At 58.6% G+C, this 115,343-nt stretch carries 100 protein-coding genes, 2 tRNA genes, 2 other RNA genes and 1 riboswitch (1 of these 105 running past the window's edge); of the genes, 91 read left to right on the top strand and 13 right to left on the bottom strand.

Features of this window, described 5'->3' with window-relative positions; genetic code table 11:
* The 4 genes from whiA to FE782_RS26180 form a co-directional block, all read left to right on the top strand.
* Positions 1-224, top strand: the 3' end of a protein-coding gene (gene whiA / locus FE782_RS26195) for a DNA-binding protein WhiA (protein ID WP_138197320.1). Its footprint begins 709 nt before the window's first position; the window shows 224 of its 933 coding nt (coding positions 710-933); its start codon lies beyond the left edge, outside the window; its stop codon occupies positions 222-224.
* 114 nt (positions 225-338) lie between these two features.
* Positions 339-608: an HPr family phosphocarrier protein gene (locus FE782_RS26190; protein ID WP_138197319.1), complete on the top strand. Its 270-nt coding sequence runs from the start codon at positions 339-341 to the stop codon at positions 606-608.
* A gap of 145 nt (positions 609-753) precedes the next feature.
* Positions 754-1,539, top strand: a complete 786-nt coding sequence (gene map / locus FE782_RS26185; RefSeq protein WP_138197318.1) for a type I methionyl aminopeptidase — start codon at positions 754-756, stop codon at positions 1,537-1,539.
* Between the two features lie 116 nt (positions 1,540-1,655).
* Positions 1,656-2,438, top strand: a complete 783-nt coding sequence (locus FE782_RS26180; protein WP_138197317.1) for an SIMPL domain-containing protein — start codon at positions 1,656-1,658, stop codon at positions 2,436-2,438.
* A gap of 138 nt (positions 2,439-2,576) precedes the next feature.
* Here the strand turns inward: FE782_RS26180 and clpP are convergent, their stop codons facing one another.
* A complete protein-coding gene (gene clpP / locus FE782_RS26175) occupies positions 2,577-3,161 on the bottom strand; it encodes an ATP-dependent Clp endopeptidase proteolytic subunit ClpP (protein ID WP_202914615.1) in 585 nt (194 codons plus the stop codon).
* A gap of 288 nt (positions 3,162-3,449) precedes the next feature.
* Between clpP and FE782_RS26170 the strand changes: the two genes are divergently transcribed.
* Positions 3,450-5,843, top strand: a complete 2,394-nt coding sequence (locus FE782_RS26170; RefSeq protein WP_138197315.1) for an immune inhibitor A domain-containing protein — start codon at positions 3,450-3,452, stop codon at positions 5,841-5,843.
* A gap of 345 nt (positions 5,844-6,188) precedes the next feature.
* Here FE782_RS26170 and FE782_RS26165 read toward each other — a convergent pair.
* Positions 6,189-6,263: transfer RNA gene (locus FE782_RS26165), tRNA-Arg, on the bottom strand.
* Positions 6,264-6,550: 287 nt separating this feature from the next.
* Here FE782_RS26165 and FE782_RS26160 point away from each other — a divergent pair.
* From FE782_RS26160 to FE782_RS26085, 16 genes are all read left to right on the top strand, one after another.
* Complete coding sequence (locus FE782_RS26160; protein ID WP_138197314.1) at positions 6,551-7,612, top strand: sugar-binding transcriptional regulator; 1,062 nt, start codon at positions 6,551-6,553, stop codon at positions 7,610-7,612.
* A gap of 70 nt (positions 7,613-7,682) precedes the next feature.
* Complete coding sequence (gap, locus tag FE782_RS26155) at positions 7,683-8,687, top strand: type I glyceraldehyde-3-phosphate dehydrogenase (RefSeq protein WP_138197313.1); 1,005 nt, start codon at positions 7,683-7,685, stop codon at positions 8,685-8,687.
* 100 nt (positions 8,688-8,787) lie between these two features.
* A complete protein-coding gene (locus tag FE782_RS26150) occupies positions 8,788-9,975 on the top strand; it encodes a phosphoglycerate kinase (RefSeq protein ID WP_138197312.1) in 1,188 nt (395 codons plus the stop codon).
* A gap of 15 nt (positions 9,976-9,990) precedes the next feature.
* Complete coding sequence (gene tpiA, locus FE782_RS26145; RefSeq protein WP_138197311.1) at positions 9,991-10,752, top strand: triose-phosphate isomerase; 762 nt, start codon at positions 9,991-9,993, stop codon at positions 10,750-10,752.
* Positions 10,749-12,284 carry a 2,3-bisphosphoglycerate-independent phosphoglycerate mutase gene (gene gpmI, locus FE782_RS26140; RefSeq protein ID WP_138197310.1) on the top strand — a complete coding sequence of 512 codons (1,536 nt, stop codon included), beginning with the start codon at positions 10,749-10,751 and terminating at the stop codon, positions 12,282-12,284. Before tpiA ends, gpmI begins: the two co-directional genes overlap by 4 nt.
* 247 nt (positions 12,285-12,531) lie before the next feature.
* Positions 12,532-13,824: a phosphopyruvate hydratase gene (eno, locus tag FE782_RS26135; RefSeq protein WP_138197309.1), complete on the top strand. Its 1,293-nt coding sequence runs from the start codon at positions 12,532-12,534 to the stop codon at positions 13,822-13,824.
* Between the two features lie 65 nt (positions 13,825-13,889).
* The gene (locus FE782_RS26130; RefSeq protein WP_138197308.1) at positions 13,890-14,597 is read left to right on the top strand and encodes a M50 family metallopeptidase; all 708 of its coding nucleotides are present in this window, start codon (positions 13,890-13,892) and stop codon (positions 14,595-14,597) included.
* A gap of 15 nt (positions 14,598-14,612) precedes the next feature.
* Complete coding sequence (locus FE782_RS26125; protein ID WP_138197307.1) at positions 14,613-15,467, top strand: MBL fold metallo-hydrolase; 855 nt, start codon at positions 14,613-14,615, stop codon at positions 15,465-15,467.
* A 172-nt stretch (positions 15,468-15,639) separates the two neighbouring features.
* Positions 15,640-15,873 (top strand): preprotein translocase subunit SecG, encoded by a 234-nt coding sequence (gene secG / locus FE782_RS26120; protein WP_138197306.1) that lies wholly within the window; start codon positions 15,640-15,642, stop codon positions 15,871-15,873.
* A 115-nt stretch (positions 15,874-15,988) separates the two neighbouring features.
* On the top strand, positions 15,989-18,655 hold the full coding sequence (gene rnr, locus FE782_RS26115; protein WP_202914610.1) for a ribonuclease R: 2,667 nt from the start codon (positions 15,989-15,991) through the stop codon (positions 18,653-18,655).
* 109 nt (positions 18,656-18,764) lie between these two features.
* On the top strand, positions 18,765-19,193 hold the full coding sequence (locus tag FE782_RS26110) for a DUF3889 domain-containing protein (RefSeq protein WP_138197304.1): 429 nt from the start codon (positions 18,765-18,767) through the stop codon (positions 19,191-19,193).
* 120 nt (positions 19,194-19,313) lie between these two features.
* Positions 19,314-19,679, top strand: a transfer-messenger RNA (tmRNA) gene (gene ssrA / locus FE782_RS26105).
* 87 nt (positions 19,680-19,766) lie between these two features.
* The gene (locus FE782_RS26100; RefSeq protein WP_138197303.1) at positions 19,767-20,168 is read left to right on the top strand and encodes an HNH endonuclease; all 402 of its coding nucleotides are present in this window, start codon (positions 19,767-19,769) and stop codon (positions 20,166-20,168) included.
* A gap of 154 nt (positions 20,169-20,322) precedes the next feature.
* Complete coding sequence (locus FE782_RS26095) at positions 20,323-22,398, top strand: sensor histidine kinase (protein ID WP_138197302.1); 2,076 nt, start codon at positions 20,323-20,325, stop codon at positions 22,396-22,398.
* Positions 22,373-23,050, top strand: coding sequence for a response regulator transcription factor (locus FE782_RS26090; protein ID WP_238392667.1), 678 nt, complete (start codon positions 22,373-22,375; stop codon positions 23,048-23,050). The genes FE782_RS26095 and FE782_RS26090 overlap by 26 nt, the downstream gene beginning before the upstream one ends.
* A gap of 44 nt (positions 23,051-23,094) precedes the next feature.
* Positions 23,095-23,760: a hypothetical protein gene (locus FE782_RS26085; RefSeq protein WP_158299558.1), complete on the top strand. Its 666-nt coding sequence runs from the start codon at positions 23,095-23,097 to the stop codon at positions 23,758-23,760.
* A 97-nt stretch (positions 23,761-23,857) separates the two neighbouring features.
* Here FE782_RS26085 and FE782_RS26080 read toward each other — a convergent pair whose 3' ends face one another.
* Positions 23,858-24,472 carry a TetR/AcrR family transcriptional regulator gene (locus FE782_RS26080; protein WP_138197300.1) on the bottom strand — a complete coding sequence of 205 codons (615 nt, stop codon included), beginning with the start codon at positions 24,470-24,472 and terminating at the stop codon, positions 23,858-23,860.
* Positions 24,473-24,627: 155 nt separating this feature from the next.
* On the opposite strand from FE782_RS26080, the gene FE782_RS26075 reads away from it, so the two are divergent.
* Together FE782_RS26075 and FE782_RS26070 are read left to right on the top strand one after the other, a co-directional pair.
* A complete protein-coding gene (locus tag FE782_RS26075) occupies positions 24,628-25,359 on the top strand; it encodes a YhgE/Pip domain-containing protein (protein WP_158299557.1) in 732 nt (243 codons plus the stop codon).
* Between the two features lie 18 nt (positions 25,360-25,377).
* A complete protein-coding gene (locus tag FE782_RS26070) occupies positions 25,378-25,845 on the top strand; it encodes a hypothetical protein (RefSeq protein WP_238392666.1) in 468 nt (155 codons plus the stop codon).
* Positions 25,846-25,889: 44 nt separating this feature from the next.
* Here the strand turns inward: FE782_RS26070 and FE782_RS26065 are convergent, their stop codons facing one another.
* From FE782_RS26065 to FE782_RS26055, 3 genes are read right to left on the bottom strand one after another with little or no spacing between them, the layout of a single operon-like run.
* On the bottom strand, positions 25,890-26,096 hold the full coding sequence (locus FE782_RS26065; RefSeq protein WP_138197298.1) for a hypothetical protein: 207 nt from the start codon (positions 26,094-26,096) through the stop codon (positions 25,890-25,892).
* Entirely contained in the window at positions 26,075-26,746 is a 672-nt protein-coding gene (locus tag FE782_RS26060) for a DUF998 domain-containing protein (RefSeq protein WP_158299556.1), read from the bottom strand. The genes FE782_RS26065 and FE782_RS26060 overlap by 22 nt, the downstream gene beginning before the upstream one ends.
* Entirely contained in the window at positions 26,743-27,612 is an 870-nt protein-coding gene (locus tag FE782_RS26055; protein WP_138197296.1) for an alpha/beta fold hydrolase, read from the bottom strand. The genes FE782_RS26060 and FE782_RS26055 overlap by 4 nt, the downstream gene beginning before the upstream one ends.
* Before the next feature lie 120 nt (positions 27,613-27,732).
* Between FE782_RS26055 and FE782_RS26050 the strand changes: the two genes are divergently transcribed.
* The 5 genes from FE782_RS26050 (at position 27,733) to FE782_RS26030 (ending at position 31,116) form a co-directional block, all read left to right on the top strand.
* Positions 27,733-28,311, top strand: a complete 579-nt coding sequence (locus tag FE782_RS26050) for a TetR/AcrR family transcriptional regulator C-terminal domain-containing protein (RefSeq protein WP_138197295.1) — start codon at positions 27,733-27,735, stop codon at positions 28,309-28,311.
* A gap of 25 nt (positions 28,312-28,336) precedes the next feature.
* Positions 28,337-28,436: riboswitch (purine riboswitch) on the top strand.
* Between the two features lie 59 nt (positions 28,437-28,495).
* A complete protein-coding gene (locus FE782_RS26045) occupies positions 28,496-29,794 on the top strand; it encodes an NCS2 family permease (RefSeq protein ID WP_138197294.1) in 1,299 nt (432 codons plus the stop codon).
* 113 nt (positions 29,795-29,907) lie between these two features.
* Entirely contained in the window at positions 29,908-30,279 is a 372-nt protein-coding gene (locus FE782_RS26040) for a VOC family protein (RefSeq protein WP_138197293.1), read from the top strand.
* A gap of 149 nt (positions 30,280-30,428) precedes the next feature.
* Positions 30,429-30,722, top strand: a complete 294-nt coding sequence (locus FE782_RS26035; RefSeq protein ID WP_138197292.1) for an AbrB/MazE/SpoVT family DNA-binding domain-containing protein — start codon at positions 30,429-30,431, stop codon at positions 30,720-30,722.
* Position 30,723: 1 nt separating this feature from the next.
* A complete protein-coding gene (locus FE782_RS26030) occupies positions 30,724-31,116 on the top strand; it encodes a type II toxin-antitoxin system death-on-curing family toxin (RefSeq protein ID WP_138197291.1) in 393 nt (130 codons plus the stop codon).
* Positions 31,117-31,617: 501 nt separating this feature from the next.
* On the opposite strand, the gene FE782_RS26025 is transcribed toward FE782_RS26030, so the two are convergent.
* Entirely contained in the window at positions 31,618-32,190 is a 573-nt protein-coding gene (locus FE782_RS26025; protein WP_138197290.1) for a hypothetical protein, read from the bottom strand.
* A 232-nt stretch (positions 32,191-32,422) separates the two neighbouring features.
* Between FE782_RS26025 and FE782_RS26020 the strand changes: the two genes are divergently transcribed.
* The 26 genes from FE782_RS26020 (at position 32,423) to FE782_RS25895 (ending at position 62,103) form a co-directional block, all read left to right on the top strand.
* Positions 32,423-34,567, top strand: coding sequence for a GAF domain-containing sensor histidine kinase (locus FE782_RS26020; protein ID WP_138197289.1), 2,145 nt, complete (start codon positions 32,423-32,425; stop codon positions 34,565-34,567).
* Positions 34,568-34,592: 25 nt separating this feature from the next.
* Positions 34,593-35,234 carry a response regulator transcription factor gene (locus FE782_RS26015; protein ID WP_138197288.1) on the top strand — a complete coding sequence of 214 codons (642 nt, stop codon included), beginning with the start codon at positions 34,593-34,595 and terminating at the stop codon, positions 35,232-35,234.
* Positions 35,235-35,362: 128 nt separating this feature from the next.
* Positions 35,363-35,737, top strand: a complete 375-nt coding sequence (locus FE782_RS26010) for a PH domain-containing protein (RefSeq protein WP_138197287.1) — start codon at positions 35,363-35,365, stop codon at positions 35,735-35,737.
* Between the two features lie 112 nt (positions 35,738-35,849).
* Complete coding sequence (locus FE782_RS26005; protein WP_138197286.1) at positions 35,850-36,458, top strand: hypothetical protein; 609 nt, start codon at positions 35,850-35,852, stop codon at positions 36,456-36,458.
* Positions 36,451-38,130 (top strand): GMC family oxidoreductase N-terminal domain-containing protein, encoded by a 1,680-nt coding sequence (locus FE782_RS26000; RefSeq protein ID WP_138197285.1) that lies wholly within the window; start codon positions 36,451-36,453, stop codon positions 38,128-38,130. Before FE782_RS26005 ends, FE782_RS26000 begins: the two co-directional genes overlap by 8 nt.
* Positions 38,131-38,209: 79 nt before the next feature.
* The gene (gene smpB / locus FE782_RS25995; RefSeq protein WP_138197284.1) at positions 38,210-38,689 is read left to right on the top strand and encodes an SsrA-binding protein SmpB; all 480 of its coding nucleotides are present in this window, start codon (positions 38,210-38,212) and stop codon (positions 38,687-38,689) included.
* Between the two features lie 75 nt (positions 38,690-38,764).
* Positions 38,765-39,130, top strand: a transfer-messenger RNA (tmRNA) gene (gene ssrA / locus FE782_RS25990).
* A gap of 291 nt (positions 39,131-39,421) precedes the next feature.
* Entirely contained in the window at positions 39,422-40,099 is a 678-nt protein-coding gene (locus FE782_RS25985) for a hypothetical protein (protein ID WP_138197283.1), read from the top strand.
* 194 nt (positions 40,100-40,293) lie between these two features.
* A complete protein-coding gene (locus FE782_RS25980) occupies positions 40,294-40,551 on the top strand; it encodes a hypothetical protein (RefSeq protein ID WP_138197282.1) in 258 nt (85 codons plus the stop codon).
* Positions 40,548-40,931, top strand: coding sequence for a retropepsin-like aspartic protease (locus FE782_RS25975; protein WP_138197281.1), 384 nt, complete (start codon positions 40,548-40,550; stop codon positions 40,929-40,931). Before FE782_RS25980 ends, FE782_RS25975 begins: the two co-directional genes overlap by 4 nt.
* Positions 40,932-41,317: 386 nt before the next feature.
* Positions 41,318-41,962 (top strand): DUF3892 domain-containing protein, encoded by a 645-nt coding sequence (locus FE782_RS33010; RefSeq protein WP_238392665.1) that lies wholly within the window; start codon positions 41,318-41,320, stop codon positions 41,960-41,962.
* A 334-nt stretch (positions 41,963-42,296) separates the two neighbouring features.
* Positions 42,297-44,693, top strand: a complete 2,397-nt coding sequence (locus tag FE782_RS25960; protein WP_138197280.1) for a polyprenyl synthetase family protein — start codon at positions 42,297-42,299, stop codon at positions 44,691-44,693.
* A gap of 159 nt (positions 44,694-44,852) precedes the next feature.
* Entirely contained in the window at positions 44,853-46,592 is a 1,740-nt protein-coding gene (locus tag FE782_RS25955; protein WP_138197279.1) for a sensor histidine kinase, read from the top strand.
* Positions 46,593-46,594: 2 nt separating this feature from the next.
* Positions 46,595-48,268 (top strand): response regulator transcription factor, encoded by a 1,674-nt coding sequence (locus FE782_RS25950; protein ID WP_138197278.1) that lies wholly within the window; start codon positions 46,595-46,597, stop codon positions 48,266-48,268.
* Positions 48,269-48,378: 110 nt separating this feature from the next.
* Entirely contained in the window at positions 48,379-50,076 is a 1,698-nt protein-coding gene (locus tag FE782_RS25945) for an extracellular solute-binding protein (RefSeq protein ID WP_138197277.1), read from the top strand.
* A gap of 108 nt (positions 50,077-50,184) precedes the next feature.
* Positions 50,185-51,084: an ABC transporter permease gene (locus tag FE782_RS25940; protein ID WP_138197276.1), complete on the top strand. Its 900-nt coding sequence runs from the start codon at positions 50,185-50,187 to the stop codon at positions 51,082-51,084.
* Positions 51,085-51,096: 12 nt separating this feature from the next.
* The gene (locus tag FE782_RS25935) at positions 51,097-51,978 is read left to right on the top strand and encodes a carbohydrate ABC transporter permease (RefSeq protein ID WP_138197275.1); all 882 of its coding nucleotides are present in this window, start codon (positions 51,097-51,099) and stop codon (positions 51,976-51,978) included.
* Between the two features lie 40 nt (positions 51,979-52,018).
* Positions 52,019-53,029, top strand: coding sequence for an endo-1,4-beta-xylanase (locus FE782_RS25930; RefSeq protein WP_138197274.1), 1,011 nt, complete (start codon positions 52,019-52,021; stop codon positions 53,027-53,029).
* A gap of 195 nt (positions 53,030-53,224) precedes the next feature.
* Positions 53,225-58,165, top strand: coding sequence for an OmpL47-type beta-barrel domain-containing protein (locus tag FE782_RS25925; protein WP_158299555.1), 4,941 nt, complete (start codon positions 53,225-53,227; stop codon positions 58,163-58,165).
* Between the two features lie 20 nt (positions 58,166-58,185).
* Positions 58,186-58,341, top strand: a complete 156-nt coding sequence (locus FE782_RS32435) for a hypothetical protein (protein ID WP_158299554.1) — start codon at positions 58,186-58,188, stop codon at positions 58,339-58,341.
* A 171-nt stretch (positions 58,342-58,512) separates the two neighbouring features.
* Positions 58,513-59,646, top strand: a complete 1,134-nt coding sequence (locus FE782_RS25920; protein WP_158299553.1) for a stalk domain-containing protein — start codon at positions 58,513-58,515, stop codon at positions 59,644-59,646.
* A gap of 161 nt (positions 59,647-59,807) precedes the next feature.
* Positions 59,808-60,035 (top strand): helix-turn-helix domain-containing protein, encoded by a 228-nt coding sequence (locus FE782_RS25915; RefSeq protein ID WP_138197271.1) that lies wholly within the window; start codon positions 59,808-59,810, stop codon positions 60,033-60,035.
* Positions 60,036-60,365: 330 nt separating this feature from the next.
* The gene (locus tag FE782_RS25910; protein WP_138197270.1) at positions 60,366-60,653 is read left to right on the top strand and encodes a hypothetical protein; all 288 of its coding nucleotides are present in this window, start codon (positions 60,366-60,368) and stop codon (positions 60,651-60,653) included.
* A gap of 77 nt (positions 60,654-60,730) precedes the next feature.
* On the top strand, positions 60,731-60,994 hold the full coding sequence (locus FE782_RS25905; protein ID WP_138197269.1) for a hypothetical protein: 264 nt from the start codon (positions 60,731-60,733) through the stop codon (positions 60,992-60,994).
* A 76-nt stretch (positions 60,995-61,070) separates the two neighbouring features.
* Positions 61,071-61,142, top strand: a tRNA-Lys gene (locus FE782_RS25900).
* 199 nt (positions 61,143-61,341) lie between these two features.
* Positions 61,342-62,103 (top strand): ParA family protein, encoded by a 762-nt coding sequence (locus FE782_RS25895; RefSeq protein WP_138197268.1) that lies wholly within the window; start codon positions 61,342-61,344, stop codon positions 62,101-62,103.
* Between the two features lie 412 nt (positions 62,104-62,515).
* On the opposite strand, the gene FE782_RS25890 is transcribed toward FE782_RS25895, so the two are convergent.
* Positions 62,516-64,099 carry an amidase gene (locus tag FE782_RS25890; RefSeq protein ID WP_138197267.1) on the bottom strand — a complete coding sequence of 528 codons (1,584 nt, stop codon included), beginning with the start codon at positions 64,097-64,099 and terminating at the stop codon, positions 62,516-62,518.
* A 566-nt stretch (positions 64,100-64,665) separates the two neighbouring features.
* Between FE782_RS25890 and biuH the strand changes: the two genes are divergently transcribed.
* The 9 genes from biuH to FE782_RS25845 all read left to right on the top strand — a co-directional run bounded on the left by biuH (position 64,666) and on the right by FE782_RS25845 (position 74,230).
* On the top strand, positions 64,666-65,352 hold the full coding sequence (gene biuH / locus FE782_RS25885) for a biuret amidohydrolase (RefSeq protein WP_138197266.1): 687 nt from the start codon (positions 64,666-64,668) through the stop codon (positions 65,350-65,352).
* 28 nt (positions 65,353-65,380) lie between these two features.
* The gene (locus tag FE782_RS25880; RefSeq protein WP_138197265.1) at positions 65,381-66,421 is read left to right on the top strand and encodes an ABC transporter substrate-binding protein; all 1,041 of its coding nucleotides are present in this window, start codon (positions 65,381-65,383) and stop codon (positions 66,419-66,421) included.
* Between the two features lie 12 nt (positions 66,422-66,433).
* Complete coding sequence (locus tag FE782_RS25875; RefSeq protein ID WP_138197264.1) at positions 66,434-67,255, top strand: ABC transporter ATP-binding protein; 822 nt, start codon at positions 66,434-66,436, stop codon at positions 67,253-67,255.
* A complete protein-coding gene (locus FE782_RS25870; protein ID WP_138197263.1) occupies positions 67,252-68,004 on the top strand; it encodes an ABC transporter permease in 753 nt (250 codons plus the stop codon). Before FE782_RS25875 ends, FE782_RS25870 begins: the two co-directional genes overlap by 4 nt.
* Positions 68,001-69,068, top strand: coding sequence for a cyanuric acid amidohydrolase (gene atzD / locus FE782_RS25865; RefSeq protein ID WP_138197262.1), 1,068 nt, complete (start codon positions 68,001-68,003; stop codon positions 69,066-69,068). The genes FE782_RS25870 and atzD overlap by 4 nt, the downstream gene beginning before the upstream one ends.
* Positions 69,069-69,086: 18 nt before the next feature.
* On the top strand, positions 69,087-69,521 hold the full coding sequence (locus tag FE782_RS25860) for a cupin domain-containing protein (RefSeq protein WP_138197261.1): 435 nt from the start codon (positions 69,087-69,089) through the stop codon (positions 69,519-69,521).
* Positions 69,522-69,541: 20 nt separating this feature from the next.
* Positions 69,542-71,191 carry a PucR family transcriptional regulator gene (locus FE782_RS25855; protein WP_138197260.1) on the top strand — a complete coding sequence of 550 codons (1,650 nt, stop codon included), beginning with the start codon at positions 69,542-69,544 and terminating at the stop codon, positions 71,189-71,191.
* 24 nt (positions 71,192-71,215) lie between these two features.
* The gene (locus tag FE782_RS25850) at positions 71,216-72,961 is read left to right on the top strand and encodes an allophanate hydrolase (RefSeq protein WP_138197259.1); all 1,746 of its coding nucleotides are present in this window, start codon (positions 71,216-71,218) and stop codon (positions 72,959-72,961) included.
* A gap of 258 nt (positions 72,962-73,219) precedes the next feature.
* Complete coding sequence (locus FE782_RS25845) at positions 73,220-74,230, top strand: hypothetical protein (RefSeq protein WP_138197258.1); 1,011 nt, start codon at positions 73,220-73,222, stop codon at positions 74,228-74,230.
* Between the two features lie 81 nt (positions 74,231-74,311).
* Here FE782_RS25845 and FE782_RS25840 read toward each other — a convergent pair whose 3' ends face one another.
* Positions 74,312-74,713 (bottom strand): CHRD domain-containing protein, encoded by a 402-nt coding sequence (locus tag FE782_RS25840; RefSeq protein ID WP_138197257.1) that lies wholly within the window; start codon positions 74,711-74,713, stop codon positions 74,312-74,314.
* 115 nt (positions 74,714-74,828) lie between these two features.
* The gene (locus tag FE782_RS25835) at positions 74,829-75,683 is read right to left on the bottom strand and encodes an AraC family transcriptional regulator (RefSeq protein WP_138197256.1); all 855 of its coding nucleotides are present in this window, start codon (positions 75,681-75,683) and stop codon (positions 74,829-74,831) included.
* A gap of 130 nt (positions 75,684-75,813) precedes the next feature.
* On the opposite strand from FE782_RS25835, the gene FE782_RS25830 reads away from it, so the two are divergent.
* From FE782_RS25830 to FE782_RS25805, 6 genes are all read left to right on the top strand, one after another.
* Positions 75,814-78,195, top strand: coding sequence for a glycoside hydrolase family 95 protein (locus tag FE782_RS25830; protein ID WP_138197255.1), 2,382 nt, complete (start codon positions 75,814-75,816; stop codon positions 78,193-78,195).
* A 120-nt stretch (positions 78,196-78,315) separates the two neighbouring features.
* Positions 78,316-78,786 (top strand): hypothetical protein, encoded by a 471-nt coding sequence (locus tag FE782_RS25825; RefSeq protein ID WP_138197254.1) that lies wholly within the window; start codon positions 78,316-78,318, stop codon positions 78,784-78,786.
* On the top strand, positions 78,783-79,328 hold the full coding sequence (locus FE782_RS25820; protein WP_202914609.1) for a hypothetical protein: 546 nt from the start codon (positions 78,783-78,785) through the stop codon (positions 79,326-79,328). The genes FE782_RS25825 and FE782_RS25820 overlap by 4 nt, the downstream gene beginning before the upstream one ends.
* Before the next feature lie 159 nt (positions 79,329-79,487).
* The gene (gene nirB, locus FE782_RS25815; RefSeq protein ID WP_138197253.1) at positions 79,488-81,920 is read left to right on the top strand and encodes a nitrite reductase large subunit NirB; all 2,433 of its coding nucleotides are present in this window, start codon (positions 79,488-79,490) and stop codon (positions 81,918-81,920) included.
* 20 nt (positions 81,921-81,940) lie between these two features.
* Complete coding sequence (locus tag FE782_RS25810) at positions 81,941-82,285, top strand: nitrite reductase (NAD(P)H) small subunit (RefSeq protein WP_138197252.1); 345 nt, start codon at positions 81,941-81,943, stop codon at positions 82,283-82,285.
* A gap of 536 nt (positions 82,286-82,821) precedes the next feature.
* Positions 82,822-86,745: an endo-1,4-beta-xylanase gene (locus FE782_RS25805; RefSeq protein ID WP_158299552.1), complete on the top strand. Its 3,924-nt coding sequence runs from the start codon at positions 82,822-82,824 to the stop codon at positions 86,743-86,745.
* Between the two features lie 30 nt (positions 86,746-86,775).
* Here the strand turns inward: FE782_RS25805 and udk are convergent, their stop codons facing one another.
* Positions 86,776-87,405, bottom strand: coding sequence for a uridine kinase (gene udk, locus FE782_RS25800; RefSeq protein ID WP_138197250.1), 630 nt, complete (start codon positions 87,403-87,405; stop codon positions 86,776-86,778).
* A 213-nt stretch (positions 87,406-87,618) separates the two neighbouring features.
* On the opposite strand from udk, the gene FE782_RS25795 reads away from it, so the two are divergent.
* The 7 genes from FE782_RS25795 (at position 87,619) to FE782_RS25765 (ending at position 95,357) form a co-directional block, all read left to right on the top strand.
* Positions 87,619-89,505, top strand: a complete 1,887-nt coding sequence (locus tag FE782_RS25795; protein WP_202914608.1) for an AAA family ATPase — start codon at positions 87,619-87,621, stop codon at positions 89,503-89,505.
* The gene (locus FE782_RS33155) at positions 89,486-89,614 is read left to right on the top strand and encodes a hypothetical protein (RefSeq protein WP_274388767.1); all 129 of its coding nucleotides are present in this window, start codon (positions 89,486-89,488) and stop codon (positions 89,612-89,614) included. The genes FE782_RS25795 and FE782_RS33155 overlap by 20 nt, the downstream gene beginning before the upstream one ends.
* A 139-nt stretch (positions 89,615-89,753) precedes the next feature.
* Positions 89,754-91,289, top strand: coding sequence for a spore germination protein (locus FE782_RS25785; RefSeq protein WP_138197248.1), 1,536 nt, complete (start codon positions 89,754-89,756; stop codon positions 91,287-91,289).
* Positions 91,279-92,373, top strand: a complete 1,095-nt coding sequence (locus tag FE782_RS25780; protein ID WP_138197247.1) for a Ger(x)C family spore germination protein — start codon at positions 91,279-91,281, stop codon at positions 92,371-92,373. Before FE782_RS25785 ends, FE782_RS25780 begins: the two co-directional genes overlap by 11 nt.
* Before the next feature lie 25 nt (positions 92,374-92,398).
* Complete coding sequence (locus FE782_RS25775) at positions 92,399-93,511, top strand: GerAB/ArcD/ProY family transporter (RefSeq protein WP_138197246.1); 1,113 nt, start codon at positions 92,399-92,401, stop codon at positions 93,509-93,511.
* A 221-nt stretch (positions 93,512-93,732) separates the two neighbouring features.
* The gene (locus FE782_RS25770; protein WP_138197245.1) at positions 93,733-94,167 is read left to right on the top strand and encodes a DUF1641 domain-containing protein; all 435 of its coding nucleotides are present in this window, start codon (positions 93,733-93,735) and stop codon (positions 94,165-94,167) included.
* Positions 94,168-94,181: 14 nt separating this feature from the next.
* Complete coding sequence (locus FE782_RS25765) at positions 94,182-95,357, top strand: NAD(P)/FAD-dependent oxidoreductase (RefSeq protein ID WP_138197244.1); 1,176 nt, start codon at positions 94,182-94,184, stop codon at positions 95,355-95,357.
* Between the two features lie 52 nt (positions 95,358-95,409).
* On the opposite strand, the gene FE782_RS25760 is transcribed toward FE782_RS25765, so the two are convergent.
* Complete coding sequence (locus FE782_RS25760) at positions 95,410-95,595, bottom strand: DUF2524 domain-containing protein (protein WP_138197243.1); 186 nt, start codon at positions 95,593-95,595, stop codon at positions 95,410-95,412.
* A 155-nt stretch (positions 95,596-95,750) separates the two neighbouring features.
* Between FE782_RS25760 and FE782_RS25755 the strand changes: the two genes are divergently transcribed.
* The 10 genes from FE782_RS25755 to FE782_RS25710 all read left to right on the top strand — a co-directional run bounded on the left by FE782_RS25755 (position 95,751) and on the right by FE782_RS25710 (position 108,087).
* On the top strand, positions 95,751-96,854 hold the full coding sequence (locus FE782_RS25755; protein WP_138197242.1) for a sugar ABC transporter substrate-binding protein: 1,104 nt from the start codon (positions 95,751-95,753) through the stop codon (positions 96,852-96,854).
* Positions 96,855-96,976: 122 nt separating this feature from the next.
* Positions 96,977-98,467: a sugar ABC transporter ATP-binding protein gene (locus FE782_RS25750; protein ID WP_138197341.1), complete on the top strand. Its 1,491-nt coding sequence runs from the start codon at positions 96,977-96,979 to the stop codon at positions 98,465-98,467.
* Positions 98,464-99,435 (top strand): ABC transporter permease, encoded by a 972-nt coding sequence (locus FE782_RS25745; protein WP_138197241.1) that lies wholly within the window; start codon positions 98,464-98,466, stop codon positions 99,433-99,435. The genes FE782_RS25750 and FE782_RS25745 overlap by 4 nt, the downstream gene beginning before the upstream one ends.
* Positions 99,436-99,561: 126 nt before the next feature.
* Complete coding sequence (locus FE782_RS25740; RefSeq protein WP_138197240.1) at positions 99,562-100,110, top strand: DUF1697 domain-containing protein; 549 nt, start codon at positions 99,562-99,564, stop codon at positions 100,108-100,110.
* A 347-nt stretch (positions 100,111-100,457) separates the two neighbouring features.
* Positions 100,458-101,402: an ABC transporter permease gene (locus tag FE782_RS25735; RefSeq protein ID WP_138197239.1), complete on the top strand. Its 945-nt coding sequence runs from the start codon at positions 100,458-100,460 to the stop codon at positions 101,400-101,402.
* A 15-nt stretch (positions 101,403-101,417) separates the two neighbouring features.
* Positions 101,418-102,347 (top strand): carbohydrate ABC transporter permease, encoded by a 930-nt coding sequence (locus FE782_RS25730; protein WP_138197238.1) that lies wholly within the window; start codon positions 101,418-101,420, stop codon positions 102,345-102,347.
* A gap of 86 nt (positions 102,348-102,433) precedes the next feature.
* Positions 102,434-103,936 carry an ABC transporter substrate-binding protein gene (locus FE782_RS25725; RefSeq protein WP_138197237.1) on the top strand — a complete coding sequence of 501 codons (1,503 nt, stop codon included), beginning with the start codon at positions 102,434-102,436 and terminating at the stop codon, positions 103,934-103,936.
* 146 nt (positions 103,937-104,082) lie between these two features.
* Positions 104,083-105,813, top strand: a complete 1,731-nt coding sequence (locus FE782_RS25720; RefSeq protein ID WP_238392664.1) for a sensor histidine kinase — start codon at positions 104,083-104,085, stop codon at positions 105,811-105,813.
* Between the two features lie 3 nt (positions 105,814-105,816).
* Positions 105,817-106,578 (top strand): response regulator transcription factor, encoded by a 762-nt coding sequence (locus FE782_RS25715; RefSeq protein WP_138197236.1) that lies wholly within the window; start codon positions 105,817-105,819, stop codon positions 106,576-106,578.
* A 6-nt stretch (positions 106,579-106,584) separates the two neighbouring features.
* On the top strand, positions 106,585-108,087 hold the full coding sequence (locus tag FE782_RS25710) for an ABC transporter substrate-binding protein (RefSeq protein ID WP_138197235.1): 1,503 nt from the start codon (positions 106,585-106,587) through the stop codon (positions 108,085-108,087).
* Between the two features lie 68 nt (positions 108,088-108,155).
* On the opposite strand, the gene FE782_RS25705 is transcribed toward FE782_RS25710, so the two are convergent.
* A complete protein-coding gene (locus tag FE782_RS25705; protein ID WP_138197234.1) occupies positions 108,156-109,538 on the bottom strand; it encodes an extracellular solute-binding protein in 1,383 nt (460 codons plus the stop codon).
* A gap of 211 nt (positions 109,539-109,749) precedes the next feature.
* On the opposite strand from FE782_RS25705, the gene FE782_RS25700 reads away from it, so the two are divergent.
* From FE782_RS25700 to FE782_RS25680, 5 genes are all read left to right on the top strand, one after another.
* The gene (locus FE782_RS25700) at positions 109,750-112,950 is read left to right on the top strand and encodes an OmpL47-type beta-barrel domain-containing protein (RefSeq protein ID WP_138197233.1); all 3,201 of its coding nucleotides are present in this window, start codon (positions 109,750-109,752) and stop codon (positions 112,948-112,950) included.
* 154 nt (positions 112,951-113,104) lie between these two features.
* Positions 113,105-113,743: a YhbD family protein gene (locus FE782_RS25695; RefSeq protein WP_138197232.1), complete on the top strand. Its 639-nt coding sequence runs from the start codon at positions 113,105-113,107 to the stop codon at positions 113,741-113,743.
* Positions 113,740-114,414, top strand: a complete 675-nt coding sequence (locus tag FE782_RS25690; protein ID WP_158299551.1) for a polymer-forming cytoskeletal protein — start codon at positions 113,740-113,742, stop codon at positions 114,412-114,414. Before FE782_RS25695 ends, FE782_RS25690 begins: the two co-directional genes overlap by 4 nt.
* 23 nt (positions 114,415-114,437) lie before the next feature.
* On the top strand, positions 114,438-115,112 hold the full coding sequence (locus FE782_RS25685) for a hypothetical protein (protein WP_138197230.1): 675 nt from the start codon (positions 114,438-114,440) through the stop codon (positions 115,110-115,112).
* 16 nt (positions 115,113-115,128) lie between these two features.
* Positions 115,129-115,343, top strand: a 215-nt coding sequence (locus FE782_RS25680; RefSeq protein WP_138197229.1) for an MFS transporter, incomplete at its 3' end; no start/stop codon positions are given.

Below are 115,343 nucleotides of genomic sequence, written 5' to 3'. Positions count from 1 at the left end.
TCGGCGCCGCCGTGCGGCAGATCGAGAACATAAAGCTCCTGGAGCAAGAAGTCGGCTTGGACAGCCTGCCGGAGAAGCTGCGCGAGGTCGCGGTCATTCGGCTGCAATATCCCGACCTGAACCTGAAGGAAGTCGGCGCGATGCTGAAAGGCAGCGTCAGCAAATCCGGGGTCAATCACAGACTGCGAAAAATCGATGAAATGGCAGAAAAATTGAGAAATTAAGCCGTTTCCCGGTTTGATTCTAGTGCAAGGGTCGGAAAAGTGCTATAATAATGAAAACTTCGTGGTAAACCGTTGCGTAATGGTATATTTACGGTTAGGGGGATATCGAATCCAATGACGAGACAGCCAGTGGTCGTGAAACTAAAAACCGGTCTCCACGCTAGACCCGCGGCTCTATTCGTGCAAGAAGCGAATAAATTTTCATCCGAGGTGTTTGTCGAGAAGGATGAGAAGAAAGTTAACGCGAAGAGCATCATGGGTATCATGAGTTTGGCGATCAGCTCCGGCACGGAAATCCACATAAGCGCAGAGGGCTCCGACGCAGAGCAGGCTGTAAACGCTTTAGTAGCATTGGTCAGCAAGGAAGAACTGGAAAATCAATAGGTCAAGAGGCTTCCGGGATCCGGGAGCTTTTTTTCGGGTGTAACGACTTCGGGATAGTTTACTTATAGAGACGAACGTCGGCTTCGATTCCGGTGAATATACTGGAAGACGGAGCTTTTTTCAACGAACAGGAGGGCTTGGACGAATGATCGTTACTTCGGAACAGGAATGGGCCGGACTTCGCCGCGCGGGACGGGCCGTCGCCGCGGCGCGCGAGGCGATGCTGGCGGCGGTGGAGCCGGGGATCACGACATTAGAATTGGATCGCATCGGGGAGAACGTGCTGAAGGCGCACGGCGCCGTCTCGGGGCCTCAGACGATGTACGACTTCCCGGGCGCGACGTGCATCAGCGTGAACAAGTGCGTGGCGCACGGCATTCCGGGGGAGAACCGTTTGAAGGCTGGCGACTTGGTCAACGTCGACGTGTCGGCGGTGTTGGACGGCTTCTACTCGGATACGGGCTCTACGATGGTATGCGGGACGAAGCCGGATGCGTATAAAAGCTTCTCGCCGGAGCATCCTTACGCGGAGAAGCTGCGCATTCTCGCCGCGTGCGAGCGGGCGCTGTTCGCCGGCATCGGCAAGGCGAAAGCGGGCGGCAAGCTGAGCGAGATCGGGCGCGCCGTGCTGCGGGAAGCGCAGAACAACGGCTACACCGTCATCCGGAATTTGACGGGACACGGTCTCGGACGGCAGCTGCACGAGGAGCCGAGCCACGTATTTAATTACCCGGATCCGCGGGAGCGGCGGCTGCTCAAGAAGGGCGTCGTCATCGCGATCGAGCCGTTCCTCTCGACGGGCGCGACGAACGTGAACGAAGGCGACGACGGCTGGGCGCTGCTCGTGCCGGACAACAGCCTCGTCGTACAGTTCGAGCATACGGTCGTCGTCACCGAGGGAGACGCCGTCATCATGACGTTGGCGGAATAGGCCCCTGCGACGCCGAAAATCTTTTTCGGCTTGGCAACCTTCATCCGGGACTTTCCGTCTAGAAGGATAAGATCTGAACATTCAGACCATTTTCGAACGAGGAAGGGGTTTTTCGGATGAACGGGGCAGCGTGGAAGCGGTGGGCGATCGCGGGAATCGCGGGCGCGATGTTGGCGGCGGCGCCGGTGTACGGGCCGGCGATCGTCGATTCGGCGAAGGGAGGCACGGCGATGGCGGCGGAGACGACGGCGGCGTCGACGGCTCAGCGGACGATTTCCGTATCGGGGCAGGGCACGATCGCGATCCAGCCGGATATCGCGTACGTCAGCTTCGGCGTGTCGACGAAGGGAAAGACGGCGAACGAGGCGCAGACGGCGAACGCGACGGCGTTCGCGGCGGTCGAGAAGGCGCTGAAGGAGCAGTTCGGCATCGCGCCGAAGGACATCAAGACGAGCGGTTTCTACGTCCAGCCGGAGTATAACTGGTCGGATAAGGGACAGTCGACGCTGGTGGGGTATACGGCCGACCACACGGTCACGGTGTCGTACCGCGACCTGGACGGCATCGGCAAGCTGCTCGACGCGGTGTCGAAGGCGGGCGCGAACCGCGTGAACGGCATCCAATTCGGCACGGAGAAGTCGGACGCTTACGAAATTCAGGCGATCGAGAAGGCGATGGCGAACGCGAAGCTGAAGGCGGACGCGATCGCGAAGGCGGCAGGCCGCTCGGTGAAGGGCGTTATTCACGTCCAGCAGGGCAGCGTCGGCAGCGCCCCGCCGCCGTATTATCCGTTGGCGAAAGCGGAGTTCGCGGCAGATGCGGGCGGCGCCTCGACGTCGGTGCAGCCGGGCGAGATGGAAGTGACGACGACGGTCAGCGTCACGTACGAGATGCAATAGCGGTCGGATCCGAGCCGCTTCGTCCTCTTCTGGAGGGCGGAGCGGCTTTTTCGTATACGCCGGCGGAGTGTTCCGCGGCAATGAGCCGCTAATAAAAACCCCTGTGCCGCTCGAAGGAGCGACGCAGGGGTTTTCCGATTATTGGATTTTCTCGATGACCTTGTCGATCAAGCCGTATTCCTTCGCTTCCGCGGCCGACATGAAGTAGTCGCGGTCGGTGTCCTTCTCGATCCGTTCCAACGGTTGACCCGTACGCTCGGACAAGATGCCGTTCAGCTTGTCGCGCATCTTGAGAATGCGCTTCGCGCGGATCTCGATGTCGGACGCTTGCCCTTCGGCGCCGCCGAGGGGCTGATGGATCATTACTTCGCCGTTCGGGAGCGAGTAACGCTTGCCCTTGGCGCCGGCCGCGAGCAAGAACGCGCCCATGGACGCCGCCATGCCGACGCAAATCGTCGAGACGTCCGGTTTAATGAATTGCATCGTATCGAAAATCGCCATGCCCGACGTGATCGAACCGCCCGGGCTGTTGATGTAGAGGCTGATGTCCTTCTCCGGGTCGTCCGCAGCCAGGAACAGCAGTTGGGCGATAATGCTGTTCGCCACGACGTCGTTCACCGGCGTTCCCAGGAAAATAATGCGGTCTTTCAGCAACCGGGAGTAAATATCATAAGCACGTTCGCCGCGGTTCGTCTGCTCCACGACCATAGGGACCAAATTCATGTTCATAAGCGTCTCATCCTCCGATCATCCATTCCAGACTAGTGTTGCCAAAAACATATTACCCCAATCCGGCGTAAAAGTCAAAATTGGTCAAAGAGAATTTGTTCGCCCGGTTCGTTAGGGCCTGCACCCCCTGAGACTATGGGAGGAGCTGGATAAGGGGGGATGAGAGGTTGTTGCAGGACTTTGGGATTATTTTGAATATTCGACAAATTTCGATGGAGGAGTTGGTGCCGAAAAACCGAATTTCTGAATCCTGGCTACTAGCTAATCTTCGGGAGGGAACTTATGAAACGTAAGAAGCTGCTTTCTGCTGCACTCGCCCTGTCACTCGGAATCGGTTCGGCCGGCGCCGGCGCGCTGCCGGGCGCATTCGCCGCCGGTTCCTCCGCTTCGCCGACGCTGTCGGGTTCCGGTTCCGCCGGGGCCGGGGCGTTCGATCTCGCGATCGCGAACGAAGACCGGCTCGTCGCGATGCTGAAGGCGGACGGCCGCATCGCGGCGAACGCCACGCCGGCCGAAGCGCAGGCGGCCGTGAGCTCTTTCCTTCGCGCGAAGGCGCAGGCCGCCGCGGACGCCGCGCAAGACGGCGAACTGCAGTCGCGGCAGACGAAGCGGGATCGCGCGATGGAGGAGAAGCTGCTCGCGAACGGGTTGACTCGCGGGAGCGGGAACAAGCTCGGGCAAGCCAAGAAGAACGTCGTCCCTTCCGCGCAGGCGGAGGCTTGGAACGGGGGACGCGTGACCGACCGCGTGCTCGTGCTCTTGATCGAATACCCGGACTTCCCGGCGAACGCCATCGCGCCGGAGGAGACGGATATGTATTATGACGAATACTTAAAATCGCACTACGAGGATATGGTGTTCGGCGCGGACGGCTATGCAGGCCCGAACGGCGAGCGCTTGACCTCCATGAAGCAATATTATGAAGCGCAATCCGGCGGCAGCTATACGGTGGAGGGCGAAGTAGCCGGCTGGTATATGGCGAGCCAGCCGTCCTCGTATTACGGGGCGAACTATCCGGGACCGGACGATAACGACATTCGTCCTCGCGCGTTGGTGCAGGAAGCGCTCCTGGCCGCGGCGGCGGATCCGTCGATCGATCTCGCTTCGTACGATCAAGAGGATCGGTACGATCTGGACGGCGACGGAGACCTGCGCGAGCCGGACGGACTCGTCGACCATCTGATGGTCGTCCATTCCTCGGTCGGCGAGGAAGCCGGGGGCGGCGCCCTCGGCGGAGACGCCGTCTGGTCGCATCGCTCGAACCTGGGCGGCGTGGCGACGCTGCCGGGCACGACGGCGAGCGTGCCGTATTGGGGCGGCTTGATGGGCGCGTACGACTACACGATTCAGCCGGCGGACGGCGCGGCGGGCGTCTTCGCGCACGAGTACGGCCACGATCTCGGGCTTCCGGACGAATACGACACGATCTATTCGGGACAAGGCGAAGCGGTCGGATACTGGTCGATCATGTCCAGCGGCTCTTGGGCCGGCGCGGTGCCGGGCACCGAACCGACGGGCTTCAGCGCCTGGTCGAAGGAATTCCTGCAAGCGAATCTGGGCGGCAACTGGCTGTCGGGTTCGGCGATCCATATCGACGACATCCCTGCGGGCGGCGTCGTCGCGACGCTCGACGAAGCGGTCACGAAAGGCGCGAACGACGACGTCGTCCGCATCGATCTGCCGGATAAGGTCGTCACGGTCAACACTCCGTATAGCGGAGAATACGAATATTACAGCGGCCGGGGCGACGAGCTCGATCGGTCCATGACGACGACGCTGGATTTGACCGGCGCGACCGGCGCGGCGCTGACGTTCAAGACGTGGTATCAGATCGAGGAGCAATGGGACTTCGGTTCCGTGCAAGTCCGCGCCGGCGGGGGCGCTTGGGAGTCGATTCCGGGCAACCTGACGACGACGCAGGACGATTACGGTCAAAACCCGGGACACGGCATCACCGGCCATTCGAACGGCTGGGTCGAGGGCTGGTTCGACCTTTCGGCTTATGCCGGGCAATCGATCGAGCTGCGCTTCAACTATTGGACGGACGTCGCCGTCTCGGAGATGGGCTGGTACATCGACGACATCGCGGTTACGATCGACGGCGAGACGGTTCTGTCGGACGGCGCGGAGGCGTCGACGGAGCCGGCGTTCGCGCTCGACGGGTTTACCGTCGATACGGGAACGTTCACGGCGGCGCAATATTACTTGCTCGAGTGGCGTTCGCACAACGGCGTCGACGCCGGACTGGCGCATATCCTCCGGGGAGACAGCTTGATGTCGTACGACCCGGGCCTCTTGATCTGGTACGTGGACGAATCGTACACCGACAACTGGACCGGCATTCACCCGGGCGAGGGCTTCCTCGGCCTCGTGGACGCGGACCAGAAGGTCGTGAAGTGGAGCGACGGCGTGCCTGCCGCTTCGCGCTTCCAGCTCCACGACGCCGCGTTCGGTCTCGAGAAAGGCGAGAAGATGGACATCGATTATACGTCTATCTACGGTCTGACGATTACGGATCCGAACGCGTCGCATAATCCGCTGTTCAACGACGGCGCCGATTACGCGAACGCCGGGCTGCCGGACGCAGGCCGCCTGCTGCCGCAGTTCGGGCTGAAGGTAGGGGTGATCGGCGAAGCTTCCGATCGCTCCGCCGCTCAGGTGCTCATTTATAAGTAAGCGATAGTTCGACGACGCCGCTCGTCCTTCGGGACGGGCGGCGTCTTTCGATTCTAGCTGTCTTTCCGACCTCATTTCTTTCGCTCGGGTAGGGTGTTCGCGGTAACGCGCGACCACGCGGTTCGTTCGAATCTGATTCCAATACTTATGGGCCTGCGTGTTTGGAGTGGACTGCTGCCTGAGCAAAAGAAATCAGGTTAGAAAGAGACGCAGCGGGTACACCGCCCGGGCTCGTCCTCTGGGCCCTCCTTATATGAAGTGTGTCGGAAGCGGAACGCCCCGACGCCCCACGCGGGGCAAATAAAAAAAAGCCCCCGCGATTGCGGAAGCTCTTGTTGGTATGTATGGCGCGCCCGCAGGGAATTGAACCCCGATCTCAGGCTCCGGAGGCCTACGTCATATCCATTGGACCACGGGCGCGTGTTGTTGTGACAGCGAAATTAAGTATATGACATCCGCGGAGAAAATGCAAGCCCGTAAAAAATCCATTTTCCGGAAGGGTCAAATTTCTTTGAAAAGGAGTTGCATCCTTCCAAACGCTAGAGTAAAATGATGTTAGTGGGACGGAAAACGGATGGTCGGGACGTAATTGGTCCCACAGAAAGATTCCTCCCCGTTTGACGCCGGCGCGAACCGGATAAAATGAGAAGGTCAAGCGCTCGCGAAGAAGATCGTTATGCGCGCGGCGCGGCAAGGGGAGGTTCGTCATGCGGACCGTTCTCGAAATTCAGAGAGTGTTGGCTCCGGACGTCGTGGACGTTTTGAAGAAGCGATATACGATTCTAAGGCATCTCCGGCACGCCGGGGCGGTCGGACGGCGCACGCTGGCCGCCGCGCTCGGCATGTCGGAGCGCGTGCTGCGCGCCGAGACGGAATTTCTGAAGTCGCAAGGGCTCGTCGACATCGAGACGTCGGGCATGCGCGTCAGCGATGCCGGCATCTCCCTGCTCGCGGACATGGAGCCGATGATGAAGGAATGGTTCGGTCTCGCGGAGCTGGAGGATCGGCTCGCCGCGGCGTTCGGGCTGCGCCAAGTCGTCGTCGTCCCGGGCGACGCCGACCGCGACCCGCTCGCGAAGCGGGAGCTCGGCAAGGCGGGCGCCGCCGAGCTGACGCGAGCCGCGGCGGCGATGGAACGCGCGGACAACGAGCCGCTCGTCGTCGCGATCACCGGCGGCTCGACGATCGTCGAGGTCGCCGATCACCTCAGCGCGTCGCAAGGCCTGAAGGGCGCCTTGTTCGTCCCCGCCCGCGGGGGCCTCGGCGAACGGGTCGAGCTGCAGTCCGGCACGATCGCGTCCACGATGGCGAAGCGCACGGGCGGCGGCTACCGGCTGATGCACGTGCCGGACGACGTCGGCGAAGAGGCGATCGCCACGCTCATGAGCGAACCCCATATCCGCGAAGTGGCAGATATTGTGCGGCGCGCCCGCATTGCGGTGCACGGCATTGGGGAAGCCTATGAGATGGCTCGCAGAAGACGAGTGGACGCGGAGACGATTCAGAAGCTCCGCACGGGCGGCGCGGTGGCCGAATCGTTCGGCTACTACTACAACAGGGCCGGAGAAGTCGTGCATCGGATGCCGACGGTCGGACTCCGGCTCGAGGACATCCAGCGCATGGAGACCGTCATCGCGGTCGCCGGCGGCGGAAGCAAGGCGGAAGCGATCGCCGCCGTCTTGAAGAACGGGCAAGAAGACGTATTGATTACCGACGAAGCGGCCGCCATGGCCATGCTGCAGTTCAGTTCTCTTGACGCAAGCACCTGATATGATGTACCGGAAACACCCAGGCGGCAGCGCGTCTTGATATAAACATATTTTTTAGGAGGTTTTCTTCATGGTAAAAGTAGGCATTAACGGTTTCGGTCGGATCGGGCGCAACGTATTCCGCGCAGCCTTGAACAACCCGGATGTAGACGTAGTCGCGATCAACGATTTGACGGACGTCAAGACGCTCGCGCACTTGCTCAAATACGACACGACGCACGGCAAGCTCGACGCGACGGTAGAAGCGGGCGAAGGCGCCCTGATCGTAAACGGCAAGACGGTGAAAGTATTTTCCGAGCGCGACCCTGGCAACCTGCCGTGGGCAAGCGTAGGCGCGGAAATCGTCGTCGAGTCGACGGGCATTTTCACGGCGAAGGAGAAGGCGGAAGCTCACCTCAAGGGCGGCGCGAAGAAAGTCATCATCTCCGCTCCGGCGACGAACGAAGACATCACGATCGTTATGGGCGTCAACGAAGAGAAGTACGATCCGGCGGCGCACACGGTCATCTCCAACGCGTCCTGCACGACGAACTGCTTGGCGCCTTTCGCCAAAGTGCTCAACGACAGCTTCGGCATCGTCAAGGGCATGATGACGACGGTTCACTCGTACACGAACGATCAATCCGTGCTCGACCTGCCGCACAAGGACCTGCGCCGCGCGCGCGCCGCTGCGGAGAACATCATCCCGTCCACGACGGGCGCGGCGAAAGCCGTCTCCCTCGTATTGCCTGAGCTCAAGGGCAAGCTGAACGGCATGGCGTTCCGCGTCGCTACGCCGAACGTATCCGTCACGGACCTCGTCGTCGAAGTGTCCAAGAACGTTACGGTCGAAGAAGTGAACGCCGTCCTGAAGGACGCTGCGAACTCCCGCCTGAAGGGCATCATGAACTACTCCGAGGAGCCGCTCGTCTCGAGCGACTACAACGGCGACCCGGCTTCGTCCACGATCGACGCATTGTCGACGATGGTCGTAGGCGACAACATGGTGAAGGTCGTCTCCTGGTACGACAACGAGTGGGGCTACTCGAACCGCGTCGTAGACCTCGTGTCCTACATCGCCGGCAAGGGCCTCTAAGATTCGCGAACACACATCCCGCAGGGAAGGAAGGCGCTCCGGCAAGCAAGGCGGGGGCGCCTTTCCGCGGGTCTAGACCTAAATCCGGAGGTAATGGACCATGGCATATAACAAGAAGAGCGTAAGAGACGTAGACGTATCTGGGAAAAGGGTGTTCGTTCGCGTAGACTTCAACGTACCTCTCGAAAACGGCGCGATCACCGACGACACGCGCATCCGCGAAACGCTGCCGACGATCAAGTTTTTGATCGAGGGCGGCGCGAAGGTCATTCTCGCAAGCCATCTCGGCCGACCGAAGGGCGAAGTCGTCGAAGAGATGCGGCTGACGCCGGTCGCGGCGCGCCTCTCCGAGCTGCTCGGCAAGCACGTTGCGAAGGTAGACGAAGCGGTAGGCCCGGCGGCGCAAGCGGCGGTCGACGCGCTTCAAGCGGGCGACGTGCTGCTGCTCGAGAACGTACGCTTCTATAAGGGCGAAGAGAAGAACGATCCGGAGCTCGCGAAGCAATTCGCCGCGCTCGCGGACTTGTACGTGAACGACGCGTTCGGCGCGGCGCATCGGGCGCACGCCTCCACGGAAGGCATCGCGCATCATCTGCCGGCCGTCTCGGGCCTCTTGATGGAGAAGGAGCTGTCCGTGCTCGGCAAGGCGCTGTTCAACCCGGACCGCCCGTTCACGGCGATCGTCGGCGGCGCGAAGGTGAAGGACAAGATCGACGTCATCAACAAGCTGCTCGAGATCGCGGACAACGTCATCATCGGCGGCGGCTTGTCTTATACGTTCCTTAAGGCGCAAGGCTACGAAATCGGCAAGTCGCTCTGCGACGATTCGAAGATCGACGTAGCGAAAGAATTCATGGCGAAGGCGAAAGAGCGCGGCGTGAACTTCCTTATGCCGGTCGACATCGTCGTCACGGACGACTTCAGCCCGACGGCCAACACGCAGATCGTCGGCATCGACGGCATTCCGGCGGAGTGGGAAGGCATCGACATCGGACCGAAGACGCGCGAGATGTATGCCGACGTTATCAAATCGTCGAAGCTCGTCGTCTGGAACGGACCGATGGGCGTGTTCGAGATCGAGCCGTTCTCGCACGGCACGCGCGCGGTAGCGGAAGCTTGCGCGGAGACGTCCGGTTATACGGTCATCGGCGGCGGCGATTCCGCGGCGGCGGTCGAGAAGTTCAACCTCGGCGACAAGATGGATCACATCTCCACCGGCGGAGGGGCTTCCCTCGAGTTTATGGAAGGCAAGGCGCTTCCGGGCGTCGTAGCGCTTAACGATAAGTAGGAGGTAGTTCGAGAGATGAGCAGAACACCGATTATTGCAGGCAACTGGAAAATGTTTAAAACCGGCGCGGAAGCGTCCGCCTTCATCGCGGAAGCGAAAGCGGCCGTCGCCGCCGTCTCCGGCGTCGAAGCGGTCGTATGCGCGCCGTTCACGGCGCTTCCGGCGCTCGTGGAGTCGACACGCGGCACGGCGATCGCCGTAGGCGCGCAAAACATGCACTGGGAAGCGAACGGAGCGTTCACGGGCGAAGTATCCGGCCCGATGCTGGTCGACCTCGGCGTGAAATACGTCATCCTCGGCCACTCGGAGCGCCGCCAATACTTCGCGGAAACCGACGAAACCGTCAACAAGAAGACGAAGGCCGCTCTGAGCTACGGCTTGATTCCGATCGTCTGCGTCGGCGAGAAGCTGGAAGAACGCGAAGCCGGCAGCACGAAGGACGTCTGCCGCGTGCAGACGCTCGGCGCATTGGAAGGCCTGTCGGCCGAGCAAGTCGCGTCGCTCGTCATCGCGTACGAGCCGATCTGGGCGATCGGCACCGGCAAGTCGTCCACGGCGGCCGACGCCAACGAAGTCATCGCTTATATCCGTTCCGTCGTCGCGGAAGCGTTCGGCGCCGACGCGGCCGCGAAGGTCCGCATTCAATACGGCGGCAGCGTGAAGCCGGAGAACGTGCGCGAGTATCTCGGCGCGTCCGACATCGACGGCGCTCTGGTGGGCGGCGCATCGCTGCAGCCGAACTCCTATGTCGCGCTGGTGGAAGGTGCGCGGGCATGAGTCGTCCGAAACCGGTAGCGCTGATCATTCTCGACGGCTTCGGACTGCGCGGCGACACGCATGGCAATGCGGTCGCGCAAGCGAAGAAGCCGAACTACGACCGGTACTGGAACACGTACCCGCATACGACGTTGACCGCGCACGGCGAGGCGGTCGGCCTGCCGGAGGGCCAGATGGGCAACTCCGAGGTCGGTCACCTGAACATCGGCGCCGGTCGGACCGTCTATCAGGACCTGACGCGAATCTCGAAGTCGATTCGGGATAACGAATTTTTCGAGAACCAGACGTTGATCGGCGCGGTTCGCCACGCGAAGGAGAACGGCAAGAAGCTTCACCTGTACGGCTTGCTCTCCGACGGCGGCGTGCACAGCCACATCGGCCATCTGTTCGCGCTGCTGGAGCTCGCGAAGAAGGAGCAGTTCGAGGAAGTGTATATCCACGCATTCCTCGACGGCCGGGACGTCGCGCCGGACAGCGCGCGCAAGTATATGGGCGAGCTGCAGGAGAAGATCGCTTCGATCGGCGTCGGCCGCATCGCGACGGTGCAAGGCCGCTACTATGCGATGGACCGCGACAAGCGCTGGGAGCGGACGGAGAAGTCGTACCGCGCCATGGTGTACGGCGAAGGCCCGACGTACGCCGACCCGATGCAAGCGATCGTCGAATCGCACGAGAAGTCGGTGTTCGACGAGTTCGTCATGCCGACGGTCATCGTCGGCGAAGACGGCCGGCCGGTCGGCTTGGTGGAAAGCGGCGATGCGGTCGTGTTCTTCAACTTCCGCCCGGACCGCGCGATCCAGCTTTCGCAAGTATTCACGAACGCGGATTTCCGCGGGTTCGACCGCGGCGAGAAGGCGCCGACGGGCTTGTACTTCGTCTGCTTGACGCTCTTCAGCGAGAGCGTGGACGGATATGTTGCTTATAAGCCCAAAGAATTGGATAATACTTACGGGGAAGTGCTCGGCCAACACGGACTGAAGCAGCTCCGCATCGCGGAAACCGAGAAGTATCCGCACGTGACGTTCTTCTTCAGCGGCGGACGCGACGTCGAGCTTCCAGGCGAGACGCGCATCCTGATCAACTCGCCGAAGGTCGCCACGTACGACCTGCAGCCGGAGATGAGCGCTTACGAGGTCGCCGCGGCTTGCGTCGCGGAGATCGAAGCGGAGCGCCACGACGCGATCGTGCTCAACTTCGCGAACCCGGACATGGTCGGCCACTCGGGCTTGCTCGAGCCGACGATCCGCGCGGTCGAAGCGACGGACGAATGCTTGGGCCGCGTCGTCGACGCGATCCTGGCGAAGGGCGGCGTCGCCGTCATTACGGCGGACCACGGCAACGCGGACGTCGTCACGAACGACGACGGCACGCGCAACACGGCGCACACGATCAACCCGGTGCCGCTCATCGTGACGCGCGAAGGCGTCTCCTTGCGCGACGACGGCATCCTCGCGGACATCGCGCCGACGCTGCTGCAGCTGCTCGAGCTGCCGAAGCCGGTCGAGATGACGGGGAACACGCTGCTGAAATAACGGCGAATTTGCAGTTGTTTTTACGGCGGAGATCCAGGTCGGCGGGAATAACGGCATAAGTGCATCTATTTACGGTAGGTAGAGCCGATTCGGGTTCGAATACCTGCACTTTTGCGCTTATTCGGGACGGAACGGCGAATTTCGGCCGAAATAACTGCATTTTTGCGCTTGTTGCTACCGGAAAACAACCCAATGCATCATAGGCTTCGGCCTACTGAAATAACCTTATCTAAGGAGTGTACTATCCATGACGATTATTGCTGACGTTTACGCACGCGAGGTGCTCGACTCCCGCGGCAACCCGACGGTCGAAGTCGAAGTAAAGCTCGAATCCGGCGCCAAAGGCCGCGCCATCGTTCCGTCCGGCGCCTCCACGGGCGCGCACGAAGCCGTAGAGCTTCGCGACGGCGACAAGGGCCGCTACCTCGGCAAGGGTGTCCTCAAGGCCGTCCAGAACGTTAACGAAGCGATCGCGCCGGTCATCATCGGCCTCGACGCGCTCGAGCAAGTCGCGATCGACAAAGCGATGATCGACCTCGACGGCACGCCGAACAAGGGCAAGCTCGGCGCCAACGCGATCCTCGCGGTTTCGATGGCGGTCGCTCGCGCCGCCGCGGACGCGCTCGACATTCCGATCTACAACTACCTCGGCGGCTTCAACGCGAAGCAGCTGCCGGTGCCGATGATGAACATCGTCAACGGCGGCGCGCATGCGGACAACAACGTCGACGTACAAGAGTTCATGGTACTGCCGGTCGGCGCGCCGACGTTCGCCGAAGCGCTTCGCGCGGGCGCGGAAGTGTTCCATGCGCTGAAGTCCGTTCTTAAGGAGAAGGGTCTGAACACCGCCGTAGGCGACGAAGGCGGGTTCGCGCCGAACCTCGGCTCCAACGAAGAAGCGCTGCAGACGATCATCACGGCGATCGAGCGCGCAGGCTACAAGCCGGGCGTCGACATGTTCCTCGGTATGGACGTCGCGTCCACGGAATTTTTCAAGAACGGCAAATACGAGCTTGAAGGCGAAGGCAAGTCCTTCACGCCTGCCGAGTTCGTAGACCTGCTCGCAAGCTGGGTCGACAAGTACCCGATCATCACGATCGAAGACGGCTGCTCCGAAGACGACTGGGAAGGTTGGAAGCTGCTGACGGATCGCCTCGGCGGCAAAGTGCAGCTCGTCGGCGACGACTTGTTCGTCACGAACACGGAGCGCCTCGGCAAGGGCATCGAAGAAGGCATCGGCAACTCGATCCTGATCAAGGTCAACCAAATCGGTACGTTGACGGAGACGTTCGACGCGATCGAGATGGCGAAGCGCGCGGGCTACACGGCCGTTATCTCTCACCGTTCCGGCGAATCCGAAGACAGCACGATCTCCGACATCGCGGTCGCTACGAACGCAGGCCAAATCAAGACGGGCGCGCCGTCCCGGACGGACCGCGTCGCGAAGTACAACCAATTGCTTCGCATCGAAGACAACTTGAACGTCGCGGCGCAATACGCCGGCAAGAAGGCGTTCTATAACTTGAAGAATTTCAAGTAAGATAGAAGGGTGCGGAGCGGGGGAGCCCGCCGCGCAAACTTTGCTCAGCATAGGGGGAGCCGCTCATGGGCCGATGGATCGTCACGCTAGCGTTACTAGTGGGATGCTTCGCGCTTACGGAGTGGCTCCCCTTTTCTCCGTATTTCCGCAACATGGACACGATGATTCACGAATTCGGCCACGCCGCGGCGACGCTGCTGTTGTCCGGCGAGGTGCAATATATCCATTTATACGAAGACCACAGCGGGGTGACGTTGTCGGCCGTGGAGAGCGGCTGGCGGCTGCTTCCGGTGTCGTTGTCGGGCTATATGACGGCGTCGCTGTTCGCGGTGCTGTTGTTCGCGCTGCACCGGCACGGACAGCATCGGCTCGGCCTCGCGATCGTCACCGTCGTGGCGTTGGTATGCTTAGTGCTGTTCGTCCGCAACGACTTCGGCACGCAGTGGCTGCTCGGCTTCATCGGCATCAACGTCGTCGCCTTCGTTCTGCCGATCGGCTTCGTCCGGGTCGCTTACTATTTGCTGCTCGCCTTCCTGTCGTTGGTGGAATCCGTGGTCGGCGCAATTACGATTACGATTCTGGCGGCGACGACGCCGAGCGGGGCCGGGGACGCCGCGAACCTCGCGAACGCGACCGGGATTCCCGCCATCGTCTGGGGCGTCTTCTTCCTGCTGTTCGCGCTCTGGTGCGCGAAGCGGGCGATCGGCCACTTCTTGCCGCGGCCGAAGAAGCCTTTATTTTCGAAAAAACGCGGCGTATCGCCGCTGTCATAGGAGCATTTTCCGAACATGATTCATTCTCTGACTCCACGATTCTTATACATGCCGGCGGACGGGTCGGTCGATCGGCCGATTCTGGGCGCGGTGCTCGGGAACGAACGAATGCTTTATATCGACGCAGGCAATTCGAAGCGGCATACGGCCGCCTTCCGGGAAGGCGTGCGCGCGGCGGCGGGGGCAACCCGAGACGCGGTGACGGCGCTGACGCATTGGCATTGGGACCACAGCTTCGGCGCCTCCGTCGATGCCGTACCGCTCCTCTCGCACGCGAGGACGCGCGACAAGCTTGCGACGCAAGTCGGCCTCGACTGGTCGGACGCCGCGATCGACGAACGGGTCTCCGCCGGAACCGAGATCGAGTTTTGCGCGACCTATATGAAGAAGGAGTTCGGGGACGACCGGGACGACATCGAAGTGCGGCTGCCGGACGCGACGTTCGAGGGAAGCATGACGCTGCATCTCGGCGGCGTGTCGTGCCGCATCGACCGCGTCGGCGGCGTGCATGCTGACGATTCGTGCTTGTTCTATGTACCCGAAGAGAAAATCCTGTTCATCGGCGACGCGCTCGGACCCGCGATCTACGACGGCCCGCGGTATTACAAGGCGGACGACCTGCTGCGGCTGGTCGACCTCGTACGCGCCTACGACGCAGAGTGGTACATCGAGTCTCATTACAAGCCGGTAGACCGCGCAACGTTCTGGGCGGAGATGAAGGAGTTCGAGACGTTGGCCAAGCTGGCGCTCGCGCACGGCGAAGACGAGGGACGAATCGCTCGCGAGCTGGCGGAAGCGTTGGGGCGGGAGCTGACGGAAAGCGATCGGCAGACGGTTTCGCAATTCTCGCTCGGCGCGCGCCGAAGCTGAAAACGTTGCCTTGTCCGGCAATGTATGATACTATTGCTAATACGTGAGTTTTGTCCGCGATTCAGTACATTATGTCCTGCGGATGCAAACACCTGAAATGGTCTCGGTAAACGGCATTGTCCTTTATCGAGAGACGTATATACCGTTTATCCTTGGTTCGGAGGTGGAACGTTTGGAAACATTGTTTAAAGTGCTTTTGATCATTTTCTCCGTCGCTTTGATCGCGATCGTGCTGCTCCAGAAGGGGAAGAGCGCAGGCTTGTCCGGCGCCATCACGGGCGGTGCGGAGCATCTGTTCGGCAAGCAGAAGGCGCGCGGCATGGAGCTTGTGCTGCAACGCGTGACGATGGGCCTCGCGGCCGGCTTCTTCATCCTGACCATCGTGGTTGCTTACGTTGTCGGTTGAGGCTAGGAACAATTATACATGAATGCGTTCGATGCACAGCAGGTTACGCTAAACCTGCTGTTTTTGTTTTGCCTGCGAGTGGATACACTAGTAGTAACGAATCGGGGTGATGCGCTTGGTTACGAAGCAAGAGCTTCTTGAGTTTATGCAAGAGACGGCCTATAAGCCGATGACCGTCCAGGAGTTGGAGACCCATTATGGCGTCGACGGGGCGGAGGAGTTTAAGGAGCTGGTGAAGCTTCTGAACGAGATGGAAAACGAGGGCGAAGTCATTCGCACGCGCACGGACCGATACGGCGTGCCGGAGCGGATGAACCTCGTGCGCGGCCGGCTGCATGCCCATCCGAAGGGGTTCGGATTCCTCATCCCGGACGATCGGGATCATCCGGACATCTACATTCACCTGAACGACATGAAGGGCGCGATGCAGAACGACACCGTCATCGGCCGCGTCACGGGCCGCGGCGGACCGAACGGCACGAAGCTCGAGGGCGAGGTCGTGCGCGTCGTGAAGCGGGCGAATTCGCAAATCGTCGGCACCTTCGACAACCATGAGACGTACGGCTTCGTCCTCCCGGACGACAAGCGAATTCAGAAGGATGTGTTCATCCCCCGCGAGAAATTCATGGGCGCGGTGAGCGGACAGAAGGTCGTCGTCAAGCTCGTGACGTTCCCGGACGGCCGGGCGGCGGCGGAAGGCGAAATCGTCGAAATTCTCGGCCATAAGGACGATCCGGGCGTGGACATCTTGTCCATCATCCGCAAGTTCGGCTTGCCGGAGGCGTTCCCGCCGGAGGTCATGGAGGAAGCGGAGGCGGCGCCGGATACGATCCGCGAGGAAGAGCTCGTCGGACGGCGCGATCTGCGCGGGCGCACGATCGTGACGATCGACGGCGAAGACGCGAAAGACCTCGACGACGCGGTCGACGTACAGCGGCTCGAGAACGGCAACTATTTGTTAGGCGTCCACATCGCGGACGTCGGCTATTACGTGAAGGAAGGCTCGGCGCTCGACCGCGAGGCGTTCAACCGCGGCACGTCCGTCTATTTGGTGGACCGCGTCATTCCGATGCTGCCGCACCGGCTGTCGAACGGTATCTGCTCGCTGCATCCAAGGGTCGATCGGCTGACGCTCTCCTGCGAGATGGAGATCGACCCGACGGGCAAGGTCGTCCGCCATGACATCTTCCCGTCCGTCATTAAGACGGTCGAACGGATGACGTATAAGAACGTACGTCTGCTGGTCGACGAAGAAGCCGATCCGGAGCCGGAGCTGCTCGAGCGGTATAAGGAGCTGCTGCCGTTCTTCCGTCAGATGCGCGACTTGGCTTTGATTCTGCGCGAGAAGCGGATGCGCCGCGGCGCGATCGACTTCGACTTCTCGGAATCGAAGGTGATCGTCGACGAGGAAGGCAAGCCGATCGACATCGTGAAGCGCCCGCGAACGATCGCGGAACAGATGATCGAGGAATTCATGCTGGCGGCGAACGAGACGGTGGCGGAGCATTTCCACTGGCTTAAGGTGCCGTTCTTGTACCGGATCCATGAGGATCCGGACGGCGAGAAGCTGCTGCACTTCATGCAGTTCATCACGAACTTCGGTTATGTGGTGAAGGGGAAGGGCAACACCGTCCACCCTCGCGCGCTGCAATCGCTGCTCGAGGAGATCAAGGGCGCTAAGGAAGAAACCGTCATCTCCACCGTTATGCTTCGCTCGATGAAGCAGGCGCGGTACGACGCGGAGTCGCTCGGCCACTTCGGCCTCGCGGCGGAATTTTATTCGCACTTCACGTCGCCGATTCGGCGGTACCCGGACCTCGTCATTCACCGCATCATGCGCGAGGTTATCGATAACGGCGGCGCGCTGACGGATCATCGCCAGGAGTATCTGGCGTCTCGGATGCCCGATATCGCCCAGCAATCGTCCGAGCGCGAACGGCTCGCGGTCGACGCGGAGCGGGAGACGGACGCGCTCAAGAAGGCGGAGTACATGGTCGACAAGATCGGCGAGGAATTCGAGGGCATCATCTCGTCCGTGACGTCGTTCGGCATGTTCATTGAGCTGGAAAATACGATCGAAGGTCTTGTTCGCCTAAGCGACCTGTCCGACGACTATTACCACTTCCACGAGATGCAGCTCGCGCTCATCGGGGAGCGGACCGCTCGCGTGTTCCGCATCGGCGACGAAGTGAAGGTGCGCGTCGCCCGCGTCAACGTCGACGAGCGGAACATCGACTTCGAGCTCGTCGACATGAAGTCGCGCGCCGGCGGTCGGGCGAACGTCATTCGCGCCGACGCGGACGCGGTGCACCGAGGCGCTGGCGGCCGCACGAAGCGCAGCCGCGGCAAGGTGATCGCGGCCGAGGGGACGCAGGAGCGGAACGCCCGCGGGACGCGGAACGCCGCCGGCGAAAGCGGCGGCGCGGACTTCTGGGGCTTCAAGCCGAGCGGCGCGGGCAAGCGCCGCGCCGGCGGGGCGGGCGCCGGTCCGAGCGGCGGCGGCGGCACCGGCGGAGGCCCGGGCAAGCGCAGCGCGGCCGGCGGCAAGAAGAAGCCGCGTACGGGCGGCTTCGGCGGCGGCTTCGCCGCGGGGCCCGGCTCGGGCAAAGGCGCCGGAGGCGGCGGCAAGAAGAAGGGCCGCAGCGGTCCGCGCGCCGGCGGAGGCCCGCGCACGTCCGCGTTGATCGCGGTCGAGGCATCGACCGAGCTGACGCCGCCGCGCTTCGACGTGAGCGGCGAGCCGAAGAAGAAGCGGTGGAAGAAGAAAAAGCGCAAAGACTAAGCATTCGTTTCGGTCGCGCTCCTCGCGGGGCGCGGCCGATTTTGCATAAAAGCGACCGTCCGAAGGGCAAATTACTCCTAACCAAGGAAATAAGGAGTGAGTTTCCCCGATGCGGACGATCCTGTTAAAGTGGAGCTTATATGTACTAGCGGTCGGCTTGATTCTCCCTGCATGCAACGCACAACCGAGAATGCAGGCCGAAGGGAACGACGTCGCGGCGCGAACGATCCGAAACGAACCCGTGGAGCTGTACGGCCCATGGGGACGGTTCGGGCTGGAGGAAACCCGCAGGCGGTTTCCGAACGCGCAGATCGTCGATTATGAGCATATGGGACGCGACGCGGTCGAGACGTTCCATTATGCATTGAGGGAAGGCGGACGCGAATTCGTCGTCGAAGTGCGGATCGCGTTCGATCCGGAAACCAATCGCGTCATCGCCGTGGACGTCGATCCGTTAGGCACGGGCCTCGCCCCTGGCGTTGGTGCGGGCGGAGGCGCGGGCTTGGGCGGCGCCGCTGCAGGGACCGGGACGCGGTAAGACGGCAAGCTAGCTGCGGCTGCTTCGTCTTCCATGGATCGCGTTCCACCACTCTCCATACTCCCCGGCGGCGGTTCGTGTTATAATGGTTTTGTAACGCCGCTTCATTGCTTTACTTACGGGGCCGTTTATGGATTCGACGGGAATAGTTCGAGCATGAGTAGCGAGTAGCGGGGCCGCGTCCGCTTCATCAACGCTAAAGCCATAATAAATGGCAAAGCACAACCTTCTTACGCAGTAGCAGCTTAATAACCTGCTCTCGTGCTTCTACCTAGCATCGCCCATGTGCTAGGATAGGGGCTCACCTTTAGTGGGATACGCCGTCAGGTCTCCGCCTGGGGTCTGACGGAAGAAGACAATCAGGCTGATCGCGCGCGAAGCCGGTTCCGGGGCGTCCGCGCGATGACAACAATACCGTAACTACACTCGTAGAAGCTTGTGTGCCGTTATTTTCGGACAGGGGTTCGACTCCCCTCGGCTCCATACCAAGTGCAGAGACACCCGAGAGGGTGTCTTTTGCTTTGTGGTTCGAATGCGTTATTGACTGACTTTAGCTTTAGGAGGCGATTGACTATGATAACAGTGCTCAATGTGGATGGTCACAAACTTACCCCCTGTTTGCTTCACCGGGCATGGAGAGAAGTCGATCGCGCTCGTGCCGTCTGGATTGACGAGCAGACGATTCGATTGCTTTACAACCCATTTTTATTTCGAGACTGTCGGAAAGCCGCATTAAAACGGGATCAGTACACATGCTTGTGGTGCGGGCGTCCCGCAACGACGGTCGATCACATTGTCCCTTCAAGCAAAGGCGGCTCGGATCTTCCCCGAAACTTACTCGCTTCTTGCATGGAGTGCAACACGAAGCGAGGAAACCGTGCAGCGTTCTCATATCTTATAGGAAAAGTGTTTTCCGTGCCGAATCTTATTAAGCTCTGTTACCGCATCATGAAAGCTAAGTATAGCGCGTCATAGTCAGCAAAATGACCCGGCGAAACCAGGAGCGGATGGAAAATTATTTATTTCTATATAAGAGTCATGTAGACTTAAACTCAGTGAGAACACCTCCATTTTACAAGCAAGGACCCAGATACTAGAAAAACCGGAAATAAGAAAACGGTGGTGTCAAGTGAAGCATATTCAGAGAATCTTCACGCTAACACAGCATGTCGGTTGGTGGTATATCGCCGCTATATCCATTGCTGTCTTTCTATTCTCCGCCTGGAAATCCTATGAGTTGTACTTGACTCCGTGCGCGGCTTCGGCCTGCGGAAATTTATTCCAGCTTACGTTCAAGGAAGCGGCCGACCTGAACAGCTTCGGCATGTCTACGCATTTGTACGGGGCGATCGTGACAATTCTGATCACCATTCAATTCATTACGTTTTTCTCTATCGGCGCCCTTCTTTATTATTATGGGTTCAAGGATCGGGTCTGCTTGTTCGCTTCGATCCTGTTGATCGCCACGGGAACGGCGTTAGGAATACAGCCGGAAGTATTTCAGGGTTCTCCTGACATGAATGCTCTCTTGCAAATCGTTAATTTTACGGGAGGTTTGTACCTCTTCTTTCTATTTCTTTATCCGGACGGGCATTTTGCCCCTGGATGGCTGCGTGTCCCCGCTTACTTCGGTCTAGTGGGGACGATTGGACAATACTTTCTGCAGGGTACCCTGATCGACCCCAACACGTGGCCTGCAGTATTCCGTACCTCGGCTTTCCTAACTCTTCATGTACTTATTGTCTACTCGCAAGCGAGACGATATCGAAATGCGACTACCGTGGAACAAAAGAGGCAGATCAAGTGGTTCGTCGCAAGTCTGGGGAGCTTCCTTATCGCCGTTCCGGTCAGCTTGCTGCTGCAGAGTCTGGATCACGGACTTGCCAAAATGCTCACGTGGTTTGTTTTCTATACAGGGCTTCTGTTCATGCCTTTCTCCATCGGAATATCGATCTTCGAGCTGCGCCTCCGCAATATGTCGATCCTCTTTAACAGGACGATCATCTATGTATTCATGACGGTATTTGTGATCAGCACGTACGTTATCGTTGTAGGTTTATTCGGGGCGGTACTGCAGAGCAACGGGAACGTGTTCGTGTCGCTGCTTGCGACCGGCATGGCGGCGGTTCTATTCCAGCCCATCCGATCCGCCGTTCAGCGAGGGGTGAATCGGCTGGTATATGGCGATCGGGAAGAGCCTTATACGGTACTATCCAGGCTCACCGAGCGGGTGGAATTAACGTTGACGCATTCCTCGTTAATGCAGACTGTCGTTGAAGGGCTTGCGCAAGCGCTCAGAATTCCTTATGCTTCGATCGAAATCGAGCAGGACGGACGTCGAATCGCGCTTGCTTCCCATGGAGTGGCCGGGGAGACGGCTTCGGAGCTGCCTCTTCAGATTCAGGGAGAGAAGGTAGGCGTTCTCCGACTGGGGGTACGTTCTTGGCGGGAGACATTGCCTCCGGCTAAATATTATTTGCTGGATGACTTGATTCGGCATGCCGGAATTGCTGTGCAAGCGGTTCGATTGCAGGGCGAACTGCAACGCTCCCGCGAGCGTCTGGTGACGGCGAGAGAGGAAGAGCGGCGTCGGCTGCGTCGGGATCTTCATGACGGTCTCGGCGTGGAGCTGGCCAGTATAGCGCATAAAATAGACGGCCTCCTGTACAAACAACAAGCCGACGACGAAACGGCAGGCAAGCTGAGCGACATTCAAGAGCATCTCAGACAAACCATAAGCAGCTTGCGCCGCTTGGTCTATGCGCTGCGGCCGCCCGCTTTGGACGAGTTCGGATTTGCTTTCGCCGTGCGGGAGATCGCTTACCAATTTGCCGACCATCCTCTGCGGGTCACGGTTGAGACGATGGAGGAGCTGCCTGCGCTGCCTGCCGCCGTTGAGGTGGCTGGCTATCGGATTATACAAGAAGCGGTCGCGAATGCAATTCGGCATTCGAGAGGCAGCAAGTGCGAGATAACCGTACGGGCCGATTCGCATCTCCACATTGCAATAAAGGATGACGGCCATGGATTTCCGTCGAATCCCAAAGCAGGAGTGGGGCAGCAATCGATGAGGGAACGAGCGGAAGAGGTAGGAGGACGCCTATCGGTTACATCGGTGCAGGGTGCTGGAACGACGGTAGCGGTAACCATACCGATCTGGAAAGAGGGAGAGAGCGTCCGTGGAGAAAGACAATCGTATGCGTAAACGAAAGATATTGATTGCAGAAGATCATCCCGTCTTTCGGGACGGCCTTGTCGGGTTGCTGAAGTCTCTGCCGGAATTCGAACTGGTAGGCGAAGCGCAGACGGGAGAAGAAGCGATTCAGCTTGCAGATGCAGAGCGCCCGGATCTGATTCTGATGGACATCAATATGCCGGGAATCAATGGAATTGAAGCCAGTCGCGAAATTATCGCTAAGCATCCGCGGACGGGGATCCTGATCCTTACCATGTTCGATGACGATCATTCCGTCTTTGCGGCGATGCGTTCGGGTGCAAGAGGTTATTTACTGAAGGATGCGTCGCAGCAGGAAATCGTTCGAGCGATTGTAGCCGTCGGAGAAGGGGAGGCGATCTTCAGCTCTGCGATTGCGAGAAGGATGATGTATTATTTCGATACGATGAACAAGAAGCCCGGCGCGGATGTATTCCCGGAGCTGACGGCGCGGGAAAGAGAGATCCTCGATTGGATCGCCAGAGGGGGAAACAATGCGGAGATTGCCAAACAACTGGGGATCGCCTCCAAAACGATGCGAAACTATGTATCCAACATATTAAGCAAGCTGCATGCAGCCGACCGAGCCCATGCGATCGTAATGGCGCGAGAAGCCGGTTTGGGCAAACGAGATCCATCCTGACGGATGGGTCTTTTTTTTTCCTAGCCGCGCGGGACACCGGTCACATGACGTTGGGACGTCCGGGTGCGTATGCTTACGATATCAAGCAAACCAAATGGATGAGGGAAAGGATGTTGGAAATGACGTTTTTGAAAGTGATTCGATTTTTGGCGGTTTGCGGTATTATCGGAGGTTTTTTTCGTGCCCTGATGACTCCGCTAGCACTCGTGTGGGGAATGAATAGCGTACCGGAATTGGTTTCGGGTATCCTCGGTACGATGTGTATGGGGATGGGAATGTTCGGCTTATATTTTGTTCATATCAAAGAAATGGGCAAACTCGGGTTTACCGCCTTCCTCTTCCACTCCGTTGCAAGCTTTATACTGATGGCCATGGTCTTCTCGACACTCGTGTTTGCGGTCCATGATCCGTCCATCCTGGAGGCGAATATGCCTCCGCTGCCTATTATGATCGGCGGTGCCCTCATGATGCCGTTCCTGATGCTGGGTATGATCTTATTCGCTATTACGGTACTGCGAACGAAAGTGTTATCCATTGTGCCGGCGATTTTACTGCTGGCGTCGCCGGTTCTCAACTTTCTTCCTGTCGTATCGGATTACTCGCCGATTATTTGGGGTCTGGCCTTCATGCTGTTCGGGATTGAAGTATGGAAGAAAACAGCTAAAGGAAAGGCGCTTACAAATCTCGACGTAGATGGTTTGCCTGCTTGACTGACGGGAGCGGAGCTCCAAGTGCTAAATCCACAACCGCACGAGGTTGTGGATTTTTGCTTGAAACGACCACCTAGAGATATTTTGAACGGGTTCCCTACTCCCGCGTTATGCCGGCGACATGACCCGGACCTAGAAGCGATAATCGCGCCAGAATGGTAGCCATCTCGGGTGGAGGGGTCTCCATGCCGTTCTCCAGCCATTCCTGGATGACGCCTAGATGGGCGGAGCTGACGTATGCCGTCAAATAATGAACCGGCACCAGCACCTCGTGTCTGGTCTGCGTCAAAACGGGCAGCACCCTTTTGCGAATGACTTCCCGGAGCCGTTTCTGAAACGATGGATCGCCTTTTGGCCCCAGAACGGCATTCATGAACCTTGCATGTTCCTGGAAATATTCGAACAACTTCTGAACAAAGGGGATGGTAGCGCCATGGATTATTTCTTTCCAGTCCCCAGCCATAGCCCATTGATAGCCGGATGCGGCTAACCGTTCGATATGATCCATAATTTCTTTTTCGCTTTGATCGAGCAAATCATATTTGTCCTTGAAATGAATATAGAACGTACCGCGATTAATATCCGCACGATCGGTCAAATCTTTGACCGTAATTCCTTCAAAACCCTTTTCCTCGATCAATTCCGTCAATGCGTCTCTGATCAAGCGTTTCGTACGCACGATTCTTCTGTCTTGAACAGGCGGCTCGGACATTATCATCACTCCTTCTCAACAGAATGGACACACGTGTTGATTATACGGCAGACTCTTACATTCTGATTATTGTAATTGGATGCGAGCTCATTATAATCTACATTGTGAACATTAATCAACACGGTGTTCAAATACGACTGAGGGAGTGTGTGAGAATGAATCTTTTTCGAAATAAGCTGTTTGCGGCTTCGCCGATAATTGCGCTTACGGCGTTGTTTATTTTTGTGCTGACGTCTTACCCTGCCGCTACAATGAAACCGGCGAATCTGCCGATAGCCGTTGTTAACCTGGATGAAGGCGCTATTCTGCAGGACGGGACGGAGATGAAGCTGGGTGAAGCCCTGCTTGGTCAAATCACGACCGGCGCGGGGGCCGCCGACCGGAGTCAAGGAGGTACCGCCGCCTCGCCGGTGAAATGGGTCGAGGTCGGCAGCTATGAGGAGATGCGGGAAGGACTTGACGACAGGCAGTATTACGCTGCGCTGGTCATTCCTGCCGACTTCAGCGCAAAACAGGCTTCGCTTCGATCGTCTGCACCGGAGTCGCCACGGCTTGAAGCGCTGGTCAACCAGGGGATGAATGCGACGGCATCCTCGATGGTTACCCAAATGATGAGCGGGGCGCTGGCGACGATAAACGATGCGGTGAGCGCGCAGCTTCTAGCGGAATTGGAGGCCAAGGGCGCGACCTTGACGCCGTCGCAAGCGGCCGTTGTTGTATCTCCAATCGTCAGCAGTATTACGAATGTCAACGAGACCGGCAGTAGTCCTGCGCGCGGCAACGCGCCGGTATCGCTGTTTCAGCCGCTGTGGATGGCAAGCATTGCGGGAGCGGCCGTTTCGACGATTGCGGCGGGCAAAGCGGTGGAGGCTGCGGATAGCCGCTAGCGGAGGCTTCTAGTCAGATTGTCGCAACTTGCGCTCGGTATCCTTGTTGCATTGCCGGTCGGCTTTGGCTTGTCTTGGCTGGCAGACGCAATGTTGCAGCTGGATGTGCCGGATATTGCGGATGTAGGATGGTTCCTTAGCCTATCGGTGCTTAGCTTCTTCTTGATGATTTCAGCCGTGTTGTCATGGACGGGAATTCGCGGAATCGTATTGTTCGTGTTGCTGTTATTTTTCGGCACACCCCTGCTCGCTTTGCCCGAGGAATTTATGAACGGCTTTTACCGGGACTGGATTCATTCCTGGCTGCCGATGCGGTTTTTGGTGGATGGCTTGCGAGAGCTGTTCTTCTTCGGTGGCGGTATTAGCTGGAATGGAGCAACCGTTGCGTTGAGCGGCATTGCCGTCGTCAGCTTGGTCGTGCTGCTGCTGTCGATCTATAAGCCATCGGCTGCGACCAAGAAGCAAGGCGTGGGCGTGAGCAGGTAAAGGGAAGACGGGGGAATCGCAGCGGTCTCGAAACAATCCGAGCATTACGCGGCGCCCAGCAGCGCTTCGCCTTCCGGATCGCTGTGCGGATGATTCATCACTGCATGGGGCGAGTACGCTTCCATCGATTCCTCGTGGCGGGATTTGCGGGTTTGGAGCATGTCGAGGCAGATTCGGGAGACGACGGTGGTTAGCCATCCGCCCGGGGCGGGGCCTGGGTTGATTCGCTTTATTCCAGGCGATTCGCCCACGCGTTCCATCCCATCAGCGCGAACCAGCCGAGGACTTCTAACGCGAGAACGCGGCTGGCGATGCCGCCGATTCCGACCCCTTGCCCTGCGGCGATGGGATCGAAGCTCATGAAGAAGAAAATCACAAGCAGGAGCGTAAGGGGACTGCCCGCGAGCATAGCGTTCCCGAATCTACGCCAATTCGGAATGTCTCGGAAATAAAATCCCCCGATGACGAAGCTCACCACCGTTGTGCCGGTACTCAATAGGAAGCCTATCGAGTGCATCAAGGTTTGTTCCAAATCATAAAGACCGCATACGATAAGGCCGATAGGCGACAGTGCGAACGATGCTAAACAGGCTTTACGGATGGAAGGCTTACCGTAGTCTCTCATCCTGCGGAATACACCTAGAAGTCCTGCGAAGAGGAGGATTCCGCTCGCGATGAAGGCTCCGTTCATATAGGGGGCGGTAGCCCCCATTCCCAAGCCGCTAATAGGTTGCGTGACGGCGGAATAAGGTTCGATGCGTTCTCCGTAGATGGTATACCCATCGCTCAGGAAGCCGAGAACGACCCATGCCAATGTAAAAAGGACAGGGCCGGCGATGGCGCCCAAAGGCAGCAGTCGTAACAATTCGAATTTCCGATTGCTAGAATTCGAACTGTTCATGAGCATTCTCCTCTAAGAAAAAAATTACGCAATTCCCGAGCGATTCGATCGGGCTGGCCGCGGCGACTCCGATTGCCGGCCCCCTCATGACCGAGCTTGGTGAATTCGATTCTTTGCGCCCCCGGCAGAAGCTTCTCGAGCTTATGAAGCGCATCCTTCATATAGGCCGGGCTTCGATCGCCTCCCATCAAGAGAAAATCCGTACCCATCGAGTCATAACGATCTACGGGTACTATGATTTCGTCGACGAGGCCCACATCATAAGGAATCGTTGCGGCAAGCCGGCCGAAGGGGATCTCGTCGCCTGCGGCGGCGTTCTTCTCCTGCCCGGCCAACATCAACTTGGTTAGACCGACGAGCAGCCGACGAGGCAGTCGGTGGAATATAGGCGGCCCCAACCGCGTTCCCAGCATACTGGTTACCAACGCGGCGGCGATATCGCCTCGAGTCATTTCTTCATCGAATCGCTTCAGCCAATGCGTCGATACGGAACCGTCGAAGGAAAGCGGCGGGTCGAAGAGGGCCGCTTTCCGAATGGAGGGATCGGCCCGCGCCGCTTCCAACGCAAGCAAAGCGCCCAGACTGATTCCGCATATGGAGGTCGCTCGGGTCTGTTCCAGAACAGCCGCGAGATCTTCGATTTCCGTCTGCAATCCGTAACGCTCTCCGTAAGGACCGCTGACTCCTCTGCCCCGGCGTTCCGGCAAGTAGACGGTCAAGGAGTCGGACAGAGCTTCGGCAAGCTCCATATGGCTGGAGGCGGATTCCATGATCCCATGGAGCAGCACCAAACCAGGGCCGCGGCCGACTTGGTAGTATCCGATTCGAGTACCATCCTTGGACATCGCGAAGCGAGGCGCCGACATAGGATCACGACCTTCCTTATCTTAATTCGTCATTCCTGTCTAACAGCGTTAGTCTTTATCTAACATTGTTAGATTACAGTCGCCATGGTATGATTGTCAAGAGAAGGAAGGTGTTTATTTTTGGCCAAAAGAACATCGGACAGCGAGAAACTGGATCTATCCGTCATCGTTCAGACCGCCATGGCTCTCCTCCAGGAAGAGGGGGTCGAGAAGCTTACTATTCGCAGGCTGGCGCAAGCGCTGAATATCAAAGGGGCTTCCTTGTATTGGTACATCCGGGACAAACATGAGCTCATGAGCTTGATGGGGGAAGAAATATGCAAGGGGATCGCGTTCCCGGACGAAAACCTTCCTTGGGAAGAACAGTTGCTCGAGTTCAGCGGACGATGCCGAACGACGTACTTGGAGATCCGCGATTCCGTTCATGTGCTGGTACAAACCCCGCCTACGACCCCATACAGGCTTCACCTCATTACGAAAGTGAACGGGATGCTCGAGAAAGCCGGGTTCGCCGGTCGGGACCTCTTTTCGGCGGGATGGATGTTAAATAACTATATTTGTTCCTTCCTCCTGGACGAATACCGAGTGACCCTTATGGACCGCAATGAATCTACGCCCGTTCCGGATATGGAGCATGAATTTTATTTCGGCGTTCAGGTGTTAATCAAGGGCTTTAGGAACATGGGGGGAAAGGATTGACAACGAACCGAGGATTCAGTATTTTATCTAAGGCAAACGAACGTCTCGTATATCCTCAATAATATGGTTTGAGGGTTTCTACAAGGAGCCAAAGAATCCTAACTACGAGTATAGGTTGCGTGTATTTCAACGCATCCTATATTCAGGTTAGGTTTTTTATTTTTTTATGCGGAGGAAACAGAGAATGGAGACATGGTTCAAGCTGAAGGAAAGAGGAACGTCGGCAGGAACGGAGCTTCTCGCCGGCGTGACGACGTTTTTCACGATGGTATATATCGTCATCGTGAATCCGGGCATATTGAGCGAAGCCGGCATGGATTTTCAAGGCGTGTTTATCGCGACGGTGGCGGCAAGTATTATCGGGACGTTAATTATGGGACTCGCCTCGAATTATCCGATCGTCATCGCCCCGGGCATGGGGCTGAACGCTTACTTCGCCTTCAGCGTCGTCGGCGGAGAAGGGCTCTCTTGGCAAACCGCGCTCGGCGCGGTCTTCGTCGCGGGTTTGTTATTCGTGATCTTATCGTTGACATCGTTTCGCTATATGCTGCTTGACGCGATTCCCGATAGTTTAAAGCATGCGATCACGGTAGGAATCGGCTTATTTATTACATTCATCGGATTGCAAAACGCCAAAATCATCGTCGATTCCCCGGCTACGCTGCTCACGTTAGGCACGTTGACGGAACCTATGACGCTATTGAGCATTATCGGGCTGGCGGTGTCTCTTGCGTTGTTGTCTTATCGGGTGAAAGGGTACCTGTTTATAGGGATGGTCATTACGGCGATTATCGCAGGTTTTATGGGCATGTTGGAGCTGCCGGAGCAATTCGTCTCGCTGCCGACCGGACTATCCGCGACCGCGTTCCAAATGGACATCGGCGGCGTGTTTACGAACGGGTTGTATGCGATCGTATTCACCTTCCTGCTCATTACGTTGTTCGATACGACGGGGACGATGCTCGGGGTAGCGGAGCAGGCCGGGTTGATGAAGGACGGGAAGTTTCCTCGTTCGAGGGGAGCCCTGCTTGCGGACGCCGTCGGTACGACGTCAGGAGCCGTCCTTGGGACGAGCCCGACATCGGCATATATCGAGTCCAGCGCGGGAGTCGCGGTCGGAGGACGAACGGGGCTGACGGCCGTCACAGTGAGCGTGCTCTTGGCCCTTACGCTGTTCTTCTCCCCGATCGTGTCGGTCCTTGCCTCCATTCCGGCGATTACGGCGCCGTCGTTGATTATCGTCGGCTTCCTCATGATCAGCGTGGTGCGGAAAATCGATTGGAACGAATTCGAGGTCGTTTTTCCTGCTTTTTTAATCATCGTATTGATGCCTTTAACGTATAGCATCGCGACGGGAATCGGCGTCGGCTTTATCGCTTACCCGATCTTGAAGGCTGTAAGAGGGAAGTGGAAGGACGTGCACCCAATGTTCTATTTGTTCGCGGTCTTATTTTTCGTACAGCTTGCGTTCTTCGGTCACTGAGCCCAGATCCATTCGATTTCGGGCAGAGCGCGACATGGACGTATACTTCCGTGGTTATTTTTGGCTATACTTAGGGAAGGTCCGGAAATGAATAATTAGGAGAAGAATCGAATATGAAACTTGGGGCATTTTCCGTAAGCTTAAACGTAAAAGATATTCATGAATCGAAGAATTTCTACGAAAAACTCGGATTTCAAGTGTTAGGCGGGGACATGACTCAGAATTGGCTTATTCTGAAGAACGAGAGTTGCGTGATCGGGTTATTCCAGGGAATGTTCGAAAAGAACCTCCTGACCTTTAATCCGGGGTGGAATGGAAATGCGGAAAATCTCGACGAGTTTACGGACATCCGAGAGATTCAAAAGCAGCTGAAGGAAAAGGGAATCCCAATGCTGGTAGAAGCGAATGAGGCGACGGAGGGTCCCGCTCATTTTTTCATTGAAGATCCAGACGGAAATCGGATTCTTATGGACCAGCATCGATAAGACATGGAATAGCCTTCCGCCGTAAATCGGGTGGGAGGCTTTATATTTCTATTTCTAATTGATAGAATGTACCCACGTTAGAAAAGTTATTACTGTAATTACGTTATAACCATTCAAATTTGATCATACTATGGAGAGGAGAATGTAGAATGAGTGGTGTGGTCAAATTGACGAAGGACAAATCGAATGAGATCCGATTTTCACGGAAAATCGGACGGATGGGGAACAGCCTTGGCGTTAGTTTGCCTAAGGGACTTGTTGAGAAATTAAATGTATCCCAAGGGGACGAGATTGAATTCCTCGAAAATGAGCGCGGCGAAATCGTGCTGAAAAAAGCGCGGCAAGGTAAATTGCCCGATCATGTTCGTCCTGAAGTGCTGGAAGCTTTCTTTGATGTCTTCGAGGAAGACAAGGGGATTCTTGAAGATTTAAAGGATCGATAAGATGACGGTGTTTCTAACGAAGGAAGGGATCGTTTCGGCGCATTACTTCATGATGAAACGAATGAACGATGCGGAGCAAGCCGGCGTCAAAGACCACGGGCTTTTAGATTCCGCAGTGCATAGACCCCAGCAGAGCGTCTTCGGCGAGGATGATTATCCGACTCTTTTCGAAAAGGCTGCGGCGTTGTTGGAGTCTTTGGTTAAGAACCATTGTTTTTACAATGGGAATAAGCGGACAGCCTATCTTGTAACAAAATCTTTCTTATTACTGAATGGGTTTCACATGCGCATGGAACGTGAATTTGCAGTAGAGTTTATTGTCGATATCGCTAAGGGATTATACTCGTTCGAATCGATCGCACGAATCCTGGAACAACATTGCGGAGAAAAATGAGGGGCACGCGCAAGGAGGCCTCTAGCCGGTTGCACCATCGTACAGCGTTTTTTGCCTCGCCATGGTGCAATTATTGCACCGCTGCGGTGCACAACCACCGCTCCGCCACGCCGCCACGCACAATCCTCAAGCCGGTTGCACCGTCGTACAGCGTTTTTTGCCTCGCCATGGTGCAATTATTGCACCGCTGCGGTGCACATCCACCGCCCCGCCACGCCGCCACGCACAATCCTCTAGCCGATTGCACCGTCGTGCAGCGTTTTTTGCCTCGCCATGGTGCAATTATTGCACCGCTGCGGTGCACATCCACCGCCCCGCCTCCGCATCCCTAACCGATCGCACCGTCGCGCGGCGTATCCGCCTCGCCCCACATCTGCGGTACTGCGGATACCTTTACACGCCTAATGACGATAGAGGGGGTTAGCGCTTTCTCGAAAAGGAGACATATTCGCGAGGTAAACGACAAGGGCTTCGACCCGTCCGGATCGAAGCCCCTCCGCTCTACGCGCTCAACGCAGCATCCTTCTTCGCTGACGACTGGTTCAGCTTCCCGGCCCAGATGCAGTAGCCCATGCCGACGTAAGCGATGCCCCAGAACGCCGCGAAGTATTTGTTGTCCTCGATCGGAAGGAAGATGCTGATCAGCATCAGCACGAGCAGAGCCGGCACCCAGCGAGGGAAGACGTTGGCCCGGAACGTCAGAATGGCGAAGACGAGCGAGCCCAGCATCATGCCGATCATGTTGATCATGCGGGTGACGTCGACCAAGACGCCTTCCGGCATCGGACCGTCGGCGCCGAAGACGAACGTCGCCCACACCATGGCGGTCGTCACGATGTTCGCGACGATGATCGCGAGCGTCGTAATGAAGCCGGTAACGCCTGTTTCGCGAGACTGCACTAGATACGCGGCGATGGTGCCGACCGACATTAATATGCAGGCGATAAAGCCGAAAGTCAGCTCTTGCGGACTGTCCGTACCCCAGACGATCGAGGTCGGCGTCATGCCGATGCGAGCGATGCCCGCTAAGATGCAAATCATGCCCAACCATTTGATCACTTGCTGTAGATTCATTATTACCATCCTCCGATTCGATTTCTCGAGGTTCGCCTCGCTTCATGAATCCATCATACGGGGCGGGAATTCCCGCGGACTAGAGAAGGGCATTCCCGAAATCGCGGGAAAGGAGGGGCCGTTTTCGGGAAGAGGGAAGGAAGAGCGCAGGAAAAGACATTCCATCCATATCCAATCCGCAGGCAGGGGGCTATAATTAGCTATATCCATCAATCAGGAAGGCGTGTAAGGGATGGCATGGCATGCTAGAAAGTCGAACGATTGGAAAATGGCAAGCCTGCAGCTGCTCGTCTTAGCGTTCTGCGCGGCCGCGATTGCGATGTATATCGGCGGTATTCCTAAGTATTACGCGGCGTTAACGGAAACCTGTCTCGTCCAAGGCTGCGGCAGCATCGTGCCCGCGATGACGTTCCCGGCGGAAGGGTTCGCCTTAGAGAGCTACGCCCTATTATTTGTGCTGATCGATTGCGCGTTTACGTTCGTGTTCTATGCGACGTCCGCAGTCATGCTGTGGAAAGGAGGGGCGCGCCAACCGATGGGCCTCTTGGCCGTCATGGCGATGGTTTCCTTCGGCACGTCCTTCCCGTCGCTGGCGGCGGTCGCCTCGCAGGGGAGCGCGTTCGCGGAGCAGTGGTTTATGCTGGTCGCGATGGCGGGATGGATGTCGTTGTCGTTGTTTTTCTTCTTGTTTCCCGACGGGTTTTTCGTGCCGAAGTGGACGCGATACGCATTCCTTCTCATCGTCGCCGTGGACGTGCTTCAACTTCTGAATCGCGGCCGGATCTGGGACGTGCTGCAGGTGCCCGAGTACGTTCAACTGCTGTGGTACGTCGGCTCTACGGTTATCCTCATTTATTCGCAGGTCTACCGCTTCAAGAAGGTGTCCCCGCCGATCGAGAGGCAGCGAACGAAGTGGGTCGTATACGGCGTGTCGATCGGCATCGTCGGCTTTATTGCCATGAGCATCTTGTTCGACCCCGCCATCAACGACGGAACCGTCATGACCTACGTCTATTTGAACGGAATCCTGAATCTAACGCTTACCGCCATTCCGATTACGCTGACGATGGCGGTGCTGCGCAAGCGGCTGTGGAACATCGACCCTCTGGTGAACCGTACGCTCGTCTATGCGGCGTTGTCCGTCTGCGTCGTCCTGCTGTATACCGCGGCCGTACTCTACTTGGGCCAATTGTTCCGGACGAAGGATAACTTCGTCGTGTCGCTGCTGGCGACCGCCGTGGTCGCGATCGCGTTCGCGCCGCTTAAGGAGTGGCTGCAGCGCCAAATCCACCGGCTGATGAAAGGCCGGCACGACGATCCGTACGCCGTGCTCCTCGAGCTGGGCGATCAGCTGATCCGGCCGCTGGCGCCGGAGGCGATGCTGGACGCCGTCGTCCGAACGGTGAAAGAGGCGCTGCGCCTGCCGTATGCGGGCATCTCGATCGGTATCGGGGGCGGCGGGCCGGAGAAGACGGTCGCTTCCGCGGGAGACGTCGCGAACGAGCTTCACGCCTACCCTGTCATCCATAGAGGAGAAGAGCTCGGTACGCTCTATATCGCGAGCCGCTCGCCGGGAGAATCGTTCTCGCCGGAGGACGCCAAGTTCCTCGACGTGCTGCTGCGACAAGCCGGCCCGATCGTCGAGAACGTCAACATGACGCTAGGCATGAAGCTGTTGGCGAAAGACCTGCAAGAATCTCGCGAGAAGCTGGTGTTGGCCCGGGAGGAAGAGCGCCGGCAAATTCGAAAAAACCTGCACGACGACCTCGCCCCGAGATTGGCCGCGTTGGCGTTGAATGCGGCGACGGCTCGAAAATACGTAGAGAAGCAGCCTTCCACCGCCATCGAAATGCTGGAAGACCTCCGGCAAGTCATTCGATCTACCGTAGGCGAAATCCGGACGATGGTCCATGATTTGCGCCCGCCCGCTCTGGACGAACTGGGACTCATGGGGGCGATCCGAGAGCGGGTCCACGAGCTGTCGAAGCCGGCGCTGCTGCTGGCCGAGGAAGCGGGAACCGAGCCGCTGCGTATCGAGCTCCGCGCGCCGAACCCGCTGCCGGCGCTGCCCGCCGCGGTGGAGGTGGCGGCGTACCGCATCGTCGTGGAGTCGGTCGTGAATGTAATCAAGCATGCCCGAGCGACGTTATGTACGGTACGATTGGAGGTTGCGGCGGAGGGCCGGTTGACGGTGGAGATCGCGGATAACGGCGTCGTCGGCGGCAGCCCCTTGGCGACGGCATCCGCCGGGACCGGCGGCAAAGGCGGCCTCGGCCAGCAATCGATCCGGGAGCGGGCCGCCGAGCTGGGGGGGCAATGTACGATCGAGCGATTGGAAGAGGGCGGCACGCGGGTGTCGGCCGTGCTGCCGTTTTAAACGAAAGGGGAAGGGGAGCTTACGTGTGAAAATCGTCATCGCCGACGACCATCCGCTGTTTCGGAGCGGCGTTCGAAACTTGCTCGGAACGACGGACGACTTGGTGGTCGTAGGAGAAGCTTCGTCCGGGGACGAGGCATTGGATCTGGCCGCCGCGCTGCAGCCGGATGTCATCTTGATGGATATCCGGATGCCCGGCTTGAACGGAATCGAGGCGACCCGGCTCATCAAGGAGCGGTACCCGCGCGTGGAAGTGCTGGTGCTTACCATGTTCCAGGACGACCAATCCGTGTTTACGGCGATGCGCGCCGGAGCGAAGGGCTACGTGCTGAAGGATGCCGACGAGCCGGAACTGCTGCAATCGATACGAATGGTCGGGAACGGCGGGGCGGTGTTCAGCGCGGACATCGCGTCGCGGATGATTCACTATTTCGCGGCGCCCAAGGCGGCCTCCAAGCCGGAGCATCCGGCGCTCGCCGAGCTGTCCAAGCGGGAGATGGAAATCTTGGAGCGCATCGCCGAAGGGGAGACGAACGCGCAGATCGCCGCGCGTCTCTTCATCAGCGCCAAGACGGTGGCGAACAATATTTCCACGATCTTGAACAAGCTGCAAGTCGCGGATCGGAACGAAGCTAGGCGACTATTGAAGGAGTCGCGGGAGCAGTAATCATACTCGATAACCCAAAGCCTTTGCCAGCCTCGCCAGGCCGCTCCGCTCGCTTAAGCGGGGAGGGTAACGAATGCGTCGCGCGTCATAGACATATATAACAACATTCCCAATGGAGGTTGAGGCCGATGTCGGAAACGAAAAGCATATTGGAATGGACGTTGGTGTCGGAATGTCCGATCCCGAAGGACGTCACGGAAATCCTGGTGCCCGGGGAAAACGCGGTCGCGGCGTATAAGACGTTTCGCGACGTGGCGATCTTCACGAACAAGCGGCTGATCGTACGCGACGCTCAAGGCTTGACCGGCAAGAAGGTGGAGATCTATTCCTTGCCGTATTCGTCCATTAATATGTGGTCCACGGAAAACGCCGGCGGGTTCCTCGATTTTAACGCGGAGGTCGAGCTGTGGACGCGAGCGGGTCATATCAAAGTGAGGCTTCAAAAAGGGGTCGACATCCGCAAGTTCGACATGCTGATCGCTAACGCGCTGTTGCGAGACTAACAAGCGGCCGCACATCGGTCCGCGGCCCGTACATTTTCGAAGCTCTTAGAATAGGAATCCCGCCGCTCTAATACATGTAAGGTAGTATGGCATGACGGAGGGGGCGAATTCGATGTCTCGAATCGACGGGAGCGAAGGGGAGCCGGACGCCTATACGACGACGACGTTCCAAGCGATGGCCGACGCGGTGCTTCCGCCGACATTCAGGCGTAACGAGGCGAGGTGGACCATCGTCGCGGGCGCGAACCAGCTTTGCGTCGATCGGTATGTGATCGCGGAGCTGGATCATTCGCAATTCCCCCCTTTCGAAGCGACGAACGGCGAGCGGCTGTCCCGGTCGACGGCCCGGCTGTTGGATTGGGGCGCCGAGCGGCTCCTAGGGGGCGGTCCGCCGCCCTTGTTCTCAGGAGCGTTCCCGGGCGGCGGGCCGTTCTCCGCCTTGCCGCGCCTTGGCCGGCTGCAGACGCTGGATCTGCTCGACCGACTCGAGCTTTCGGCGGATGAGCTGCCCGCCCCTTTTTCCGAGAATCCGGCGTTAGTTCGCATCATCGTAAACTCGTTACATCAGCTCACGTACTTCGGGTATTACTCGGGATGGGCGGGTTGCGGCGAGGCGGGGTGGGGTTTGGTCGGGTACCCCGGCCCCTCCTTCGGCTACCGGGATTTCCGAGGGTTTCCGTCGAAGGATTCGCGGATCGAAGGGGGAGATACGGATGGCTGACCCGGATGTCATCGTGATCGGCTCGGGCGGAGGCGGGGGGGTGATCGCTAAGGAGCTCGGGGAAGCGGGACTTCAGGTGCTCGTGTTGGAGGCGGGACCCTGGTACGGAAATTCGCAATGGCCGGAGCCCAATGCGGAGCGGGGAGGCCGGCAGAGCGCGGACCCCGCGGACTTGAATATCCATCTCCTGCGGGCGCAGTACGATAAGCGAGAAGAAGAGATGAACGACCTGATTGCCGGCAAGCTGCGTTGGGGCCCTGCGGATCGAGGCCGGGCACCCTGGTTTCGGAACTTCAAGCAGCGAGGCTTCGCCTGGCAAAACTCCGGCGTAGGCGGGACCACCCAGTCCTATTTCGCCAATTCGCCCCGCGCTATCCCCTCGACGATCGACGGCATCTGGCCGGTGTCCTACCGGGAGTTGATTCCTTATTACGAAAAAGTCGAATGCACGCTCCCGGTCGCCTTCGCGCCGACGACCGCCAAAGAGGAGTTGTTCTATTACGGCGCGCGGAAAGCCGGTTGGCAACTGAACCCTACGCTGGACGTGACGGTTCCCGGGTACCGTCCGCAGCCGAACGCCATTCTTCCGCCGAATCCCGACTTGATGAATCCCAAATACTCGATGGAACGGCTGTCTTGGATGGAGGGCTGCACCCTTGCGGGGCATTGCGTCAACGGATGCCCGCACGGACCTTCGGTGGATAAGGTCGCGAAGCGCTCGACCCTAGTGAGCTATGTTCCATTGGCGTTGAGCACGGGCCGGGTCGCCATACGCCCCAATGCGTTCGCCGTAAGGATTTTGACGGAGACGCATCCGGCGGAAGGCTTGCGCGCCGTCGGCGTGCGCGTACGGAATACGTGGACGGGAGAGACGGAGGAGCTTCGGGCCGCGGCCGTGGTCATGGCCGCGGGGGCAATCGAGAGTCCAAGGCTATGGCTCAACTCGGGATTGCCTGACAACCCGTGGGTCGGCAGGGGGCTGGCGAATCATTACATAGATTGGGTCACGGGGATGTTCGACGAGAGGGAGCTGCTGTCCATTCTGGGCAGTCCGGAGATCGATCCCTTCGTCGGTCATACGTCCGGCGGCCGGTTGGATTACCCTGGGCTGGGATCCGTGATGGTGTCCGGAATCAGCCCCGGACTGACCGCATCCATGAGCTTCGGGATCAGCGAGGCCGGGTATGCGGGAACGGAGCGTCGGGGACGCATCGTAGGACCGGAGCTGCAGCATTGGATGGAGCAATACCGAAGGACGCTGAGCCTCGCGATTCTGACCGACGACGAAGTGGACTGCCGGAACGGGATTTCGGTCGACCCGGTGTTGAAGGACGAACACGGTCCCGTCCCGATCGTGAACTACGTCCCAACCCGACGCAGCGTCGAGAAGCGGGAGAAGCTGGCGGCGATCGCCGTGGACCTCCTTCGGAGAGCGGGAGCCAAGAAGGTGCACCGGGCGGATTGGCCGGCAGCCCTGATGATTCACATGGAGAGCACCATGCGAATGGGCTTCGTCGTCGACGACCATGGGGAGGCGTATCAGACGAAGCGATTGTTCATCGCCGACAACAGCGTGCATTATAACGGAATCGGCGGGGCGAATCCGACGCTTACGACGCAGGCGCTCGCCACTCGGACGGCGGAGCGGCTGGCGGCGAAATATGTTCGATAAAGACAGGATCCCTTGATTTCGCCCGCCGCTGTTGGTATGATGAAGTACTACCGAAACTTTGCGCGGAGGTGCATTCGCGATGGCGAAGAAGAACGACGACAAGCTGCTAGCCCAAAACCGCAAATCGTCGCACGACTACTTCATCGAGGACACCTATGAAGCGGGGCTCGTTCTGACCGGCACGGAGATCAAGTCGCTGCGGAGCGGGAAGGCGAACATCTCGGACGCGTTCGCCACGATTCGGAACGGGGAAGCGTTCGTTCATAACATGCACATCTCGCCGTTCGAGCAGGGCAACCGGTTCAATCCGTCCGACCCGACGCGGGCGCGCAAGCTGCTCCTTCATAAGAAGGAAATCGCGAAGCTGCTCGGCTTGTCGAAGCAAGAGGGATACACGATCGTGCCGCTGAAGGTGTATCTCAAGAACGGCTTCGCCAAGATGCTGATCGGCCTGGGCAAGGGCAAGAAGAACTACGATAAGCGGGAATCGGCCGCCAAGAAGGACGCGCAGCGCGACATTCAGCGCGCGTTGAAGGAACGCCAGAAGGTGGCGCGATAGACTTTTTCCAAGGGATCACGTCCCGCCGTTCGTCCTGCGCGAAGCGGCGGTTCATGATAGAATTGCTTTATGTACGGGGCCGTTTATGGATTCGACGGGAATAGTTCGAGCATGAGTAGCGAGTAGCGGGGCCGCGTCCGCTTCATCAACGCTAAAGCCATAATAAATGGCAAAGCACAACCTTCTTACGCAGTAGCAGCTTAATAACCTGCTCTCGTGCTTCTACCTAGCATCGCCCATGTGCTAGGATAGGGGCTCACCTTCAGTGGGATACGCCGTCAGGTCTCCGCCTGGGGTCTGACGGAAGAAGACAATCAGGCTGATCGCGCGCGAAGCCGGTTCCGGGGCGTCCGCGCGATGACAACAATACCGTAACTACACTCGTAGAAGCTTGTGTGCCGTTATTTTCGGACAGGGGTTCGACTCCCCTCGGCTCCATAGGAACAAGAGAGGTCCCGCCCGGGAGGGTGGGGCCTTTCTTGTTCCTATGCAGTTATAAGGGCGCCCAGATAAAACCACAACTTTTATGGCCGGATAGGGGTTCAGAAAGGTGTCGGATTAAGTACTATCGTTACGTCTTGTTGACGCTAGCAATAGTACTTTTTTCTATGGTTTATCGTTTTTTTCGGCACTGTAAATTTGGGGTTTTCATCTTTCTCATGTATCTCGAGTATATTAATCTCCCTTTTGCAAATCCTAGTAGAGAAAATTCATAGATTCGGAGGGATGAAAATGGTTTTAGCGACTTTTGAAAAGGACAATGCTCAACTGACTGAATTCAGGATTTTGATTTATAATAAGATTAAGGATGGAAAACTGTTATCTGTACTCAAGTTACTAATGAAGGTAATTCGTGATTCAACAAAAGAAGATGAGGATGATCTTCGGGATCAAATTATTGAAGATATTATGGGAATTTTAGAAGATGCCAGTATCAGTGTATTGAAATGCGAAAATTGTGGTACCGTCTTTCGTTTTAGACATTGCAAAAACCCTCGAGATCACCAAGCCGGTGTCATTCATGCGATCGAATTAACCTGCGATGAATGTGGAGATTATTTTACTTTTGCGGAGGATCGAGAGCATGTTTCCTATTTTAACTTCAATGTTTTGAAAAAGGTCGACGTTTTAAGAAGAAGGGGCCGAGGATTAACCATTGGGGTAACAGTTGGGGGTCTAGTTGAACCTGCTCTGTTAAAAGTTGCCGATGGTGAACGACCTTCCGTATGGATAGATGCTTACCAAGTTTTCAAAGCGGAAGATGTACAAATGTATTGGGAACGGTCTAAGGCAATTATAAAACGAATGAAGCTTAATACATCAAATGGTGATAAATGTTTTCGAGTTGAGGGTGGTGTTGTATACGCGTTAACAACTCAGACAGAACTTGTAGCTCAAGATGCTGTTTGAATCTTAGGCCATCTCACCAAAAAAATTCAGCATCACCCTACGGCGAAATAATATCTATTTCCATTCAAGATTATCGTTACTCGAGGCAAGTTGTTCCTGAAATGTACTCGGATTTTTGAATGTGAAGGCTGTTTTGTCCAATGGATTTTTGTTAATGTTATATTGTAGTTATCAGGAAGGACGGAGGTGACGGGATGCGCTGGGAAGAAGTAAAGGAACGGTTTCCGAATGAATGGGTGGTTCTTGAAGCGACGAAGGCGTATTCCTCTGATGGCAACCGCTATATCGAAGAGGTGGTTGTCATTGATCGGTTTGATGATTCGATATCGGCGATGCGTCGATACAGCGAACTACATAAACAGGAACCTCACCGGGAATACTGTTTTTTCCATACGTCTCGTCCTTCATTAGTAGCCCGTGAACGGTACGTTGGAGTGCGTGGGCCTAGATGAATCTTCGTATGAATTGTGGGTTGCCATTTGTCTCGGTCACCGTCACGTTTCGCGGACAGAAAATAAAGTTGGATAAAGTATTATTGGATACAGGTTCTGCGGGAACGATCTTCAAAGCGGATGTCGTGGGGGCAACCGGGGTTGTTCCTGAATCCGAGGATGAGGTGGATTCCATACAAGGTGTTGGTAGAATCGAATACGTGTATACGAAGATCTTTGATACAATAGACTTCGATGGCGTTTGTGTTAATAACTTTCAAGTTGAAATTGGAAGTATGGAGTATGGCCTGGAACTCGATGGCATCGTTGGTTTTGACTTTATACGAGCGGCAGGTTTAATTATTGATTCGGTAAGGATGTTGGCTTATTCCGATACTTAAATAAGAATGTGCTATCCAATTGTTCCAACATCACCCTACGGCGAATTGTGGATTTGCCAAACCACGCCTCGGCTCCATAGGAATGAACAAGAAGGCTTCATCCGCTCAGGATGAAGCCTTCTTGCTGTATATGGAGCCGGGGAGGAGACCCCGATGGGTTCGGTCGTTTCAATCGAACATGCCGTACTCTCTCGGTTAGAGCTGACACAAGTGCTAGATTACTGGAAATAAAGGCTTGACTCGATATAATGGCCCACTTACTATAATTCCATAGTAAACATTTCCTATATTAAATAAATGCGACAATGGCTGGGTTACCGAACATGATCGTTCACGCTGCGCACTTTTCTAAAGGTGCGCAGTTTTATACATAAGGGGGAAGAATGTTGAGCTTTCTAAAAGGGTTGGGAAATTTCGCGGGAGAAGTCGTCGGTGGCGTTCTCGGCGGGACCGTAAGAGTAGTCGGAGAAATTGCGGGAAGCAACTTTATTAAAGAGATCGGCGACGGCGTAGAGCATGCGACGAAGTTTGCCGGAAAAACGGCGGGGGAACTAGCCAGCGGCACATGGGATGTGGCTGCCGGGATCGTAACCCAGAACGAACGAATAATGGAGGATGGTTTTAGCGATATCGGGGGGGCGGTGTCCTCAACGGCGAAAGGCGTCGGGCATATGGTTGTCAATGTGGTGGAGAACGGCGCATCCGTGGTAAAGGGGATTAGCGATAACAATACCGATCTATTGAAGACCGGGGCCAAGGGGTTGATTTACACAGCCGCGGTAGGCGCTATCGCTGTCGGAATTATAGATGTCGCGGACGGAGCGGATGCAGCGCATGCGGAAGGGACGGCGCTAACAGAAGCGCCTGTAGAAACCGAACCGGGAGTCCATCATGTCGAACCTCACTATGTAGAGGGATACTATCGCGAAGACGGTACGTACGTAGAGGGCTATTATAGGGACGGCGTAGACGGAGACGGATATGTACGTACGAATCCTGACGGAGATCCGAATAACAATCTCAAGCCGTAAGCCATTTTCCGACTAAGAAAGTCGGGTCTCATCGAATAAGGAACAAGTCGGCCTCTCCCGGGTTGAATGGGGGGGCTTTTATCTTGTCGTTTCGCGAAATCACGAGATGGCGATCATCGACAGCGGACCGCGATCGGCCGATGGTACGGCGGCGTTCCCGAGCGTCCTGCTGCAGCTTCATCGGCACCGGGCGACGTTCTTCGAAATATGATGCAGGTGATGGGAAGCCGTCTGCAAAGCACGATCGGATAGAGGGGGCCTCGGGCCCTCACGCAACCTGCCGAGCCTTGCTCCCGTATTGCAACACATGAGTAGGAACCGACGAAGTCGAGGGATGCGCCATATGGATGATGAGGGGTTACGAATAGATGCCGATAGCTGTTATCGGCTGGCGGAGCGGAAGGCAACGCGATACTTCGCAGCACTGTACGAGCAGGTGAAGGGACAGACGTATGTTCCTTCCTTGACGGAGGACATCCGACTGTGGCGACGACATCACATGCATCGCGGGTCATGGCTGTCCTTCTTCCCGCGGGGAAAGGGAAAGTCGAAGGCCGCGAATGACCTTAGCTATATAACTTGGCTGCACCATACAGGCAAATTGGATGCGTACTTGAATCGAAGTATCTCCTATATTTACATGAGGGATCTGGGCAAATCCATGGATTCGCCCGATACGCAGGCCAAAATTCAGCGTACGGCCGCCGACGTCAAACGCCGCTTGATGTCTGCCGCCGAAGCCGGGCCGGGAGGGCAGCCGGAGTGGTTCAGCGCGGCGGAGCTCTATCGATGGGCCCAGAAGGAAGGCGTCGAAACCGCCGTGATCTGGGCGATCGACAAGATCAACCGCGTGGCGGCGAACGTTCCCGAGGGGATGAACGCCGAGCATGCGCAGCGTAAGCTGATAAAGATTATAATCGGCGTGGTCCTGCACGCGAACGAAGAGACGGATGGCGAACGATCGCCGGCGGAACGCGCCCGGAGACTGGATGAAGCGATCCGACTCGGCTATTCCTATGGACTGACGTACCCGTTCATTGACGATCTTTTGGATGCGCAGGTGTTAACCGCTCAAGAGAAGACGCAATATTCCCAAATCATAAGGGAAGCGCTGCGTACGGGCGTTTGGCCGGAGCCGGGGGAGTGGGCCGGACCGAACAAGGCGATGATGCAGTTCGTATACGCGGAGCTGCGGGAAGCGTTCGAGTATATCAAGCGTAGTCGGCGACCGGATACGCAGCGCGGGTTTTTCGAGCAGGCCTACGTGTTTTTCCACGCGCAAGAGTCGGATCGCGCGAAGGATTTGTCCCATGCGGCGTATACGAACGAGGAGCTGTATATTCCTATTATTCTGAAGTCCGCTTATTCCCGATTGATCGCCAGGTCCATCCTTGGCGCTCCGCCGGACGAGGGCTTCGAGGAGCGTACCTTTTTCTACGGCATCTACAATCAGTTGGCCGACGATTTAGCGGACATGTTCGAGGATATGGAAGCCGGTGCGGTAACCCCCTTCACCTACTATGCGACCTACCGCGATCGGCGTCCGGACCTGATCAATCCCTATGAGTTATATTGGACGGTCATCAGTCATCTGGTTCACCAGGTGTATGATTCCGATGCGAAGGCCCGCGAGGCGATCCTTAGCCGCGCCATTAACGGACTCAAGCGTCATCGAGCGCGAATCGGCACGGAAAAGTATAACCGCGTGATGGGCCGGCTCGCTTTCGGAAATCCGGCGTTCCATCGACGGGTCCAACGGCTCGTTCGACAAGCGGACGACGTGGATTTCCTCGATAAGCTGCTTCGGGACCGATTGATCGCCAATCTAAGAAGCGAACGGGAGGCGAAAGAGGCGTTCTTCGAAACCGTCCGAACGGCTCGCGAGCAAATCAACAGCACCTTGCAGATCGTCAAGCCCGACGGGATTCCGCCGATGAAAGAGACGTTGATCGATGCGGCGAATTACAGTCTGGCGGGAGACGGGAAACGTCTGCGCCCCGTGCTGACCTTCGTCATGGGCGTGCAAGAATACGGACTGCGGGCGGCGTCCATCGTGCCTCTGTTGCGATCGCTGGAGTATATGCATACCGCCTCCCTCGTCTTCGACGACTTGCCGTCGCAGGATAACGCGTCTTTCCGAAGAGGCCGTACGACGCTGCATCGGATGCATGACAGCGCCACCGCGGAGTTAACCGGACTGTATTTGATTCAGAAGGCGATCCAGGACCAAGCGTCGCTGGACCAGTTCGATGCCGAGACCGTCCTTGCCTTGATCCGGTATTCGGCGCGCGCCGCGGAAGATCTGTGTCTGGGGCAGGCGATGGACCTGAACTCCAAGGGGAAAGCATTGACGTTGGAGCAGTTGAATATGATCTGCTTCTACAAGACCGGCATCGCCTTCGAGGCTGCCTTAGTGATGCCGGCCATCCTCGCGCATGCGAACGAACGAGACGTCTCGAGATTGAAAGCATTCGCGTATCATGCGGGCATCGCCTTTCAGATCCGGGATGACTTGCTGGATGCGGAAGGCGACGAACGCTCGCTCGGGAAACCGGTCGGCCTAGACGTCGATAACGACGCTTCGACTTTCGTAACCGTCCTAGGTCGGGACGGCGCTAAGAAAGAGATGTGGCGGCACTATTGTCTCGCCATGGAGGCGTTGAAGGAAATGCCGCGCCGCAGCGCATTCCTGCAGCAATTATTGAATTACATCTTGAACCGGGATCGATAACAGATACGGAAAATGCGTTCGAGGAGCCGGCGCGCCAGCCGGGCTCCTCTCGTCATTTTCGGGACGCCCCCTGACGGAAACGGAAAGGATTGATCACTGACTCGGACGACAGCGATATGATATGATGCAGGAACCGACGATATCTCTGGGGGCGTTCATGTGAAATTAATAGCAAATCCTTGGAATAAATCCGCGCTTCGGCGTCTCATTTTATCGTTTATCTGTATTTTATTGCCGCTCTACATCTTGGCGATCGTCATCTATAACTGGGGAATCGGGACGCTGCAAACGGAAATATCGAGATCGATGACGACGCAAGTGTCCCAATATTTCAGAGAATTGGAGAACGAATTCAGTCGGATTCGAGGGCTGCAGCTGGATGTCTTGAGCGATACGAACTTGAATTCGCTGTCGGCCATTCCGGAATACTACGATCCGATCGAGAAGCTGCAGAGAATGCTGAGCCTGCAGCAGCGCCTCAACGCGATCCGAAACAGCAGCGCTTACATCGAGGAGGTACACGCATATATTCCGGCCATAGGGAAAGATATTTCCGCGTTAACCGTGTCCGACTTCGACCGCGACGCGTACAACGAGTTCATGAACGCTCCGGATGTGGACGAGGCGCAGGTGGTCAACATCCGCGGCAAGATGTATATGGTTGCGGGGTATCCTTATTTGCTGTCCTTGAACAAGCGAGAACCGATCTTTATCGTCGCGATCGAGCTGTCTCTGGGCAAGGTGAGAGAGGCGATGCATGCCATGCGCAATTCGCCGGAAGAGGGCCTGCTCTTTACAAGCCCTCAGTTTTCGATCGCCGCGAGTCCCGCCGCCGATCTGAACGATACGTTCGTGCAGCGAATCGTGCAGGGACAAGAGACAACCGACGATGCTCGAGTCATCAGCGTCGACGGGCAGCGCTACTTGACCGTTAACACCGCATCTAATTTTTTCGGAGCCGTGTTGATTAAATATATACCCGAAAGCGCTGTCTTTCAGCCCCTGGAGAAGTTTAGGAATTGGTTCCTGTTGTTTGCGGCGGTATCTTTGGTCATTATTCTTGTGTATTCGCTTTATGTATACAAATTTATACATCAGCCGCTGGATCGGTTGGCCAAGGCGTTCCGGAAAGTGGAGCTCGGCGATGTCGGCGTGCAAATCCGCCACGAGAGTCGGGACGAATTTCACTATATTTATACCCGATTCAATGCGATGCTCGACAACATCAAATCCTTGATCGATCAGGTATACAAGCAGAGGATTCTTACCCAGAAAGCGGAATTGAAGCAGCTGCAATCTCAAATCAATCCGCATTTTCTGTATAACAGCTTCTTTATTCTAAATACGATGGCCCGACTGGGGGATTACGAGCAGGTGGAGCGGTTCGCGAATCAACTCGGCGAATACTTCCAGTTCGTGACGCGGAACAATAATGACGAAGTGCCGCTCGGCAAAGAAGTGCAGCATGCGAAAGTATACGCCGAGATTCAAGGCATGCGGTTCGCCAACCGCGTGACGGTTACGTTCGGCGAGCTGCCCGAGCATACGGGGCATGTGATGGTGCCGAGGCTGATCCTGCAGCCGCTCATCGAAAACGCTTTCGAGCATGGTCTGGAAAAGAAAGCGGCGGCCGGTCGACTGGACGTCCGATTCGAGAAAGAGGACAACAAGATTGTTCTGATCGTGGAAGATAACGGCGAGCAGCTCGACGACGACGGCATCGAACGGGTCAATCGGGACATGGAAATGCATGAAGAAGTCGAGGTCACGGGTCTGATTAATATTCACCAGCGCATTCGACTGAAATTCGGGCCCGCCAGCGGGCTGTCGGTCTCGCGAAGCGAATGGGGCGGCGTGAAGGCGACGATTACGATCGAATTACCGGAAGGGAGAGGATGACCATGTATCGATTGCTGGTCGTCGACGACGAAGCGATCATCGCAGACGGGTTGTACGAGGTGCTGCTGGGGGTTCCGAATCTAGAACTGGACGTGTATAAAGCTTATTCGGGGCAAGAGGCGATGAAGCTGTTCGACAAGACGCGCTTCGATATCGTGTTGACCGATATTCGAATGCCGGAGATGGACGGGCTTCAGCTGCTGGAAAACATTCGGGCCAAGTGGCCCCGGTGCCGAGTCATCTTCCTGACCGGTTACCATGAGTTTTCGTACGTATACACCGCGATTCAGCATGAGTGCGTCAACTATCTGCTGAAGACCGAAGGCTACGATAAGGTGATCCAGACCGTCGCGCAGGCGGTTTCCGACATGGAAGCGGAGTGGCGCGCGGAAGCGCTGTTGGAGCAGGCCCGGGAACAGTCCGAGAAGGCGAAGGAACTGCTTCGCAAAGACTTCTTGTACGGCGTGCTGCGCGAGCGGATCGAGGCCGGGGAAATCAGCGGGGAGCAATTCGCGGAGCTGGGAGTTCCGCTGCGCGCCGAAGAGCCCGTATTGCTCCTGCTCGGCAGGGTGAGCGGCTTGACCGACTGCGGGACGTATTCGTCCAAGATGAAACAGCTCTACCGCGTGAGAACCGTCGCGCGGACCTATATCGAGTCTCGCGCCGCTTTCGTCGATATGGTTCACGAGCAATATGATCTCGTCTGGCTGCTGCAGCCGCTGCAGGGAAGCGACGACGCCGCGGAAGCGGCGCAAGAGGCATGGGCCGGACTGTCGACGTTCCTGAAGGGGAGTTTGGAACTGGTGCAGGCGGCCTGCAAGGAATCGTCGGGGGCGGAGTTATCGCTTGTGCTGGACGATAGTCCCGTGGCATGGGGGGACGCCGCGGAACGGTTCGCTCAGCTCCATATGCTGATGAATTATCGCATCGGCCGGTCGCATGGACTGCTCCTCGACAAGCAAGCGGCAAGAAGCGACCGGGACATGGACAACCAGAAAGCCAACAAGCTGCGCGTGCGTCCGGCGGTGCTCGACCTGTTGACCGAGCAGCTCGAGCATGGCAGGAAGGACGATTTCGCTCGAACGTTGGACGAGTCTACCGCCGCGCTGCGGGAAGTGGATACGATGCATCACGCCGGGGCGCAGGAACTCTATTATTCCATAGCGTTACTTTTCCTCTCCTATATGAATCGATGGCAGCTGACGGAACAGGCCGCCGCCGCCATCGGGCTGCACAAGTTAATGCGTCCGGCCGAACACGAGTCATGGACGAACGCGATCGGCTATTTAGGCAAGGTCGGCGTCGTGTTGTTTCAGCTGCAGAACCAGGAAGAGGAACGGAGAGCGAACGCGGTCGTCGCGACGATCCAGAAGCACATTCAAGCTCATCTTCACGATCCGAACGAGATTTCGCTCGTCCGCTTGGCGGAGCTGGCCTTTTTCAATCCCTCCTATTTGTCGAGGCTGTTCAAGCAGGTGACCGGAATTAACTTGTCCGAATATATCGCGGAAGTTCGCATGACGCGCGCCAAGCGACTGCTGGAGGACCCGAATTTGAAAATACAGGAAGTCGCGGAACGGCTCGGGTACGGTACCGCGACGAATTTCACGCGTTCGTTCCGGAAGGCGATGAATATGACGCCTCAGGACTATCGCGCATCGATCGTAAACAAGTAAACGCTTGATCGGAATGTCAAGTTATGAATATGGTTCTCCGCCCCGGTTAAGCGCTATCATTAACCTATAAGAACTACTTAACACAACTAACGACTACTGGGGGTTGAACAATGAGTATGAAACGCAAAACCAATGCGGCAGTTGCCCTGTCCATGGCGGCCATGCTTGCGTTAACGGCTTGCGGATCCAACGGAACGACCGGGTCGAACGATGCCGGCGGCTCGAGCGACGGAGGCAGCGCCGCGCCGGCGCCTGCGGATACCCAGCCGGCTGCGCCTGCAGAGCTGGATATCGCGGCCAAATACGACCCGCTCGTCGAAGTGACCGCCTGGCGGTATACGGAGTCTACCTACAAGTACGAGAACGGGGACACGATCGAGGACAATATTTACACGAGAGCGTACAGAGACGATCTGGGCATCGACCTGAAGTACAAGTGGACGGTTCCGATCGAGCAATTCGAGCAGAAGATGAACGTGTCGATCGCTTCGGGCGATCTGCCGGACATCATGTGGCTCACGAATAAGCAGCTGACGGATTTGGCCGAGAACGACCTGCTTTACGATTTGACGGATTTATACGAGCAGTACGCTTCGCCGCTGTCCAAGGAAATTCTGCAGCAGGACCAGAAGGCGTTCGACACGGCGAAGATCGGCGGCCGCTTGATGGCGATTCCGAAGACGGCATCGGCCGTGGACGGTCTCCCGATTCTTCACGTACGTACGGACTGGCTGCAGAAGCTGAACTTGCCGGAGCCGAAGACGATGGATGATCTCGTCAATATCGCGAGAGCGTTCGTCACGCAAGATCCGGACGGCAACAATCAAGCCGATACGATCGGCCTTGGGCTCACGAAGACGTTCCTGAAGGACAACCATTTCGGTACGGCGGGCTTCTTCGCAGGCTTCCACGCGTATCCGCAGAAGTGGGTAGAGGAAGATTCCGGCAACCTCGTATACGGCAGCATCCAACCGGGCGCGAAGCAAGGTTTGCAATTACTGCAAGACATGTATAAAGAAGGATTGCTGGACTTGGAGTTCGGCGTCAAGGACCGCGCGAAGGTAACCGAGTCGGTCGTCAGCGGCAAGCTCGGCATGTTCTATGGCGGCATGTCCTCGCCGGGGGCCGTCATTCAGGACAACGTCACGAACGATCCGAACGCGGAATGGAAGGCGTTCGCGCTCGTATCGGCGGACGAAGTAGCGGCGATGCCGATGGGCAAGGTACCGGTACAGCTCTACTACGCCGTTAGCAAAGAAAGCAAGAACCCGGAAGCGATCTTCAAGATGCTTAACTTCAGCATGGAGGGCTTCGCCCCCGACGCGCCGGCGGATACGGGCTTCGGCTTCAGCCCGAGCGGCATTCCGGTGTACCTGTACAACTTCATCGGACCGGAGCCGGCGATGAAAAACCTGAACGCGCACCGCAACGTCGTGAAAGCATTGGAAACGAAGGATCCTTCCACGCTGACGACGGAAGAGAAGACGTATTACGACAAGATCGTTTCCCACCAATCGGGCAACCGGGCGGATTGGGGCCAAGAACGCATCTTCGGTACGCCGAGCAGCTTCGACGTCATCGATCAGTATGTCCAAGCCGACAACTATACGCTCGACGCCTTCTACGGCGGCTCGACGCCGACCATGGTCGAGAAGCTCGCTTCCCTCCATCAGATGGAAGAGGAAGTATACACGAAAATCATTATGGGGCAATCGATCGACACCTTCGACAAGTTCGTTCAGGACTGGATGAACCTTGGCGGGGAGCAAATTACGAAGGAAGTCAACGAGTGGGCTGCCAAGCAGTAAGCGAACCGCGTCTCGATAACACGCCGCGCGCATAGGTAACGTGCGATGGGGAAAGCGTTCATTGGCTTTCCCCATCTTTATTCTCGCAAGGAAGCAGGAGGTGCCATCATGTCTTGGAAGAAGAGCCTGCAGGAAATGCCGTTGCACATCATGTTAATCCCCGGCGTGATCCTCACGCTGATCTTCAGTTACGTGCCGATCGCCGGCATCGTCATCGCGTTCCAGAACTTTAAACCGGCCAAGGGGATCTTCGAGTCCAAATGGATCGGCTTCGAAAATTTCGAATACATGCTCAACATGCCGAACTTCACCAGCATTCTATGGAACACCGTGTTTATCGCCGTATTGAAAATTATCGCCGGCTTGATCGTGCCGATCGTCGCCGCGTTATTGCTTAACGAAGTGGCGAGCGCCTTCTTCAAGCGGACGGTGCAAACCATCATTTATTTCCCGCACTTCTTGTCCTGGGTCATTCTCGGCGGCATCCTGATCGACATCTTGTCGCCGTCGAGCGGCCTCGTGAACCAATTCCTCGGCCTCTTCGGCTTCGAGCCGACGTTCTTCCTCGGCGACGACCGCTGGTTCCCGTATACGCTCGTAATTTCGGATACATGGAAGCACTTCGGGTACGGCACGATCGTCTACCTCGCCGCGCTGACGGGCATCGACCAAAGCTTGTACGAGGCTGCGGTCGTCGACGGGGCGGATCGTTGGAAGCAGACGCTGCACGTCACGCTGCCCGGCATGATGCCGATCATTACGTTGATGACCGTGCTCAGCCTCGGGAACGTACTGAATGCCGGCTTCGAGCAAGTGTTCAACCTGTACAGTCCGATGGTGTACAGCACAGGCGATATTATCGACACCTTCGTCTATCGGATCGGTCTCATCGATGCGCAGTACGGCGTGGCGACGGCGGTCGGGCTGTTCAAGTCGGTCATCTCGTTCGGGTTGATCGTATTGTCGAATAAGCTTGCAAGCACGTATGCCGGCTATCGGGTTTTCTAAGGGGGGATTTCCGTGCACAAACTTTCGATGGGACGCAAAGTATTCCTCGTCGTTAACTACACCTTGTTGTTCTTTGCTGCCTTGGCGTGCATTCTGCCGCTGATCAACGTGCTGGCGATCTCCTTCAGCGCGAAGGCGGCCGCCGCCGCGGGCTACGTGAAGCTGTGGCCGGTCGACTTCACGCTCTCTTCTTATCAATACGCGCTTTCGAAGCCCGAATTTTTGGACGGCTTCTTCGTCTCGGTCGAGCGGGTCGCGCTCGGCTTCGGCGTCAACATGCTGCTGACCGTCTTAACGGCATACCCGCTCGCGAAGGAGAGGACGTCGTTCCGCACCCGGCATATTTACGCGTGGTTCTTCATCGTCACGATGCTGTTCAACGGCGGCTTGATCCCGACGTATATGACGATCAAGGAGACGGGGCTGCTGGATTCGATCTGGGCGCTCGTGCTTCCGGGCGCGGTCCCGGTGTTCAACGTCATCCTGCTCATGAATTTCTTCCGGAACCTGCCGAAGGAAATCGAAGAAGCCGCGTTGATCGACGGCGCCGGTCATTGGCGGATCCTGTGGCAAATCTTCGTCCCGCTGTCGCTGCCGGCGATCGCGACGGTGACGTTGTTTACCGTCGTACATCACTGGAATTCCTGGTTCGACGGATTGATCTATATGAACTCGCCGGCGAATTATCCGCTTCAGAGCTACCTGCAGACGATCATCATTACGCCGGAGCTGAACGCGGTGTCAGGCAACGAGCTGTTGGACATGAACGAAGTGTCCGACCGGACGTTCAAGGCGGCGCAAGTGTTCCTCGCGTCGTTGCCGGTATTGCTGCTCTATCCGTTCTTGCAGAAGTTTTTCATGAAAGGGCTTGTCATGGGCAGCGTCAAGGGATAATCGTCGCAGCCGTGTAAGTCTTACGATGGAGGGACCGAACATGAGTGACCATGTAGAAAAGGGACGCGTTCCCGCGTTGCACGAAGCGTTCGCCGAAACCTTCCCGATCGGCGCCGCGGTCAACCCGGCGACGCTGGAAGCGGCGGGCCCGCTGATCGCGCGCCACTACAACAGCTTGACGGCGGAAAATCATATGAAGCCCGAGGAAATCCAGCCGGAGGAAGGCGTCTTTACGTTCGAGAAAGCCGACGTCATCGTCGGTTTCGCGAAGAAGCACGGCATGCGCATGCGGGGGCACACGCTCGTATGGCATAATCAAACGCCGGACTGGGTGTTCGAAGGGAAGGACGGCGGCCCGGCCTCCCGGGAGCTGCTGCTGTCTCGCATGAAGTCGCATATCGACGCCGTCGTCGGGCGATACCGCGGTTCGATCTATTGCTGGGACGTCGTGAACGAGGCGATCCACGACAAAGATGCGGACATCTTGCTGCGCCGCAGCCGCTGGCTCGAGCTCGTCGGCGAGGACTACATCCAGAAGGCTTACGAGTATGCGCATCAAGCCGATCCGGACGCGCTGCTGTTCTATAACGACTACCACGAGGCGGTTCCGGAGAAGCGGGAGAAGATGTATACGCTCGTCAAGAACCTGCTCGACCGCGGAACGCCGATTCACGGCATCGGTATGCAGGGGCATTATAACATTTACGAGCCTTCCATCGAGGAGATGCGGATCACGATCGAGCGGTTCGCGTCCTTGGGTCTGCAGCTGCAAATTACGGAGCTCGATCTGCCGATGTTCCGGAACGACGACAAGCGCCGGGACGTGACGGAGCCGACCGAAGAGATGGTCGAGCAGCAGCGCGTGCGATACGGAGAAATTTTCGACCTGTACCGCGAATACAAGGACGTGATCACGGGCGTAACGTTCTGGGGAGCCGCGGACGACTATACGTGGCTGGATCATTTTCCGGGGAAAGAACGCAGAACGTGGCCGATGCTGTTTAACGATTCCCACGAGCCCAAGCCTTGCTTCTGGGCGGTAGTGAAATAGCTTCGAGAAAAGAAAACGCGATAAACTTCAAAATCCGTAGAGAAACCACAATAACGTTCTTAATAAAGAACAATACTGTGGTTTTTCTGCGTTTTCCGCCGTTGTTTAAATGTCGGCCGCCTGTTAGAGTTATGTGGCGTGATACAATTTGTATCAATATTTCAGGATCGGATGGAAAGGCTGATTTATTTTTTCATGACGGGAGTGATCGACATTTATCGCAAGACGGTATTGATGTTGTTATCGTGCCTGCTGCTGCTCGGCGTCTTGCCGCAGGCGGCGAACGCAAGCACGGGAGTGCTGGGCCAGTGGATCATGTGGAGCAAGGAGGGGAACGACTACACCACGTTCGGAGGCAACGCCAACATTACGATCTACAACGGGAAGATGCAGATGATTCCGCATTGCCCGGCAGGCTTTCCCGACGGACTGACCACATGGACCGACTTGTTCATCGTGAAGAGCGGCAGCATCCATCCGCTGACCTCCGACGGCCAAGAGCTGAAGGATGCGGGAGGCGGCAAGCCGAACAGCGTCATGAGCTTGTCGACCGGCCTCTTCATCTCCGAGACGATCGGGTTTACCGGACCTGTGGGGAAGATTCCTCCCGGCGAGTACGCCATCGTATTCGACGAATGCCAAGACGGCAAGTACAATGCCCTCGTCGACGGAGTGATCGATCCCGCATTCAAGGTAGAGTTCACGACCGGCGTCGTTCCGCCGCTCGATCTGACGCAGCTGAAGGAAGACGCCGGGAAGCTGGCGGAGCGTTGGGAAAAGTATAAGAAGCATGCGGAAAAGTTGTTCAATCTCGCGAAGGCGGCGGACGCCGGCCGAAACCCGAACGAAAAGTTCGTGGATTTCCTCATGCGCAGCGGCCTCCAAGATCCGAGAACGATGGCGTTGCTTCAGCTCGCCAATCAGGCGAAGCATTATCAGGGCATCAAAGACGACCCGCCGGATCCGGACTACAAGCATATTACCCCGTTGGGAGAGCGGGTTCTTCTCGATTTTCAAGATCATACGCCTCTAGAAGTTTCCATGCAATCTCTCGTGAACGAAGTCGCCAAGGAGCAAGCGATCACCCGCCAAATGTGGACGCTGTTGGAGCGTTATCAAGGCGCGCAAGTGATGGGCGACGTGAATTGGGCGTTAACGCACGGCAAGGCGCTCAGCGACAACGTCAACTTGCTGCTGGATCAGCTGCAGCTGACGAACTTCAGCGTCTCGCGCTTCAACCAAGTATTCGCCGAGGATACGGCGGCGCTGAACGGGAAGGCCGCGGCTTTGGTCGAGCTGCAAGCGCGGGTGACGGCCTCGGGCTTCACCGAGGAAGAGGGGCGGCACTTCGCCTCGCTCGGCATGACCCCGGCCGACATCGAGCAGTTCAAAGCCGAATTTTTAGCTATGGATTTCGAATTTACGAAGGCGGCGATGCTGGCGGAAGGGTCGGGCATTATCGGCGACAATAACGCGTTCGGCGCGAATCTGGTCGACTTCGGCGGCCATGTCGTCGACCTCGTCAACCGACTGCTGCAAGATCCGACCGTCGTCGACGACGACCCATATGCAAGCGCGGGAGGTCCGTATACCGGCAACGAAGGCCAGGTCATTACGTTCAACGGCGGCGGATCGAGAGGGGACGTCCCGCTGACGGCGTACGAGTGGGACCTGGACAGCGACGGGGCGTTCGACGACGCGCAAGGCGTCATCGCGACGTATACGTATCACCGGCCGTTCTACGGGCTCGTCGGGCTGAGGGTCACGGACGGCAACGGCAAGCAGGCGGTCCACTACGCTCGGATCGCCGTCGGGGAAGTGAACCGGATGCCGGCGTTGGTCGAGCGGACGCCCGCCGGGCGGCAGGTGGAGCAGTACGTCGGCGAGGAAACGTCTTACCGAATCCAGGCGCTGGATTTGGATAACGACCCGATCCGCATCGAATGGTTCGTGAACGGCGCGACGACGGGACAGACGGGAGAGACGTTCGCGTATCGTCCGACCGCCGTGGGCCTCCATGCCGTCGAGGCGCTCGTCTCCGACTCGAATCCGCTCGGCGGCACCTTCCTTGTCAGTTGGATCGTCAAGGCGGCGCAGCGGCAACCGCCGGCCGTCGTCAGCCTCGCCCCGGCGAGCGCGACGCTGGAGCTGGGCGCGGTCCATACGCTGCAGGCGACGGTGCTCGACGCGGAAGGCCGACCGGTCGCCGGCACGCCGGCGACGCTCGAGGTGACCGGCGCGCATCCGGCGACGCTCGCGGCTTCGACGGACGACAACGGCGTAGCGACGTTCCGGTACACCGGCACGCAAGAGGGCGCCGATCAGGCCGTCGCGAAGGTCGGGGCGCTGGCGTCGAATCCTGCGACGGTCGCCTGGAGCACGGCGGACGTGACGCCGCCCGCGACGACGGCGGTATTGTCGCCGTCCGCGCCCGACGGGACGGGAGGCTATTACCGTTCCCCGGTTACCGTCACGCTCAAAGCTTTCGACGGCGGCAGCGGCGTCGCCAAGACGGAGTATCAGGTCGACGGGGGAGCGTGGACCGTCTATTCGTCGCCGGTCACGTTCGGCGCGGACGGATCGTACACCGTCGCCTATCGAAGCGCGGACTACGCGGGCAACGTCGAGACCGCGAAGCAAGTCTCGTTCCTGATCGGCGCGTCCGAGGTGCCGCAAGCGTTCTTCAACCCGGTCACGGCGGGCAAGAACGTCGCTTTGCTCGAGGAGCGGGCGACGATCGAAGCCGTCTCGAGCAATTACGATTCGGGGCACAGCGCGGAAAATATGTTGAAGCTCGACTACCATAACCCATGGGCGACGAGGACGGGAACCGACCAATGGGTGAAGATCGGCCTTGCGGACGGCAAGTCGTATCTCATCGACCGGATCCAAATCCGGCCGCGACCTGCCTTCGCGGACCAACGGGTGAAGGCGTTCGAGGTCGCGATTTCGAAAGACGGCCTGGACGACGACGACTTCTCGACCGTCATCGCCGGCACGTTGGCCGATAACGGCGAGCTTCAGGAATTCATGCTTCCGAAGCCGATGGAAGCGAAGTATATCTTGTACAGACCGCTTTCTTCCCAAGGGGGAGGCGGGGTCATCTCCACGCAGCAGTTCAAGGCGAAGACCGGCCAGATCGGCGGGGACACGGTGACGTTCCGGAACCTGTCGACGGATAAGAACGACGATATCGTCTCCTGGTCGTGGGATTTCGGAGACGAAAGTCCGATCAGTACGGAGAAGGAGCCGACGCATACGTTCCCGGGGCCGGGCACCTATCCGGTCACGTTGACCGTCACGGACGCCGACGGACAGTCCGACAGCTTCACCTTGGAGCAAACCGTCGAACCCGTCGACTTCGAGTTCGTTCCGGCAACGCCGAAAGAGGGCGAGTCGGTCATGCTCGTCAACACGACGGCCGGCGGCGATCAGGGTCTGATCAAGAGCAGTACATGGACGTTCGGCGATAACTCCTATACGGATTACGGAATGAAGGTTTCGCACTATTATTGGGACAGCAATACGTACCTGGCGACGCTGACCGTCGAGATGCAAGACGGGAAGACGTACCAGGTACAGAAGCCGATCGCCCCGGAGAACGTCGCCCCCTTCGTCGACGCCGGGACGGACGTGACGGTGCTCGGCGGCCAGAGATACCAAGGCAACGCCAGAATCATGGATGCGGGCCGCGACGATCGTCATACTTGCTTATGGGACTTCGGCGACGGCGAGACGTCGACCGCATGCCAATTCGATCATGCTTATCCCGTTATGGCCAAGGACGCCCCCGACATCGTCTATGCGGCGACGCTGACCGTAACGGACGACGACGGCGGCGTAGGCCGGGATTCCGTGCACATTACCGCGCGGGCGGAGCAGACGCCTCGGCAAATCGCGCTCTACACGTTCGACGGAAACTTCCAGGACTCCTCGGGGAACGGCAACCACGGCACGTCCACGATCGGCAATCCGACCTTCGTCGAAGGGTTGATCGGCCAGGCCGCGAAGTTCGACGGCAGGAGCGGGGTGCTCGTGGACGACAGCGATTCGCTGGATTTGGCCACATCCTTCAGCTTCTCCATGTGGATCTATAAGGAGAACGGCGGTACCGGGGGCTACGCTCCGATTCTGTCGAAGGGCCACACGGAAAATTACGGGCCGTACTCGTTCCTGCACGACGGCTGGGGCGCTTCGCCCGGCATGCGTCTGGTGAGCGGCGACCGGCCGGGGTATACGCATCTGTTCCCGAATACGCCGATGCCGAATAAGGAATGGTATATGTCTACCGTGACCTGGGACGGATCGACGGCGAAATACTATATCAACGGGGAATACAAAACCTCCATTCCTTGGAAGGGCGTGTTCGCCAATACGAACGAGAAGCTGACGATCGGGTTCGATCCGCCGGGAGCGACGGAATATTTCAACGGCATGATGGACGATTTCCGTATGTTCAACTACCCGCTGACCGAAGAAGAGATCGAGCGGCTGTATGAGCTGAAGGATCCTCCGGAGCCGGTCGACACGCTGCCGCCGACGACGACGGCCGTAGCCGAATCGGTGTACGGACCGAATCCCGCGAACGGGTGGCACCGGTCCGACATTACGCTGACGCTTACGGCGACGGACGCGGGGGCGGGCGCGGCGGCGGAGGAATACGTCTCCGGCGTTAAGCAGACCGAATACCGCGTGAACGGCGGTGCGTGGAACGTATACACGGGGCCGATCCTGCTCGCGCAAGACGGAATCGTTACGTACGAGTACCGAAGCGTCGACAACGCGGGCAATGTAGAAGCTTCGAAGTTCATGGAGCTGAAGCTGGATCGGACGGCGCCGGTCACGCTGTATCACTTCGACCCGATCTTCGCCACGAGCAAGCAAGGGAAGCAATATATCAGCGGGTTCGTCACGACGCTGCAAGCGTCCGATGCGCAAGACGGGTCCGGGACGAAGACGACGCGCTACCGCATCAACGGAGGCGCATGGATGACGTATGCCGCTCCGTTCGCGGCGCAAGCCGGTATCACGAAGACGGTGGAGTATTACAGCGAGGATCAAGCGGGAAATATTGAAGGGCCGATGAACAAGATGGATTTCGTGACCGGCGTCTTCACCGGCGCAGGATCTTATTAACCGAGCGGAGGAATAAGCGTATGGAAGGGAAAGAACGTCAAGTCGTCTCGCAGCCGAAACGAACGTGGACCCGACCGGAGCTGCAGTCGCTCGAAGTTCGAGAGACGACGGCGGAGTATTGCGAGTACGTTTGGAACGGGCATTTTTGGCAAGAGCAATGTTGGTTCGAAAGCTAATCGAAGACGTAACGCGCCCTGGCCGTCCGGCCGGGGCTTTCGTCCTTTTCTAGGCAGGATTGCGCATTTCCCGGACCGGTGCAACCTTTCGAAAACGACCCCCGTCTGAATGATTGTCAACGTTGACCCACAATGGCACGCACACCTAATAGGATAGGGGATATATCGATAATGAAACATAAAAAAATAATCGCCGTCATGACCGTGGCCGGCTTAATGGCTGCTACGGCATCCGTCGGAGCGCAGTCGTTGTTCGAGAAAGTATCCGGCATTCTGAATCATGAAGTTTCCGTCGTCGTGAACGGCGAGAAGACGTCCATCGTTCCCGTCTATATCGACGGCAAGGCGTATCTTCCGCTGCGAGACGCGGCGACCGGCTTGGGCTACGAAGTGAGCTACGACGCCGGTAAGAACGAAATCGCCATTACCGGCAACGCGGAGGAGGAAGACGAAGTCGAATATATAATGGGCACCGGAGTGATCGCGGACATCGCGGAGATGGAAGACGGACGATTCCGGATCGAGTTCCTCGGGCACGGCTCGAACCGATGGGTCATCTTGTACGCGGACGAAGAGACGACGATCGTCGACGAAGCCGGCAAGGCCGTATCCGCCGAGGATTTGAAGGAAGGCACGCAGATCGTCGTCGAATACGGGCCGGTCATGGCGTTGAGCTTCCCGGGACAATCCCACGCCGCTAAGATCACCGTCGGCGCCGAGCGCTTGGCGAAGGAAGACGTCGTTCAATCGGTCGAACGGACGGACGACGGCTGGCAGGTGAAGTTCGGCGAGACGAAGGACGGCGAAGTCGTGACGACGTTGACGCTGAACGCCGGCAAGGAAACCGCCGTCATGACCGCGCAAGGCGAATCGGTCGATTGGGAAGATCTGAAAGCCGGAACGAAAGTCCGCGCGTACTACGGTCCGATCATGACGAAGAGCCTTCCGCCGCAAAGCCCGTTGTTCTATCTCGTCGTTCTCGGAGATGAGGCGCCGGCGTCCGGCAAGATGACGCCGGAGGCGGCGCAGGAATACCGCGACCTCGCGTGGGCGCTGGTCGCAGAGCAAGCGTCGGACATTACGACGAAGCCGGAGGAAGCGATCGTATCCATCGTATCGGCGAAGGATTCGGGCGTACTGGAGAACTCGGAGGAGCAGAAGAAGCTGCTCGCGGACATTCAAGCGGCGAACGGCAATCTGGTGACGGTGACGTACCAGACCTCGCAAGACGAGCTTCTCGGGCCGTTGACCGTCGCGTTCGATTTCGACACGAAAGCGTTCGTCGGCTTCTACGCCAGACGGTAATGGAATAGATATCGAAGAGAGGGCTGTCCAAGGTCAGGCGATGCCTGCCGGCGGGCGGCCCTCGTTCTTTTTCCATATCGGCGTAACGGCTAGGGATATCTCTCCGCTCATGGTATACTGAAGAGGTTCCGATCGAGAAGGAACCGGAGAGGTTGACCCATTTGTATACATTTCAAGATTGGAATTTGAAGGTGAAGGCGACGTTCAACGCGACCAGCAACGAAGAAGTGTTAACCGTGACGGAGGCGGGCAAGTCGCTGGGACTTTCCAAGGATCACATGAAATCCTATGTCGATAAACATAAACTCACGAAGGTTTCTATCTCGCGAAGCATCCATCGGTATTTGTTGTTAAAGAGCGAAATCGATAACATCTTGGCGACGAAATAGTACGTTTTTTGGGGAAAAGGGAGCATTCCGCTGCAGTCCGGCGGGGATGCTCCTTTTTTCTTGGGAATTTTTACCCAATTTCCCCTCCGCCGATCGGGAATCGTGCTATAATTCCTTGACGATTTTAATGATTCGGCGGAGCGGGAGCGCAGGGGGAGTATGGCGGGTTGAAGCGAGCGACTTGGAAGCCTGGGGTTGGATGTATTCGCGCCAGCGCTCCTTGCTAGGGGCTTCCGTTTCCCACGTCATGGTAGGCTTATGGATATTTTTCATCGTCGGGATCGACCAAATTTGGAACGCGTTGTTCTAATTTCGTAAGGGAGGGTTTCTATGAAAAAGTTTCTGATCCTCACGCAAATCGCGTATACGATCTTCCTGCCTTTCTGGTTTTTGATCTGGGGAATTTCCTTCATGGGCTTCGACTCCGGCTTCAGCTGGCTGGCCGTCGGCATCGTGACCGCGATCGGGCTGTATCCGATAGCCGGGCTCGTATGCTCCGTCTTGGCTTGGGTGCTTCGGACCCGTAAGGCGCGCGCGGCGGTCGCCGTAAACCTGATTCCGATGCTGTGGTTGCTCGGGATCGGCGTGCCGGTGCTTCTCATTAACCTCTTCCCGTAGCGGCGAGACAAGCGTACAGTCCGATTCGATTCTCTATTCATATAATTATAGAAATAGAGGAACGGAGGTGGATACGCGTGAGAAACCATGGGAAGAAGAAGATTACCGTCGGGGTCGAAGATACCCGGACGCTCCGAATCCCGCTGAAGCCCGGACTTAGCGTACTGAAATGCATCAGCGGGAATGCGGAGGTGCTGGAATGCACCCATGATCGAACGACGGTTTCGATTACGGGGCTTCGACCGGGCGTTACGACCGTGTGCGTGATCATTGGCGCGAACGGTCGGCCGGCGATGCAGCTCGTTTATGCTGTGCGAGTGGTAGAACAAGACGAAGAATGACGAAGAACGACAAATCGTGACGAAAGCTAGTTGAAACCCTATTCTACTTGTGATACCATACTCGTATTGTCATTGAAGGTCCGTAGCTCAATGGCAGAGCAACCGGCTCTTAACCGGTAGGTTGTGGGTTCGACCCCCACCGGGCCTATAGGGTTTCGCGCATATGCTCGCCGATTCTCCCAAGCGGAGAACGGCGGGTTTTTCTTTTTCGATTTGGACGTATACGTAAACGTATATGTAGACAATATCGTAAACGCACACATCAACATTTACAAAAACGTAGGTGAATCTATGTTTTTGTGGTATTTTTAAGGAATAGATTTCCCTTACCGGCAGGAGGCAGAAGCATGGCAGCTAAGATCATTACGTTCGGCATTCAAAAAGGCGGCTCCAGCAAAACGACGACTTCGGGCGTAACCGCCTATCTATTAAGCCAGAACTATAAAGTGTTGGCGATCGACCTAGACTCCCAAGGCAACCTGACGGAACTGCTCACCCAACAAGATATTTACGATTTCCACGGCGCGACGATCTTCGAAGCTTTGAAGGAGAAAGACGCGAAACCCTATGTCCGCCGCATCTCCGACGCCTTGCATCTGATTCCGGCGGAGGATCATCTGGCGCGCTTCCCTTCGTGGCTCTATGAACAATATCGCGGGAATCGTTCCCTGGTTCTGAAAGAAGCGCTGGAAAACGTGCAGGACGATTACGATTACATCATCATCGACACGCCGCCGGCGCTCGGCGACCAGACGATCAATGCGTTGTCGGCGTCGCATGCGGTCGTGGCGATGTTCGAGACGAGCAAGTTTTGTTATTCCGCGTTGGGGCGATTCTTGGAAACATGCGTGCATGTCCAAGAGCTCGTAAACAAGGAGCTGAAGATCGGCGGCATTCTGCGCTGCATGATCGACACGAGGCGGACGGACAACAAAGCGTTGGTCGAGCTGGTGGAGGAGGAGTACAAGGATATTTGCTTCGAGACGATTCTTACGCGAAGCGCGGCGACCGGAAGGTTATCCATCAACGGATTCCAGGATAATCCCGAGCTGAAGAAAGCCGTGCATCAATACCACGGGTTCGTAAAGGAGTTGTTGGAACGTGTCTAACGCGATGGAGCGCATTAAGAATAAGATTCGAAACTCGAACGGCGCGAGCGTTCATACGCAGCTGATCGATACGAGCGGGGCCGATGGCGAGTCGAAAACGGAAGATTACGTAAACGTAAACGAAAACGCAAACGAAAACGAAAACGCAAAGATCGATCGTGCAGCGCCTCAAGGCGGGCCTCGGAAGCGGGAGAAACGCAAGAAATTCGAGGAACTTTATAAACGGGACACCTTCTGGATCCGAAACGAGCTCAAGGAAAAGTTAGACGCATATTGCCAAGGAGAACGAGGGGAGAAGACGAGGATCGTTAACGAAGCATTGAGAGACTATCTCGAGAAGCTTTCGTGAGTACATAGTACGGCTAGAAACTAAAGGGAGCCCCGCCAGGAGAACGGCGGGGCTCCCTTTCTATTAAGGCTTTACGACGAGCGTCGGCGCTTCGCGGGATTGGGTGGCCTGTTCGTAATCGAACGCCATCCCGAGCAAGCTGGCTTCGCTCCACAACTTCCCGACGAAGACGATCGCGAAGGGGGACCCGCTGTCGTAGTAACCCGACGGCACCGTCACCAACGGAACGCCGGCGACGTTGATTTCGGAAACCGTCGTCGCGCCGATGTTGTCCTCGGAGCTTAGGAGCGGCGTTTCCTTGAACATCTGCGGATACACGAGCGCGTCCAGATCGAATTTATCCATCGTCTCGTTGATGTATTCTAAGTATTTCGTACGAACCTCTACGAATTTCGACAAATCCGCGACGCCGTCCGGATCCGGCAAGTTGCCTTCGTACCGGTTAAAGACGGAAGGCATCTCCCCCGTTTTCTCCAGAAGCTCCTCTACCGAATGAATCGCGGCGTCGGGACCTAACCGCTCTAAGTAATCTTCCATATCGTAAATAACGGACTCGATGCCCACGGAGCCGTTCGCCTTGACGTATTCGGCGAAGCCGGTGTCGGCGAAAGGATCGGGAATGACGACGGCGCCCTGCTTCTCCAATTCCTCAACCGCTTTATCGTACAGTTCCTGAGTTTCCTCCGTAAGCTCCTGATTCCGCCAACCCGGGCCGTATAATCCGATTCGTTTGCCTTTGAGCGCCAACTTATTAAGCTTCGAGGTATACCCGTACTTCGGAATGTTGCCGATCGAGGCGATCGTTTTCGGATCCTCATGGCTGTATCCCGCGATCACGTCGAGCATGACCGCGGCGTCGCGCACCGTTCGTGCGTGCGGTCCGATGACGTCGCGCGTGCTGCCGGCCAGCGGAACGACCCCGGCGTTCGGGACGAGTCCGAACGTCGGCTTAATGCCGACCAGCGCTTGAGCCGCGGCGGGATTTTGAATCGATCCGCCGGTTTCCTCGGCGATCCCGAGTACGGCCATATTGCCCGAGACGGCGGTCGCGGTGCCGCTGCTGCTCGCCCCCGGGACGAATTTCGCGTCGACCGCGTTATAGGTATCTCCGTCCCAGCTCGTCGTGGCTCTCGTGCCGGAGGAGGAGAAGGCGGGAATGTTCGTTCTTCCCAGAATGATCGCTCCCGCAGCCTTCAAGCGGGCTACGACCGGAGCGTCGCGTTCCGGGATCAGCTCGATGCCCCCGAGCTCCTTGGCTAACGGTTCCCAGCCCATCGTCGAAGGAAAGCCCGCCATATCTACCGCTTCTTTGATGACGATGGGGACGCCCGCCAGCTTCCCGAGCGGCTCGCCCGACGCGCGAAGTCGATCGATCTCCCGCGCTTCCTCCAGCGCGTTCGGATTCATCGTCGTGAAGGCGTTATAGGAAGCCTCGTATTTCTCGATCCGCTCGAGATAAGCCTTCACCACTTCTTCCGCCGTATATTCCCCTTTGGCGTAGCCGGCCTGCAGCTGAGACAGCGTAATCTCCTCGAAAAGGAACTCCTCCGTCGCCGTCGCCGCCGGCGCGGCGGTTACGAGAGACGCCGATACCATCGCCGCCAATAACGCTGTAACGCTTCGTTTCCTCAACCTCATGATCTTCATATCCAGGCTCCTCTCCAAGATCCCTGTTTTTGATCGGCATGATTCCTTCTTTCTTTTAAGACGGTGGACTCGAGCTGGGCACCTCCTGACCGACGCCGGAACTTGTAAAATGCACCCCGCGACGAAGGCGTCTACGCTTTTCATACTAGTCAGGGGATGATTTTGCGTCAATGGACGTAACGCAAATTTGTTATATAACCTAACAAAACTATCAAATCGTTATGAAAAATTATATTAATTTCGCTAAGGAATCGGGTTCTCGCGCGTGGTTTATTCCGCTGATTAAAGAGAAATCGGAGTATCCGGAAGTGCTTTGAAGAAGCAGGCGAAGTTGCAAGAAGGGTGGTTGTTAATGTAATAAAACATGACGTAAAAACAATGATTTGTTCATTTTTACAATGAGAATAGCCGTCAGTTTGTGAAAAATATAAAGACATCGCCAAATTGTTGTAATATAATATGACACATGGCAAGTCGGTCAACCCAAATTCAGCAAATTGACATTCAGGTTTGGTTGACGACGACTAGACAATCTATTGTTTTTCTCAGAAAGGGGACGTAAAACGATGGCGACCGTCGATGCTTCACCATACCCATGGCCCTATGATGTTAGGATAGATCCCACGAAGACCGCGTTGCTCATTATCGATATGCAAATCGATTTTTGCGGCAAGGGCGGCTACGTCGAGCGGATGGGGTACGACTTATCGCTGACGGCGAGGGCTATCGGACCGATCAAGACGTTGTTGGAGCGCGTCCGGCAAATCGAGGGCTTCACGGTCATCCATACCAGAGAGGGCCACAAGCCGGATTTGTCCGATTTGCCGGCGAACAAACGGTGGAGAAGCCGACGAGCGGGAGCCGAGATCGGCTCGCTCGGTCCGAAAGGACGCATCCTCGTCCGGGGCGAGCCGGGATGGGAGATCGTCGAGGAGCTGTCTCCGATCGAAGGGGAACCGATTATCGACAAGCCCGGCAAGGGAAGCTTCTATGCGACGGATCTGGACCTCGTCCTAAAGAATAGAGGCATCACGCATCTCATTCTTACGGGAATCACGACCGACGTTTGCGTCCACACGACGATGCGGGAGGCGAACGACCGCGGGTACGAATGCTTGATCCTAGAAGATTGCACCGGCGCGACGGACGAGGGAAATCACCGGGCGGCGCTGAAGATGGTGACGATGCAGGGCGGCGTGTTCGGCAGCGTAGCGAGTTCCGCCAGCGTTTTGAAAGCGTTAGAGAGATTTTAAAAAAATATAAAAAATCGGAGTGGTAGCTATGTGGGGAAAAGCAAATAAGAAGAAACCCGTACTGATCGCAATGTCGTTCATGCTCCTGCTGTTGTCGGCCTGCGGCGGAGGCTCGAATGCGCAAACCGCGTCTCCCGCGCCGTCCGCTTCGTCCGAAGTCCAAGAAGTGGCTCCGAAGAGCTTGAAGAAAGTCGTCCTGCGGCTCAAGTGGGTGCATCAAGCGCAGTTCGCCGGGTTCTATGCCGCCGTGAAGAAGGGATTCTACGAAGAAGCGGGCTTGGATGTCGAGATTCGCCCAGGCGGCTCCGATTTCCCTTCCGTGCAGATGGTCGCCTCCGGCAGCGAGGAATTCGGCGTCACGGGCGCGGACCAAATCCTGCTTGCGCGAGAGAAAGGCGTGCCGGTGACGGCGATCTCGACGATCTATCGCGAAACGCCGTTCGTGCTGTTCAGCCTGAAGGAATCCGGGATTACGAAGGTGGAGGATCTCGTCGGCCAGAAGGCGGGAGTCAAGCTCGGCGGGAACGAGGAACTGACGTTCCGGGCGATGGTGGAAAGCGCCGGCGTCGAGGCGAAATCGATCGAAGAGATGCCGATCAAGTTCGATCTAAGCCCGCTGCTCAGCGGTCAAGTGAAAGTATGGCCCGGATACGTCATCAACGAGGTGCTCGCGGTGGAAGAGCTCGGACATGAAGTGAATATTATTAAGCCTGGCGACTACGGCATCAACTTCTATGCCGATACGCTGTTCACGACGCAAGCGTTGATCGAGAAGGATCCGGAGCTGGTCAAGGGATTCGTACAGGCTTCCATGAAGGGGTGGACGTACGCGTTGGAAAACCCGGAAGAAGCGGCGGCGTTCGGCCTCGAGTATGCCGATAACCTGACGCTCGAGCACGAAGTGAACATGATGAAAGCAAGCGTTCCGCTGCTGCAGCCGGACAACCTGCCGCTCGGCAAGATGGACGAGACGGCGTGGACGACCTTGCAAGAGAGCTTGATGGGCTTAGGGTTCCAGAAGGCGGAGCAAACGATGGAGGACGTGTTCACGAACGAATTCTTGGAATAGGAGGAGAGGCGCATGTTGGCGAAGGCGATCGAGTTGCAGCAAGGCGCAAACGGACGGCAGGAGGCGGCGGAGCCCCGGAATCGCGAGGTCGCGATTTCGCTGAGACAGTGCTCCCTCTCCTTCGGGGCGGTCCAAGTGCTGAATAACGTATCCCTTGATATCTATAAGAACGAATTCGTCTCGATCCTCGGCCCGAGCGGCTGCGGGAAGTCGACGCTGCTCCGGCTCATGCTGGAGCTCTTGAAGCCGGACCGCGGCGGCGAAGTGGCCTACGCGTCCAAGAAGCCGAGCATCGGCATCGTGTTCCAGAAGCCTGTCTTGATGCCATGGCTGACGGCCGTCCAAAACGTAGAGCTGACGCTGACGATGGGGCCGAACAAGAAGCTTTCCAAACAGGAACGCAAGGAAAAGGCGGAGAGCGCGCTGCAGCTTGTAGGGCTGCAGGACTTCCGCGGCCACTTCCCGCATCAGCTCAGCGGAGGCATGCAGCAGCGAATCGCCATTGCGCGCGCGCTCGCCGCGGACCCGGAAATATTGCTCATGGACGAACCGTTCGGCGCGCTCGACGAGTTCACGAGGGAGAAGCTTAACTTCGAACTGCTCCGGCTGTGGGAAAATCCGAAGAGCAGCCTCAGCTCCATCGTCATGGTCACGCACTCCATTCAGGAGTCCGTGATCATGTCCGACCGCGTCGTCATGATGTCCCCGAGACCGGCCGGCGTGGATACAATCGTCCCGGTGCCGCTCCCGAGTCCGAGAGTCGTCGGAATGGAGGAGCACCCGGCGTTCTATCAGACGGTCAAGGAATTAAGAAAGCGGGTGAAGGATCAGTGAAGGAGCAATTCAAGAACGGGCTTTATCCGCTCGGATTCGCGGCCGCCTTCGTCGTCTTGTGGGAGCTCGCCGTTCGATGGTTCGACATCCCCGTCTATTTGCTGCCGGCGCCCTCGTCGGTCGTCTCGTCGATGGACGCGAGCTTGGCGTCGCATATGACGGTCACGCTGCTTGAGGCGTTGGTCGGCTTTCTCATCGCTAACGTGCTGGGGCTGCTCACCGCCGTCATCTTCGTACATTCCAAGCCGATCGAAAAAGGGGCGTTCCCTCTCGCGATCGCGCTCAAGACGACCCCGTTGGTCGCTTTGGCGCCCTTGCTCGTCGTCTGGATGGGGACGGGGTATTCGTCCAAAGTCGTCGCCTCCATGCTCATTTGCTTCTTCCCGATTCTGGTCAACAGCGTGAAAGGATTAAAGGCGATCGAGCATGAAGCGTGGGAGCTGTTCTCGACGTACAAGGGGTCGAAGTGGGACATGTTCTGGAAGCTTCGGCTGCCGACCAGTCTGCCTTACGTGTTATCCGCCTTGAAGATTTCCAGCTCCCTCGCGATCGTCGGGGCGATCGTCGGCGAATTCGTCGGAGCGAACAAGGGGTTAGGGTACGTGGTGTTAGTGTCTTCTTATCATATGGATACTCCGGTTATGTTTTCCGCGATCATCGCTTCCGCCGCTTGCGGGTTGGCGTTGTTCTGGGCTATCGCCTGGTTGGAGAAGAAAGTCATCTTTTGGCAAAGGGTCGATGAAGCATGAAATGTTCGATCGTACGTATTCCGACGCGTTCCCCGAGCGACGTCTCGGCGCTGGGCGAGGCGATCCGAGACGGATCGATCGAGCCGCGGGACGTCGTCGCCGTGTTGGGTAAGACGGAGGGGAACGGCTGCGTGAACGACTTTACCCGAGGGTACGCGGTTCAGACGCTGCAGCGCTTCTTCGAGGGACGGATCGGCGACGCGGCTTCCCGCATCTCTTATGTGATGTCGGGCGGGACCGAGGGCGTCTTAAGTCCGCATCTGACGGTCATCAGCCGAACGCCGAACGCCAAGAAGCCCTCGGGCGGAACGAAGTCGCTCGCGATCGGAGTCCGCCGTACGAGGGACTTCCGCCCCGAAGAAATCGGGCGGATGGCGCAGGTGGGGGCGGTCGCCGAAGCCGTCCGCGCCGCCGTCGCGGAGGCGGGGATCGAGGACGCCGCGGACGTGCATTTCGTTCAAATCAAGTGTCCGCTGCTGACGACGGACGCGATCCGCGAAGCGTCGGCTCGCGGCGAAGCGGTCGTCACGGAGGACACGTACAAATCCATGGGTTACTCGCGAGGGGCGTCCGCGCTCGGAACGGCGCTCGCGTTAGGCGAGATCGACGGGGCGGCGTTGGTCGAAGCGGACATCTGCCAAGCGTGGGAGAAATATAGCGAGGTAGCCTCCACCTCGGCCGGCAGCGAGCTGATCTGCTGCGAAGTGATCGTATTCGGGAACTCGGCGAACGCGGAGGGACCGTTCTTCATCGATCACGGCGTCATGAAGGACGCCGTCGACGGCGACGCGCTTCGCCGCTTGTTGGACGCGCACCCCGAAGCCGAGCTCGCGCAAGTGTTGGCGAAGGCGGAGGCGGACCCGAGCGGCTTCGTTCGGGATCGCAGGCATACGATGCTGAACGATTCGGATATCAATCATACCCGGCATGCCCGCGCGGTCGTCGGAGGGGTTCTAGCCTACGTAAGCGGCGACCCGATGATTTACGTGTCCGGCGGCGCGGAGCACCAAGGCCCCGCGGGCGGCGGCCCGGTGGCGGCCGTTTTCCGAAGAAAACAACCATAGAACCGGGAGGAACGCGCGATGACGCTGATGAAAGAAACGAAGGTGTTGACCGGCGAAACCATGAATTGGGACTTGATGCCGAACCATATTGAATTGTATCACCGGGAGATCGTATCCGCGGCGGAAGCCGATGCTCTAGGCATTCGAATGAGCTCGATTCTATGGGAGAAGATCGGAGTCGGCGGCCAAGTGCTTCCGCACGTTCACGACGTCGTCGAGGTCATTCACATTACCGTCGGGAAGGTGAAGCTGCTGCTCGGCAGCGGCGAGTGGAAGAGCTATCGGGCGGGGGACACGTTCCAGGTTCCTGCAGGCGTGCTCCATTCCGTCGCGAACGACGGCGACGCCCCCAGCGAGCAGATCAGCATCTTCGTCCCGGTCGACGCATCGGCTCCGGCGAATTCGTTCTTCAATACGACGTTAGTGGAAGATGTGTATTCCGTAAACAAATAGTCGAGGCGGAGGCGGATTCCATGGCGAATGACAATAAAATCGGCTTTACTTGCGGGGATATTCCGCTCATTCCCGAGCTGAAGGAAGCGGTTCTGTTGGCGGGGGCGGACGGGCTGCATCGCCCGATTACCCGCGTGAACGTCATGGAAGTGCCCGACGTCATCGATTGGGTGCGTCCCGGGGAATTCCTGATTACGAGCGGATTCCCGTTCCGGGACAACCCGGACGCGATCTCCGATATGATCCCCGCGTTGGCCGCGAGAGGCGTCGCCGCGCTCGGCATCAAGACGAGACGATTCATCGAACGAATCCCGGATCGCGCGCTCCGGATCGCGGAGGAGCTCGGCTTCCCCGTCTTCGAGCTGCCGGCGTCCACGGCCTTCTCCGATGTCGTGCGGGACATTATGGAGCGCGTCTTGGTTCAGGAGGCGCGGGAGCTGTCTCTCCTGCAGAGCCGCTTCCAGAAGCTGTCGCAGCAGCTTCTGCACGGGGCCGGCATCGAGGAGTTTCTGCAGGCGCTCGACGGAATGCTGAACAATCCCGTCATTTTGGTCGACGACCATGACAGGGTGCTGTTGTCGCCTCAGGCGGAGGTCGCCGCGAAGCATATCGGAGACGAAATGACGTGGTCCCGGCTGAGAGGGGACAGCGCGCTCGGCGTCAGCTTCTTGACGGTGGGCGACCGCCGGATCCGCGTCTACGTCTCCGCCGTCAACGATCAATACACCAACTGTCTCATCCTCTTGTTGGAATGGAATCAAGAGCATTCCGTCGTCGACCAGCTGACGATCGATCGGGTCGGCATTCTGGTTGGGCTCGAAATGATGAATGCGAGCGCGCGGAAAGAGGTCGAGGCGAAATATATCGACCAGTTCCTCCAGGATTGGCTGACGGGGCGGATCGTGACGACGGAGGATGTCAAGATTCGGGCGGAGGCATGCGGGTGCCCCCTCGAGGAAGGGCACGGCTTCCATGCGGGGACGATCCGCTGGGTATCGGGCAAGCCGACCTTGAAGCAGCTGCAGCAGGCGGTCAAGCGGATTCGGGTCCGGCTCGCCGGTCATCGCATTCAGGCCACCTTGCTGGAAGGCGGGTTCGCCTTCCTGATCGCCGTCGCGCCGCAAGAGAACGCTCGCAGAGCCGTGGACGCCTTAATCGCGGAGCTTGGGGCGCTTGCGGATGCGGAGGGATCCTTTTCGCTCTGTATCGGGAATCGGGTCGACCGGGTGGACCATGTGCATCAGAGCTACCAACAAGCCAAGAAGATTCTGCACATCAGCGCCATCTGCGATGTAAGAGAGCCATGCATCGATTATGTAAGGCTCGGCGTCTTTCGGCTGCTGTATATGCTGCCGGATGCGGAGGAGGTCCGGGAGTACCGCGACCGATACATCGTCCCTCTGCTCGAGTACGACAAGAAGAACGGCACGGCGCTGCTGGATACGCTGAAGACGTATTTCAAACACAATCGGAACGTCAAGAAGACCGCCGCGGAGATGTTCACGCATTACAACACGGTCAACTATCGAGTAGAACGGATTTACGATTTGCTCGACATTAACGCCGAGGTCGGCGATGAAATGTTGCAGCTGCAGCTGGCGGTGAAGCTGCACGAGATGCGGCCCGTCGAGGAGACGGGCGGCGAGAAGGGCTTGACATTATCCGGGTAGGACAACCTGCGGGGGTGGCGATGAATGGCGACGAAGACGGAAATACCGATCCGGTTATCCATAGCATGGCTGAGAGAGCAGTATGCGGCAGGAACGATCACGCCAGAGGACGTGGTGCGGGAGCTCGTTCGACGCGCGAACGAGGATGCGGAGATGAACGTCTGGATAACGCCGCCGGAGCCGGAGCGCATTAAGCCTTATCTGGAACGACTGCGGTCGATCGATCCGAAGGAAGCGCCGCTGTGGGGGATTCCGTTCGCGGCGAAGGACAATATCGACGTCTCCGGCCTGCCGACGACGGCGGCTTGCGCGGAATACGCCTACGTCCCCGAGACGCATGCGACCGTCGTGGAGCGGCTCGTGGCCGCGGGAGCGATTCCGATGGGGAAGACGAACTTGGACCAGTTCGCCACGGGACTTGTCGGCACAAGAAGTCCGTACGGGGAGACGCACAACGCGCTGCGGCGGGAATTGATCAGCGGGGGATCGAGCTCCGGGTCGGCCGTCGCGGTCGCGAGAGGGCATGCGGCGTTCGCGCTCGGGACCGATACCGCCGGCTCCGGGCGCGTGCCCGCCGCGTTGAACGGGCTTTACGGCTGGAAGCCGAGCGTCGGCGCATGGCCGACGAGAGGCGTCGTGCCGGCCTGCGCCAGCTTGGACTGCGTGACGGCGTTCGCGCATACGTTGGAGGATGCGCTCGCGGTCGACGAGGCGGTGCGGGGGGAGGATGCGTTGGATCCGTGGTCCCGCCCGATTCCGCGGTTGCCTTCGTCGCTCCCATCCAAGCTGCTCGTACCGAAAGGCCCGCTTGAATTCTACGGGCCTTACGCCGAGGCATACGAAGCCGCCTGGAACGCCGCGGTCGAGCGGGCGGAAGCGACGGGGCTGCCGGTCGAACGCATCGACGTCGAGCTGTTCGCGCAGGCGGCGGAAATTTTATACGGCGGTCCGTGGGTCGCCGAGCGCTGGGCGGGGCTCGGCGATTTCATCGAGGCCCATCCCGGAACGGCATGGCCCGTAACGGAACGCGTGCTGCGCTCCGGCGCAAGCGGGACGTACGACGCGGCGTCCGTCTTCGCCGCGGCGCACCGGTTGCAGCGCTTCAAGAGCGAAGCGAAGCGTCTTCTTGGCGACGGCGCGCTCGTCATGCCGACGTGCGGAGGCACGTGGACGCGGGAGCAGGTAAGGGACGATCCGATCGCGACCAACAGCGCGATGGGCAAATACACGAATCATTGCAACCTGCTCGACCTGTGCGCCGTGTCCGTTCCTTGCGGCGAGGCGGCACCCGAGCTGCCGTTCGGCGTCACGTTGTTCGCGTCGTCCGGGAAGGAAGGGTTGCTCGAGGCGGCGGCCCGGCGATTCGCGGTCCGAACGCCGACGACGGAGGTCGCCGTCTGCGGATTGCATATGCGCGGACTGCCGCTCGAACCGCAGATGCGTCGGTACGGGGGGAGGTTCGTTCGCGAGGATGCGACGGCCGCGAAGTACCGCATGTATAAGCTGCCGACCGAGCCGGCGAAGCCGGGACTGGTGAAGACGGAGTCGGGCGGCGCGTCGATTCGGTTGGAAATCTGGGAGCTGCCGCTCGAGACGTTCGGCGTCTTCGTCGCCGGCATTCCCGCGCCTCTCGGCATCGGCAAGGTGGAGCTGCAGGGCGGAACGGAGGTGCCCGGATTCGTCTGCGAAGCGGTCGGCACGGTCGGCGCGGAGGACATTACGGCGTTCGGCGGCTGGAGAGGGCTGGAGGACTCGATCGTAAGAAAATAGCAAGCAACGGGCTGTTCCCAGAAGTAGATGTATCTACTTTCGGGACAACCCGTTTTTTTTGTTCCGAGCTCCTTCTCCTTGATGCCGAACTTGGCGGGAACCGGTCTGTCGAACCGCAGGTTGGATCGAAGAATACGCGACGGGACCTCGCGACCGATCCACATTCTGGATGAAGAAACATTCCCGGCGCTCTTGCCGTCTGTTAGTGAGTAAGTGCAAGGCAATCGAACGAATCGAGAAAAGGAGATGTCATGTACCATGTTTAAACATATGCCACGCCATACAGCCCTCTTGTCGCTAGCCGCCGCGCTTACGATCCCGGCCTTAACGGGCTGCGCGCAGCAGGCGGCGAAGGCGAATTCGGAGCCGGCTCCCGCGGCTTCGGAGCAATCGAATGCGGCTACGCCGTCCGCCGACGGCGTAGCGACGATAGAGCTCTTCGAGCAGCTGATAACGAGCGCGCAGGAAGCTTCGGAGCTGCTCGCCTTCCTCGACGAACATATCGGAGACGCGTCGCAGGAGCATGCCGACGCGATGATTCGCGGCTTGCTTGCGTTCTATGAAGAAGATTTGGAGAAGACGTCGGAGGCTTATTACGGGTCCGACGTGCAGGAGGCGCTGCTCGGCCTCGGTTGGCCGATCGCCGCGGAACGCCTGGAGGCGATCGAAGACGAAGCGATTCGAGAGCTGGCGCTGACGAAGGCGGCGGGCGGCTACAAGCTGGAGACGGCCGAGGGAATGATTTACCCCGTCGTGGATTACGGCATGCTGAAGAAGTACGCCGACCGCCTGTCGCCGGCGTTGAAGGATTACCTCGCGCTGCTGGCGCTGGAGTCCGACGACAAGATGGCGTCCGACGCGGCGCTGATCATCGGCTGGGACGAATTAGCCGAGCGGGGCGTCGCGTACGAAGCTTATCTCGTGCAATATCCGGACGCGCCGGAGACGGAGCGGGCGAAGGAGATGTATCATACTCGCTTCCTGATGCCGTATTTGTACGGCTTGAACAACACGCCCGTCTTCGACTTCGACACGTTCCGTCTGCTCGACGAAGTGAAAGCCAGCTACGAGAAGACGGTCCAAGCGTATCCGGACACGATCACCGCTCAGATCGTGTCGGGCTTCCTCGACGCGCTGGAGGCGTCGGATTGGCAAGTGTTCGAGAAGGTCGACGGGCAGCAAGCCGACGTCGAAGACGTGAAGACGTACCGCGAAGGCGCGCGGACGCAATTCGAGATGCGCCTCGATTCGAAGGGGAACGGGAAATAACCGCCCGCAAGTAAAAGGAGCCGTCCGAAGTCGAATTCGACTTCGGACGGCTTCTTTCGCGCGAAGGAGATACAGCATCGCTTACCGAACGATCTGGCCGCGGATCTCGCCGTTCGGGTGCCGGATCGTGTGCACGTTGACGTAGGCGTTGCCGCGGTCGATCTCGGCGATCAGGTCGCGCAGCGGGTCGCCCTGCAGCGGGCCGACGAGATCCCTTCGCGTCAGCGAGCCGCAGACGACGCCTCTTCTCGTCGTGATGCCGAATTTCGACGGGCCGAAGAGGAAGGCGACGACGGGCCCGTTCACCCCTCTGCGGCCTAGATGAATATGCGCTTGGGTCACCTTCGCGATGTCGCGGACGACCATGCGGAAAAACAACCGATTCCCGGCCTCGTTGAGACGGAAGAAGACGTTCCCCGTCGCGAACGTGCGCACGGGCGGAACTTCGTTCCCGCCGAGTAAGACGGCGCGATACGTTTTCATTCGCAACCACTCCTTTATGCGTTCTACAAAAAGCATATGCGGCGCGGCCGGAACGGCTTGTTTGTCTACCTAACGCAAGGGAAAACGGGCGAACGTATCCGCGGGGACGCGGACGTCAGTCGACGCGCGCCTCGGAGGGGAGCCGGCCGAAGCGTTTCTTGTACATTTTGGAAAAGTATTCCGGGCTCATCCCGACCGAAGCCGCGGTCTGCGCGATCGTGAGCTGCAAATTGTCTTTCAGCAGGCTGTCTCCCGTCCGAAGCCGATAGTCCTGCAAGTATCGGAGCGGCGTCGTCTTCAGCTTGCGGCGGAAGAGCCGCGTCAGCTGACGCTGCGAATACCCGACGCAGCCGGCGAGCTCGGCGATGGCGACGGGGCGGTCGAGATGGTCGTGCATATATCGAATCGCCGCGTCCAGAATTCGTTCGGCGTACGCCCCGCCGTCGTCGGCCGTCGCGGCCTCGCGCGGAGGCGCCGCCTCCGGATCCGTCTGCCGCTTCAGAAGCAAGCAGTAGGCGAACAGCCGCTCGCAGGCCGCCCACGGGTCGAATGCCGGACCGCAAACGTCCCAGATCCGTTCCAAACCCGCTAGGGCGAGCTCGGGCTCGCGGATCGTCGCGAATCGCGGCCGTCCGCCAACGATCCATTCGGTCCAGCCTTCGGACGCCTCCGCGGCGAAGGAGACGTACCCGATCCGCCATGGCTCGTCCCCCAAGGGGACGCATTCGTAAGGGCAGTCGGCGGGCAGCGTCAACAGCGTGCCGGCGGACAGCGTTCGCCACCCCGAACCGTCCAACGTTCGGAAGCGGCCGCTGCCGGCGAACGTCAGGAACAGCTGATGGGCGGAGAAGCCTCGCAGCCGCGCGATCGGCTGTTGATGCTCCGTCCCGACCGTGTACACGGCGAAGGGCAGCTTGGCGCGATCGTGCAGAACGGGATTGCTTCTTTGGGGCAGCAAAGGCATGTGCATGGGCGGGTTCCTCCGGTCGCTTATGTCCGAAATGGACAAGGGGTTGTCCGTTATGGACGGTTCATAGGTAGCTTATCGCTCTTCTATAATGAAAGCAATGCATCGAAGAATGAAGAGACGAGGTGGCCTCATGAGGTTATGGTATCGATCGCCGGCGAAGGCGTGGACGGAAGCGCTGCCGATCGGCAACGGTCGGATCGGCGCGATGGCGTTCGGCGGCGCGGAGCGGGAGCGGATCGCCTTGAACGAAGATACGTTGTGGTCGGGGTATCCGAAGGACGGGAACAACCCGGGCGCGCGCGACGCGCTGCCGCGGGTGCGGGAGCTCCTCCGGCAAGAACGCTACGAGGAAGCGGACGCGCTCTGTAAGGAGATGATGGGGCCGTACACGCAATCGTTCCTGCCGTTCGGCGACCTTACGCTGCGGTTCGAGCACGGCGACTTGTGCCGGGAATACGAGCGCGCGCTGGATTTGGAGACGGGCGTGACGACGACCGTCTATCGCGTCGGGAACGTCGTCTACCGCCGCGAGACGTTCGTCTCGCATCCGGATCAGGCGCTCGTCGTGCGGCTCGAGGCGAGCGCGCCCGGCGCGCTGCGCGTGCACGCGCGCTTGGACAGCCCGCTGCGCCACGCCGGAGCCGCCGACGGCGACCGCTATCTCATGGAAGGCATCGCTCCAGAGCATGTAGCTCCCAATTACGAATCGGTCGACGATCCGATTCGGTACGGAGACGCCGAGACCACGAAGGCGATGCGATTTTGCGGCGGCCTCCAGGCGACGGCGGAGGACGGCATCGCGCGGGCGGACGCGGACGGCATCCACGTGTACGGCGCGACCCGCGTCACGCTGACGTTCTGCGCGGCGACGAGCTTCGCCGGCTTCGACCGGCCGCCGGGCCAGGAGGGCGTCGACCCGAAGCGGAAGGTCCAGGCCGACCTCGACCGCGTCGCGGGGAAGCCGTACGAGGCGCTCCGCGCGGCGCACGTCGCCGACCATCGCGCCTTGTTCGACCGAGTACGGCTTCGGATCGGGGACGGCGCGTCTCCCGGCGAAGAGCTGCCGACGAACGAGCGGATCGCGGCGTTCGGCGCGGACGACCCCGGGCTCGTCGAGCTGCTCTTCCACTACGGCCGTTATTTGATGATCGCCTGCTCCCGGCCGGGCACCCAAGCGGCCAACCTGCAGGGCATCTGGAACGAGTCGACGCGGCCGCCGTGGAGCAGCAACTATACGCTCAACATTAACGCGCAGATGAATTATTGGCCGGCGGAGACGGGCAACCTGGCGGACTGCCACGAGCCGCTGCTGACGTTCATCGGCAACCTGGCCCGGAACGGTGCCGACACGGCTCGGATCAACTACGGCGCTCGGGGGTGGACGGCGCATCATAACTCGGACATCTGGGCGCAGAGCGCGCCCGTCGGCGGATACGGCGACGGCGACGCCTCGTGGGCGTTCTGGCCGATGGGCGGCGTCTGGCTGACGCAGCATCTGTGGGAGCATTACGCGTTCGGCGGCGACGAAGCGTACCTCCGGGAACGCGCGTATCCGGTCATGAAGGAGGCTGCGTCGTTCTGCCTCGATTGGCTGATCGACGACGGCGAAGGCCGCCTCGTCACCGCCCCCGCCACGTCGCCGGAGCATAAGTTCCGCACGGCGAACGGCGTCGCGGCCGTCAGCATGGCGTCCACGATGGATCTGTCGCTCATCCGCGAGCTGTTCGCAAGCTGCATCGAAGCGGCGACGATCCTCGGGACGGACGAGCCGTTCCGCGAGGAGCTCGCGCATGCGCTGGGGCGGTTGTTCCCGCTGCAGATCGGGCGGGGCGGCATCCTTCAGGAATGGTATAAGGACTTCGAGGACGAAGACGTGCATCACCGACACGTATCGCATCTGGTAGGCGTATACCCCGGGCGCACGCTGACGGAACGAGACGCGCCGGAGCTGTTCGCGGCCGCCCGCCGTTCGCTGGAGCGCCGCGGCGACGACGGGACCGGCTGGAGCCTCGGGTGGAAGGTCGCCCTGTGGGCGAGATTCGGCGACGGCGACCGGGCGCTGCGGCTGCTGGGCAACCTGCTGCGCCTCGTGAAGGAGGACGAAGGCGAAAATTATCATCATGGCGGCGTCTACGCCAACCTGTTCGACGCGCATCCGCCGTTCCAGATCGACGGCAACTTCGCCGCGGTCGCGGGGATCGCGGAGATGCTGCTGCAATCGCATCAGTGCGTGCTGGACTTGCTGCCGGCGCTGCCCGCCGCTTGGTCGAGCGGGGAGGTTCGCGGCCTGCGCGCCCGCGGCGGCTGCGAGGTCGACCTCGCCTGGGCGGAGGGCCGATTGACCGCGGCGACCGTACGCCCGAGCCGGAGCGGCGTCGTCGCCATCGCGCGGGCCGCCGGAATGCGGCTCGAGGCGAACGGGACGCCCGCGGCGGCGGAGGCGGGACCGGACGGCACGCTGCGCTTCGACGCCGTCGCAGGGACGGAATACCGGCTGTCGGCGAAGGCATAGGTTACATGAGGGACGCTAGGACGCCGGGAGGCGTCCCTTTTTTCATTTTCGGAAGAAGTATGGGTATGGCCCCCGTGGGAAAAGATGGATGTATTCCTGTGCAGGAGGGAGCGTTCATTCATGGGGTTAGTCGTGATGTTCATCGCGTCGTGGCTGGCTATATTTATCTTCTACTCGTTCCAAGAACGGTTGACCATTTTGGAAAACGCCTTCGTCTTCTTGGTCTCCCTAACGCTCGTCATCAATGCCTCGTGGATCATCGCCGAGGAGTTGAAGCTGGTGGAGCTTACGAAGGACGGGGTTGCTTATACGGGATTCATTCTGAATCGGAGCGTCGGCGTCCCGATGATCTTCGTCATCGCGATGAACGCGGTGTTTCGCGCGAAGCGGGTCTGGACGGCGCTTGCGTCCGTTGCCGTCGTCCTAGCCGCGTTAGTGGGCTTGAACGGGTTAGGGGTATACTTCGAGATCGCCAAATACGAGAAATGGAATCTGGGATATGACGCGATCTCTTACGCCGCGCTGCTGGCGATCGTTTATGGATTGCTGCGTCTGTATCGGAAAACCGTATATAGGAGGACGCCGTCTTGATTTTGTGGGAGCAGTTCGACCGCAACGAATGGTATGTGATCGGCATGACGGTCGCCGCTTACGCGGCCGTGTTTTTGCTGCCTAGGAAAGTGCCGGTCAGTTACATGATTCTCGGGTTGGTGTGGGGGTTTGCGAGCGCGACGCTGTTCGATTTCACGATCGGCGGGGGATTGATGGACTTCTACGTCGTCAACGATACGAACCGGTACGAGATTATGGACCTGCTCGTGTACATCATGTTCGCTCCGTACGGGTACTTCATGGTGAATTTCTACGAGATGCTGGGAATTCGGAAGAAGCTGTGGGTGGTGCTTTATATTCTCGGCTGGACGATCTTCGGCACGGGCGTGCAGTGGGTGTCCGAGTGGATGCATATGACGACGTACCAGAAGGGATATCGATTCGAATATAACATCGTCGTCTTCTTGACGATGCAGACCGTTACAATTTGCTTCTATCGGTATTTGAAAACCGCCGGCAGAGGCGGCGATTCGGAGGGGGCCGAATGCGACGCGCTGGCGCACAAGGCAAGCATATCGTAAAGGTAAGAGAAGGGATCGTGGAAGCTTGTCGCCGACCATCGCCGGCGCAAGCTTCTTTTGTTTTTTTGCCGACGCGGGGCAGTGATATCTCTCACATCGTCCCTCGCCGTTCCCCGGTACAATCGGTGTAGATTCTAGCACCGAGACGGAGGGATAATCATGACGAACAAGACGAAGCTGGTGTTGATCGGGAACGGAATGGCGGGCGTGCAGACGCTTGAACATATTATAAAGCTGGCGCCGGAGAAGTTCGACGTCACGATTTTCGGCAAGGAGCCTCATCCTAATTATAACCGCATCCAGCTCTCCTATGTGCTGGAGGGCAGTAAAACGATGGAAGACATTATCCTGAACGACTACGCATGGTATGAGGAGCGCGGCATTCGCTTGGTCGTCGGCGACGAGGTCGTCGCGATCGACACCGAACGGAAGACGGTCCGCACGGCCGCCGGCCTCGAGGCGTCGTACGACGTCGCGATCCTCGCGACCGGCTCGAAGCCGTTCCGTCTGCCGATCCCCGGCGCGGAGCTGCCGGGCGTCATCGGCTTCCGCGAAATCGCGGACTGCGAGGCGATGATGGACGCGGCGAAGCGGTATCGTTCGGCTGCGGTCATCGGCGGCGGCCTGCTCGGCTTGGAGGCGGCGCGCGGCTTGCAGCAGCTCGGCATGGACGTGACGGTCGTTCACCTGATGGACCGCTTGATGGAGCGCCAGCTGGACGCGCCGGCGGCGGGCATGCTGAGGCGAGAGCTGGAGCGGCGCGGGCTGAACGTCATGACGGGGCGCAAGACCGAGGCCGTGCTCGGGGAGGAGCGCGTCGCGGGGCTTCGGTTCGCGGACGGATCGACGCTTGCGGCGGACCTCGTCGTGATGGCGGCGGGCATCGTCCCGAACGCGGAGCTCGCGAAGGCGAGCGGCATCGAGACCGGACGCGGCATCCGGGTCGACGACTTCCTGCGGACGAGCGCGGAAGGCGTCTACGCGGTCGGCGAATGCGTCGAGCATCGCGGCGTGACGTACGGGCTCGTCGCTCCGTTGTACGAGCAAGGCGCGGTGTTGGCGAAGCATCTGTGCGGGGCGGAGACGGAAGGCTATATCGGGTCCGTCACCTCGACGAAGCTGAAGATTTCCGGCATGGACGTCTTCTCGGCCGGGGAGTTCCTGGACGCGGAGGATACGGAATCGATCGTCGTGAAGGACCCGTTCAAGAACACGTATAAGAAAGTCGTGCTTCGGGACGGCCGCGTCGTGGGCGGCGTCCTGTTCGGCGACGCGTCGCTGTCGACGCAGCTGACGAAGTGGTCGAAGGCGCAGGCGGCGCTCACGCCGGAGATGCACGGCGAGCTCGTCGGCGGCGGCGGGTGCTGCGGCGGCGGGGCCGCCAAAGGCACGGGCGTCGCGGCGATGGCCGACGATGACATCGTCTGCGGCTGCGCCGGCGTGACGAAGGGGACGATCGTCGGCGGCATTCGGGAGCAGGGCTGGGCCAGCGTCGAGCAGATCAAGGCGTGCACGAACGCGACGCGCTCCTGCGGCGGCTGCAAGCCGATGGTGGAGGAGCTGCTGAAGCTGACGCTCGGCGCATCGTACGATGGCGCGGGCGCGGCGCCCGCGGGCATCTGCGGCTGCACGACGATGGGCCGCGACGAGATCGTCGCCGCGATCCGCGAGAAGCGGCTGACGCATGTGCGCGAGGCGATGGCGGTGCTCGGCTGGAGCCAGCCGGAGGGCTGCTCGAAGTGCCGACCGGCGCTGAACTACTACATCGGCATGCTGTGGCCGGAAGACGCGGACGATGACGATGCGTCCCGGTTCGTCAACGAGCGCTTGCATGCGAACATCCAGAAGGACGGCACGTTCAGCGTCATCCCGAGAATCTACGGCGGCGTCACGACGGCGAAGGAGCTGAAGAAGATCGCGGAGGTCGCGGAAAAATACGAGGTGCCGATGGTGAAGTTCACCGGCGGACAGCGGCTCGACTTGCTCGGCGTCAAGAAGGAAGACCTGCCCGCGGTCTGGGCGGAGCTCGATATGCCGTCCGGCTACGGCTACGGGAAATCGCTGCGTACCGTGAAGACGTGCGTCGGCTCGACGTTCTGCCGGTTCGGGACGCAGGATTCGATGGGCATGGGCATCGCCCTCGAGAAGAAGTTCGAGCGGCTGAACATGCCGGCGAAGTTCAAGATGGCGGTCAACGGATGCCCGCGCAACTGCGCCGAGAGCGGCACCAAGGACCTCGGCATCGTCGGGAACGACGGCGGCTGGGAAATCTACGTCGGCGGGAACGGCGGCATCAAGCTGCGCGGCGCGGATTTGCTGTGCAAGGTGAAGACGGATGAAGAGCTGATCGAAATCAGCGGCGCGTTCATCCAGTACTACCGGGAGACGGGCAAGTATCTCGAGCGGACGTCGGACTGGGTGGAGCGGATCGGCCTCGACGCCGTTCGCGCCGCCGTCGTGGACGACGTCGAAGGGCGCAAGGCGCTGAACGAACGCGTCGAGCAGGCGCTGGCGCAGCTCGAGGATCCGTGGAAGCGGGTCGTGGACAGCGAGACGCTGCAGGAGACGTTATTCGACAAGGTGCATTCGTAATGAGGGAGGAGACGAATCGTATGCTAGCGAAGGAAGAAGGCGGCGGCGCATTGTTGGTGGAGATCGGCGAACTCTCCGCGTTCCCGGAGCGCATGGGACGACGAGTGCGGGCGAAGGACACGGAGCTGGCGGTGTTCCGGTTGAGCGACGGGCGGATGTTCGCGCTGGAGAACCGGCACCCGAACGCGAAGAAGCATCCCGGCTCCTTGGCCGAAGGCATTGTCAGCGGCGAGTTTCTTTACGATCCGCTGTACGATTGGAAGATTCGTCTCACGGACGGCGTCGTCCAGGCGCCGGACGAAGGGCGGGTGCGGACGTTCCCGCTCGTCGTGAAGGACGGCAAGGTGTACGCGGCTGGAGAATAAGAGGGGAAGGACGGTCGCGCGGGGCAATCTCCGCGCGGCCGTCTTTTTTTAAAAATATCAAAGTATAAAAGTTTGATTGGTTCCATGAGGGTTGAAGGTGCTTGTTCCCGCGCTCCTTCTCCTGGATTGACCTTCGCTCAGCTGAACGATCGCGGCTGGTTTTGCTCATGTTACGCGAACTCAGCGCCATACCGCCTGCCTTTCGCGCCTCGCCTTCGGTTCCTGGCGCGGAATTTTTATATTGCGAGGAACCCGCGGTTTTCGTCTAGATTCGACGGCGGGATTCGGCATAAAGATTTTCGAGTAACAACTATATTTCATTGGGTTTTTCAGGCGCAGCTCCGGAGGTATGATGCCTTGAGAGGAGGAGAGAAACGAATATTTATGTAAGCGTTTTAGAAATTACGGACGCGAGGCGACGAGGAGGGGACCATGGCGGATGCATAACGGACGATAGAGAAGCTTTCCATACGACGAGCGTCAGATGTCGGCATGCACGCACGAGTCACGAAATTATGCTTAGGGGGAAAGCGGAGATGGGGAAGAAGTGGAAGGGATGGTTGCCCGTGCTCTTGACGGCGGCGCTGCTGCTGCCGCAGTCGGGAGGCGGGCCGGCCGCGTCGGCCGCCGCCGCGGGGGAGACGGTCATCGCGAACGAGTTCGAGACCGGGACGGACGGTTGGTTTGCGAGAGGGTCGGAGACGATCGCGGCGTCGACCGAAACCGCGCACGACGGGACGGGGAGCCTGAAGACGACCGGGCGTACGCAATCCTGGAACGGTCCGGGTACTTATGTAGATTCCTTAGTGAAGGGAGCAACGTACGAATTTTCGTTATACGCCAAGCTGGCGGACGGCTCGGGTCCCGCCGCGATTCGGCTGACCGTCAACCAGGAAGGCTTGCCGTCGGGCGATCCCGAGACGTATAAGGGAATCGCCTCGGCGCAAGCGTCGGTTTCCGATTGGATCGAGATCAAGGGCAGCTTCGTCTTGGATCCTCGGGCTTCGCGGTATCAAGTGTACGTCGAATCGGACAGCCCCACGGCTTCTTACTATATCGACGGCTTCCGGGTGAAGCTGGTCGCGATGCCGACGACGAACGCGGTCGTCTTGAACCAAAGCTTCGAGGACGGCCAGCTCGGCGGCTGGGGGCCGCTGGCATGGGGAGGCTCAGGGGAAGCGTCGATCGCTTCCGGCGTCGCGTCCGACGGAAGCAAATCGCTGAAGCTGTCGAACCGTCAATCCCGCGCAAGCAGTCTCAGCCGCGACTTAAGCGGCGTGCTGCGATCGGACCGGGCGTACGATCTAACGTTCAAGGTTCGCCTCGGCGAAGGGGCGGACACGTACCACCTGACGGCGAAGATCACCTCGGGCGGCCAGGACAGCTACAATTGGATCATCGGGAATACGGCGGTCGACGCAGCGGCGTGGACGACGTTCGAGCTGAAGGGTTATGAAGTGCCGAGCGATACGACCGGCTTCCTCGTATATCTGGAGTCCGTCGACGGATCGACCTCCACGGCGGACGTATACCTCGACGAGTTCAAGGTCGTCGACGTCACCCCGGGCGCGGAGCCGGAACAACCCGGCGATCTGGATCAAACCGGCGTGCAGGCGAGCTTCGAGGACGGGTTAGGCGGCTGGGTGCGCCGATTCGGAGACGGCATGATCGAAGTGTCTTCGGCGGATAACCATACGAGCGGAGGCTCTAAGAGTCTGCTGACGACGGCCTCCGGGCAATACGACGGGCCGCTGCTGAACGTGCTCGGCAAGATGCATAAGAACCATGAGTACAACCTGTCGGCTTGGGTGAAGATGGCGCCCGGCGAAGAAGCGACGCGCCTCCGGCTCAGCGTGCAGTCCGGCGAGAGCGCGTTCGCGAACGTGTCCGCGAACGCGACGGTTACCGACGGGGCGTGGGTACAGCTCGCGGGCAAGTTTACGCTGCGGACGACGCCGACGGTCTTGAACGCGTACGTCGAGACGGCGGACGACGACGGCGAGCCGCGATCGTTCTATATGGACGACTTCGCTTTGACGTACGTCGGTCCGGTCGAAGGACCGCTTCCGATCCAAACCGGCCTCGACAGCCTGAAGGATCTCTACGCGGACTACTTTGATATCGGGGCGGCCGTCGAGCCGGCGCAGCTGACCGGCGCGGTCGCCCCGCTGCTGAACAAGCATTACAACGCGATCGTCGCGGAAAACTCGATGAAGCCCGGCTCGATCAGCCCGAGCGAAGGCGCGTACAACATCGCTTCCGCGCAAACCATCGCGCAATACGCGAGAGACCATGACATGCGGCTGCGCTTCCACACGCTGCTGTGGCACTCGCAGGGCGCCGACTGGATGCTGAAGGACGCGAACGGGAACTGGCTTGCGGCGACGCCGGAAAACAAAGAGCTCGTTCTCGACCGCTTGGAAGCGTACATTACGAAAGTCGTCGCGGAGTTCGCCGACATCGCCGACTCCTATGACGTTGTCAACGAGGTGATCGACGAAGGGCGGCCCGACGGCATGCGGGACAGCTACTGGTACCGCCTTACGGGCAAAGACTTCATCAAGACGGCATTCCGGGCGGCGCGAGCCGCGGATCCGACCGCGAAGCTGTATATTAACGATTACAGCACGCACAATCCGCGAAAGCGCGACTTCTTGTACGACCTGGTCATGGAGCTGAAGGCGGAGGGCGTGCCGATCGACGGCGTCGGCCACCAGACGCATATCAATGTGAGCGGCCCGTCGATCCAACAAATCTCCGATTCGATCCGGAAATTCGCGGAGGCGGGATTCGATAATCAGATTACCGAGCTCGACATCTCGGTATATACGAACAACAGCGACAGCTACGACCCGATTCCGGAAGACGTCCTGATCAAACAAGGGTACCGGTACAAGGAGCTGTTCGAAGCGTTGGTCGCGCTGGACGAGGCGGGCCAAGCCGCCGGCAACCCGAACGGCTGGATCAGCAACGTGACGCTCTGGGGCATCGCGGACGATCACACCTGGCTCCACAACCGCGGCACGACGCGCCAGGACGCGCCGTTCCCGTTCGACAAGCGGTACCAGGCGAAGTACGCATATTGGGGCATCGTGGAGGCAGTGAAGGAGATCGTGCCTTCCAAGCTGCCGATCGTGAGGAAATCCGGAACCGCCGCGTACGGCACGCCGATCGCAGGCGGGCAGGCGGATCTAGCGTGGAGCGCTGTACCGTCCATGGAGACGGAGCGGGCGGGCGGCTTCGGAGCCAGCTTCAAGACGCTTTGGGACGAGGGGCATCTGTACGTTAGAGCGTTCGTCGCGGACGACGTCGCGTCGGCGGGCGACAAGCTGGAGGCGTTCGTGGACGACGGAGCCATCCGCGCGTTCGAATTCCCGCGGAGCGGGTCCGCCGCGACGGAGACGGAGGGCGGATACGTCGCTGAGTTCGCGATTCCGATGAACGCGGCGCTTTCCGCCGGCGACCTGATCGCCTTCGACCTCCGCGTCACGCACGAAGGCGTCCAAGACGGAACGGAGCACGGACGCAACGGCGCCATCGTCTCTTGGAGCGATCCGCGCAACATACAGCACCAAGATTCGAACGGCTACGGCGCGGTCGCGCTGGTCGAAGCGCCGAAGCTCGCGGAGACGGGCTACGGCACGCCGGTCGTCGACGGCGAGCTCGACGCCGTATGGGCGCATGCGAGCGAGCAGGCGACGGGCGTCTGGGTCGAGGGAACGAGCGGCTCGACCGCAGCCTTCCGGACGTTATGGGACGAACGGTTCTTGTACGTGTATGCGGAAGTCGCCGACGCGCGGCTGAGCGACGCGAGCGCGAACGCGTGGGAGCAGGATTCGGTGGAAATATTCGTTGACCAAAATAACGGAAAGTCGGCTTCCTACCAAGACGACGACGGACAGTACCGCATCAACTTCAAGAACGTGAAGACGGTGGGCGGCCATGCGACGCAAGACAATTACGCCTCCGCAACGAAGCTCGTCGACGGCGGTTACGTCGTGGAAGCGGCGATCCGACTCGACGCGATCGAGCCGCAGGACGGCACGGTCATCGGCTTCGACCTCCAGGTCAACAACGACGAGGACGGCGACGGGACGCGGAACAGCGTGGCGATGTGGAGCGATCCGACCGGCCAATCGTACATGAACGCGTCCAGACTCGGCACGCTCCGATTCGCGAGCTTGCCGAAGCCGGCGTCCGTTCAAGCGAAGGCGCAAAATCATCAGGTCGTGCATCTGAAGTGGGCCGAAGTCGAAGGCGCGATCGGGTACCACGTCTACCAAGCGCCGTCGGCCGACGGGCCGTTCGTCAAGGCGACGAAGCACCCGATCGACGACGCGAATTTCGTCGTCAATCGGCTGACATCCGGAACGACGTATTATTATCGCGTGACGGCGGTCCACCCGAACGGGGAATCCGCGCCGTCGGCCATCGCGTCCGTCCGGACCGGACAGAAATAATCGGGGAAGCACGCACGGAAGGCCGGTCGCTTACGCGAACCGGCCTTCGGCGTTCAAATACTTTTCCGTTAAAATCGTTAACAGCTGCACGCCGACCTCGTTATGCCCGCCTTCGGGAATGATGACGTCGGCGTATTTCTTCGACGGCTCGATGAACGCTTCGTGCATCGGCTTCACCGTGTTCAAATACTGGTCGTGGATCGACTGGATCGAGCGTCCGCGCTCCTGAATGTCGCGCAGCACGCGGCGGAGAATGCGCACGTCCGGGTCCGTGTCGACGAATACCTTGATGTCGAGCAGCTGCCGCAGCTTCTCGTCGGACAGCACGTGCAGCCCCTCGATGATCGCGATCTTGTTGGGCGAAAGTCGAACGGTCCGATCCTGGAACCGGGCATGCGACGCGAAGTCGTACACCGGCGCGTCGGCGGCGAGGCCCTGCTTCAACCGCCCGAGGTGCTCGCTCAACAAGTCGTTGTCGAACGCGAAGGGATGATCGTAGTTGATCTTCTCCCGTTCGGCGAAGCTCAGATGCGGGTTGTCCTTGTAGTAGTTGTCCTGAGAGACGAACGTGACCTTGTCCGAGCCGAGCCGTTCGATGACGGAGCGGGCGACCGTCGTTTTGCCGGAGCCGGTGCCGCCGGCGATACCGATGATAAGCATGCGTTGCTGGGAACCTCCCGGTGTAGTGCTTTAGTCGTTAGCAATTCAAGTATTGTAGCATAGTGTCGAAACTTTTTCATCACGGCCCCGAACGGTCCCCCCCTATGTCTGAACGCGATCCGAACCTCATATATTTACACTGTCGTATTTTGCCCCGAAAATCTCCGGAACAGGCCGCTCGACGGTTCCATCCTGGCGTAAGGACGTGAGGGTATGCGGAGGTACCGATGGATCAAGTGGCGGCTGCCGCTCGTTCGAGCGGGCGCGGTCGCGGCGCTGGGCGCGCTGATCTTCTTAGGCGGGCCGCCCGTATGGCAAGCGATGTTGAGCGTGCTCTCCCTATTGTTCCGAATGCTGTTCGCGGTCGTATTCATTATTATTCAGTTCTTGGCGCTGTATTGGTTCCTGACCCGAGGCCGGACGTACTGGGTTCTCCCCGGCGAGCAGGGCGCGACGCGGGACGATTACCGAGGCAACCCCGAGATCGTGGAAAACGCCGAGCGCATCGCGATGCTGCTCAAGGGCGCGAAGGATTTCAAACGGATGGGCGGCGAGGCGATCCGCGGCTTGCTGCTGTGCGGACCTCCCGGCGCGGGCAAGTCGTATCTCGCGCAGGTGATCGCGAACGAAGCGCAGGTGCCCTTCGCGTACGCCTCGGCGCCGAGCTTGCAGAACATGTTCTTCGGCGTCGGCAACCTGAAGGTGATGCGGCTGTACGCGAAGGCGCGCAAGCTCGCGAAGGGGTACGGCGCCTGCATCGTCTTCATCGACGAGATCGATGCGATCGGCATGCGGCGTCAAGGCGGAGGGGGCGGCGCGGGCTTCTTCGGCATGGGGGCCGGCACCGGTCTGCTGAACGAGCTGCTGCTGCAGATGGATCCGCCGAACATCGACGGCTCCAAGCTCGCCAAGCCGCTGCGATCGCTCGGCTTGCGAAGATCGAAGGCGGAGCGCCCGTCGGTGCTCACCGTCGCGTCGACGAACCTGCCGAACGCGCTCGATCCGGCGCTGCTGCGGCCCGGCCGGTTCGACAGAAAGCTGTGGGTGGACGTACCGGATTATGACGGACGGGTGGACATTTTCCAATATTATCTGAAGAAGGTCAAGAAGGACGACACGCTGACGGCGGAGAAGGCGGCGCTCGACACGATCGGCTACAGCCCGGCGCAAATCAAGCACATCGTGAACGAGTCGGTCGTCATCGCGCATCAGCGCGGCGCGGCGGCGGCCGGCTACGACGACTTCCGCTCGGCGATGGAGACGTACGAGTGGGGGCTGAAGCAGCCGCTTCGATCCATGAGCGACGACGAGAAGCGGAACGTGGCATATCACGAGGCGGGGCATGCGGTGGCGCAGTATTTGCTGAAGCCGCACGAGCGCGTGTGGAAGGTGACGATCATCCGCCGCGGCAGCGCGCTCGGTCTGGCGGCGACGAAACCGACGCGGGAGCGGTATAATCGAAGCGACAGCGAGATGCTGGCGGCGATTCAGGTATGCCTCGCGGCTCGCGCCGTGGAGGAGGAGTTTCTCGGGAAGAAGCTGAACGGGGTCACCTCCGATCTGCAGCAAGCGACGCAGATGGCCGGCGCGTATCTCGGCCTCGTCGGGATGGGCGACGATCTGTTCAGCTTCCGGGCGGTCGGCTCGAACGCGGAAGCGATGCGGACGCTGCGGCCGAAAATCAACGAGCTGCTGAAGGAGCAGATGGCGCAGGTGAAGACGCTCGTGCGGGAGCGGGCCGAGTTCGTCCATGCGATCGCGGAGGAGCTGCTGCAGCGCGGCGACTTGACCGGCGAAGAAATCGAGGACATCTTCGTACGTTTGTACGGGCATGCGAGGCCGGAGCTGCCTTTGATCGTCTCGCGCATGTCGACCGACGCGGCCCGGCAGGCGGCCCCGGCGCAAGAGCCGCTCGAGGAGGAGCCCGAGGCGCTGTCGGAGTCGGGCGGAGACGAGGGCGATGCCGACGGCGGGATCGACGCCGGGGACGAAGGGGAAGGCGGAGCCGGAGCAGGCGAAGACGGGGATGGGGATGGAGAAGAGGATGGAGATGGAGAAGGAGGAAGGAAAGGCCGAGACGATGCAATCGATCGAGGCTAAACGCCGGGAGCCGCTGCAGGCGTTAGGAGAGACGCCGCCGCTCGGCGCGCCGATGCGCGTCTTCGGCGTGAAATCGATCCCCGCGACGTTCCGCTCGTCCGGCCGATAAGCGATTTTCCCGGAAGCCGTTCCGCTGTATGCATACCGCATGCGGAACGGCTTTCTATATATTTACATAAAACAAGAAATCCTCGGCAAACTACCCAGTAACCTTTCTTATCACTCTTTTACGAAAACGGAGCCATGCGATGGACGCGACTCTAGAAGCCCCCTCCCCGGACCAAGGGGAAGCGTCGAAGGTACAGGTCGAATTCGACGACCTCGACTTGCTGATCGAACAAGCGAAGCGATCCACCGATTTTCAAGAGATGCGCATTCCTTCCGCCGGAGAAGATTTTACCGTCGCGTATTACGCAACGCTCGTCGATAAGGAGCATCTCCAGAAGCGATTGATCGAACCGCTGCAGCGGCATGCGGCGCAATCGGACGACATCCGCAGCCTTGAAGGCTTCTCGCGATGGATTCCTACGGAAGAGATCGAAGTGACCGATAACGTCGAAGTCATTCAGTCTAAGTTGTTGAAAGGGCATGCGCTCGTCCGCCGGACCGGCGATCGGAAGCGATGCGCTTTAGTCCCGCTTGCCGGCTTGCACGGCATGCGAAAGGACAATACGACCGAGAACGAATTCAGCGTGGTCGGGCCGAACGTCGGGTTCATCGAGGATCTCGACACGAACGTCCATCTTTTGCGGATGCAGCTGAACATCCCGCAGCTGGTCGTGAAGGAGCTGACGATCGGCTCGATGTCCAAGTCCAGGGTCGCCATCGTCTACATCGAAGGCGTGACGAACGAACGGAACGTGCAGACGGCGCGGCAACGGTTGGAAGCGATCGACTTCGACGTCATCTTCGATACGTCGCTGCTCGACCAGATGATCGCGGACGAATCGGCTACGCCGTTCCCCTTGTTCGTGACGACCGAACGCAGGGACAGGGTCGTCTATGCGCTCGTCAGCGGGCAGGTCGCGATTATCGCCGACGGCTCGCCGTATTTTATCACCGGTCCTTCGACCCTTCACGACTTCTTCATTTCTCCCGAGGATTATTATTTGCCTTGGATTTTAGGGTCGTTCTTCCGCATCATCCGGATTAGCGGGGTCGTGTTCTCCTTGTTCGCCACATCGTTCTACATCGCGATCACGACGTTCCATTACGAGGTCATCCCGCAGGATCTGCTCGGGCCGCTCATCTACTCGCGGATGAACGTGCCGTTCCCTCCCGTATTCGAGGTCTTGTTCCTGGAGCTGACCATCGAGTTTCTGCGGGAGGCCGGGGCGCGGCTGCCGACGAAGATCGGGCAGACGCTCGGCATCGTCGGAGGCATTATCATCGGACAAGCCGCCGTGGAAGCCGCGCTTACGAGCAACATTCTCATCATCGTCGTCGCGCTGTCCGCATTGGCCTCTTTTACGACGCCGATCTACAAGATGTCCAATACGATTCGATTTTTACGTTTTCCGATGATCGTGCTGTCCTCCCTATGGGGGGCGATCGGCTTATTCATCGGTATCGGCTTCCTGCTGGTACATATAACGAAATTAACGTCTTTGGGATCTCCGTATACCGTCCCCGTATATCCTTTGAGAGTAGGGGACTTGAACGACAGCCTCATCCGGCCGCCGTTCCCATGGACGAGCAAGCGGCCCGGATATTTGCATCCGCGATCGCGTAAAAGGTATAAGCCCGGGACGGCCCGAGCGGGGGAGGACGCCGATGAGGATTAGACGCTTGAGCCGCCTGGGGACCGCGATCGCGCTCGTGCCGCTGCTCGCGGCTTGCGGGGAGCAGGCCATCGTCAATGAAGTGAAACTCGTACAGACGGCCGGGTTCGACTTGTCCGAGAAAGGGGAGGCGTCCTCGGTGTTGATCCCGCTCTATACGAAGAAGAGCAAGGCCGACGTAGAACTGCTTCAGACCGACTCCGTCTCGCACTTCAACATGATTCCGAGCCTGAATATGAAGTCGAACGGAACGCTGGAGTACGGACAAATCGGCTTAGCGGTATTCGGCGAATCGTTCGCGAAGGAAGGGGTCGGGACCGTGCTGGATACGTTCTGCAAGGATCCGAAGATCTCGACGCGCATGATCCTCGCGGTAACGGAAGGGGAGGCCGTCGAACTGTTGGAGCAGGCGAAGAACCGCAACGAATCGACGCTGTTGTCCGACATGGCGATGCAGAACGTTCGCAACGGCAATCTTCCGTCGACGAATCTGCATTTGTCTCTGTTCAACTTTTTCGGGGAAGGCCGCGATATGTATATGCCGTACTTCCGCCCGAAGAACGGAGCGCCGGAGCTCGGCGGGACGGCCTTGTTTCGGGAGGACCGGGTGGCCGGGGTCATCGGCTTTAAGGATTCGTTCCTCTTGAAGATGCTCATCGAAAACGGGATGAACGGAAGTATGCTCATTCCCGTGGAAGAGCCGCGGGAAGCCCGGGATAGCTACGTAGCGATCCAGGCCATCCGATCGAAGGCGAAGTACAAGGTGAAGCGAGTCCGCCCGGTGCCCGAAATCTCGATCCGAATCGAGCTGGAAGCGTTGGCGAGGAAAGTGCCGGAAGAGGTGAAGCTCGCAACGCCCGAAGGGCTGTCGAAGATGGAGCGCGAAGGGGCCGCGTATATCGAGCGAGAGATCGAAGCGCTGCTGGAGTATTTCAAGGAACGCCGCGTGGATCCCGTCGGATTCGGCGATATGGTCAGAAGCCGGGATCGGCGTTGGAACGAACGTGAATTCCAAAAACTGTACCCGTCCGTCGGTACGGAAGTCGCGGTAAAGTTGAACATCTTTCAGACCGGCGTCGGGGAATAACCCGGCGGAACGGGAGGGGGCAGCCATGAACGGGAGTCGCCGGATCGGGGAGAATCGCCTGATTTCTCCGTTGTTCGTTTTTTTCCTCATCCATTGCAGCATCGTCGGCGTCGGCGTCTTAAAGTTCCAGAAAGAGATCCTGAAGCCGGCGGGGTATGACGCATGGATCTCCGTACTCCTTGTAGGAATGGGCGTTCATGCGATCGTGTGGATGATGCATTCCGCATTGAATGCGTCGGAGTCGCCGGCGGACGTCGTGCAAATGAACAAGGTCCACTTCGGCCGATGGATCGGAACCGCGGCGAACGCGGCATTCGTTGTTTATTTCGTCCTCGGCGGGTTCGTCGTCTTCAGGATCTTCTTGGAAGTCATCCAGGTGTGGTTGTTCCCGAGAATCAATATTTATCCGCTTGCCGTTGTCTTGTTGCTGCTCGTGTATTACACGGTGTCCGGCGGTCTGCGGACGGTAACCGGAATGGGCTTTTGGGGAACGGCGATACCTTACGCGCTGACCGTTCCGCTGTTCGTGTTCGCATTCAAGTATATCCACCCGGCGAATCTGCTGCCCATAGGGACGCATTCGATCGCCGACATTCTTCGTTCCGCTCGAACGATGACCTTCCCGTACCTCGGGTTCGAGACGATGCTATTCTTATACCCGTTCGTTAAGCGTCCGGCGGAATCGCAGCGCTGGACGCATGCCGCCGTCGGCGCCGCTACGATCATCTATGTTTTCGTCATGCTGGTCACGCTGATGTATTATTCGGAAGGTCAGCTCCATCATATCATCTGGCCGACGCTGAATATCGTGATGATGATCGAGGTGCCGATCATGCAGCGATTGGAGTATCTCGTCGTCTCCGTATGGCTGCTGAAGGCGCTCGTCAATGTGTCCATCTGCTTGTGGGCGGCTTGCCGGGGAACGGGACAGCTGCTGCCGATCAAGCGCCGCGTCTCTTTGCCGTTGTTCCTCGGCGGGTATTTGGCGCTGGCGTTTTGGATCCGCGACCGGCAATCGATAGACTGGTTCGCGAACTTATATTCGAACGTGGGGTTCTGGATCGTATCCGGGTACATCCCGCTGTTGTTTCTGATCGTCTGGTGGAAAAGGATGAGGAAAGCCACGAAGGCTTCGTAAACGGCGGCCGTTGGGAATTTTTATGCGGTTCGAAAAGGTTGTCACCCCTATAAATATTATTTATGTGATTAATTTCACATTTATAATGCAGACCGGTCTGTAATGTAATAAACTATTCACAAGGACATCATTCATAGGAACGTCGGACGAGAACTTCTTATTATGTGAAGATTTTCACAATGTATTCCGGCAGTTCCGACACAACAAGGAGTGGGAGAAGAATGGAAGCAAGCGTAGCGAACAAGCAGCCGGCCGTAGTGACGCAAGAGTCCGCGCTGAGACCTGACGTGCTCGAGCAGCTGTTGAAGCCGGAAGTGCAGGAAGCGTTGACGACGCTGGTCGACAACCTGCCGAAGCTGGCGGAGATGACGGCGCTTCTGACGAAGACGTACGATTTGGCGCAGAAGGTCGTTACCGACCGCGTGCTCATTCAAGATACGATCGGCGGCCTCCAAGAGGTGCTCAAGCCGATCGAAGAGAAAGCGAAATATTTCGCTTCGGCGGCGATCGAGGCGAACGACCGCGCGGAGACGGACGAGACGACGATCGGCTTGTTCGGCATGTTGAAGATGCTGAAGGATCCGGAGCTGCAGCGGATGCTTCGCTTCGGCCAAGCGTACTTGGACATTCTCGGCGAACGAAAACAGCAGTCTTAAGGGGGACGCAACCGATGAAAAAAATCGTCATTCTCGGCGCCGGATACGGCGGCTTATTAAGCGCGCTGTCCGCGCGGAAGCATCTGTCCGCGAGCGAAGCGCAAATTACGGTCATCAATAAATACGATTCTCACCAAATCATTACCGAGCTTCACCGTTTGGCCGCGGGCAACGTGTCCGAGAAAGCCGTCGCGCTGCCGCTTAGCAAGCTATTCAAGGGCAAGGCGATCGACGTGAAGATCGGCTCCGTGCAGGCGGTCGACCCGGCCGGCAAGAAAGTATCGCTCGCGGACGGCTCCTCCTACGATTACGATACGCTCGTGCTCGCGCTCGGCAGCGAGACGAACTACTTCGGCATCCCGGGCCTCCAGGAGAACAGCCTGACGCTGAAGTCGGCGGCAGAGGCGAACCGCATCTTCGCGCACGTGAAGGAGAAGCTTCGCGCGTACCGCGTCTCGAAGAACAAAGCGGACGCGACGTTCGTCATCGGCGGCGGCGGTCTCACCGGCGTAGAGCTCGTAGGCGAGCTCGCGGACGAGCTCCCGGGTTACTGCCGCGAGGCGGGCGTAGACTTCAACGACGTGTCGTTGTATTTGGTCGAAGCGATGCCGACGATTCTGCCGATGTTCTCGCCGGAGCTGATCCAGCGCGCGGTGACGAGCCTCGAGCAGCGCGGCGTGCAGTTCCTCACGAGCCTGCCGATCACCGAAGTGAACGGCGGCGTCGTAACGCTGAAGGATGGCCGTACGATCGAAACCTCCACGTTGGTATGGACCGGCGGCGTGCAAGGGCACGCGCTCGTTGCGAATTGCGGCATCGAAGTGAATCGCGGCCGCGCGTCCGTGAACGAGTACCTGCAGTCGGTGTCGCATCCGGACGTGTTCCTCGCGGGCGACTGCGCGGTCGTCTTCGGACCGGAAGGACGTCCGTACCCGCCGACGGCGCAATTGGCTTGGCAGATGGGCGAGCTCGTCGGCGCGAACATCGCGGCAACGTATAACGGCGGCAGTCTGCAGACGTTCAGCCCGGTGTTCTCCGGTACGCTGGCGAGCCTCGGCCGCAAGGACGGCATCGGCTCCGTCGGGGAGAACGGGATCGAGCTCAAGGGCGCGCCCGCTTCGCTGATGAAGAAGGCGAGCAACGCGCGGTACTTGTCGCATATCGAAGGACTGTTCGCGCTCGCTTATTGATTCCGCGTTCGCGCGTACGACGACGAAAGAGCGCCGAAAGGCGCTCTTTTCATTACCGGATGCCGCACTTGTTCCGGATGAAGTGGATTTGATTTTCCAGCCGGTTGATCGTATCGATCGTCTCCTTGGAGGCGTCGTTTCCGGACTTCGACCTCCACTCCTCGAGCTCCTGCAGCAGCTTGGGCAAGTCGTCGTCGGCGTTCGAGCAGTCGTAATTGCTTTCCAATTGATCCAGCATGGCGAATCCTCCCCGCGGTTATTGTGACAAAGCTATTGTTCGTGAAGAGGGCGGCGGTTATTCGTGCGAAATCGTTAATCCTATAAAACTATTGACGTTTCGATTTAAATCCGATAGGATTACTTGTAATTAAATGCATGGGGGTAGAACTAGAGATGAGCATCAACAAGAAGCTTCGTTACATAACGGGCATCACGCTGGCTGCGGCCATCGCGCTCTCGGGCTGCGGACAAGCGGCGCAGACCGGCGGCAACCTCGACGTGGACAATCTTCCGGCGGCGCTCGCCGAGAAGGGCGATATTAAACTGAACGTCATCCGCAAGATCGGCGGCGACGATCATACGGCGCAATTCCTCGCCGGCGCGAAGCAAGAAGGCGAATCGCTCGGCTTCAGCGTAGACACGTTCTCGGCGAACGGCGATACGGCGAAGTTCCTCGACGCGCTCGACCAAGCGGCGAACGGCGATTACGACGGCGTCGTCGTCTCGCACGGCGACGACCCGGCGACGGTCGACGCGGTGAAGAAGCTGACGGAGAAGGGCATCCCGGTCGTGGCGTTCGACTCCACCGGCGACTTGTCCGCGGTCGAAGGCGTGACGCTGACGTCGCAGGACGACGAGGCGCTTGCGCAATACGCGCTCGACCAGCTCGTGAAGGAGCAGGGCGAAGACGCGAAGATCGTCTACCTGTGGGTCGACGGCTTCCCGCCGATGGTGCGCCGCAACGCGGTATATCAAGCGACGCTCGCGAAGTACCCGAACATCAAGGAACTGGAGCGGTTCGGCGTGGCGAACGAGAATACGTCGGTCGACACGCAGAACGCGGTCGCGGCGATGCTGTCCAAATATCCGAAGGGCGAGATCGACGCCATCTTCGCGACGTGGGACGCGTTCGCGATCGGCGCGGCGCGCGCCTTGATCGAGGCGGGCCGGACGGAAATCAAGATTTACGGCATCGACGTCTCGAACGCCGATCTGCAAATCATGCAGGAAGAGAACAGCCCGTGGGTCGCTACGGCGGCGGTCGATCCGAAGATGATCGGCGCGGTCAACGTGCGCCTGCTCGCGAAGAAGCTCGCCGGCGAAGAGACGCCTCCGACGTACAACCTCGAAGCGGCGTTGATCGACCAAGCGACGCTGAACAAGTCGTCCGAAGCGGTCAACATGGTGACGCTCGCCGATATTATTCCGGGCTGGGGCACGACGGACGCGTTCGAAGAAGATTGGATGAAATCGCTAAAAGAAGCGAACGCCAACTAACGAAAGTTCCATGTTATAATAGATTGTCTTATGCGGCGCCCTTGTCCTTCGGATAAGGGCGCCCTATCCTGTTCGGACGGTAGGTGGGTTTGTTGGGAGAATCGAAGACTAGCGTGCTAGAGATGAGCCGGATTTCGATCGCCTTCCCCGGCGTGCAGGCGCTGTCGGACGTCGACTTCCGGGCCGAGGCCGGGCGAGCCCACGCGCTCATCGGAGCGAACGGCGCAGGGAAGTCCACGTTGATGAAGGTGCTGTCCGGCGCCTACGATCATTACACCGGCGACATTCGGATCGACGGCGAGGCCGTCCGCATCCGCTCGCCGAAGGACGCGAAGGATCGCGGCATCCAGATCGTCTATCAAGAGGTCGATACGGCGCTCATACCGAACTTGACGGTCGGCGAAAATATTATGCTCGAAAGCCTCGTGCACGAGATGCGAGGCAAGCAGTTCGTCGACTGGGCCGGCGTTCATCGGTCGGCGCAGTCGATTCTCGAGCGGCTGGGCTTGACGCTGTCGACCAAGAAGCTGGTGCAGGAGTTGACGCTCGCCGAGAAGCAGATGACGCTCATCGCGAGAGCGGTGTCCCGGGAGTGCCGCTTCCTCGTGCTCGACGAGCCGACGGCGCCGCTCAGCAGCAGCGAGACGGACCGGCTGTTCGCGCTCGTCCGGCAGCTGAAGGCGGACGGGGTCGGCGTCATCTTCATCTCGCACCGGCTGCCGGAGCTATATGAGATTTGCGAGGACATCACGATCATGCGGGACGGGCGCCTCGTCGCGCGGGACGAGCTGCGGAACGTTACGCAGCAGCAAGTCATCGAGCAGATGCTGGGCGCCAAGCTGGGCGGGCAGTTCCCGACGATCCAGCGATCTAGCGGCGAGGTGCGCTTCGAAGCGAAGGGCGTCCGGGACGGCGACAAGGTCAGAGGCGTCGACCTGTATATTCGCGCGGGCGAAATCGTCGGCGTCGCGGGTCTCGTCGGCGCGGGCAAGACGGAGCTGTGCCGCGCGCTGTTCGGGGCGTCGCCGACGTCGTCCGGCGACGTGACGCTCGACGGGCGGCGGCTTCGCATCCGCTCGCCGCACGACGCGGTGCGCGCCGGCGTCGCCCTCGTGCCCGAGGAGCGCCGGCGCGAAGGCGTCTTCGTGGACGAGTCGGTGGCCGCGAACTTGACGGCCGCGACGCTCGGGCGGTTCACGACCGCCGGGCCGTGGATCGCCGCCGGCAAGCTGCGGGACGCCGCCCGCGGCCTCGTCGAGTCGCTCGGCATCAAGACGCCGAACGAGTCGGCGCGGGTGAAGAACTTATCCGGCGGCAACCAGCAGAAGGTGGCGATCGGCAAGTGGCTGCTGGCGGACGCCGACGTCTATCTATTCGACGAGCCGACCAAGGGCGTCGACGTCGGCGCGAAGCGGGACATCTATGAATTAATCGCCGAGCTGGCGCGCCGGGGCAAGTGCGTCTTGTATGCATCCAGCGAAATATCGGAAATCTTAGGACTGACGGACCGAACGTACGTCATGTACGACGGCGCCGTCGCGAAAGAACTGGAGACGCGCAGCGCGAACGAGGAAGAACTGCTGCTGTACAGTACGGGAGGCTTGAAGCGATGAACGCCGTCGGGCATAAATTTTTCGATTTTCTCTATAAATACGGGACCTTGATTACGATCCTGCTGCTGATCGCCGTCTTCGGCGCGTCGACGGACAACTTCCTGAACGGCGCGAACATCGTGACGATCCTGCGGTCGATCTCGATCGTGACGATCATCGCGATCGGCCTCACCGTGTCGCTCGCGGTCGGCGGCTTCGACTTGTCGATCGGCTCGACGGCGTCGCTCGCGAACGCGATCGTCATCTCGATGTTCGTCTGGTACGGGCAAAGCACGGGGATCGGGATCGCGGTCGCGATCGTCTTCTGTCTCGTCGTCGGACTCGTGAACGCGTTCCTGGTCATCAACTTTAAGATCCAGGACATGCTGATGACGCTCGCGACGATGTTCGTCTTCCAGGGCATCGCGCTCACGTATACGCGCGGGGCGACGATCTCCGAGAACATGATATTGCCGAGCGGCGATTACGCGACCGGCGAAATTCCGGACGCGTTCGGAGCGATCGGCAAAGTGCCGTGGATCATTATCATTATGCTGATCGTCGTGCTGGCGGTGCATCTGTTCCTGACGTACACGAAGCACGGCCGCTACATGTACATGATCGGCGGAAACCCCGAAGCGGCCAAGCTGTCGGGCATCGCGGTCGGCAAGTACCGCCTGGCCGCCTACTTGATATCGGCGCTGTTCGCCGGCGTCGGCGGCATCGTGCTCGGCGCCCGGGTCATGAACGCCGAGGTGAACGCGGGCGCGCCGTATTTGATGGACGCGGTCGCGGCCGCCTTCATCGGCTACTCCGTCTTCGGCGCGGGCAAGCCGAACGCGTTCGGCACGTTCGCCGGCGCGGTGCTGATCGGCATTCTGTCCAACGGCCTCATCATGCTGTCCGTGCCGTATTATGCGATGGATATCGTCAAGGGCTCCGTGCTCGCGGTCGCCCTCGCGATCACGTATTACAAGCGTACGCATTAACGTTCGGCAAAGGGTCGTTCCGAACAAGTTCGGGGCGGCCCTTTTCGCTTGGTTGGAAGACGTTGACAGGCCGGGCGAACCGTGATTTCATTCGAATAACGGGAAGCAGAACGAGGAGGCGGAACGATGACAGGATATATCGCGTTATTAAGAGGCATTAACGTCGGCGGCAACAACGTCGTGAAGATGGCGGAGCTGCGGGAGGCGCTGGAGGCGGGCGGGCTGCGCAAGGCGCGCACGTATATCCAAAGCGGCAATATTTTGTGCGAGTCGGACGGAACGGGAGAGACGGTGGGCGCGATCGTCGGCGCGACGCTCGAACGGATGCTGGGGAAGACGATCTCGGTCGTCGTCCGTTCGTTCGACGAACTGGAGCGGATCATGGCCGACTGTCCGTACGAGCCCGCTTCGCCGGACGAGGGCAAGCGGATCATGCTGGCGCTGCTGAACGAGGCGATTCCGCCGGAGCGGGCGGAAGCCGCGCTGCGGGCCGGACCGGGGGAAGCCGCGTCGAACGATGAGTTTACGGCCGCGGGACGGGAAGTGTACTTCCGCTTCGAGACGAACGTGTCGGAGTCGCCCCTAGGCAATCGGATGATGAAGCTGGGCGGCGCCGGGGTGACGACGCGGAACTGGAACACGATGGACAAGCTGTTGAAGATGTCGCGGGAGTAGGGGGAGTTTCGGAGCTGCCGCACGACATAGTATCGCTAAGAAAGCATCGTTGACATCCGAAGGATGTCGGCGGTGCTTTTCCTGTTTTCCGGATCATGAAGCGATCGGGTCGACATTGGTAAAACAATGCCGAGACCTAAAGTTTTTTGACTATAGTCTCATGTTTTTTGTCTAGGATTAACTAGGCTACTAACTTAAAATTACAACTAATCATCGTCTGGCCTCTACGGTCTGTACTTGAGCGACACCAGTAGTCGTCAAAATGAAAGCGCTACTATAGGCGGATCGATCGAGGGCATACCGGCGAAGCCCGCTCCCCGGCCATTACAACAAGAAAGGAAGATGATATGGACGCAAAAGTCACCCGCAAAAGAACGCGAACGCGTTGGCGCAAGCATGACACCGAGCTGACGCTGCTCGCCCTTCCGACCACCGTCTGGTACCTTCTGTTTAGTTTCTTGCCGATGTTCGGCGTCATTATCGCTTTCAAAGATTTCAAGATTCACGGAGGCTTCATCGACAACGTCGTAAACAGCGCTTGGATCGGCTTCAAAAACTTCGAATTTCTGTTCAAGTCGAACGACGCCTGGATCGTCATCCGCAACACCGTCGGGTACAACATTATCTTTATTATTTTGGGGATCGTCCTTCCTGTCACGCTTGCGTTGATGGTCGGACAGCTGCACAGCCGCAAGGCGGCCAAGGTCTATCAAACGATGATGTTCCTGCCGTACTTCCTGTCCTGGGTTGTCGTTTCGGCGGTGGTCTGGGCGTTCCTAAGCTTCGACAAGGGCATTGTCAATCAAATTCTGAGCAGTCTCGGCCAAGATCCGAAAAATTGGTATATGGAAGCGTCGTACTGGCCTTACTTCCTTGTTTTCATGAATATGTGGAAGGGGCTCGGGTACAGCATGGTCGTCTACCTGGCGACGATCACGAGCATGGATTCGACGTATTACGAAGCGGCGGTCATCGACGGCGCGAGCAAGTGGCAGCAGACCCGATATATTACGCTGCCCCTTATGAAATTCGTTATCGTGCTGATGTTCATCCTGTCGGTCGGCCATATTTTCTCCACGGATTTCGGCTTGTTCTTCCAAGTGCCGCGGGATTCCAACTCTCTCTACAACGTGTCCACGACGATTGACGTGCTCGTGTACAAGCAGCTCAAAACCGCGACGGTCGGCATGGCGTCCGCCTCCGCCTTCTTGCAATCCGTGCTGGGCTGCGCGATGATTCTGACCGCGAACTGGGTCGTACGGAAAGTCGATCGAGAAAGCGCGATGATTTAGAGAGGAGGCAGGAAGATGTCAAGGCAAACCGGTTACGAGTCCGGTCTCGAGAAGTTCAACCGAATCGGTAAAGGGACGAACGTTATTTTTCACCTGATCTTTATTATTTTGGCATTGCTGTGCTTGATTCCCGTAGTGGTGGTGCTGTCCATTTCGCTGTCCAGCGAGGCTTCCATTCGAGAAACCGGATATAAGATTCTGCCGACGGTTCTCTCCGGAGACGCCTACAACTATATCGTGAAGCAGGGCTCGATGATTATGAAGGCGCTTGGCGTCTCCGTACTCGTTACGGTATTGGGGACGTTCATCGGCGTACTGCTCACCACTTCGATGGGCTATGCGCTGTCTCGTCCGAAGTTCAAGCTGAACGGGCTGCTAACCTGGGTCGTATTCATCCCGATGATTTTCAACGGCGGTCTGGTTTCCAGCTATTACATCAATTCATCGCTGCTCGGACTGAAAGATACGATCTGGGCGCTCATTCTGCCCTTGGCCGTGTCCTCCTTCAACGTCATTATTTGCAGAACGTTCTTCAAATCGACCATTCCGGACGGACTCATCGAATCGGCCGAGATCGACGGCGCCGGACAGTTCCGCATTTTCTTCATGATGGTGCTGCCGATATCGCTGCCCGTCTTGGCGACGATCGGACTGTTCCTCTGCTTCTCGTACTGGAACGATTGGTTTCAATCGATGCTGTATATCGATAACCAAAACCTGTATTCGCTGCAAGCGCTGCTGAACAGCCTGATGAGCAATGTCGATGCGTTGGCGAGGAACGCTTCTACGATGGGCGTAAGCTACGCGCAGCTCGTCGCGACTATGCCTAAGGAATCCGCCCGCATGGCGGTAGCGATCATGATCGTATTGCCTGTCGCCTTGGCCTACCCGTTCTTCCAGCAATACTTTATCTCCGGCTTGACGATAGGCGCCGTCAAGGGGTAACCCGAAATAAACCTGGATTTGTCAGGTTTATCATAATTGCCGCGCAGGCTCGGCGGCGTAACCAAAAAAAGGGAGGAATTACAGAAATGAAAGCTAGCATGAATACGAGAGTGAAAACCCCTCTTCTCATCGGGGCGTCCGCACTTGCGATCGTCGGCTTGGCCGGCTGCTCCGCGGACAACAACAATAACGCGGCAAGCGGCTCGCCGGCCGCATCCTCGGAATCGAGCGCACCCGCCTCGAATGCCGGCGAGGTGCCTACGCTTGTCTGGTGGACGATCGGCGGACAAGTGCCGGCCAACTACGATAAGGCGATCGAGAAAATAAACGAGTATACGGCCGAAAAGATCGGCGTGAAAATCGATCTGCGCGTTGCCGGCTGGGGCGAATGGGACACCAAGATCAATACGATCGTGAACTCCGGCGAACCGTTCGACATTATGTTTACGAATAACGGAAAATACAGCCAGCAGGTCAACATGGGCGCTTTCGCGGACATTACCGACCTCGTGCGAAGCACGACGCCGGACCTGTACGACTATATCCCGCAAATGGTGTGGGACGGAACGAAGATCGGCGGCAAAACCTACGCCGTGCCGACGTACAAGGATTCGTCCTTGACCCAGTACTGGGTGTTCGACGACGCGCTCGTGCAAAAGTACAATATCGATCTCGGCGGCATCAAGACGCTGCAGGATTTGGACAAGCCGTTCCGCGATATCAAGGCCGGCGAAGGCAAGAGCTTTTACCCGTTGTCCTTGACGCAGGGGGAAGGAATCAACGGATTCTTTAACGACTACGACGATATGACGCTCGGCTTCCAGCCGATCGGCGTCAAGACCGACGACGCCTCCCGCACGGTCGTCTCCGTTCTGGAGCAGCCGGAGATGATGGAAAAGCTGAAGCTTCTGCATCAATGGTATAAGGACGGGATCATCAACCCGGACGCGCCGACCAAGATCGAAGCCGATCCTTATCGTCCGTTCTTCGCCGCGCAGGCGTTCCCCGGCGCGGAAGTGAACTGGCAGATTTCCGCGGGCATCGAGAAATACGACATGGTTCAAATTTTGGGGCCGATCTATACGACCAGCACGATCCAAGGCTCCATGAACGCGATCTCCGCCAACTCGAAGTACAAGGAAGAGGCACTGAAGTATTTGGAATTGGTGAACACCGATTCGAAGCTGCGCAATATGCTCGCTTACGGCGAAGAAGGCGTCGACTTCGATTATGTGAGCGACAATGTCGTCGAACGGAAAACCGATTCGTGGCCGTTGGCCGCCTACACGCAAGGCACATTCTTCAACATGGCCGTAACGAAGGGCGCGCCCGAAGATCAGTGGGAGCAGGTTCGCAAGCTGAACGAAGCCGCGTATTCCTCCTCCATCCTCGGTTTCGCGCTGGATATCAGCGAACTCGGCACGGAAGTCGCCAATGTGAAGGCGGTATGGAACAAATATAGCTATGAGCTGATCACGGGCGCATCCGATCCGGAGAAGGTCGTGCCGCAAATCGTAGAAGAGTTGAAGAAAGCCGGCATGGACAAGATCATGCAGGCCGCGCAAGACCAGATCAACGCGTATTTTTAACCTTGATCCGAGTCGTTGCCGATAATAAAGAGCCCGAACGGCGCCGCCATAGCCGTTCGGGTTTCAGGTCGTATTGATTCATCCGAAGGATATGGTATAAGGTTAACTATGGGTTTCGACAAAATCCGACCGCAAAGGAGAGCCGCATGTTTTCCTTCTTCCAAATCAAAATCTATCGCGGCAAATTCATTGCTTATACGGTTTTTGTGTTATTCATGGGTCTTGGTTTAAGCGCATTGACCACCTTCCTATTGCTGGATCAGTGGCTCGAGAATGCGCGGAATTCGGCCGCGGGCTCCTTCGCCCGGGTGGAAAGCGCGCTTCAGAACGACGCCAAGCGGATCGAAGCGTATCTGACGAGGGTCTACTCCAACAGCGGTCTCGTGGCCGACGTTCGTTTCTTTCTCGGCAACAGCGCGGAGGGTTATTTAACGGGCAGACTCCGGAACAGCAGCTACGATCAGCCCATGGTTTCGTTTCCGGAAGATATGAAAGCGTTTCTCGGCAACAGCGGTCAAGGCGACATTGTGCAGGTAAGCCTTCATACCGCGGGACAGGGCAACGTCGTGCGCTTCGACAGCAACGGAGGCACGAGCTTCGCGTTTAACCTGCCGGACACGGATGAAATCTTCCGAGAGTCGATTCAAAGAGGGTTCGTCATCCGCAAGCGGCTGCTGGACCCGAACCAAATCTCGCGCCAGCTCGGCGAATTTCGGTTTCTGGTGAGCAGCGATGCGTTGTTTACAGCCGTTCAGTCCCATCCGTGGGTCGAATCCGCCGCCGTCAGCAAAGCCGGAGACGTCTACCTCGCGAACGGGGAAGGCCGCGTCACCGAGGAATTGTTCCGCAAGGCCGCGGCGAACGAGCGCAGCCGGGGCATGATACAAACAGGGAAGCTGGGCCGCATGGTTTTCTTGACCCATCCGTCTAATGCGTTCGATTATCAATTCGTCAGCATCGTAGACATCTCCATGCTCATTCGTCAGAACGCCGGCATGCTGCTTATCGTGTTCTCGGTCATTCTGGCGGCCATGATCAGCATACTCCTGCAGATCGCCTACAATCTGCGCGAGGACGCAGGCTTCCTGCGACGGATCATCCAATCGATCGAACGCGTAAAATCCGCTAATTTCACGCCGGTCAGTCCGGCGCGCTACCGGAAAAACGAATACGGCATGATCGCGATGGAGCTCGACGATATGACGCTTCAGCTGAACAAACATATCCAAACGGAATATTTGCTGAAGCTGAAGCAGCAAGAAACCGAAATGAAGGCGCTTCAACACCAAATCAATCCCCACTTTCTGTATAATACGCTGGAAATTATCCGTTCCTTCGCACTGTCGGGCCGCGCGGCCGATACGGCCGAAGCGATTGCGACACTGGGCTCTTTGTACCGCGAAATCGTAAAGAACGAAAATATTATTCCGCTGGGCAGCGAGCTTTCTTTGCTGCAGAAATATTTGAAAATCATGGAATTTAAATATCCGGACCGGTTTTATTCTCAAATTAACGTGGACGAGGCGCTGCTGTCTCTGCCTACCGTCAAGTTCTGGATCCAGCCGCTTGCGGAGAATTTCTTCGTTCACGGCTTCAATCCGGACCACGAGTTCAATTTGCTTGTCGTGAACGGGATGGAGAATGCGGATTCGTACGTGCTGGAAATCGTTGACAACGGGGCCATGATCTCGGAAGAACGACTGGTCGAAATCCGCCGTAACCTGTCCCGCACCGAAGACTCCGCGACGGAAGGTATCGGTTTGCACAACGTGTATACACGGCTGCGTTTTTTCTATGGGAACAGCTTTAGTATGCGGATTGAAAATAACGAGGAGGCCGGCGTCAAAATAACGGTGACTTTAGCGAAGGAGGCGTAACGCATGTACAAGCTTCTGATCGTGGATGACGAGCCGCAAATTTTGGATGGAATCAAGCGAACGCTGGATTGGGAGAAGCTCGGCTTCGGACAAATAGAAACCAGCGAAACCTGCGAAGGCGCGATCGCGAAAGCCGTGGAATTCGAGCCGGATTTGGCGATCTTCGACGTTTGCATCGGCAAGGAGCGCGGGTATACCGCGATTCGCAAGCTTAACGAGCTTCGGCTTCCGGCTGCCTATATTATGATGAGCGGCTACAGCGAGTTCGAATACGCCCTGGAGGCCCTTCATTGCGGGGTCAAGGATTATTTGCTCAAGCCGGTCGAGCGCGGCAAGCTTCAAACGCTGGTCGAGCGAATCATCGTCGAAGATTTGAACGGTACGCTGGAGGACGCGCATCCGGACGACCGCAACGTAGACCCCGTACTGGGCATGCGTTACGACAGTCTGTCTAAGCTGACTAACCGCATTCTGCTGATGGTGAAAGCGGAATACGATCAAAATCTCAATCTCAAGACGGTGGCGAACCGGTTCCGCATGAACGGGACGTATCTCGGGCAGCTGTTTCTGAAAGAAACGCAGATGAAATTTTCGGAGTACCTCATGGTGTACCGGATGCTCCGCGCGCGAGACCGGATTCAGACCACGGACGAGAAAATTTCGACGATCGCCTTATCCGTCGGGTATGCCAATCTGAACTACTTTTATACGCATTTCCAGGCTTACTTTAACAAATCGCCTTCAGATCTGCGGAGAAGGGAATAGCGCAGTATGCGACATCGACGTATCCGTTGTCTGTTCGTAAAGACCGCTCTGCTTTCGGCGCTGGCGCTGTCCGGTTGTTCCTCGTTATCGGGCGCGGACGAGAATCCGCTCGGCCATAACGACACCGTGAATCTCATTTACTATACGATCGGCAATCCGGACCCGGACCTGAAGCTCGTAAACGAAAAAATCAACGAAGCGATGGCCCCTAAGATCGGGGTCACCGTTACCTACATTAAGGTCGGATGGCATGAATACGCCGACCGGATCAATACGTTGATCTCGACGGGCACGCCCTTCGACATCGCCTTCGCCACGGATTACTCGAGCTACGCTCAGAAGGGAGCCTGGCTGAAGCTGGACGACTATCTATCCGACGTCGGCAAGGAGATGTACGACGCGGTCGACCCCTTATTATGGCAGGGCGTGCGCATGGAAGACGGCGGCATCTACGGCGTGCCGACGAACAAGGAGCTCGCGGTTCGGATGCAATGGATGTATCCGGAGGAGCTCGTCGACAAGTACGACATCGACATCGCGAAGTACGATACTTTGGAGTCTCTAGAGCCGCTGCTCGAGATGATCAAGGAAAAGGAACCCTCCTATCAGCCTATGGAGCTGGATAAGGACTCCCAGAACTTCTTCGCCTTGTACGGCTACGAATATGTGGTGGACAAACCGCTGCCGCTTATGGTGCGCTCACTAGATCCCGGCGCGCCGGTAGTCAACATATTCGAGACCGAGGAAGCAAGGCAAGTACTGGATACGCTCCGCAGCTATTATTTAAAGGGCTACATTAATGAGGACGCAGCCCTGCGGGAGGGCCAAAATCTCAAACGGGGAGAACGGGTATTCTGGAAACCCGCGGGGGGCGGTCCGCTTTCGGAAAATAGCTGGAGCAAGGATCGCGGCTACAAGGTTGTCGCCTATCCCGTATCGCCGCCTCTGATCACGACGGAATCCGTCCGCGGCGGGGTCATGGCGGTGAACGCCAAATCGGCGCACCCCGAGGAAAGCGTAAAGTTTTTGAATCTACTCAACACGGACCCGGAAATCCGCAATTTGTTTAATTACGGCATCGAAGGCGTGCACTACACGCTGGACGAAAACGGGCAAGTGCTGCCGAAATCTTCCGGAAACAGCGCCGGTCCGGTCGCGCCGGTCGGCTATGAAGGGGTTCAGTACACGCAGGGGAATTGGTTTATTCTCAAGACGATCGGCGGAGAATATCCGGATCCGCTGGATAAATGGGATCGGTATCGAGCGGCGAACGCCGAGTACGTCAAATCCAAGCTGCTCGGGTTCACGCCGGACTTGTCCGACCTGTCCGTTCAGGTTAACAACGTAAGAATGGTTTGGGAGAAGTATTATCCGAGCCTGATGACCGGCAGCGTGGACGTGGACGCGGTGCTGTCCAAATTTAACGAGGAGCTGAACCAGGCGGGTCTGGACGAGATCCGCGCCGAAGTGCAAAGGCAACTGGATGTTTGGCGAGCCGCCCATCCGTAACCGCATCGGGTGGATGCATACGCTCGAATGAAATAGGACCGTCCGGCGATATCTCCGGACGGTTTTTCTTACTCATTGCTAAGAATTTCATGAATCCGCTTGCGCATCGAATCCTTCGTCTGAAGACGCGACCAGAACAACCGAGCCTCCTTGAGGACAAGGTCCATCTCCCCTGCCGTCATGCCGATCTCGGTGAAGGGCCGGGAGCGGGGCAGCAGATCGCGGAAGAGGCGGTAATGCGCCGGGCGGTACGACGGTCCCGGTTCCGCCGCTTCCGCGGCTTCGGTCGCGGCGGGAATGCTTAGGGTGCTCTCCCGAATATGCCGCTGCGCTTGCTCGGAGCTCAGGAAGTCGGCCAACGCTTGCGCCGCATGCCGGACTTCCGATTTCCGGTTCACCGCGATGCCGACGGTCATCAGCAGCGAATCGTTCCCTCCCCCGAAGGAGGGCAAGGGCGCGATGTCGAAGGGGGTGCCGGATTCCCGCAGCGCGTTCAGCGCGAAATAGGTCGTCAGAATGATCGACACTTTGCCCTGCGCGAACAATTCCTCCGCGTCCGTGTCTTTTCCGGATAAATAGGTCGGGAACGCGCGGTGATTGTAGATAATATCTCCCCAATACGAAATCCCTTCGACGACCCGGTCGACGAATTCCTCCGCGCGTTCGCGGTCACTCGAGAGTTTCGCGCCGTTCTGCAGCAAAAAGATCGGCCACCGATTGTTCGACAGCAGGAAGCTGTAAAATCCGAATCTTTCATCTTCTACGGAGAGAAGGGAAGCGTCGCGCATTAAGTCGTCCCAGCCGTTCGGCCGGAAGGGGAGCGGAATGCCCTTTTCCTGAAAATGTAACGGGTTGTAGCAAAGGATCAGCGGCGAGAACAGCAGCGGCCGAACATATAACGCTTCCTCGTGCGTGAACGCTCGTTCCAAAGACGGGTACGCGGAAGGATTCGGCTGTTGAACGCTAAGCAGGGAAAGTCCGCCGCTCGCCTTGATTTGTTCGAAATTATGCACATTGACGGTGACGGCATCGAGCAGGCCGGACTCCAAATAGTTCCCCACGGTTTCGTGATAGTTTGGAAACGACAACGGAATGGGATGAACGTAGACGGACGGGTGGGCGGCATGGAAAAGTTCGAGCAAGCGGTTCATGTCGGCTTCTTGCTCCAAGGTGCGATGATATCCGAAACGGACGGTAGCCTTACGATCCAGGGCCGTGTCCGCTACCTGATTGCCCACGCGCGGAAGCTTGACGATCAAGCCTTCGGATACCAACTGCTCCAACCCCACGCGAACGAGTTTATTGCTTAGGTGGTATCGGGAGACCAACTCTCGTTCGGAAGGAAGGAATTCCCCCGGTTGAAGCTTTCCGGTCATGATGTCGCCGCGCAAGGCGCCGATCATATGTTCCAGCCGAATGCGGAACGTCTTGCGGCTGTGCGTGGAGCTCATTCGTGCCACCGTCCTTGAAAGGGATTTCGGAGACAAGCATACCGAAGTGATAGGCAGGAATCAAGAGAGAAGGTAGAGCGTTATTATTAGGCTTGCTAAATATTGACAGCCAATGGGGTCGCCCATACAATGGGAAGTGAGTCAGATGTAAATCAATAACGAAAAGGAGAGGATTGCGATTCGTTCCCCATTTCGAAGGTTGGTCGGCGCATTGACCGCACTCGTTGTGAGCGCTTCACTCGTTCCTGCCGCCGGAGCGGAGGAGGCCTCGTCTCTTACGATCCGAAACGCCGGATTCGAGGAGCCCGCTTCCGCAGGATCGGTTCCCGGCTGGGAGCAGACGTACGGCAAAGGTTTCGGCGACATGTTTTACGAGGTCTCCTCGGCGCACCGTTTCGAAGGCGCGCAAAGCTTGCTGTTGGACGATTCGAACGTCGTTCGGGCGCTAGGGTTGGAATCCGAACCGATTCCGGTGACGCCGGGGACGAACTATTCCGCCTCGGCCATGATGAACGTCGAGCGCGGCGTCGTGGGGCTGTACTTGCTGTACTACAACGCGAGCGGCGTTCGGGTCGGAGAAGCGTCGGCGTGGCTGGAGACGACGGGCGGGGAGTGGAAGAAGCACGGCGCTTCCGCCGCCGCCCCGACGACCGCGGCCTACGCGAGGATCCTGATTTATTCCTCCGGCGCGGGGATCGGCCGTGGATATGCGGACGCCGTGGCGCTCGAGGAGATGGAGATCGGTACGTTCGAGCGGATCGGCGGCGTCGTACAGGGCATCATCAATGCGGATTCCGACATCGGCTTCGAGGACGGAAAGCATGTCATCTACTCCGTATTTAAGGGACGCGACGACGTACCGACGGTATTCGCGGTCGTGGACGCATTAACCCGGGACGTGCTGCGCACGTACCCGCTGCCCGGCGTAGAGTCGGCTTGGGGCGTGAAGGCGGCCACGGACGGCCGCGTATACATCGGGACGCATTACGACGGCAGGCTGTACCGGTATACGCCGGGGACGCTGGGGTTCGAAAATTTAGGGCGGTTCGGGACGGAAACCCACGTATTTTCCATGGCGGCCGGACCGAACGGGAAAATGTACGCCGGCACCTACCCGAGCGGCAAGCTCTATGTATTCGATCCGGCGACGGAGGACATCGTCGACCTCGGCGTCGTGGAAGAGGGGCAGCGCTATGTCCGGTCGCTGGCCTACGATGCCGAACGGGATGTGCTGTACGCCGGCGCGGGCGGCACGTTGAGCCGGATTTATAAATACAGCTCCGACGGGACGCGGAAGGAAATTCTCGGCGGGTTAATTCCGGGGGGCGGAGATACGTACGCGTTCCCTTACGGCATGGATTTCGACGAGGACCGGCTGTTCGTGAAATTTTCGAACGGCGACCTGCTTGTCGTGAAGCCCGACGATACGATCGATTACTACGATCCGAACGGCATGGACATTCATTCGGGGCAGGTGGCTCCGATCCCGGGGCAACCGGGACGGGCGTTGTTTACGCTGGGCGGACAGCTGTATGCGTACGATTCCGCGACGCGATCCTCTACGCTGATTAAAGAATTCGAGTCCACGACGAATTTCCAAGACGGCGAATTCATCGATCTCGGCAGTCCGGACTGGCCGGGACTCACTTTCGTCGGCATGGGCTCTTACGGCCACGTGATCTATTACAATCTCGAGACCGGGCATGCCGAGGTCGCTCCGGCGAACTACGGCGGTTCTCCGATCCTGATTCAAAGCATCCATGCGGGGCCTAACAATAAAATGTACATCGCCGGCTACATGTCGGGTTTCGCTTCCTACGATCCGGCGACCGGGGAAGTATCGGAGTCGAATCCGCTCGGGCAGATCGAATCGTCGGTTGTGCGGGGCGATAAGTTGATTCTCGGCGCTTACGCGGGCGCGCGGATTCTGGAGTACGATCCGGCATTGCCGTTTTCCAAGACGAATCCGCGGGAGCTGTTCAACTTGCGGGGGCACGGACAGGACCGTCCGTTCGCGATGGCGTACGATCCGGCGACCGACCGACTGGCGGTCGGCACCGTTCCGAATACGACGTCGCTGCAGGGGGCGCTTGCGACGTACGACTTCGCTACGGGCGAGTTGAACGTATACGAAAATATCGTGCCGAACCAAAGCATTATCTCTTTGACCTTCAAGGACGGACTCCTCTATGCGGGTACGACCGTGTACGGGGGGCTCGGCACGAGCGGTCCGACGGAGACGAACGCGAAGCTGTTCGTATTCGATCCGGCAACGAAACGGAAGGTGTACGAGACGATCCCCGCGACGGGCCGGAAGGGCGTGACGGGGCTGACGGTCGGACCGGACGGGAACGTCTGGGGGGTCGCGGAAGATTATCTATTCAAATTTAATCCGGAGACGAACCGGTTCGATTATCGGGCCGCGAAGCTGCGCAGATACGGCTCGTCGACCACTTGGGCATGGGCGTTCCTGCATCCGGGCGAGGACGGGAACCTCTACGGCACGTCGCGCGGCCAGTTCTTCATGGTGAAGCCGGAGACGAACGAGTATGTCTTGTTGGACGGGAGCAAGGGCAATTATTTGAATCGCGACGCATTCGGAAGCTTCTACTTCTCGGACAGTTCGGAATTGTGGAAATACACGCCGCCCGGCTTGGACGGCGAGCCGCCGGTCACGTCGGCCGCCGTCGATCCCGCCGAGCCCGACGGGGCGAACGGATGGTATCGGGGTCCGGCGACGGTGACGCTGCAAGCCTCCGACGAGCGATCCGGCGTGACGGAAACGGTGTACAGCATGGATTCCGGGTCGACATGGAGCGCGTATACCGCTCCGGTATCGTTCGAGCAAGACGGGCTCTATACGATGCTTTACCGGTCCGTCGACGCGAAGGGCAATCGGGAAGCGGCGAAGCGTCTGGACCTCCGGGTGGATGCCGCCGCTCCGAACATAGCCTTCAACATCGCGCCGGAAGCGGTGTATGAAACGTCGGGCGAGATTACGGTCGCAGTCGCCGTCTCGGATTCCGTATCGGGCGTAGAGCCGGCATCCGTCTCCGCGAGCTTGAACGGAGCGCCGATTCAGACCGGCGATGTCGTTCCGCTGTACGCGCTCCCGCTCGGGGCGCATACGGTAACCGTGACCGCGAGCGACATCGCGGGCAATACGAAGCAAGAGCAAGTCGTCTTCTACACGGCGGCAAGCCTCGAGTCGTTGCTGGAGCTGATCGACAGGTTCCTGGCCGGCGGCCGGATCGAAAACGCCGGAATCGCCGAAAGCTTGCGGGCGAAAGCGCATGCGGGCAGTTGGCAAGCGCTCATCATGGAAGCGCAGGCGCTTAGCGGGAAACAGATTGATCCCGAGGCGGCGGATGCGCTGCTTCGCGACGCGGAAGCGCTTCGGAATCAGGAGTAAGCGGAAAGGAACAGGCGTCGACTAGGCAACCCCGGTGTTCTCTACCTATGGAGAGCATCGGGGTTTTTCTTGCGGGAAGCGGAACGAAGAAGGCATCAAACTCATTTACAACGTAACAGTGTTATGTTACAATCCTCATCAAGAGGTGGTCGTCGTGGACGAAACGGAATTGATATCGAAGAAGGAGCTGCTCGAAGAGACGGGTATCTCATACGGTCAATTGTATCGATGGAAGCGGAAAAACCTCATTCCCGAGGAATGGTTCATTCGAAAGTCGACGTTTACGGGTCAGGAGACGTTTTTCCCGAGAAAGCTGATCCTGCCTAGAATCGAGAAGATCGTCCATATGAAGGACGACTTCGCGCTCGACGAGCTGGCGGGGCAGCTGACGCCGCGGCTCTCGGACGTATCGGTGACGAAAGAAGAGGTCATGGAACGAAACATTGTTTCATCTTTCGTGTTGGACCGTTTCGCGGAAGAGTCGGCGGAGCCGGCGTTCGATTTCGACCGGCTGCTGCGATTGTTCGTCGTCGATAAGCTGATGCGAACGGGCGAGGCCAGCCTGGACGAAGGCGGTGTCGCGTTGGAGACGCTGCGCGCGCATCTCTCGTCGTACGAAGACGGAAGATGCGATCTCGTTCTGTTCCGGAAGATGGGCGTTCCTCTCGTCGTCTTGGCGCCGGCGGACGCCGCGCTGAGCGCGGAGCCCGGCGCGAAGCTGGCCGCGCGGCTCGGCGTGGCGGCATGCATCGAAGAATTGCATCTGAAGCTGATGGGAGGAAAGGCGCGATGACGGGGGACCTGAAGATCGTCGGGATGGGAACGGCCTCGGGCGGCAGCTACCGCCATGTGTCCATCGAAGGGACGGGGACGGTGAAGGGAGCGGTGACGTGCCAGTCGTTCGCGCTGAACGGAATGGGCACGGTGAACGGCGACATTCGCTGCGAAGAGAGCTTCGACGTGAGCGGGAAGCTGACCGGCGCGGGCGGCATCGACGCGGCTCGCGTCGGGATCGAAGGGCAAGCGACGCTGCAAGGGCGGCTTCGCGGCGAGAGCGTCGCGTTGAGCGGATACGCGTCCGTGCGCGGGGACGTCGAGGCGGAATCGTTCGACGCGGACGGCGGGTTCACGGTCGATGGACTGCTGAACGCGGGCGTCGTCGATATTCGGCTGCAAGGCAGGTGCCGCGCCGCGGACATCGGCTGCGACCGCATCGTCGTGAAGCGATCGAGTCGGAGCGACTGGAGCCGGCTTCTGGCATGGATCATCCCGTTGTTCGAGCCGCAGCTGCAGGCGCGAACGATCGAAGGGAACGACATCGACTTATGCGAGACGACGGCGGACATCGTACGCGGCGACCGCGTTTCGATCGGGCCGGGCTGCCGGATCGGCGAAGTCGAATACCGGACCGAGCTGTTCGTCCATCCGGACGCAACGGTCGGCGCGAAGACGCAGCGGCCGTGACGGGCGGCGAAGGAGGAACGCGGATGACGGCAACGGAGAGAGGAAACGTCAAAATTACGGGAGTGGGTACCGCTTCGGGCGGAGACTTCGGCTCCGTCCGCATTACGGGCGAAGCGATCATCCAAGGGGAGATGCGGTGCGAGCGATTCGCCTGTACCGGTACGTGCAGCGTCGAGGGCGGATTGTCCGCGAAGCGGCTTCGGCTGCTCGGCGAGGCGGTGTTGGTAGGCGCGCTGACGGCAGACGATCTCCGGTTGACCGGAAGGATCGAAGCGAGCGGCGGCATTCGCGCCCGGACGATGGTCGTCCGGGGAGAAGTGTCGACGGAAGGCGATCTCGAGACCGACCGACTGAACGCGAGAGGCGCCTTCGACATCGGAGGTCTCTTGAACGCGGGGCAGGCGGATATTCGCCTGTACGGTCCTAGCCGAGCGCAAGACATCGGCGGCGGCGTCATCAGCGTGCGGCGGCGCGGCTTCCGCGCGCTGAAGACCTGGTTTACGGGGAGCGACGCGCCGGAGCTCGTCGCGCAGACGATCGAGGGAGACGACGTCTACCTCGAGCATACGCGGGCGGACGTCGTCCGGGGCAAGCGGATCGAGCTCGGGCCCGGCTGCCGGATCGGCCGGGCGGAATACAGCGAGTCGCTTCGGCGGCACAAGTCCGCGGAAGTCGGGGAAGCCCGGAAGGAACAATAACGACTAGAGGTGTACCATGAATCATAAGCAAACGAAACTCAATTGGGTCGTCGCGGGGCTGTTGCTCGGCATCTTCGTCGGCGCGTTGGATCAGACGATCGTCTCCACGGCGATGCCGACGATCATGACGGAGCTCGGCGGGTACGAGTATTACGTCTGGGTGTTCTCCGCTTACATGATCGCGACCGTCATCGCCACGCCGATCTTCGGCAAGCTGTCGGACATCTACGG

The organism is Paenibacillus antri, assembly GCF_005765165.1.
GTDB classification, from domain to species: Bacteria; Bacillota; Bacilli; order Paenibacillales; family YIM-B00363; genus Paenibacillus_AE; species Paenibacillus_AE antri.
This window is presented reverse-complemented; position numbering and strand designations above follow the sequence as displayed.

Bases quoted from the DNA above. Each gene is read 5' to 3' on its own strand.
- FE782_RS26190 (WP_138197319.1), top strand. From the start codon at position 339: ATGACGAGACAGCCAGTGGTCGTGAAACTAAAAACCGGTCTCCACGCT.
- map (WP_138197318.1), top strand. From the start codon at position 754: ATGATCGTTACTTCGGAACAGGAATGGGCCGGACTTCGCCGCGCGGGA.
- FE782_RS26180 (WP_138197317.1), top strand. From the start codon at position 1,656: ATGAACGGGGCAGCGTGGAAGCGGTGGGCGATCGCGGGAATCGCGGGC.
- clpP (WP_202914615.1), bottom strand. From the start codon at position 3,161: ATGAATTTGGTCCCTATGGTCGTGGAGCAGACGAACCGCGGCGAACGT.
- FE782_RS26170 (WP_138197315.1), top strand. From the start codon at position 3,450: ATGAAACGTAAGAAGCTGCTTTCTGCTGCACTCGCCCTGTCACTCGGA.
- FE782_RS26160 (WP_138197314.1), top strand. From the start codon at position 6,551: ATGCGGACCGTTCTCGAAATTCAGAGAGTGTTGGCTCCGGACGTCGTG.
- gap (WP_138197313.1), top strand. From the start codon at position 7,683: ATGGTAAAAGTAGGCATTAACGGTTTCGGTCGGATCGGGCGCAACGTA.
- FE782_RS26150 (WP_138197312.1), top strand. From the start codon at position 8,788: ATGGCATATAACAAGAAGAGCGTAAGAGACGTAGACGTATCTGGGAAA.
- tpiA (WP_138197311.1), top strand. From the start codon at position 9,991: ATGAGCAGAACACCGATTATTGCAGGCAACTGGAAAATGTTTAAAACC.
- gpmI (WP_138197310.1), top strand. From the start codon at position 10,749: ATGAGTCGTCCGAAACCGGTAGCGCTGATCATTCTCGACGGCTTCGGA.
- eno (WP_138197309.1), top strand. From the start codon at position 12,532: ATGACGATTATTGCTGACGTTTACGCACGCGAGGTGCTCGACTCCCGC.
- FE782_RS26130 (WP_138197308.1), top strand. From the start codon at position 13,890: ATGGGCCGATGGATCGTCACGCTAGCGTTACTAGTGGGATGCTTCGCG.
- FE782_RS26125 (WP_138197307.1), top strand. From the start codon at position 14,613: ATGATTCATTCTCTGACTCCACGATTCTTATACATGCCGGCGGACGGG.
- FE782_RS26110 (WP_138197304.1), top strand. From the start codon at position 18,765: ATGCGGACGATCCTGTTAAAGTGGAGCTTATATGTACTAGCGGTCGGC.
- FE782_RS26100 (WP_138197303.1), top strand. From the start codon at position 19,767: ATGATAACAGTGCTCAATGTGGATGGTCACAAACTTACCCCCTGTTTG.
- FE782_RS26085 (WP_158299558.1), top strand. From the start codon at position 23,095: ATGACGTTGGGACGTCCGGGTGCGTATGCTTACGATATCAAGCAAACC.
- FE782_RS26080 (WP_138197300.1), bottom strand. From the start codon at position 24,472: ATGTCCGAGCCGCCTGTTCAAGACAGAAGAATCGTGCGTACGAAACGC.
- FE782_RS26075 (WP_158299557.1), top strand. From the start codon at position 24,628: ATGAATCTTTTTCGAAATAAGCTGTTTGCGGCTTCGCCGATAATTGCG.
- FE782_RS26060 (WP_158299556.1), bottom strand. From the start codon at position 26,746: ATGAACAGTTCGAATTCTAGCAATCGGAAATTCGAATTGTTACGACTG.
- FE782_RS26055 (WP_138197296.1), bottom strand. From the start codon at position 27,612: ATGTCGGCGCCTCGCTTCGCGATGTCCAAGGATGGTACTCGAATCGGA.
- FE782_RS26045 (WP_138197294.1), top strand. From the start codon at position 28,496: ATGGAGACATGGTTCAAGCTGAAGGAAAGAGGAACGTCGGCAGGAACG.
- FE782_RS26040 (WP_138197293.1), top strand. From the start codon at position 29,908: ATGAAACTTGGGGCATTTTCCGTAAGCTTAAACGTAAAAGATATTCAT.
- FE782_RS26035 (WP_138197292.1), top strand. From the start codon at position 30,429: ATGAGTGGTGTGGTCAAATTGACGAAGGACAAATCGAATGAGATCCGA.
- FE782_RS26030 (WP_138197291.1), top strand. From the start codon at position 30,724: ATGACGGTGTTTCTAACGAAGGAAGGGATCGTTTCGGCGCATTACTTC.
- FE782_RS26025 (WP_138197290.1), bottom strand. From the start codon at position 32,190: ATGAATCTACAGCAAGTGATCAAATGGTTGGGCATGATTTGCATCTTA.
- FE782_RS26020 (WP_138197289.1), top strand. From the start codon at position 32,423: ATGGCATGGCATGCTAGAAAGTCGAACGATTGGAAAATGGCAAGCCTG.
- FE782_RS26010 (WP_138197287.1), top strand. From the start codon at position 35,363: ATGTCGGAAACGAAAAGCATATTGGAATGGACGTTGGTGTCGGAATGT.
- FE782_RS26005 (WP_138197286.1), top strand. From the start codon at position 35,850: ATGTCTCGAATCGACGGGAGCGAAGGGGAGCCGGACGCCTATACGACG.
- FE782_RS26000 (WP_138197285.1), top strand. From the start codon at position 36,451: ATGGCTGACCCGGATGTCATCGTGATCGGCTCGGGCGGAGGCGGGGGG.
- smpB (WP_138197284.1), top strand. From the start codon at position 38,210: ATGGCGAAGAAGAACGACGACAAGCTGCTAGCCCAAAACCGCAAATCG.
- FE782_RS25985 (WP_138197283.1), top strand. From the start codon at position 39,422: ATGGTTTTAGCGACTTTTGAAAAGGACAATGCTCAACTGACTGAATTC.
- FE782_RS25980 (WP_138197282.1), top strand. From the start codon at position 40,294: ATGCGCTGGGAAGAAGTAAAGGAACGGTTTCCGAATGAATGGGTGGTT.
- FE782_RS25975 (WP_138197281.1), top strand. From the start codon at position 40,548: ATGAATCTTCGTATGAATTGTGGGTTGCCATTTGTCTCGGTCACCGTC.
- FE782_RS25960 (WP_138197280.1), top strand. From the start codon at position 42,297: ATGCGCCATATGGATGATGAGGGGTTACGAATAGATGCCGATAGCTGT.
- FE782_RS25950 (WP_138197278.1), top strand. From the start codon at position 46,595: ATGTATCGATTGCTGGTCGTCGACGACGAAGCGATCATCGCAGACGGG.
- FE782_RS25945 (WP_138197277.1), top strand. From the start codon at position 48,379: ATGAGTATGAAACGCAAAACCAATGCGGCAGTTGCCCTGTCCATGGCG.
- FE782_RS25940 (WP_138197276.1), top strand. From the start codon at position 50,185: ATGTCTTGGAAGAAGAGCCTGCAGGAAATGCCGTTGCACATCATGTTA.
- FE782_RS25930 (WP_138197274.1), top strand. From the start codon at position 52,019: ATGAGTGACCATGTAGAAAAGGGACGCGTTCCCGCGTTGCACGAAGCG.
- FE782_RS25925 (WP_158299555.1), top strand. From the start codon at position 53,225: ATGACGGGAGTGATCGACATTTATCGCAAGACGGTATTGATGTTGTTA.
- FE782_RS32435 (WP_158299554.1), top strand. From the start codon at position 58,186: ATGGAAGGGAAAGAACGTCAAGTCGTCTCGCAGCCGAAACGAACGTGG.
- FE782_RS25920 (WP_158299553.1), top strand. From the start codon at position 58,513: ATGAAACATAAAAAAATAATCGCCGTCATGACCGTGGCCGGCTTAATG.
- FE782_RS25910 (WP_138197270.1), top strand. From the start codon at position 60,366: ATGAAAAAGTTTCTGATCCTCACGCAAATCGCGTATACGATCTTCCTG.
- FE782_RS25895 (WP_138197268.1), top strand. From the start codon at position 61,342: ATGGCAGCTAAGATCATTACGTTCGGCATTCAAAAAGGCGGCTCCAGC.
- FE782_RS25890 (WP_138197267.1), bottom strand. From the start codon at position 64,099: ATGAAGATCATGAGGTTGAGGAAACGAAGCGTTACAGCGTTATTGGCG.
- biuH (WP_138197266.1), top strand. From the start codon at position 64,666: ATGGCGACCGTCGATGCTTCACCATACCCATGGCCCTATGATGTTAGG.
- FE782_RS25880 (WP_138197265.1), top strand. From the start codon at position 65,381: ATGTGGGGAAAAGCAAATAAGAAGAAACCCGTACTGATCGCAATGTCG.
- FE782_RS25875 (WP_138197264.1), top strand. From the start codon at position 66,434: ATGTTGGCGAAGGCGATCGAGTTGCAGCAAGGCGCAAACGGACGGCAG.
- atzD (WP_138197262.1), top strand. From the start codon at position 68,001: ATGAAATGTTCGATCGTACGTATTCCGACGCGTTCCCCGAGCGACGTC.
- FE782_RS25860 (WP_138197261.1), top strand. From the start codon at position 69,087: ATGACGCTGATGAAAGAAACGAAGGTGTTGACCGGCGAAACCATGAAT.
- FE782_RS25855 (WP_138197260.1), top strand. From the start codon at position 69,542: ATGGCGAATGACAATAAAATCGGCTTTACTTGCGGGGATATTCCGCTC.
- FE782_RS25850 (WP_138197259.1), top strand. From the start codon at position 71,216: ATGGCGACGAAGACGGAAATACCGATCCGGTTATCCATAGCATGGCTG.
- FE782_RS25845 (WP_138197258.1), top strand. From the start codon at position 73,220: ATGTTTAAACATATGCCACGCCATACAGCCCTCTTGTCGCTAGCCGCC.
- FE782_RS25840 (WP_138197257.1), bottom strand. From the start codon at position 74,713: ATGAAAACGTATCGCGCCGTCTTACTCGGCGGGAACGAAGTTCCGCCC.
- FE782_RS25835 (WP_138197256.1), bottom strand. From the start codon at position 75,683: ATGCACATGCCTTTGCTGCCCCAAAGAAGCAATCCCGTTCTGCACGAT.
- FE782_RS25830 (WP_138197255.1), top strand. From the start codon at position 75,814: ATGAGGTTATGGTATCGATCGCCGGCGAAGGCGTGGACGGAAGCGCTG.
- FE782_RS25825 (WP_138197254.1), top strand. From the start codon at position 78,316: ATGGGGTTAGTCGTGATGTTCATCGCGTCGTGGCTGGCTATATTTATC.
- nirB (WP_138197253.1), top strand. From the start codon at position 79,488: ATGACGAACAAGACGAAGCTGGTGTTGATCGGGAACGGAATGGCGGGC.
- FE782_RS25810 (WP_138197252.1), top strand. From the start codon at position 81,941: ATGCTAGCGAAGGAAGAAGGCGGCGGCGCATTGTTGGTGGAGATCGGC.
- FE782_RS25805 (WP_158299552.1), top strand. From the start codon at position 82,822: ATGGGGAAGAAGTGGAAGGGATGGTTGCCCGTGCTCTTGACGGCGGCG.
- udk (WP_138197250.1), bottom strand. From the start codon at position 87,405: ATGCTTATCATCGGTATCGCCGGCGGCACCGGCTCCGGCAAAACGACG.
- FE782_RS25795 (WP_202914608.1), top strand. From the start codon at position 87,619: ATGCGGAGGTACCGATGGATCAAGTGGCGGCTGCCGCTCGTTCGAGCG.
- FE782_RS33155 (WP_274388767.1), top strand. From the start codon at position 89,486: ATGCAATCGATCGAGGCTAAACGCCGGGAGCCGCTGCAGGCGTTAGGA.
- FE782_RS25785 (WP_138197248.1), top strand. From the start codon at position 89,754: ATGGACGCGACTCTAGAAGCCCCCTCCCCGGACCAAGGGGAAGCGTCG.
- FE782_RS25780 (WP_138197247.1), top strand. From the start codon at position 91,279: ATGAGGATTAGACGCTTGAGCCGCCTGGGGACCGCGATCGCGCTCGTG.
- FE782_RS25775 (WP_138197246.1), top strand. From the start codon at position 92,399: ATGAACGGGAGTCGCCGGATCGGGGAGAATCGCCTGATTTCTCCGTTG.
- FE782_RS25770 (WP_138197245.1), top strand. From the start codon at position 93,733: ATGGAAGCAAGCGTAGCGAACAAGCAGCCGGCCGTAGTGACGCAAGAG.
- FE782_RS25765 (WP_138197244.1), top strand. From the start codon at position 94,182: ATGAAAAAAATCGTCATTCTCGGCGCCGGATACGGCGGCTTATTAAGC.
- FE782_RS25760 (WP_138197243.1), bottom strand. From the start codon at position 95,595: ATGCTGGATCAATTGGAAAGCAATTACGACTGCTCGAACGCCGACGAC.
- FE782_RS25755 (WP_138197242.1), top strand. From the start codon at position 95,751: ATGAGCATCAACAAGAAGCTTCGTTACATAACGGGCATCACGCTGGCT.
- FE782_RS25750 (WP_138197341.1), top strand. From the start codon at position 96,977: ATGAGCCGGATTTCGATCGCCTTCCCCGGCGTGCAGGCGCTGTCGGAC.
- FE782_RS25745 (WP_138197241.1), top strand. From the start codon at position 98,464: ATGAACGCCGTCGGGCATAAATTTTTCGATTTTCTCTATAAATACGGG.
- FE782_RS25740 (WP_138197240.1), top strand. From the start codon at position 99,562: ATGACAGGATATATCGCGTTATTAAGAGGCATTAACGTCGGCGGCAAC.
- FE782_RS25735 (WP_138197239.1), top strand. From the start codon at position 100,458: ATGGACGCAAAAGTCACCCGCAAAAGAACGCGAACGCGTTGGCGCAAG.
- FE782_RS25730 (WP_138197238.1), top strand. From the start codon at position 101,418: ATGTCAAGGCAAACCGGTTACGAGTCCGGTCTCGAGAAGTTCAACCGA.
- FE782_RS25725 (WP_138197237.1), top strand. From the start codon at position 102,434: ATGAAAGCTAGCATGAATACGAGAGTGAAAACCCCTCTTCTCATCGGG.
- FE782_RS25720 (WP_238392664.1), top strand. From the start codon at position 104,083: ATGTTTTCCTTCTTCCAAATCAAAATCTATCGCGGCAAATTCATTGCT.
- FE782_RS25715 (WP_138197236.1), top strand. From the start codon at position 105,817: ATGTACAAGCTTCTGATCGTGGATGACGAGCCGCAAATTTTGGATGGA.
- FE782_RS25710 (WP_138197235.1), top strand. From the start codon at position 106,585: ATGCGACATCGACGTATCCGTTGTCTGTTCGTAAAGACCGCTCTGCTT.
- FE782_RS25705 (WP_138197234.1), bottom strand. From the start codon at position 109,538: ATGAGCTCCACGCACAGCCGCAAGACGTTCCGCATTCGGCTGGAACAT.
- FE782_RS25690 (WP_158299551.1), top strand. From the start codon at position 113,740: ATGACGGGGGACCTGAAGATCGTCGGGATGGGAACGGCCTCGGGCGGC.
- FE782_RS25685 (WP_138197230.1), top strand. From the start codon at position 114,438: ATGACGGCAACGGAGAGAGGAAACGTCAAAATTACGGGAGTGGGTACC.